At 57.6% G+C, this 113127-nt stretch carries 113 protein-coding genes, 2 tRNA genes and 1 pseudogene (1 of these 116 cut by a window edge); 52 read left to right on the top strand and 64 right to left on the bottom strand.

Going from position 1 to position 113127, the window contains the following annotated elements:
- Positions 1 to 7 precede the first annotated feature (7 nt).
- On the bottom strand, positions 8 to 403 hold the full coding sequence (locus QRN55_RS17655; protein WP_284777689.1) for a RidA family protein: 396 nt from the start codon (positions 401 to 403) through the stop codon (positions 8 to 10).
- A gap of 202 nt (positions 404 to 605) precedes the next feature.
- On the opposite strand from QRN55_RS17655, the gene QRN55_RS17650 reads away from it, so the two are divergent.
- Positions 606 to 1199 carry a TetR/AcrR family transcriptional regulator gene (locus QRN55_RS17650; protein ID WP_284777688.1) on the top strand — a complete coding sequence of 198 codons (594 nt, stop codon included), beginning with the start codon at positions 606 to 608 and terminating at the stop codon, positions 1197 to 1199.
- Between the two features lie 16 nt (positions 1200 to 1215).
- Here the strand turns inward: QRN55_RS17650 and QRN55_RS17645 are convergent, their stop codons facing one another.
- Both QRN55_RS17645 and QRN55_RS17640 read right to left on the bottom strand, forming a co-directional pair.
- A complete protein-coding gene (locus QRN55_RS17645; protein WP_284777687.1) occupies positions 1216 to 1830 on the bottom strand; it encodes a transglutaminase-like cysteine peptidase in 615 nt (204 codons plus the stop codon).
- A 97-nt stretch (positions 1831 to 1927) separates the two neighbouring features.
- Entirely contained in the window at positions 1928 to 2737 is an 810-nt protein-coding gene (locus QRN55_RS17640) for an alpha/beta hydrolase (protein WP_284777686.1), read from the bottom strand.
- Between the two features lie 185 nt (positions 2738 to 2922).
- On the opposite strand from QRN55_RS17640, the gene infC reads away from it, so the two are divergent.
- The 7 genes from infC to pheT all read left to right on the top strand — a co-directional run bounded on the left by infC (position 2923) and on the right by pheT (position 9068).
- Complete coding sequence (gene infC, locus QRN55_RS17635; protein WP_062587745.1) at positions 2923 to 3459, top strand: translation initiation factor IF-3; 537 nt, start codon at positions 2923 to 2925, stop codon at positions 3457 to 3459.
- 192 nt (positions 3460 to 3651) lie between these two features.
- Positions 3652 to 3855 (top strand): 50S ribosomal protein L35, encoded by a 204-nt coding sequence (rpmI, locus tag QRN55_RS17630; protein ID WP_111840019.1) that lies wholly within the window; start codon positions 3652 to 3654, stop codon positions 3853 to 3855.
- A 40-nt stretch (positions 3856 to 3895) separates the two neighbouring features.
- Positions 3896 to 4300, top strand: a complete 405-nt coding sequence (rplT, locus tag QRN55_RS17625) for a 50S ribosomal protein L20 (RefSeq protein ID WP_111840018.1) — start codon at positions 3896 to 3898, stop codon at positions 4298 to 4300.
- Positions 4301 to 4420: 120 nt separating this feature from the next.
- Complete coding sequence (locus QRN55_RS17620; RefSeq protein WP_284777685.1) at positions 4421 to 5269, top strand: lipopolysaccharide kinase InaA family protein; 849 nt, start codon at positions 4421 to 4423, stop codon at positions 5267 to 5269.
- Positions 5270 to 5290: 21 nt separating this feature from the next.
- Positions 5291 to 6373 (top strand): phenylalanine--tRNA ligase subunit alpha, encoded by a 1083-nt coding sequence (gene pheS, locus QRN55_RS17615; protein WP_284777684.1) that lies wholly within the window; start codon positions 5291 to 5293, stop codon positions 6371 to 6373.
- Complete coding sequence (locus tag QRN55_RS17610; protein ID WP_284777683.1) at positions 6373 to 6642, top strand: hypothetical protein; 270 nt, start codon at positions 6373 to 6375, stop codon at positions 6640 to 6642. The genes pheS and QRN55_RS17610 overlap by 1 nt, the downstream gene beginning before the upstream one ends.
- 2 nt (positions 6643 to 6644) lie before the next feature.
- Positions 6645 to 9068 (top strand): phenylalanine--tRNA ligase subunit beta, encoded by a 2424-nt coding sequence (gene pheT / locus QRN55_RS17605; protein WP_284777682.1) that lies wholly within the window; start codon positions 6645 to 6647, stop codon positions 9066 to 9068.
- On the opposite strand, the gene QRN55_RS17600 is transcribed toward pheT, so the two are convergent.
- The 7 genes from QRN55_RS17600 to QRN55_RS17570 form a co-directional block, all read right to left on the bottom strand.
- A complete protein-coding gene (locus QRN55_RS17600; protein WP_284777681.1) occupies positions 9065 to 9460 on the bottom strand; it encodes a tautomerase family protein in 396 nt (131 codons plus the stop codon). The genes pheT and QRN55_RS17600 overlap by 4 nt on opposite strands.
- Positions 9461 to 9502: 42 nt before the next feature.
- Positions 9503 to 9919, bottom strand: coding sequence for a MarR family winged helix-turn-helix transcriptional regulator (locus tag QRN55_RS17595; RefSeq protein WP_284777680.1), 417 nt, complete (start codon positions 9917 to 9919; stop codon positions 9503 to 9505).
- A 191-nt stretch (positions 9920 to 10110) separates the two neighbouring features.
- Complete coding sequence (locus tag QRN55_RS17590) at positions 10111 to 11112, bottom strand: aldo/keto reductase (RefSeq protein WP_284777679.1); 1002 nt, start codon at positions 11110 to 11112, stop codon at positions 10111 to 10113.
- 91 nt (positions 11113 to 11203) lie between these two features.
- Complete coding sequence (locus QRN55_RS17585; protein WP_284777678.1) at positions 11204 to 11647, bottom strand: GNAT family N-acetyltransferase; 444 nt, start codon at positions 11645 to 11647, stop codon at positions 11204 to 11206.
- Positions 11647 to 12582, bottom strand: coding sequence for an aldo/keto reductase (locus QRN55_RS17580; protein WP_284777677.1), 936 nt, complete (start codon positions 12580 to 12582; stop codon positions 11647 to 11649). The genes QRN55_RS17585 and QRN55_RS17580 overlap by 1 nt, the downstream gene beginning before the upstream one ends.
- Positions 12583 to 12694: 112 nt before the next feature.
- The gene (locus QRN55_RS17575) at positions 12695 to 13687 is read right to left on the bottom strand and encodes a GlxA family transcriptional regulator (protein WP_233122418.1); all 993 of its coding nucleotides are present in this window, start codon (positions 13685 to 13687) and stop codon (positions 12695 to 12697) included.
- The gene (locus QRN55_RS17570; RefSeq protein WP_284777676.1) at positions 13687 to 14247 is read right to left on the bottom strand and encodes an isochorismatase family protein; all 561 of its coding nucleotides are present in this window, start codon (positions 14245 to 14247) and stop codon (positions 13687 to 13689) included. The genes QRN55_RS17575 and QRN55_RS17570 overlap by 1 nt, the downstream gene beginning before the upstream one ends.
- A 182-nt stretch (positions 14248 to 14429) precedes the next feature.
- Here QRN55_RS17570 and QRN55_RS17565 point away from each other — a divergent pair, with 182 nt between their 5' ends.
- The gene (locus QRN55_RS17565; RefSeq protein WP_284777675.1) at positions 14430 to 15416 is read left to right on the top strand and encodes a Gfo/Idh/MocA family protein; all 987 of its coding nucleotides are present in this window, start codon (positions 14430 to 14432) and stop codon (positions 15414 to 15416) included.
- Here QRN55_RS17565 and QRN55_RS17560 read toward each other — a convergent pair.
- Both QRN55_RS17560 and QRN55_RS17555 read right to left on the bottom strand, forming a co-directional pair.
- Entirely contained in the window at positions 15413 to 15781 is a 369-nt protein-coding gene (locus QRN55_RS17560; RefSeq protein ID WP_284777674.1) for a hypothetical protein, read from the bottom strand. The two genes, QRN55_RS17565 and QRN55_RS17560, sit on opposite strands and share 4 nt — an antisense overlap.
- Positions 15782 to 15847: 66 nt before the next feature.
- The gene (locus tag QRN55_RS17555; RefSeq protein ID WP_284777673.1) at positions 15848 to 16078 is read right to left on the bottom strand and encodes a hypothetical protein; all 231 of its coding nucleotides are present in this window, start codon (positions 16076 to 16078) and stop codon (positions 15848 to 15850) included.
- A 184-nt stretch (positions 16079 to 16262) separates the two neighbouring features.
- Between QRN55_RS17555 and xseA the strand changes: the two genes are divergently transcribed.
- Positions 16263 to 17861 (top strand): exodeoxyribonuclease VII large subunit, encoded by a 1599-nt coding sequence (xseA, locus tag QRN55_RS17550; RefSeq protein ID WP_284777672.1) that lies wholly within the window; start codon positions 16263 to 16265, stop codon positions 17859 to 17861.
- 532 nt (positions 17862 to 18393) lie between these two features.
- Here xseA and gshB read toward each other — a convergent pair.
- The 8 genes from gshB to rsmI form a co-directional block, all read right to left on the bottom strand.
- On the bottom strand, positions 18394 to 19350 hold the full coding sequence (gene gshB, locus QRN55_RS17545) for a glutathione synthase (protein ID WP_284777671.1): 957 nt from the start codon (positions 19348 to 19350) through the stop codon (positions 18394 to 18396).
- A gap of 103 nt (positions 19351 to 19453) precedes the next feature.
- Entirely contained in the window at positions 19454 to 19960 is a 507-nt protein-coding gene (locus QRN55_RS17540) for a cupin domain-containing protein (RefSeq protein ID WP_284777670.1), read from the bottom strand.
- A 103-nt stretch (positions 19961 to 20063) separates the two neighbouring features.
- Positions 20064 to 21170 (bottom strand): sn-glycerol-3-phosphate import ATP-binding protein UgpC, encoded by a 1107-nt coding sequence (locus tag QRN55_RS17535; protein ID WP_284777669.1) that lies wholly within the window; start codon positions 21168 to 21170, stop codon positions 20064 to 20066.
- An 11-nt stretch (positions 21171 to 21181) separates the two neighbouring features.
- Positions 21182 to 22024, bottom strand: a complete 843-nt coding sequence (ugpE, locus tag QRN55_RS17530) for a sn-glycerol-3-phosphate ABC transporter permease UgpE (protein WP_112497766.1) — start codon at positions 22022 to 22024, stop codon at positions 21182 to 21184.
- Positions 22025 to 22036: 12 nt separating this feature from the next.
- Positions 22037 to 23008 (bottom strand): ABC transporter permease subunit, encoded by a 972-nt coding sequence (locus tag QRN55_RS17525; RefSeq protein ID WP_284777668.1) that lies wholly within the window; start codon positions 23006 to 23008, stop codon positions 22037 to 22039.
- Between the two features lie 251 nt (positions 23009 to 23259).
- Positions 23260 to 24558, bottom strand: a complete 1299-nt coding sequence (locus tag QRN55_RS17520; RefSeq protein WP_112497765.1) for an extracellular solute-binding protein — start codon at positions 24556 to 24558, stop codon at positions 23260 to 23262.
- 146 nt (positions 24559 to 24704) lie between these two features.
- Positions 24705 to 25073: a YraN family protein gene (locus QRN55_RS17515; RefSeq protein ID WP_233122429.1), complete on the bottom strand. Its 369-nt coding sequence runs from the start codon at positions 25071 to 25073 to the stop codon at positions 24705 to 24707.
- Positions 25063 to 26001, bottom strand: a complete 939-nt coding sequence (rsmI, locus tag QRN55_RS17510) for a 16S rRNA (cytidine(1402)-2'-O)-methyltransferase (protein ID WP_502871346.1) — start codon at positions 25999 to 26001, stop codon at positions 25063 to 25065. The genes QRN55_RS17515 and rsmI overlap by 11 nt, the downstream gene beginning before the upstream one ends.
- Positions 26002 to 26256: 255 nt before the next feature.
- On the opposite strand from rsmI, the gene dnaN reads away from it, so the two are divergent.
- From dnaN to QRN55_RS17410, 20 genes are all read left to right on the top strand, one after another.
- Positions 26257 to 27375 carry a DNA polymerase III subunit beta gene (gene dnaN, locus QRN55_RS17505; RefSeq protein WP_111839993.1) on the top strand — a complete coding sequence of 373 codons (1119 nt, stop codon included), beginning with the start codon at positions 26257 to 26259 and terminating at the stop codon, positions 27373 to 27375.
- Positions 27376 to 27560: 185 nt separating this feature from the next.
- Positions 27561 to 28154 (top strand): phospholipid N-methyltransferase PmtA, encoded by a 594-nt coding sequence (gene pmtA, locus QRN55_RS17500; protein ID WP_284777667.1) that lies wholly within the window; start codon positions 27561 to 27563, stop codon positions 28152 to 28154.
- A 14-nt stretch (positions 28155 to 28168) separates the two neighbouring features.
- The gene (locus QRN55_RS17495) at positions 28169 to 28759 is read left to right on the top strand and encodes a histidine phosphatase family protein (protein WP_284777666.1); all 591 of its coding nucleotides are present in this window, start codon (positions 28169 to 28171) and stop codon (positions 28757 to 28759) included.
- Positions 28756 to 29448 carry an orotidine-5'-phosphate decarboxylase gene (gene pyrF / locus QRN55_RS17490; protein WP_284777665.1) on the top strand — a complete coding sequence of 231 codons (693 nt, stop codon included), beginning with the start codon at positions 28756 to 28758 and terminating at the stop codon, positions 29446 to 29448. The genes QRN55_RS17495 and pyrF overlap by 4 nt, the downstream gene beginning before the upstream one ends.
- A gap of 10 nt (positions 29449 to 29458) precedes the next feature.
- On the top strand, positions 29459 to 29746 hold the full coding sequence (locus QRN55_RS17485; protein WP_233122432.1) for a DUF1330 domain-containing protein: 288 nt from the start codon (positions 29459 to 29461) through the stop codon (positions 29744 to 29746).
- Between the two features lie 118 nt (positions 29747 to 29864).
- Positions 29865 to 30845, top strand: a complete 981-nt coding sequence (locus QRN55_RS17480) for a complex I NDUFA9 subunit family protein (RefSeq protein WP_284777664.1) — start codon at positions 29865 to 29867, stop codon at positions 30843 to 30845.
- Positions 30846 to 31516: 671 nt separating this feature from the next.
- On the top strand, positions 31517 to 32209 hold the full coding sequence (locus tag QRN55_RS17475) for a glutathione S-transferase family protein (protein WP_112497758.1): 693 nt from the start codon (positions 31517 to 31519) through the stop codon (positions 32207 to 32209).
- Between the two features lie 87 nt (positions 32210 to 32296).
- A complete protein-coding gene (gene queG, locus QRN55_RS17470) occupies positions 32297 to 33445 on the top strand; it encodes a tRNA epoxyqueuosine(34) reductase QueG (RefSeq protein ID WP_284777851.1) in 1149 nt (382 codons plus the stop codon).
- Positions 33446 to 34324, top strand: a complete 879-nt coding sequence (locus tag QRN55_RS17465; protein WP_284777663.1) for an SDR family oxidoreductase — start codon at positions 33446 to 33448, stop codon at positions 34322 to 34324.
- Positions 34325 to 34732: 408 nt separating this feature from the next.
- A complete protein-coding gene (locus QRN55_RS17460) occupies positions 34733 to 35101 on the top strand; it encodes a septal ring lytic transglycosylase RlpA family protein (RefSeq protein WP_111839987.1) in 369 nt (122 codons plus the stop codon).
- 101 nt (positions 35102 to 35202) lie between these two features.
- Positions 35203 to 36492 carry an RsmB/NOP family class I SAM-dependent RNA methyltransferase gene (locus tag QRN55_RS17455; protein ID WP_284777662.1) on the top strand — a complete coding sequence of 430 codons (1290 nt, stop codon included), beginning with the start codon at positions 35203 to 35205 and terminating at the stop codon, positions 36490 to 36492.
- Between the two features lie 182 nt (positions 36493 to 36674).
- Positions 36675 to 37952, top strand: a complete 1278-nt coding sequence (locus tag QRN55_RS17450) for an imelysin family protein (protein ID WP_284777661.1) — start codon at positions 36675 to 36677, stop codon at positions 37950 to 37952.
- Between the two features lie 435 nt (positions 37953 to 38387).
- Complete coding sequence (locus QRN55_RS17445; protein WP_284777660.1) at positions 38388 to 39824, top strand: di-heme oxidoreductase family protein; 1437 nt, start codon at positions 38388 to 38390, stop codon at positions 39822 to 39824.
- A complete protein-coding gene (locus QRN55_RS17440; RefSeq protein WP_284777659.1) occupies positions 39824 to 40945 on the top strand; it encodes an imelysin family protein in 1122 nt (373 codons plus the stop codon). Before QRN55_RS17445 ends, QRN55_RS17440 begins: the two co-directional genes overlap by 1 nt.
- 3 nt (positions 40946 to 40948) lie before the next feature.
- Positions 40949 to 42040 carry a DUF1513 domain-containing protein gene (locus QRN55_RS17435; protein WP_284777658.1) on the top strand — a complete coding sequence of 364 codons (1092 nt, stop codon included), beginning with the start codon at positions 40949 to 40951 and terminating at the stop codon, positions 42038 to 42040.
- 50 nt (positions 42041 to 42090) lie between these two features.
- The gene (locus tag QRN55_RS17430; RefSeq protein ID WP_284777850.1) at positions 42091 to 42543 is read left to right on the top strand and encodes a TspO/MBR family protein; all 453 of its coding nucleotides are present in this window, start codon (positions 42091 to 42093) and stop codon (positions 42541 to 42543) included.
- A gap of 72 nt (positions 42544 to 42615) precedes the next feature.
- Positions 42616 to 43065 carry a PaaI family thioesterase gene (locus QRN55_RS17425; protein ID WP_045230016.1) on the top strand — a complete coding sequence of 150 codons (450 nt, stop codon included), beginning with the start codon at positions 42616 to 42618 and terminating at the stop codon, positions 43063 to 43065.
- Positions 43062 to 43700, top strand: a complete 639-nt coding sequence (locus QRN55_RS17420; protein ID WP_284777657.1) for a 5'-methylthioadenosine/S-adenosylhomocysteine nucleosidase — start codon at positions 43062 to 43064, stop codon at positions 43698 to 43700. The genes QRN55_RS17425 and QRN55_RS17420 overlap by 4 nt, the downstream gene beginning before the upstream one ends.
- Before the next feature lie 84 nt (positions 43701 to 43784).
- Complete coding sequence (gene guaA, locus QRN55_RS17415; RefSeq protein ID WP_284777656.1) at positions 43785 to 45362, top strand: glutamine-hydrolyzing GMP synthase; 1578 nt, start codon at positions 43785 to 43787, stop codon at positions 45360 to 45362.
- Positions 45363 to 45469: 107 nt separating this feature from the next.
- Complete coding sequence (locus tag QRN55_RS17410) at positions 45470 to 46144, top strand: 2'-5' RNA ligase family protein (RefSeq protein ID WP_284777655.1); 675 nt, start codon at positions 45470 to 45472, stop codon at positions 46142 to 46144.
- 153 nt (positions 46145 to 46297) lie between these two features.
- Here the strand turns inward: QRN55_RS17410 and QRN55_RS17405 are convergent, their stop codons facing one another.
- Complete coding sequence (locus tag QRN55_RS17405) at positions 46298 to 46465, bottom strand: hypothetical protein (protein WP_284777654.1); 168 nt, start codon at positions 46463 to 46465, stop codon at positions 46298 to 46300.
- 196 nt (positions 46466 to 46661) lie between these two features.
- On the opposite strand from QRN55_RS17405, the gene QRN55_RS17400 reads away from it, so the two are divergent.
- The 3 genes from QRN55_RS17400 (at position 46662) to QRN55_RS17390 (ending at position 48807) form a co-directional block, all read left to right on the top strand.
- Positions 46662 to 47009: an ArsC family reductase gene (locus tag QRN55_RS17400; RefSeq protein ID WP_284777653.1), complete on the top strand. Its 348-nt coding sequence runs from the start codon at positions 46662 to 46664 to the stop codon at positions 47007 to 47009.
- Between the two features lie 9 nt (positions 47010 to 47018).
- On the top strand, positions 47019 to 47495 hold the full coding sequence (gene ybaK / locus QRN55_RS17395; protein ID WP_284777652.1) for a Cys-tRNA(Pro) deacylase: 477 nt from the start codon (positions 47019 to 47021) through the stop codon (positions 47493 to 47495).
- Positions 47496 to 47568: 73 nt separating this feature from the next.
- Positions 47569 to 48807 (top strand): aminopeptidase, encoded by a 1239-nt coding sequence (locus QRN55_RS17390; protein ID WP_284777651.1) that lies wholly within the window; start codon positions 47569 to 47571, stop codon positions 48805 to 48807.
- A gap of 7 nt (positions 48808 to 48814) precedes the next feature.
- Here QRN55_RS17390 and QRN55_RS24430 read toward each other — a convergent pair.
- Both QRN55_RS24430 and QRN55_RS17385 read right to left on the bottom strand, forming a co-directional pair.
- A pseudogene (locus tag QRN55_RS24430) lies at positions 48815 to 49079 on the bottom strand (EamA family transporter); the annotation flags it as partial.
- 24 nt (positions 49080 to 49103) lie between these two features.
- On the bottom strand, positions 49104 to 50687 hold the full coding sequence (locus QRN55_RS17385; RefSeq protein WP_284777650.1) for a peptide chain release factor 3: 1584 nt from the start codon (positions 50685 to 50687) through the stop codon (positions 49104 to 49106).
- A gap of 93 nt (positions 50688 to 50780) precedes the next feature.
- On the opposite strand from QRN55_RS17385, the gene dut reads away from it, so the two are divergent.
- Positions 50781 to 51251, top strand: a complete 471-nt coding sequence (dut, locus tag QRN55_RS17380) for a dUTP diphosphatase (RefSeq protein ID WP_284777849.1) — start codon at positions 50781 to 50783, stop codon at positions 51249 to 51251.
- A gap of 152 nt (positions 51252 to 51403) precedes the next feature.
- The gene (locus tag QRN55_RS17375) at positions 51404 to 52936 is read left to right on the top strand and encodes a YifB family Mg chelatase-like AAA ATPase (RefSeq protein WP_284777649.1); all 1533 of its coding nucleotides are present in this window, start codon (positions 51404 to 51406) and stop codon (positions 52934 to 52936) included.
- A 26-nt stretch (positions 52937 to 52962) separates the two neighbouring features.
- Here QRN55_RS17375 and QRN55_RS17370 read toward each other — a convergent pair whose 3' ends face one another.
- The 5 genes from QRN55_RS17370 to QRN55_RS17350 form a co-directional block, all read right to left on the bottom strand.
- A complete protein-coding gene (locus QRN55_RS17370; RefSeq protein ID WP_284777648.1) occupies positions 52963 to 53358 on the bottom strand; it encodes a VOC family protein in 396 nt (131 codons plus the stop codon).
- Positions 53359 to 53418: 60 nt separating this feature from the next.
- Complete coding sequence (gene cysK / locus QRN55_RS17365; protein WP_284777646.1) at positions 53419 to 54387, bottom strand: cysteine synthase A; 969 nt, start codon at positions 54385 to 54387, stop codon at positions 53419 to 53421.
- A 141-nt stretch (positions 54388 to 54528) separates the two neighbouring features.
- Entirely contained in the window at positions 54529 to 55146 is a 618-nt protein-coding gene (locus tag QRN55_RS17360; RefSeq protein WP_111839973.1) for a LysE family translocator, read from the bottom strand.
- A gap of 124 nt (positions 55147 to 55270) precedes the next feature.
- Entirely contained in the window at positions 55271 to 55870 is a 600-nt protein-coding gene (locus tag QRN55_RS17355; protein ID WP_045229975.1) for an EF-hand domain-containing protein, read from the bottom strand.
- A 103-nt stretch (positions 55871 to 55973) separates the two neighbouring features.
- Entirely contained in the window at positions 55974 to 56693 is a 720-nt protein-coding gene (locus tag QRN55_RS17350; RefSeq protein ID WP_284777645.1) for a pyrimidine 5'-nucleotidase, read from the bottom strand.
- Positions 56694 to 56797: 104 nt separating this feature from the next.
- Here QRN55_RS17350 and QRN55_RS17345 point away from each other — a divergent pair, with 104 nt between their 5' ends.
- Positions 56798 to 57700: an EamA family transporter gene (locus QRN55_RS17345; protein ID WP_284777644.1), complete on the top strand. Its 903-nt coding sequence runs from the start codon at positions 56798 to 56800 to the stop codon at positions 57698 to 57700.
- On the opposite strand, the gene argB is transcribed toward QRN55_RS17345, so the two are convergent.
- Complete coding sequence (gene argB / locus QRN55_RS17340) at positions 57701 to 58585, bottom strand: acetylglutamate kinase (RefSeq protein ID WP_062451011.1); 885 nt, start codon at positions 58583 to 58585, stop codon at positions 57701 to 57703.
- Positions 58586 to 58824: 239 nt separating this feature from the next.
- On the opposite strand from argB, the gene QRN55_RS17335 reads away from it, so the two are divergent.
- On the top strand, positions 58825 to 59205 hold the full coding sequence (locus QRN55_RS17335; RefSeq protein ID WP_284777643.1) for a hypothetical protein: 381 nt from the start codon (positions 58825 to 58827) through the stop codon (positions 59203 to 59205).
- Positions 59206 to 59296: 91 nt separating this feature from the next.
- Here the strand turns inward: QRN55_RS17335 and yihA are convergent, their stop codons facing one another.
- Genes yihA through rpmH form a run of 4 tightly spaced genes read right to left on the bottom strand, consistent with a single transcriptional unit; the run spans position 59297 to position 62332 of the window.
- Positions 59297 to 59962 (bottom strand): ribosome biogenesis GTP-binding protein YihA/YsxC, encoded by a 666-nt coding sequence (yihA, locus tag QRN55_RS17330; RefSeq protein WP_284777642.1) that lies wholly within the window; start codon positions 59960 to 59962, stop codon positions 59297 to 59299.
- Positions 59959 to 61779 (bottom strand): membrane protein insertase YidC, encoded by a 1821-nt coding sequence (gene yidC / locus QRN55_RS17325; protein WP_284777641.1) that lies wholly within the window; start codon positions 61777 to 61779, stop codon positions 59959 to 59961. Before yidC ends, yihA begins: the two co-directional genes overlap by 4 nt.
- A complete protein-coding gene (gene rnpA, locus QRN55_RS17320) occupies positions 61779 to 62162 on the bottom strand; it encodes a ribonuclease P protein component (protein ID WP_233122457.1) in 384 nt (127 codons plus the stop codon). Before rnpA ends, yidC begins: the two co-directional genes overlap by 1 nt.
- Positions 62163 to 62194: 32 nt before the next feature.
- Positions 62195 to 62332: a 50S ribosomal protein L34 gene (rpmH, locus tag QRN55_RS17315; protein ID WP_111839965.1), complete on the bottom strand. Its 138-nt coding sequence runs from the start codon at positions 62330 to 62332 to the stop codon at positions 62195 to 62197.
- A 362-nt stretch (positions 62333 to 62694) separates the two neighbouring features.
- Here rpmH and QRN55_RS17310 point away from each other — a divergent pair, with 362 nt between their 5' ends.
- The gene (locus QRN55_RS17310) at positions 62695 to 64713 is read left to right on the top strand and encodes a methyl-accepting chemotaxis protein (RefSeq protein ID WP_284777640.1); all 2019 of its coding nucleotides are present in this window, start codon (positions 62695 to 62697) and stop codon (positions 64711 to 64713) included.
- A 93-nt stretch (positions 64714 to 64806) separates the two neighbouring features.
- Here QRN55_RS17310 and QRN55_RS17305 read toward each other — a convergent pair whose 3' ends face one another.
- The 14 genes from QRN55_RS17305 to QRN55_RS17240 all read right to left on the bottom strand — a co-directional run bounded on the left by QRN55_RS17305 (position 64807) and on the right by QRN55_RS17240 (position 82446).
- Positions 64807 to 66159: a dicarboxylate/amino acid:cation symporter gene (locus QRN55_RS17305; RefSeq protein ID WP_284777639.1), complete on the bottom strand. Its 1353-nt coding sequence runs from the start codon at positions 66157 to 66159 to the stop codon at positions 64807 to 64809.
- A 197-nt stretch (positions 66160 to 66356) separates the two neighbouring features.
- Complete coding sequence (locus QRN55_RS17300) at positions 66357 to 67532, bottom strand: hypothetical protein (RefSeq protein WP_284777638.1); 1176 nt, start codon at positions 67530 to 67532, stop codon at positions 66357 to 66359.
- A 73-nt stretch (positions 67533 to 67605) separates the two neighbouring features.
- Positions 67606 to 68532, bottom strand: a complete 927-nt coding sequence (locus QRN55_RS17295; protein ID WP_284777637.1) for a carbohydrate kinase family protein — start codon at positions 68530 to 68532, stop codon at positions 67606 to 67608.
- Between the two features lie 95 nt (positions 68533 to 68627).
- Entirely contained in the window at positions 68628 to 69326 is a 699-nt protein-coding gene (locus QRN55_RS17290; RefSeq protein ID WP_284777636.1) for an orotate phosphoribosyltransferase, read from the bottom strand.
- A 69-nt stretch (positions 69327 to 69395) separates the two neighbouring features.
- Positions 69396 to 70433, bottom strand: coding sequence for a dihydroorotase (gene pyrC, locus QRN55_RS17285; protein ID WP_284777635.1), 1038 nt, complete (start codon positions 70431 to 70433; stop codon positions 69396 to 69398).
- A gap of 160 nt (positions 70434 to 70593) precedes the next feature.
- Complete coding sequence (locus QRN55_RS17280) at positions 70594 to 71631, bottom strand: 4-hydroxyproline epimerase (RefSeq protein WP_284777634.1); 1038 nt, start codon at positions 71629 to 71631, stop codon at positions 70594 to 70596.
- Positions 71632 to 71700: 69 nt separating this feature from the next.
- The gene (locus tag QRN55_RS17275) at positions 71701 to 73032 is read right to left on the bottom strand and encodes an alpha/beta hydrolase (protein WP_284777633.1); all 1332 of its coding nucleotides are present in this window, start codon (positions 73030 to 73032) and stop codon (positions 71701 to 71703) included.
- A 259-nt stretch (positions 73033 to 73291) separates the two neighbouring features.
- Complete coding sequence (locus QRN55_RS17270) at positions 73292 to 74071, bottom strand: class I SAM-dependent methyltransferase (protein WP_284777632.1); 780 nt, start codon at positions 74069 to 74071, stop codon at positions 73292 to 73294.
- Positions 74072 to 74204: 133 nt separating this feature from the next.
- Complete coding sequence (locus QRN55_RS17265) at positions 74205 to 75962, bottom strand: hypothetical protein (protein ID WP_284777631.1); 1758 nt, start codon at positions 75960 to 75962, stop codon at positions 74205 to 74207.
- 5 nt (positions 75963 to 75967) lie between these two features.
- Entirely contained in the window at positions 75968 to 76699 is a 732-nt protein-coding gene (locus QRN55_RS17260) for an FkbM family methyltransferase (protein WP_162694540.1), read from the bottom strand.
- Between the two features lie 352 nt (positions 76700 to 77051).
- Positions 77052 to 77128: transfer RNA gene (locus tag QRN55_RS17255), tRNA-Arg, on the bottom strand.
- Between the two features lie 192 nt (positions 77129 to 77320).
- Entirely contained in the window at positions 77321 to 78685 is a 1365-nt protein-coding gene (locus QRN55_RS17250) for a sensor histidine kinase (protein WP_233136675.1), read from the bottom strand.
- Between the two features lie 310 nt (positions 78686 to 78995).
- The gene (gene pgi, locus QRN55_RS17245; protein WP_284777630.1) at positions 78996 to 80627 is read right to left on the bottom strand and encodes a glucose-6-phosphate isomerase; all 1632 of its coding nucleotides are present in this window, start codon (positions 80625 to 80627) and stop codon (positions 78996 to 78998) included.
- Positions 80628 to 80733: 106 nt separating this feature from the next.
- On the bottom strand, positions 80734 to 82446 hold the full coding sequence (locus QRN55_RS17240; protein WP_284777629.1) for a long-chain fatty acid--CoA ligase: 1713 nt from the start codon (positions 82444 to 82446) through the stop codon (positions 80734 to 80736).
- A 281-nt stretch (positions 82447 to 82727) separates the two neighbouring features.
- Here QRN55_RS17240 and QRN55_RS17235 point away from each other — a divergent pair, with 281 nt between their 5' ends.
- The 4 genes from QRN55_RS17235 to QRN55_RS17220 all read left to right on the top strand — a co-directional run bounded on the left by QRN55_RS17235 (position 82728) and on the right by QRN55_RS17220 (position 87388).
- The gene (locus QRN55_RS17235; RefSeq protein ID WP_284777628.1) at positions 82728 to 83780 is read left to right on the top strand and encodes an ABC transporter ATP-binding protein; all 1053 of its coding nucleotides are present in this window, start codon (positions 82728 to 82730) and stop codon (positions 83778 to 83780) included.
- Positions 83781 to 83927: 147 nt separating this feature from the next.
- Positions 83928 to 84944: a Fe(3+) ABC transporter substrate-binding protein gene (locus QRN55_RS17230; RefSeq protein WP_111839949.1), complete on the top strand. Its 1017-nt coding sequence runs from the start codon at positions 83928 to 83930 to the stop codon at positions 84942 to 84944.
- Positions 84945 to 85183: 239 nt separating this feature from the next.
- Positions 85184 to 86860, top strand: coding sequence for an ABC transporter permease (locus QRN55_RS17225; RefSeq protein WP_502871345.1), 1677 nt, complete (start codon positions 85184 to 85186; stop codon positions 86858 to 86860).
- A gap of 135 nt (positions 86861 to 86995) precedes the next feature.
- Positions 86996 to 87388: a PRC-barrel domain-containing protein gene (locus QRN55_RS17220; protein WP_112497719.1), complete on the top strand. Its 393-nt coding sequence runs from the start codon at positions 86996 to 86998 to the stop codon at positions 87386 to 87388.
- A gap of 89 nt (positions 87389 to 87477) precedes the next feature.
- On the opposite strand, the gene QRN55_RS17215 is transcribed toward QRN55_RS17220, so the two are convergent.
- The 4 genes from QRN55_RS17215 to QRN55_RS17200 all read right to left on the bottom strand — a co-directional run bounded on the left by QRN55_RS17215 (position 87478) and on the right by QRN55_RS17200 (position 91487).
- Positions 87478 to 87723: a DUF982 domain-containing protein gene (locus tag QRN55_RS17215; RefSeq protein WP_111839946.1), complete on the bottom strand. Its 246-nt coding sequence runs from the start codon at positions 87721 to 87723 to the stop codon at positions 87478 to 87480.
- Between the two features lie 368 nt (positions 87724 to 88091).
- On the bottom strand, positions 88092 to 89273 hold the full coding sequence (locus QRN55_RS17210) for an SAM-dependent methyltransferase (protein WP_284777627.1): 1182 nt from the start codon (positions 89271 to 89273) through the stop codon (positions 88092 to 88094).
- Between the two features lie 22 nt (positions 89274 to 89295).
- Complete coding sequence (locus QRN55_RS17205; RefSeq protein WP_284777626.1) at positions 89296 to 90129, bottom strand: DUF1365 domain-containing protein; 834 nt, start codon at positions 90127 to 90129, stop codon at positions 89296 to 89298.
- Positions 90126 to 91487 carry an NAD(P)/FAD-dependent oxidoreductase gene (locus QRN55_RS17200; RefSeq protein WP_284777625.1) on the bottom strand — a complete coding sequence of 454 codons (1362 nt, stop codon included), beginning with the start codon at positions 91485 to 91487 and terminating at the stop codon, positions 90126 to 90128. Before QRN55_RS17200 ends, QRN55_RS17205 begins: the two co-directional genes overlap by 4 nt.
- 185 nt (positions 91488 to 91672) lie before the next feature.
- Here QRN55_RS17200 and QRN55_RS17195 point away from each other — a divergent pair, with 185 nt between their 5' ends.
- The 3 genes from QRN55_RS17195 (at position 91673) to QRN55_RS17185 (ending at position 93535) form a co-directional block, all read left to right on the top strand.
- Positions 91673 to 92284, top strand: a complete 612-nt coding sequence (locus tag QRN55_RS17195) for a sigma-70 family RNA polymerase sigma factor (RefSeq protein ID WP_233135831.1) — start codon at positions 91673 to 91675, stop codon at positions 92282 to 92284.
- Positions 92281 to 92940 carry a ChrR family anti-sigma-E factor gene (locus tag QRN55_RS17190; RefSeq protein ID WP_284777624.1) on the top strand — a complete coding sequence of 220 codons (660 nt, stop codon included), beginning with the start codon at positions 92281 to 92283 and terminating at the stop codon, positions 92938 to 92940. The genes QRN55_RS17195 and QRN55_RS17190 overlap by 4 nt, the downstream gene beginning before the upstream one ends.
- A 199-nt stretch (positions 92941 to 93139) precedes the next feature.
- Positions 93140 to 93535, top strand: a complete 396-nt coding sequence (locus tag QRN55_RS17185; protein ID WP_111839940.1) for a DUF2177 family protein — start codon at positions 93140 to 93142, stop codon at positions 93533 to 93535.
- Here QRN55_RS17185 and QRN55_RS17180 read toward each other — a convergent pair.
- The 7 genes from QRN55_RS17180 to QRN55_RS17150 form a co-directional block, all read right to left on the bottom strand.
- Positions 93532 to 94905: an FGGY-family carbohydrate kinase gene (locus tag QRN55_RS17180; protein ID WP_284777623.1), complete on the bottom strand. Its 1374-nt coding sequence runs from the start codon at positions 94903 to 94905 to the stop codon at positions 93532 to 93534. The two genes, QRN55_RS17185 and QRN55_RS17180, sit on opposite strands and share 4 nt — an antisense overlap.
- Positions 94902 to 95225 carry an L-rhamnose mutarotase gene (rhaM, locus tag QRN55_RS17175; RefSeq protein ID WP_284777622.1) on the bottom strand — a complete coding sequence of 108 codons (324 nt, stop codon included), beginning with the start codon at positions 95223 to 95225 and terminating at the stop codon, positions 94902 to 94904. The genes QRN55_RS17180 and rhaM overlap by 4 nt, the downstream gene beginning before the upstream one ends.
- A 3-nt stretch (positions 95226 to 95228) precedes the next feature.
- Positions 95229 to 96236 carry an ABC transporter permease gene (locus QRN55_RS17170; RefSeq protein ID WP_284777621.1) on the bottom strand — a complete coding sequence of 336 codons (1008 nt, stop codon included), beginning with the start codon at positions 96234 to 96236 and terminating at the stop codon, positions 95229 to 95231.
- A complete protein-coding gene (locus QRN55_RS17165) occupies positions 96233 to 97234 on the bottom strand; it encodes an ABC transporter permease (RefSeq protein WP_284777620.1) in 1002 nt (333 codons plus the stop codon). Before QRN55_RS17165 ends, QRN55_RS17170 begins: the two co-directional genes overlap by 4 nt.
- A 13-nt stretch (positions 97235 to 97247) precedes the next feature.
- Positions 97248 to 98783 carry a sugar ABC transporter ATP-binding protein gene (locus QRN55_RS17160; protein ID WP_284777619.1) on the bottom strand — a complete coding sequence of 512 codons (1536 nt, stop codon included), beginning with the start codon at positions 98781 to 98783 and terminating at the stop codon, positions 97248 to 97250.
- 220 nt (positions 98784 to 99003) lie between these two features.
- Positions 99004 to 100014, bottom strand: a complete 1011-nt coding sequence (gene rhaS / locus QRN55_RS17155; protein ID WP_173995996.1) for a rhamnose ABC transporter substrate-binding protein — start codon at positions 100012 to 100014, stop codon at positions 99004 to 99006.
- A gap of 46 nt (positions 100015 to 100060) precedes the next feature.
- A complete protein-coding gene (locus QRN55_RS17150; RefSeq protein WP_284777618.1) occupies positions 100061 to 100888 on the bottom strand; it encodes a DeoR/GlpR family DNA-binding transcription regulator in 828 nt (275 codons plus the stop codon).
- A 202-nt stretch (positions 100889 to 101090) separates the two neighbouring features.
- Between QRN55_RS17150 and QRN55_RS17145 the strand changes: the two genes are divergently transcribed.
- The gene (locus tag QRN55_RS17145) at positions 101091 to 103184 is read left to right on the top strand and encodes a bifunctional rhamnulose-1-phosphate aldolase/short-chain dehydrogenase (RefSeq protein ID WP_284777617.1); all 2094 of its coding nucleotides are present in this window, start codon (positions 101091 to 101093) and stop codon (positions 103182 to 103184) included.
- Positions 103185 to 103201: 17 nt separating this feature from the next.
- Here QRN55_RS17145 and QRN55_RS17140 read toward each other — a convergent pair whose 3' ends face one another.
- Positions 103202 to 103360 (bottom strand): YqaE/Pmp3 family membrane protein, encoded by a 159-nt coding sequence (locus QRN55_RS17140; protein WP_042618061.1) that lies wholly within the window; start codon positions 103358 to 103360, stop codon positions 103202 to 103204.
- 91 nt (positions 103361 to 103451) lie between these two features.
- Between QRN55_RS17140 and rhaI the strand changes: the two genes are divergently transcribed.
- Both rhaI and QRN55_RS17130 read left to right on the top strand, forming a co-directional pair.
- The gene (rhaI, locus tag QRN55_RS17135) at positions 103452 to 104744 is read left to right on the top strand and encodes an L-rhamnose catabolism isomerase (RefSeq protein ID WP_284777616.1); all 1293 of its coding nucleotides are present in this window, start codon (positions 103452 to 103454) and stop codon (positions 104742 to 104744) included.
- Between the two features lie 143 nt (positions 104745 to 104887).
- The gene (locus tag QRN55_RS17130; protein ID WP_200925535.1) at positions 104888 to 105052 is read left to right on the top strand and encodes a hypothetical protein; all 165 of its coding nucleotides are present in this window, start codon (positions 104888 to 104890) and stop codon (positions 105050 to 105052) included.
- A 15-nt stretch (positions 105053 to 105067) separates the two neighbouring features.
- Here the strand turns inward: QRN55_RS17130 and QRN55_RS17125 are convergent, their stop codons facing one another.
- The 4 genes from QRN55_RS17125 to QRN55_RS17110 all read right to left on the bottom strand — a co-directional run bounded on the left by QRN55_RS17125 (position 105068) and on the right by QRN55_RS17110 (position 107059).
- The gene (locus QRN55_RS17125; protein WP_284777615.1) at positions 105068 to 105457 is read right to left on the bottom strand and encodes a helix-turn-helix domain-containing protein; all 390 of its coding nucleotides are present in this window, start codon (positions 105455 to 105457) and stop codon (positions 105068 to 105070) included.
- The gene (locus QRN55_RS17120; protein ID WP_111839929.1) at positions 105457 to 105753 is read right to left on the bottom strand and encodes a type II toxin-antitoxin system HigB family toxin; all 297 of its coding nucleotides are present in this window, start codon (positions 105751 to 105753) and stop codon (positions 105457 to 105459) included. Before QRN55_RS17120 ends, QRN55_RS17125 begins: the two co-directional genes overlap by 1 nt.
- Positions 105754 to 105901: 148 nt before the next feature.
- Positions 105902 to 105977 (bottom strand) — tRNA-Thr (locus QRN55_RS17115).
- Positions 105978 to 106102: 125 nt separating this feature from the next.
- On the bottom strand, positions 106103 to 107059 hold the full coding sequence (locus QRN55_RS17110) for an NAD(P)H-dependent flavin oxidoreductase (RefSeq protein ID WP_284777614.1): 957 nt from the start codon (positions 107057 to 107059) through the stop codon (positions 106103 to 106105).
- 324 nt (positions 107060 to 107383) lie between these two features.
- Between QRN55_RS17110 and QRN55_RS17105 the strand changes: the two genes are divergently transcribed.
- Positions 107384 to 108562, top strand: a complete 1179-nt coding sequence (locus tag QRN55_RS17105) for a hypothetical protein (protein ID WP_284777613.1) — start codon at positions 107384 to 107386, stop codon at positions 108560 to 108562.
- A 41-nt stretch (positions 108563 to 108603) separates the two neighbouring features.
- Here the strand turns inward: QRN55_RS17105 and ppk2 are convergent, their stop codons facing one another.
- Positions 108604 to 109488 carry a polyphosphate kinase 2 gene (gene ppk2, locus QRN55_RS17100; RefSeq protein ID WP_284777612.1) on the bottom strand — a complete coding sequence of 295 codons (885 nt, stop codon included), beginning with the start codon at positions 109486 to 109488 and terminating at the stop codon, positions 108604 to 108606.
- A 194-nt stretch (positions 109489 to 109682) separates the two neighbouring features.
- Here ppk2 and phoR point away from each other — a divergent pair, with 194 nt between their 5' ends.
- From phoR to pstC, 3 genes are all read left to right on the top strand, one after another.
- On the top strand, positions 109683 to 110957 hold the full coding sequence (gene phoR / locus QRN55_RS17095) for a phosphate regulon sensor histidine kinase PhoR (protein WP_502871344.1): 1275 nt from the start codon (positions 109683 to 109685) through the stop codon (positions 110955 to 110957).
- Positions 110958 to 111170: 213 nt separating this feature from the next.
- The gene (locus tag QRN55_RS17090) at positions 111171 to 112205 is read left to right on the top strand and encodes a substrate-binding domain-containing protein (RefSeq protein ID WP_111839925.1); all 1035 of its coding nucleotides are present in this window, start codon (positions 111171 to 111173) and stop codon (positions 112203 to 112205) included.
- 273 nt (positions 112206 to 112478) lie between these two features.
- Positions 112479 to 113127, top strand: partial view of a phosphate ABC transporter permease subunit PstC gene (pstC, locus tag QRN55_RS17085; RefSeq protein WP_111839924.1) — the 5' end (the start) only. Its footprint extends 836 nt past the window's final position; only the first 649 of its 1485 coding nucleotides appear in the window; its start codon is at positions 112479 to 112481; its stop codon lies off the right edge, out of view.

Here is a 113127-nt window from a genome sequence, read left to right as displayed (position 1 = left end):
TCATAAATCACGCCTGCGGAACGCGGGCGATGACTTTGATCTCGAAGTCGAAACCCGCCAACCAGTTCACGCCAACCGCAGTCCATGTGGGGTAGGGCTTTTCACTGAAAACAGTCGCTTTTATACCCATGATGGTTTCTAGCTGATTTTCAGGGTCAGTGTGGAAGGTGGTGACATCGATTATGTCATCGAAGGTCGCGCCTGCTGCCGCCAGAACAGCCTTCAGATTGTCGAAAGCAAGCTGCACCTGTTTGGCAAAATCCGGTTCGGCGGAGCCGTCTTCGCGGCTGCCGACTTGGCCGGAAACGAACAATAGGTCGCCGGAGCGAACCGCTGCCGAATAACCGTGTGCTTCGTAAAGCGCGTGGCGGTTCGCGGGGAAAATTGCGTCGCGTTTGCTCATTTTTGTGACTCCAGAGTTCTAGGCAGCAGTATCCGTGCCTCGGCTCGACGTGAAAGGCGTCGGGCGAGGTCGTGCGATCTGGCCTATGATGACTTTACTGTTCGAGACAGAGTTTGATATACGTCTCGTATGTTTAAATAGCAAGCATACGACGCGTATGTCAATATGTATACGCATCGTATGTTAATTTCGAGGATGAGATATGACACCGAAAACGCGGTCGCAAATGGTCGAGGAGACACGTGCAAAACTCATCGCGGCGGCACGAAAGGCCTTTGCATCAAAGGGTTATGCCGCGTCGTCCATGGATGACCTCACAGCGGAGGCAGGCCTGACCCGCGGTGCGCTCTATTACAATTTTGGTGACAAAAAAGGCCTGCTACAGGCCGTTATCGACCAGATCGATGCCGAAATGCTGGCGAGAATGCGTGTCGTTCAGGAAGAAGCCGAGACGCCTTGGCGCGGTCTGCTTGCCGAAAGTGTGGCTTATATCGAAATGGCTTTGGAGCCTGAAATACAGCGCATCATGTTGTTGGATGGACCTGCAGTGCTGGGCGATCCGGCCAAATGGCCCAACCAGACGGCTTGCCTCAAGCGAATTGAGAAAACGGTTCAGGAACTGATTAATGATGGCGCGCTCAAGCCGCTGGATGCCAGGGCCGCAACGTGGTTGCTGAATGGCGCGGTGCTCAATGCAGCTTTGTGGATTGCCGCTGCCGACGATCCTGACGACGCCTTCCCCAAAGCCGTAGAAGCGTTCCGGTGCATGGCCTCCGGCCTGCTGGCCGAAGGATAACCCGCGTCATAGATATTTATCGCAGTGCGCCCACCAGAACGTCGCGACCATCCTCGATGGAAACCCAGCGGCCCGTGTTGAAGGACGCCTGACGCTTGAGATAGGTGTAGTTGGTGTTCGTCCAAAGTTTAACCTCATCCGACAGGTTGTCGAGAATGAAGTCGCCCTCATTGGTGCGCAGAGTGAGCACGGCGTGGCCTTCACCATCGGGCTTGCGAACGACCGTTATCAGCAGATCGGATACAGCAAAGCCGCGCTCCATCAGCTTGCGGCGCTTGAGCAGCACGAAGTCTTCGCAGTCGCCAGCGGTGGTCGGGTATTCCCAGACCTCGTCGCGGCCGTAAACTTCCAGATCGGTCATGGCGACGATCGTGGAGTTCACTTCCTTGTTGATGTCGTGAATGACCTTCCAGCCATATTCCGTCACACGCGGTGGGGGCATCAGCTTGCTGCGAATATCGCATTCCGACTGGTACTTCTGGCAGAACTCGTAATGGCCGATCGGCTGGGACGTGATGCCGCCTGTGACCATAGACAGGCTACCCTTGTTTTCTGCCTGCACAGAGGCCGCAGACAATAGTCCGGTCGCAAGTGCTACAAGCAGAGCACGCGCCCACGGTGCGTTCTTCATGAAACCCGTCCCTTAAAATCTTAACGAAAAGTTAAGAGAGGAAGGGGGTGCAAGTCAATCGGAACTCAGCGCCATGAACGCAAGATGAATAATATGGTTAAGATCGTTGCGTTTTTGTCGACAAAACAAGGCTTTTGGCCGCTGTCAGCATGCGCTCGATGTCCTGTGGGCGGGACAATCTGTGGTCCCCGTCGCGGATAAGGCTCAGCACGACATCGTCGGCTGGCAGATGGTTGAGCAGTTTGAGAGCATGTTGATACGGCACGTCGTCGTCGCGCATGCCCTGCAGGATGTGAACCGGGCACCCGGTTTCGATGATTCCCGTCAGCACAAGATTGTTGCGCCCGTCTTCGATCAGGTCCCGAGTGAAAATATTGGGCTCATCGCTGTATTCCGACTTTTCCTCGAAGAAGCCACGCTCTGCAAGTGACGCCTTTTCAGCCTCTGAAAGGTTGGGCTCGATCAAATCAGCCGTGAAATCCGGGGCTGGTGCAATCAGCAGCAATCCTGCCACCTGCGGACCGTCCGTAAGCTTGCGCAGTTCTTCTACCAGCCGAAGTGCAATCCAGCCGCCCATGGAAGACCCTGTTACAATGATGCGCTTCGGGGCTTTTTGGCGCAGAACAGCCATGGTTTCATCCAGCCAGCGCGAAATCGTACCCTTGTTGAAGTCGCCGCCGGATGCGCCGTGGCCGGAATAATCGAGACGAATACAGGCCAGTCCGTTTTCTACAGCGAATTTGTCCAGTTCCACCGCCTTCGTGCCTGTCATGTCCGAGCGATAGCCACCAAGCCACACCAGCGTGGGTGCGTCCGTATCCGTCAGTGCCGCGCGTGACAGTATAGCGATCTCGCGCGCATCATTGGTTGTGCCGACGGTAATATACTCAATGGTTTGCTCAGTCATAACGACGCGATTCTCCTCGGTTTCACTCCCCATGTAGAGCAAATTCAGAAAAAGCACGACAGGAGGTGATTTTTTTGAGCGGCTGTGCTATTGACTTCGCGGCGGCATTCACGACATTTCCGCCATTTGCACCGACAAGCTGTTTTTGCCGACGCGATCCCGAAACAGATCAGGAGAATACGACCATTCGCAGACCGTTCAAAGCCGATGCCCCCGTCAAAGAGGGCCCGCGCTCCAACAGGGAAATCCGAATTCCCAAGATTCAGCTGATTGATGAAGAAGGCCAGAACCTCGGCGTGATGCCGACGGACCAGGCTTTGAAGATGGCAGAAGACGCCGGTCTCGATCTCGTTGAGATCTCGCCGAACGCGGAACCGCCGGTCTGTAAGATTCTCGATCTTGGCAAGCTGAAATATTCGACCCAGAAAAAAGCGGCCGAAGCGCGCAAGAAGCAGAAGATTGTCGAAGTCAAAGAAATCAAGATGCGCCCGAATATCGACACCCATGACTATGAGGTGAAGATGAAGGCTATGAACCGTTTCTTCGACGAAGGCGACAAGGTAAAGGTAACGCTGAAGTTCCGTGGCCGTGAAATGGCTCACCAGGAACTCGGCATGAAGCTCCTTCTGCAAGTCAAGGAAGACACCCTGGCCATTGCCAAGGTCGAAGCCGAACCGAAGCTCGAGGGACGTCAGATGATGATGGTTCTGGCACCGAAATAAGTCGAGAACGTCTGAATTGCAGGCGTTTACGCACAGTCGCAGGGGAATTTATCATTCCCCGTTGCTCTTTTTCATAACTGAGGTTATAGGAGCGCGTCCGAACGGTCCGGCAGGGCATGCCGTGTCCGTTCCAGAATAGCTTGAAAGCAGGCTTCGTCTGCCTGTCTTTCGATACAAAAATGGAGTAGCAAAATGCCCAAGATGAAGACGAAGTCCGCTGCAAAGAAGCGGTTCAAGATCACAGGTACCGGCAAGGTTCTCGCAGCCGCTGCCGGCAAGCGCCACGGCATGATCAAGCGTTCCAACAAGTTCATTCGCGACGCGCGCGGAACCATGGTTCTGGCCGACGCCGACGCCAAGAAGGTCGTCAAGAACTATCTGCCGAACGGTCTCTAAGACTTTTCCGCGTATTTGGACATTTTAAGGAGATCATGACATGGCACGCGTAAAACGTGGCGTAACTTCCCGCGCCAAGCACACCAAGACACTCAAGGCAGCCAAGGGCTTCTACGGCCGTCGCAAGAACACCATCCGCGCAGCCAAGGCTGCTGTGGACCGTTCCAAGCAGTACGCTTACCGCGACCGTAAGGTCAACAAGCGCAACTTCCGCGCTCTGTGGATTCAGCGTATCAATGCTGCTGTTCGCGAATTCGGCCTGACATACGGTCGCTTCATCGACGGCCTCAACAAGGCTGGCATCGAAGTCGACCGCAAGGTTCTGTCCGACATGGCTATCCATGAGCCAGCAGCGTTCGGTGTTCTCGTCGACACAGCAAAGAAGTCTCTTGCGTACCTCAAGGACGCAGGCACCACCAACGAATTTGAAGCCGCTGTAAAGTAATTACGGCGCGGACAAATTGTTGTTCATTTGAAACCCGCGCCGGGCCACCGGTGCGGGTTTTTTATTTGGATGGCGGTCTTTGCTGGCCGCGAACGGGCGATTTGCGCCCAAGAGTAATGAATGCTGCAAGCGGCTGACCCGGAGGAAAAGGCTAAAGGATTCCACGTCCACCTCGAGGACGCGGATATTGCTGCCTTGATGCAGGTTCTGCTGACCAGCGACAACCGCATTCAGCAACTCAATCTTTCCGCAGGTTCCGTCTGGATCAAGCGACAGGGCACGGAGACGGCGCCCTGGTGGCTGAAGATTCAGGCGTTTTTCGCCGCAGCATTGCCCTACAAGTTTCTGAAGCCATCGCCCATCCTCAAGCCCACGGATATGATGGCGCGTGAGAAGCGCCGGATGATGACGTTTGGAGAAAAGGGTTTTCCCGTTCCTGAGATCATCTATTCGTCCCAGACCGCCATCGTCATCTCTGATGTCGGGCCAACGGTCCAGCGCATTTTGAAAACGAAACGCGGCGCGGGTGGCAGCGATCACGACGCGCTTTTGATCGATTGCGCCGCCGCCATCGGAAATCTCCACGCAGCGGGCCTGTGCCACGGTCGCCCGCACGTGCGAGACTTCTTCTTGCAGGACGGACGCATCGGCTTCATGGATTTCGAGGAGGAGCCGGAGGCCGTTATGCCGCTTGAAACAGCACAGGCCCGCGACATCTGGCTGCTGTTTCTGCCGCTGTCAGCACTTGCGCAAAACGGCAAGACGACACTCGATGCCGCCTACCAGGCATGGTCAGCGCGCACGCCGAAAGCAACGATAGTAGAATTGCAGCGGTTGGTTCGTGTTCTCAGCCGCTTTTTGCCGCTCGCACGGTTGATTGGACGCGTGCGGATGGGTAGTGATCTGCAACGCTTTATCGTGGCGACTGATTATCTGAAGAATGCCGTTAAACCCGAAGCCGCAGGCTAAAGCCCGACGAGGCAGGAAAATATGACCGAACTGGATACCTTGAAATCGCAATTGATGTCGGACATCGCAGCTGCCGGGGATGAAGCATCCATCGAAGCCGTGCGCGTTTCCGCGCTGGGTAAAAAGGGCTCTGTTTCCGAGCTCTTGAAGACGCTGGGCTCTATGACACCGGAAGAGCGCCAGACGCGCGGTGCCGCCATCAACCAACTCAAGACCGAAGTGACGGATCTGATTACTGCTCGCAAGGCTGAGCTAAAGGACGCGGCCATCGAAGCGCGCCTGAAGGCCGAAACGCTGGATATCAGCCTGCCGGTTCGCCAGTCGCCGGCAGAACGTGGCCGCATCCATCCGATCAGCCAGATCGTCGATGAGATCACCGCCATTTTCGCCGATATGGGTTTTTCCATCGCCGAAGGCCCGGATATCGAAACTGACTACTACAACTTCACGGCGCTGAACTTCCCCGAAGGACATCCGGCCCGCGAAATGCACGACACCTTCTTCTTCCAGCCGGACGAGAACGGTGAGCGCAAGGTGCTGCGCACGCACACCTCGCCCGTCCAGGTGCGCACCATGGAAGCCCAGAAGCCGCCCATCCGCATCGTCATTCCCGGCAAGACCTATCGCCAGGATAGCGACGCCACCCACTCTCCGATGTTCCATCAGGTTGAGGGCCTGGTGATCGACAAAAAGGCGAATGTCGCAAACCTGCGCTGGATCTTGGAAGAGTTCTGCAAGACCTTCTTCGAGGTCGACAGCGTCACCATGCGCTTCCGCCCATCCTTCTTCCCCTTCACGGAGCCAAGCTTTGAGGTGGATATCCAGTGCGACCGCTCTGGCCCCATCGTCAAGTTTGGCGAAGGCAAGGACTGGATGGAAATCCTCGGCTGCGGCATGGTCCACCCCAATGTCCTGCGCGCCGGTGGTCTCGATCCCGATGAATATCAAGGCTTTGCCTGGGGCATGGGGCTCGACCGCATCGCCATGCTGAAATACGGCATGCCGGACCTGCGCGACTTCTTCAACGCCGACGTCCGCTGGATGACCCACTACGGCTTCCGCCCGCTGGATATGCCGACTTTGTTTGGTGGTTTGAGCAGCTAGTGAAAACTATAGAGCACACGGCTCTGGGGCGGTTTGAGATCGTGTGGGGCAAAATTGAGGAAGAAGTGTTTACGGCTATCGAAGCACATTTCGGCTCTTTTACCGATTTTAAGAGTGATGGGGATTCCACTTCTTTTCGAGATCCACTTTATGGGGAGCTGAAAGAACTCTATATTTATAGAAATCTCCAGAGCCCGAAAAAGCTGTATTTTCTCGGCGAGATTACAAATGGCGTGTGGGCATTTGGCCTGCCAGTAGATGGAAACTAACGATGAAATTCACACTCTCCTGGCTGAAAGAGCATCTGGACACCGATGCGTCTCTCGAACAGATCTGCGAACGCCTCACCGCCATCGGCCTCGAAGTCGAGGATGTCGATGACAAGGCGGCCTACAAGCCCTTCGTCATCGCCAAGGTTCTGAGCGCCGAAAAGCACCCGGAGGCGGATCGTCTCAAGGTGCTCAGCGTCGATGCGGGCGACGGCAAGCCGGTGCAGATCGTTTGCGGAGCGCCAAATGCGCGTGCCGGTCTCGTCGGCGCGCTCGCACGTCCGGGTGACTATGTTCCTGGCATCGATGTAACGCTGGCAGTCGGCAAGATTCGCGGCGTGGAAAGCCACGGCATGATGTGCTCCGAAAAAGAGCTCAACATGTCCGACAGCCATGACGGCATCATCGATCTGCCTGACGATGCGCCGGTGGGTACGTCGTTTGCGGCCTACGCCGGTCTTGACGATCCCATGATCGAGATCAACCTCACGCCGAACCGTCCGGATTGCACGTCGATCTACGGCATCGCGCGTGATCTTGCAGCTTCGGGTCTCGGCACGCTCAAGACAAAGCCTGCTCCAGCTTTCAAGGTTGAAGGCGCAACCCCGGTTGATGTGACGCTCGATCTCGATGACGCCGCACTGTGCCCTGGCTTCGGCCTGCGCCTCGTGCGCGGCGTGAAGAACGGTCCGAGCCCAAAGTGGATGCAGCAGCGTCTTCTCGCCATCGGTCTTCGCCCAATCAACGCACTGGTCGACATTACCAACTACATGACCTTCGATCAGGGTCGCCCCATGCACGTCTTCGATGCTGGAAAGGTCAAGGGCAACCTCGTCGTTCGTCGTGCCAAAGATGGCGAAACGATCCTCGCACTCGATCAGCGTGAGTACAAGCTTGGGCCCACCAATGTGGTCATTGCCGATGATAACGGCATCGAATCCATCGGCGGCGTCATGGGTGGTGAGCACTCCGGTTGCGATGAAAACACCGTGGATGTGCTGATCGAATCCGCACTGTGGGACCCGATCAACATCGCCAAGACAGGCCGGTCGCTCGGCATCATCACCGATGCGCGCTACCGTTTCGAGCGTGGTGTCGATCCCGAATATATGGTGCCGGGTCTGGAGCGCACGACCGAACTGGTGCTGGAGCTGTGCGGCGGCACGGCGGCCGAGGCTAAGATCGTTGGCTACAAGGGCTTCGAGCCTAAGTGGATCGATTTCCCGTTGTCCGAGGTCAAGCGCCTGACGGGCCTTGATGTGTCCGCGCAGGAAACGCTCGATATTCTCAAGGGCCTCGGTTTCGGCATCGAAGGTTCGGGCGAGCGCGTCAGCGTCTCGGCTCCCTCATGGCGTCCCGATGTCGATGGCAAGGCCGATCTGGTGGAAGAGGTCATGCGCATCCATGGCGTCGATAACATCAAGCCAGAACCGCTGGAAAGTTTTGGCGCGGTCAACGGTCGCATCCTGACCACGCTGCAGATCCGCACCCGCATCGCCAAGCGTTCGCTTGCCAGCCGCGGCATGCTGGAAGCGGTGACATGGTCGTTCATTCCGGAAGCGCAGGCAAAGCTCTTCGGCGGCGGTTCGCCTGCATTGAAGCTCGCCAACCCCATCGCTGCCGATATGTCGGACATGCGCCCTTCGCTGCTGCCCGGCCTTTTGACGGCGGCGCAGCGCAACGCCGACAAGGGCTATGGCGATGTCGCGATCTTCGAAGTCTCTGGCACCTATGAAGGTGACACACCTGAGGCCCAGCGTCGCGTCGCCGGTGGCGTTCGTCGTGGCACTGCATCGCTGGCTGGTTCCGGTCGCATGTGGTCCAACACGGCCAAGGGCGGCGGCAAGCCGGTGGATGTCTACGATGCCAAGGCCGATGCTCTCGCCGTCATCGAAGCCTGCGGACTGCCGATGAGCAATGTGCAGATCGAAGCGGGCGCACCTAACTGGTATCATCCCGGTCGCTCCGGCACGATCAAGATAGGCCCGAAGGTCACCCTGGGTTACTTCGGTGAATTCCACCCGAAGACGCTCTCCGAACTGGATGTCTCCGGCGCTTATGCAGGCTTTGAAATCTATCTCGATGCCATGCCCGAGCCGAAGAAGAAGGCGACCCGCACCAAACCGGCGCTGGAACTGTCACCGTTCCAGACCGTCAAGCGCGACTTCGCCTTCGTGGTGGACCGCTCCGTCGAAGCTGGCTCGATCATCAAGGCGGCAACCAGCGCCGACCGCAAACTCGTCACCGGCGTCAATGTCTTCGACGTTTTCGAAGGCGCGTCCGTCGGCGAAAACAAGAAGTCAATCGCCATCGAAGTCCAGATCCAGCCGGTCGACAAGACACTCACCGATGAGGACTTCGAAGCGCTGACGGCCAAGATCGTCGGCAATGTCGAGAAATCGACGGGCGGCGTTCTGCGCGCCTAAGCGGCGTGGTGGTAACGCCGTTCCTGGGTCAGACCGCCGTGACCATAGGCGGTCGCCCGCACGTCCTCGACATAGATATAGCTCTCCTCGTGAAGATTTCCGAGGAGAGCTGAAAAGCCCTTGAAGACCTCGGCGATATAGGTTGCCTTTTCGGCCTTCGTATTTGTTTCATCTGTAATTTTGATGTCGAGATAGACGCTGGACTTGCCTTGCGCAGCCAGCGTCTTGCCGCCGACAATCCAGTCGCGCGGATCAATATATTGAATTGTGATGGCTGTGAGGGCCGGGTTCTTGCCCAGAATACGGTGCGTCAACTCCGATAAAAGTGCGGAAATCTTCGTCGTCATCTCCTCGGACTTTTCGACACTCACCTTAACATTTAAAATCGGCACCTTCTTCTCCATATGGTTAGCTATGCAACTATTGAGTTGGAATTAGTTGATCTGTCTGTTGATGGATTTCGCCTGATCAACGAATTGATCGAAGGACCCGTCTCCGAGTTCTGTTCGCAAACGTTTGGTTACCGCAGCACTGGCCGTATCCAACGATGCATGCAGCGCCGACGCCTCTGCGGTCGGATGGATCTCGCACTCTCGCTTGTCACGTTTGGCTGTTTGGCGCGTCAGAAAACCGCGTTTCTCAAGCCCATCGATCGCTCGCGTGGCCGTTGCTCTGGCGATCTGCAACGTGTCCGCCAACTCGCTCTGCAACATACCGGGCTTGCTAAGTACAGCGCGCAGCGTGAAGGCTTGAGCGGGCGTCAGGTCGAAAGGCTTGAAGGCCTCGGTCCAGACGCGCTCCAGTTGGCGGCCCAAGGCCATGGTGTTGAAATAGAGACAATGATCAAACATGGCCTAGAATAGCATAAATGATTGCATATGCAACTACATTGGAGCCGTAGGTTTGATTTTCGCTTCAGTGCGTCCATTTTGACCTAGTGCGCGCCTTTGAATGGCTTCTAACGAACTGTTCTCTAAAGGTTTACACCCTCGTTCCAGTTTTGGAGCGAGGGTGTAAAATTCAACAAATCCAAACAGATAACTTATCTATTTGCCATTGCCGCCATCTGCTCTGGATACCGCCCGCCCGCAACCTTCGCCGGAGACAGCAATTCACCCAGCTTCGCGGCCTCATCCGCACTCAGCGCAACATCAGCCGCCGCCACGTTCTTCTCCAGATTGGCGATCTTTGTCGTGCCGGGAATAGGGACGATGAAGTCGCCTTGTGCCAGCACCCATGCCAGCGCCAGTTGGCCCGCTGTCACGCCTTTTTCCGCGGCCATCTCTTCAAGAAGCGTGATGAGCGCCAGATTGGCGTCGAAATTCTCGGCCTGGAAACGGGGGAGGGAGCGGCGGAAATCGGTGTCGGAGAGGCCGTCGAGCTTCTTCAAGGCGCCGGTCAGAACACCGCGACCGAGCGGGCTGAAGGGCACGAAGCCAATGCTGAGTTCGCGGCAGGTATCGAGCACGCCGTTTGTCTCGACATCGCGGGTCCACAGCGAATATTCGCTTTGAAGTGCGGTGATAGGGTAGGTGGCATGCGCCTTGCGGATGGTTTCTGCATTGGCTTCGGAAAGGCCGAGATGACGGATTTTACCGGCCTGCACCAGTTCGGCCATGGCACCGACTGTCTCTTCAATCGGCACGTTGGGGTCAACGCGGTGCTGGTAGAAGAGATCGATGACATCGACGCCCAGGCGCTTGAGGGAGGCGTCGGCCACGGCATGCACATTCTCAGGTCGGCTGTCGGTACCCACCATCATCTGCCCGGCTGGCTTGCTGGCATCGATCTTGAAGCCGAATTTGGTGGCGATGGTGACCTTGTCGCGGTAGGGCTTCAAGCCTTTGCCAACCAGAACTTCATTGGTGTGGGGTCCATAGACCTCTGCCGTATCGAAGAAGGACACACCGAGTTCGACGGCGCGGTGCAGGGTCGCGATGGACGCGGCTTCGTCTGCAGATGGGCTGTAAGCGTGGCTCATGCCCATGCAGCCGAGGCCAAGCGCTGAAACGGAGAGATTGTTTCCGAGAATTCTGTTTTGCATCTGTCTGTCCTTGAAAACGGCACCCGTTTACATCGTTGCAACGGGTCCGGTGGATCGCTGGGAGCCAGGGATCGATAGAAAATGCATGAGATCAGAACTTGATCCGGTAGCGGATATGGCCATCGCTCTTGATATAGCTGTCATAGAGCTTGCGGGCCTGGGCGTTGTCCTCGTTGGTATGCCAGTAGAGGCGTGACCAGCCCTTCTCTTTACAGATGGAAATCAGGTCATCGATCAGGGCACGACCGATGCCTTTGCCGCGAATGGTGGCATCGATGAACAGGTCTTCCAGATAACAATCCGGCGTCTTGACCCAAGTGCTGTCATGGAAGTGGTGGATAGCAAAGCCAACCACCTGTCCATCCAGCACTGCCAGACGCGCAGATACGCGCGAGGCCGGGTCGATGATGCGCGCCCATGTGTGGGCGGTCACGTCGTCGGCGAGATCGACACTGTAGAAGGCAAGGTAATCCTGCCAAAGCCTAAGCCAATCCGCATGGTCTTCGCTGCGGGCATCGCGAATGCTGAGATCCATTATACGCCAGCCTTGTCCAGAAGCGCCACCATCTCGTCGGTCAGCTTCAGCTCCGTGGCGCGCTTGAAGCTTTCCAGCTGCGAAAGGCTGGTGGCGCTGGCGATGGGTGCGGTCACAGCCTTTTTGCGCAAGAGCCAGGCGAGCGCGATATCGGCAAGTTTAGCCCCGGTTTCGGCGGCAATCGTGTCCATGGCACCGAGAATATCGAGGCCTCGTGAATTGACGTAATCGCCGACGCGGTAGGAACGCGCGACTCCTTCCGTATCCGCCTTGCTGCGGTATTTACCGGTCAGGAAGCCTGCGGCAAGGCTGTAATAGTTGATGACGCCAATGTCTTCCTTCGCGGTCAGTTCGGCCAGCGGTCCTTCGAACCGCTCGCGGGTGTAGAGGTTATATTCTGGCTGCACGACATCGAAGCGCGCCAGTCCGGTCTTCGCGGAAACATCGAGCGCTTCTTGCAGGTCCGGCGCGTCATAGTTGGAGCAGCCGATGGCGCGCACCTTGCCTTGTTCTTTGAGCTTGGTGAAAGCCCCAAGCGTTTCCTCGATCGGCGTTCCGGCATCCGGCTTGTGGGCGAGATAAAGGTCGATATAGTCGGTCTGCAAGCGTCGCAGCGAGGCCTCGACGGCTTGCGCAATCCACTCTGCCTTCAGCCCCTTGTCATATCCGACCTTGGACACGATGATCGACTTGTCGCGGGGTACGCTGCCGCGTTTCAGCCATTTGCCGATGATGGTTTCGGACTCGCCACCTTTATGGCCATCAACCCACGCGGAATAGACATCCGCCGTGTCGATGGTGTTGAAGCCTGCATCGAAAAACGCATCCAGCAACTGGAAGGAGGTGTTCTCATCCGCCGTCCAGCCAAAGACGTTGCCGCCAAAGACGATCGGGGCGATGGAAAGGCCGGTCCGGCCAAGCGCGCGTTTCTCCACGGATGATACTCCCTTTATTTCTTCTGATGTTCACAACAGTAGCAAGCGCGTGGAGGCATCACCATTGAATTTCCTTGATGGCTGGCCGTGGCTTGCGTGATGGAAACGATGCTCAGGAGGAAAGGGTTCGGTAAAAACTGGGCGGCGCATCATGATGCTGCTGCCACACACGGCGAAGATGGCGGGCAGAGGCAAAGCCTGATCGTTCGGCCACCGCTTCCATATCGAGCCTGGAATGGGAGAGAATATCGCGGGCGAGATTGACGCGCATCAGGTTGATGTAGTCCACCACGCTGACACCGGTGTGTTCGCGAAACAGCCGCGACAGGTGCCGTTCGCTCAAGGCCGCCGCCTTGGCCAGCCTTCCCAGTGACCATTCGGCGGCGGGATCGGCGACGATGGCATCCTGGGCTTTGTGGACGGATGGGTGAATGTGGTTGCGTCCTGAAAGCCAGGGCGAGATTTGTGGGTCGTTCGCCGTGCGCCTGATATAGATGACCATGATCTGGGCGATCCGTGCCGCAATCACCGGGCTGGTGAGTGACGACACGATGTGCAGCAGAAGATCGATGCCGGTGGAAATGCCAGCGCTGGAAAAGCGCCTGTTGTCTTCCACGAACAGACGGTTGTCCAACACCTGTGCCAAGGGCGCGATCCGTCGCAATTCACCAATGCAATCCGCATGGGTGGTGCATTGATGACCGTCGAAGAGACCGGCCTCGGCAGCAATCAACGCACCGGAGCAGATGGAAACGATGGTGGTATCGTCGCGCACTGTCCGCCGCAGCCAGGCTGCCAGATCGCGCCGCTCCCGCCTTGAACCGGACTGCATCGTTTCTATTAAGGAACCGCCGGAAATCAGCACCATGGCATTCTCGGGCAGCACTTCCGGCAAGGCCTCCAGCCCTGCCAGCGAAAGCCCGATGGTCGTCGTCTGGGTCTTGGCTGCCGCGACATATTGGCAGTCGAACCGCACGGCATCCTGCTGTTCGTTTGCATAACGCAGCACTTCCAGCGGTCCCGCGACATCCAGCAACAGCGTCTGCGGGGGCAGCACCACGAACACCGGAACGATCTTGGTATGCAGTCCGCCGCCACTCGTCATCAGGCGGCTTCTTTCTGCGCCTGCAACGCCTCGTCCACAGTGGCGATGCGGGCAAACCGACCAGAGAGCACCAGTTCAGTGCGCATGGCGATATCCTCTGCCGAAAAGACTTTGCCGGACGCATGTGTCATCGGAAATGTCAGTGTCGCCTCGGTCACGAAATCGACGGTGTAGCCAAGATCGGAGCCCTGCCGCGTGGTGGTTTCGCAGCATTGCTCGGTGCGAATACCGGAGACGATCAGCCGGTTGATGCCATGCTGGGTCAACCACACATCGAGACCCGTGCCGATGAAGGCGGAATGGCGGTTCTTACGAAACGTCACGGTGGGCTCGATGCGAATGCCCTCCAATGTGCGGATGAAACCGTTCTCCTCGGCAAAGGCCCGGTCGCTATCGACATGGAAAATCTGGATGACAGGAATCCCCGCCGCCTCAGCGCCGTCGATCAGCTTTTGCTGGGCGGCGAGATAGGCAGGCAGGCCGCTTTCATCGAAATAGGGCGCATGCCGAAAGGATTCCTGCACATCGATAACCAGAAGTGCTGTGTGTGAATGGGACATTTTCTGTATCTCCAATTTCTGATGAATACAGTCTTTCCCATTCGCTGAGAAGCCGAAAGTACAGGTCGCGCCGAAGAGAGGACATTTTCAGCCATCATTATGATTAACCCAGCCGGACGTGTCTAACGGTTGCTTGTCGGCCCTGCCATGGTAAGGTGCCGCCCATCACAGTGGAGGCAAGCATGTTGCGTTTTGGAATTCTATCGACGGCGAAAATCGGTCGGGAGCTCGTCATTCCCGCCATTCAGGATGCGGAAAACGCCGTCGTCACCGCCATCGCCAGCCGTGATTTGAGCAAGGCGCGGCAACTCGCCGACCGCTTCTCCGTGCCACATGCTTTCGGTTCCTATGAGGAAATGCTGGCCTCTGATGTCATCGACGCGGTCTACATTCCCCTGCCCACCGCCCAGCATGTGGAGTGGTCCATCAAGGCCGCCAATGCGGGCAAGCATGTGCTGTGCGAAAAGCCGATTGCGCTGAAGGCAGATGAAATCGATAGCCTGATTGCCGCACGAGACCGCAACAAGGTGCTGATATCAGAAGCCTATATGGTGACCTACGCGCCAGTGTGGCTGAAGGTGCGCGAGTTGCTGGCCTCCGGTGCCATCGGCACGCTCAAGCACGTCCAGGGCTCTTTCACCTATTTCAACCGCGATCCCGGCAATATGCGCAACATTCCCGAACTCGGCGGCGGCGCGCTTCCGGATATCGGCGTCTATCCCACCATCACCACGCGTTTTGCCACCGGCAAAGAGCCGAAGCGCGTTCAAGCCGTGGTCGAGCGTGACCCGGAATTCGGCACGGATATCTACGCCAGCGTGAAAGCGGATTTCGGTGATTTCGAACTGAGTTTCTATATCTCGACACAGCTCGCTGCACGCCAGCTCATGGTGCTGCACGGCACGGACGGTTATATCGAGGTCAAATCACCCTTCAACGCAGATCGTTGGGGTGCGGAAGAAGTGGAACTCACCAACCAGACCCACGGCCAATCGCAAATCTTCCGTTTCCAGGACAGCCGCCAATACCGTCGTGAGATCGAAGCGTTCGCCACTGCGGCAAGCGGTGGTAACGCTGAGGTCGTGTCGCTGGAAAGCTCGAAGAACAGCCAACGCTTTATCGATGCGATCTATCGCGCTGCCGACAAGGATGGCTGGGAAACGGTCTAAGGCCTGCGACCCAACCTTTTCCTCGCTCTTAAATAGCCGATAACGGCGAGAGCGAGGCCACCAAACGACGCGGCAATGAAAGCTATCGGCCATTGCACGAACGGGTTTCGGTTGATGATCAGCGCGAAAACGCCGAAGCCGACGCATGTGCTGATGACACTGACGATTATCAGCAAAACGCCGCCCACAGGGGCGGCTCGTAGCATTCGGTTTAGGGTATAGGCAAGACAGGGCAGGGTTATCGCCACGCTCAGCAAACGGGCGAATATGATGTCGAGGCCTGAACCAGTCGATATGGCGAGTGTCAGAAGACCATCTAGCACAGTGAAGGCAACAGTGATGACGATGAATACTGGTAAGTTCACGCGTTTGTATTCCGTTTCAAGACCCTCGAAACGCATTCTAACGCAAACCTGAGGCGCCGCTAGAGATTAAGCGGTGCGCATGCCGCGCATCACCAACATTGCGCCAAACGTACCGGCGATACCGACATTGTAACCGGCCAGTGCGATCAAAAGCGATAAAACATGCACGCCGGATGCAGAAACGAGAGCTGCTACTGCGAACGCAACTGCAATAAGGATGCCCGTGGCGGCGAGAGCCGTCAGAGACCGCAAAGCAAGTGCAGCTACGCCAAGTGAGATTCCGAGAACAAATACCATGATGCCGCTCCTCCTCCAGAGGGCCTGAGGAAAGGCACCGTCATCCTCAAAGCCCTTATTTCTCCTCTTCCAACCGTCAAGATATCAGATTGTTGCAATTTTGTGAAATTTAATCGTCAGAAAATTGTCAAATCCGCGTCATGAAGCCGATTTGCGAATCGCGGGGCATGGGGTAGAAACGGGCATGAGCGATATTTTCAGCCAGCCTCTCACCAACCTTGCCGAGTTTTCCGTTTCGGAACTGTCCGGTTCCATCAAACGCACGGTGGAAACCGCGTTCGATCAGGTTCGGGTGCGCGGTGAAATCTCCGGTTATCGCGGCCAGCATACGTCGGGGCATGCCTATTTCTCGCTGAAGGACGACCGCGCCCGCATCGATGCCGTCATCTGGAAGGGCAGTTTTTCCAAGCTGAAATTCCGCCCGGAAGAGGGCATGGAGGTCATCGCCACCGGCAAGATCACCACCTTCCCCGGCTCGTCCAAATACCAGATCGTCATCGAAAGCCTGGAACCAGCCGGTGCCGGTGCATTGATGGCGCTTCTGGAGGAGCGCCGCCGCAAGCTCGCCGCCGAAGGGTTGTTCGATCAGACGCGCAAGCGCCGTCTGCCCTATATGCCAAGGGTCATCGGCGTCGTCACGTCGCCAACCGGCGCCGTCATCCGCGATATTCTGCACCGCATTTCCGATCGTTTTCCCGTGCATGTGCTGGTCTGGCCGGTCAAAGTGCAGGGCGAAAGATCGGGCGAAGAAGTCGCCAACGCCATCAGAGGCTTCAACGCGCTGGAGATCGGCGGGGCCATTCCGCGTCCCGATGTGCTGATCGTCGCGCGCGGCGGTGGCAGTCTGGAAGACCTGTGGAGCTTCAACGACGAAATCGTCGTGCGCGCTGCCGCCGAAAGCCAGATACCGCTGATATCAGCCGTCGGCCACGAAACCGATACGACACTCATCGACCATGCCGCGGATGTCCGCGCGCCGACACCCACGGGTGCCGCCGAAATGGCCGTGCCTGTGAGGGCCGATCTGGAGGCCCAGCTTGCGGGCCTGTCCGCGCGTCTCTCCGGCTCTATGTCGCGCGAGATGGACAATCGCCGCCAGGGCGTGCGGGCACTGGTCCGTGCCCTGCCATCACTCGATCAGTTGCTGGCCCTGCCGCGTCGCCGTTTCGATGAGGCAGCCAGCGGTCTCGGTCGCGGGCTGGAACTCAACACACTCAACAAGCGCCGCAGCTTCGAGCGCACGGCCTCAGGCCTGCGTCCGGATGTGCTGGCCCATGGTCTGAAACAGCAACGCCAACGCATTCAGGAGCGCATGCAGCGCGCCGAAAGCCTGGTGGAGCGTCGCCTGTTGCAATCGCAATCGCGCGTCTCATCCTCGGATTCGTCGCTGCGTGCTTTGCCCGCACGTCTCCTCGGCCAGCTGGAGCGCCAGAAGGAGAGGGTGGCCACCGCCACCCGCCGCACCGATACCGCCGTCCTGCACCGCATGTCGCAGAACCGCTCCGGCCTCGCCGCCCATGACCGCATCCTGCAATCGCTGTCTTACAAGAACGTGCTGAAACGCGGTTATGCGGTCATTCGCGATGAAGACAACCGCCCGCTGACGCGTGCCGCTACCGTTGCCTCAGGTGCCGTTGTGTCGATGGAGTTTGCAGACGGTCGCGTGTCTGCCGTCGCTGGCGGTGCGGATGTCCAGCCCGCTGAAACGACGACGCCAGCACCGAAGAAAAAGCCGTTGAAATCGACCACATCAGGCCCAGTTGATCAGGGCAGTTTGTTTTAGGCGACAACACATTCAGCCATCCTGCACCTGACGCCCTGGTTCAACTTCAGCCCATTTTATCATCCACTGCTGTGGGTTTGCACTTGCGTGCTTGGCGGCTTGAGAAACTGGTCTGTTCGTTTGTGGTGCATAAGATTTGCGTGCGTGAGCTGGGCAAAGGCGAGGGGGCTTTCGACCTGGCTCTGCTTTTGCCCAACGGAGGAACATTTCGATCTGCCAGCGACGTTTATAGAGATAGGCAATCTCCTAAGCCGGTGCCTTCAGATCGCTGGTGACGATGCGACAGCCTTTGGCTTTTAGCTCGGCTGTTGGCAGAAAGGCAGCAAACCAAGTGATCGAACGCGGACTGAGGAATTTACTTCAAAAGACCGTGGAAAACGCTATTCGCGTGCTGCATGTTTTAATCGCCTGTTCGTGTCCAGAACGCCTCCAAGCGCCTGAACACGAGTAGAGTCAGAGTCATGCATCATGTCTAAAAATTGAAACCGAACAGGACTGCATCAAGTGCGGGCGACGGAGAGTGAGGCAGCGATCAGCTTTGCGCGTCGCGTTTGCGCTCTATGGCATCCCACAGTAAACTTGCAACATCGGCACCGCCGAATTTTTTCACTTCGCGGATGCCGGTTGGGGACGTGACGTTGATTTCCGTCATGTAGTCGCCGATGACATCGATGCCGACGAAGAGGAAGCCGCGTTCGCGGAGCGCCGGACCGATGCGCTCACAGATTTCCTTTTCGCGGTTTGTCAGTTCCGTCGGTTCGGGGCGGCCGCCGGCGTGCATGTTGGAGCGGGCGTCGTTTTCCGCAGGCACGCGGTTGATGGCGCCAACGGGCTCTCCGTCCACCAGCAGGATGCGTTTGTCGCCCTTGCGGACGTCGGGCAGATATTGCTGGGCGATGTAGGGTTCGCGGAACATCTGACCGAACATTTCCAGCAGCGAGGAGAAGTTGCGGTCATCGCGGGTGGAGTGGAACACGCCAGCGCCACCATTGCCGTAGAGCGGCTTTAGGATGATGTCGCCCATTTCCTCGCGGAAGCGGGAAATCTCTGCCACGTCCTTGGTGATCAGCGTGGTGGGCATGAGGTCGGCGAATTCGGTGACGAAAATCTTTTCCGGCGAATTGCGCACCCAGGCCGGATCGTTCACGACCAGCGTCTTGGGGTGGATACGCTCCAGCAAGTGCGTGGAGGTAATATAGGCCATGTCGAAGGGCGGGTCCTGGCGCAGATGGATGACATCCATGGTGGCGAGGTCGACGCGTTCCGGTTCGGCTAAGGAGAAGTGATCGCCGTTGATGTCACGAAGCTGCATCTGCTCGACGGTGGCGTAAATCTTGCCATCGCGCATGGACAGGCGATCCGGCGTGTAATGAAACAGGCGGTAGCCACGGGCCTGCGCCTCAAGGCTGATCGCGAATGTGCTATCGCCAGCGATGTTGATGCCGGAGACATGATCCATCTGGATCGCGACGTTCTTGATTTTGGCCATGCGCAATTTCCTTTTGAAAGCCCGAAATGTGTAGGGCAGGCAAGCTTCAAAGGCAACTGCTACGCGGTGGCGTATCTATGAGTTTTATTGACGTGAAAGCGCTTTAAAGCGATGGCGTCTTTGCGGGCATCAGCTTGTTTTTCAAACGGAAAGCGATTGCGACCGGCCAAGGGAAAGGGCGGCGCAGGAAGGCGACTTTGCGAACGTAAGTGTCCACTCGCCATGTGGCCCAGGTGCCTGCTTTGAAATAGGCGACGTCACCCGCGTTGAGGTGATGCACCGAGCCATCTTCCGCCGTGACATGCACCCCACCTTCGAGGATATGCACGGTTTCGTCCCAAGCGAAGAACCAGCGGAAGGTGCCCGCCGTGCAATCCCAAAGGGCGGTGTAGGCGGCGCGGTCGCCGCTGCGGGAATGGTCGGCCATGCGGGCCTGCGGCTGACCTTCGATGATCCAGTCCGGGTTGATCGGGGCAGGTTGCATGTCCAGCGCGTGTGATGCGGCGGAGACTACGGTCTGCGTCCCAGCGTGACTTTTCGCGCGTGGCACCAACGGTACAGCGCGACCGGCCATTGCGGCCACACTTGCGATCATAACATGCAAAACCATCGAGCGTCCCCACCTCGTAACAGGAACGCTTTAACACAAATCCGGTAAGAATGCTCTTCCATAAATTGAATCAATTGTAACGAAAGTGCATTTTAGGCTGGTTTCAATGGGCGACAGCCAGTTGCTCGGCCGGCTGGCGCAAGGTGCTGGTTGCAGCCCCTTCGATACGCTTACCCGTTTCCTTGTCGAAGAAGTGGAGCTTCTCCAGCGCAATCGCCAGCGACATTTCCTGCGGCATGTCCGTTTCGGCGGAGCAGGCAACTGTCAGGGACTGATCTGCCACCATGCCGTGGACGAGACGCTGTGAGCCGAGCTCTTCGATGTAATCCACCCGGAACGGCAAGCCCTGCTCATCGGTGCGAGCGATGCGAAGGTCTTCAGCACGCATACCAACAGTGACAGAGCCAGACGTCGGGGCATAACCATTGAGCGACAGCACGACGGGGCCGATAGCCAGACTATCGCCGTGCAGTTCACCCGACAGCAGGTTCATGGCGGGTGAGCCAATGAAGCTGGCGACGAAGGTGGAGGCGGGCTTGTGATAGACCTCCAGCGGCGCGCCGATCTGTTCGATGCGACCGGCATTTAGCACCACAAGGCGATCCGCCAGCGTCATGGCTTCCAGCTGGTCGTGGGTGACATAGATGGAGGTGGTGCCGAGGCGGCGTTGCAGGCGCTTGATTTCGCCGCGCATGGACACGCGCAGCTTGGCATCGAGGTTCGACAGCGGCTCATCGAAGAGGAAGGCGGCTGGTTTGCGCACGATGGCACGACCCATGGCGACACGCTGACGCTGGCCGCCGGAGAGAGCGCGCGGCTTGCGATCCAAATAGTGCTGAAGCTCCAGCATGCGGGCGGCTTCCGCCACACGCGCATCGATCTCTGCCTTCGGCGTCTTGCGGTTTTTCAGGCCATATTCCAGATTCTGGCGCACCGACATATGCGGGTAGAGCGCGTAATTCTGGAAGACCATAGCGATGTCGCGGTCTGCCGGTTCTACGTCATTGACCACGCGGTTGCCGATGCTGACCTTGCCATCGGAAATTTCCTCCAGACCCGCGACCATGCGCAAAAGCGTAGACTTGCCGCAGCCCGAGGGGCCGACGAGCACGATGAACTCGCCGTCCTTGATGGAGATATCCACATCGTGGACGGCGCGCATGCCGTTGGAATAATCCTTGCAGACCTGACTGATTTCGATCTCGGCCATATCAATATCCTTTATTTGTCGCTTTCAGTAAGGCCCTTGATGAACCAGCTCTGGAAGATCACGACGATCAACACAGGCGGCAGCATGGCCAGAACGGCGAGCGCGAAGGCTTCGTTATAATCGGGGATTTGCGAGCCAACCCAGACTTGCAGGATCGACTTGATGCCACGCATGATGGTGAAGAAGCTCTCATCATTGGTCATCAGCATGGGCCACAGATACTGGTTCCAGCCATAGACGAACATGATGATGAAGATGGCGGCCATCATGGTGCGTGACAGGGGCAGGAGAATATCGATGAAGAACTTCACAGGGCCTGCGCCATCGATACGGGCGGCCTCCAGAATTTCATCTGGCACGGCCTTGAAGAACTGGCGGAAATAGAAAGTCCCAGTGGCCGAGGCCAGAAGCGGCACGATGAGGCCGGTATAGGAGTTCAAAAGCCCGAGTTTGCTCATGACCTCATAGGACGGCATGATGCGCACTTCGAGCGGCAGAAGCAGGGTGGTGAAGATGATCCAGAACGCGAACGTCGCAAAACGAAAGCGGAAATAGACGATGGCGTAGGCCGCCAGCATCGACAGCACGATCTTGCCAACGGCAAAGCCGATGCCGAGGATCAGCGAGTTTATGACCATGTTCAGGCCGGTGATCTGACCGGTGAACCCACCTTTTTGGGTCAGGACCTTTTCATAGGTGCCGACGAAATTGTCGCCCGGCAAAAGGGTCAGCCCATTCATGTGAATCTGGGCTGCCGTGTGGGTCGATGTCATGAAGGCCACGAGGACCGGCATGATCAGAAACAGCGAACCGATGATGAGGATCAGATGATCGAGGGGTTTTGTCTTGTACATATCGGATATCCCTCAACCGTAATGGATGCGTTTTTCGAGGAAACGGAACTGAATGACCGTGAGCACGAAGACGACGATCATCAGAATGACCGATTGCGCCGAGGAGCCACCGATATCGTTGCCGCGGAAGCCGTCCAGATAGACCTTGTAGACAAGGGTAATCGGGTTGTTGGCGGCCTTGTCCTTCACCATCACGTCGATGACCGCGAAGGTATCGAACAGAGCATAGGTGATGTTGATGATGAGCAAGAAGAAGGCAGTGGGTGCCAGCAGCGGCATGATGACCGTCCAGAATCGGCGAAAGCCGTTGCGGCAATCAATGAAGGCGGCTTCGCGGACCGAGACGGGCACGCTTTGCAGGCCCGACAGGAAGAAGATGAAATTATAGGGGATTTGCTTCCAGACAGACACGAAGATCATGGCAAAGGCGGTGTCGAAATAATTGACGCCGACCTGCATGTGCCAGCCGAGGAAGGCGGCCATCTTGACGAAGGGGCCGATATGCTGATCGAAAAACATCATGCCGATAAGGCCCGCCACCGGTGGTGCAATGGCATAGACCGAAATCAATATCGTCTTATAGGCCGCGCTGCCCCTGATGATCGCATCCGCTTTGACCGCCAGCAGCAGGCCGAGCGCCAACGAAAATATCGTGACCAGCGTGGTGAACAGCACGGTGAACTTGGCAATGTTGAGATATTCGGCGCTGAACAGGACGTCGGTGTAGTTGGCCAGCCCGACAAAGGTGGAGCCGAAGCCGAAAGGGTCTTCGATATAAAAGGACGACTGCACCGCCTGTACCGACGGCCAGTAGAAGAATACGAAAATGACGATGAGCTGCGGTGCAATTAACAGGTAGGGCAGCGGGGATGCGGAGAATTGCACCCGTTTTGCTGGTTCCGCCATCGCGATAGGCTTCTTCGCCTTGGCGGCGTTGCCGGGAATGGGTCGGACGAGACCCGGCTGGGACGAGGTATAGGCCACGCGCGCAAACCTTTGTGTGTTATGGACCTTGATTTCAGTCTCGAAGAAAGGTCCGTGGATTGAGGCAGGACGTCCGCCTCTTCACGGCGTCATCCTCGGCCTTGTGCCGAGGATCCATTCCCGTTGCGACAGCCGCTACGTGGGTAGATGCCCGGGACAAGCCCGAGCATGACGACAGAATGTGAGGCACGCCTGTAAACAGTTCACGGACCTCTCCTCATAAAGAGGAGAGGTCCGCCTATTTTCACGTATCAGCCAGCGGTCTTGGCAAAGCGGGCCAGCAGTTCGTTGCCTTCCTTCTCGATGATCTCGAGGGCTTCCTTTGGCTGTACTTCGCCAGAGAAGATGCGGCCGTATTCACGTTCCATCACAGTGCGGATCTGTGGGTAGAAGCCGAGGCGGTAGCCCTTAGACCATTCGCCGCCTGGAAGGGAAAGCTGCTTGATGCCGACTTCGGCAACCGGCTGCTTTTCGTAGTAGCCTTCCTTCTTTGTCAGCTCGTATGCAGCCTGTGTGATGGCGACGTAACCGGTGGCCTGGTGGTAGAACTTCTGGATTTCAGGCGATGTCAGGAACTGGAAGAAGTCTGCAACGCACTTGTTTTCTGCTTCCGGCTTGCCGGACATGGCAAACAGGGCAGCGCCGCCGATGAAGGAGTTGGTGCCAGCGCCCTTGATGGAGCCCCAGTAAGGAAGGAACGTTGCCGAGAACGGCATCTGTGCAGTCTTCTGCAGGCCACCGAAGGAGCCGGAAGAACCGATCCAGAGTGCGACCTTGTTTTCTTCGAAAGGCTTCTGGTTATCGTTCCAGCCTGCACCGTAATAAGCAAAATAGCCCTGATCCTTCCAGGACTTCAGCTTGTCGAACATCATGACGAGGTTCGGGTCGGTGACCTTGAGCTTGGTGTCGACAACGCTGTCGTAACCATTGTTGTTGGTGGCGAACTGGAGGTTGTTGCGCGAGAAGAAGTTCTCGGTGAATTCCCATGTCAGCTGCGTCTGAACAAGCGGAATGAAACCGGCTTCCTTCAGCTTCGGGGCTGCGGCTTCGAATTCTTCCCAGGTCTTTGGTGCTTCAACGCCAGCCTTTTTCAGGGCTTCGGTGTTGAAATACATGATAGGGGCGGAAGAATTGAACGGCATACCGACGAACTTGCCATCAGCGGCAGCGAAGAAGCTGCGCACGCCTGGGATGAAAGCTTCGCGGTCGAATTTGTAGCCGGCCTTGGTGATGATGTCTTCAGCAGGAATGACAGCGCCCTTGGCGTTGATGATGGTGGCAGCACCGGCATCGAAAACCTGAAGAATGTTCGGCTGATCGCCAGAGCGGAAGGCAGCGATGCCGCTGGCCAGCGCTTCTTCATAGGTACCCTTGGAAACCGGCGTTATCGCGCACGCGCTCTGAGCGGCGTTGAACTTCTGGGAAACTTCATTGATGACTTCGCCGTTGCGGCCGCCCATGCCGTGCCACCAGGTGATGTTGGTCGCCGCCATGGAAGACGTCGCCGAAAACGTGATGGCCATTGCGGCCATGGAAAATTTCTTGATCATGGTTTCGATCCTTTACCGCCCTTGTTTGGGTGAGGATGCGAATAGGCCCCTTCCGTGACGGGCCGTTTACAGTTTTATGGCAGATTTATTACAGGTTAAACCGATTAGACCGCTCAAAAAGACAAGGATGGCGCCGCGCCGCAACCCTAAAATGCATCTATGAAATGTTTTGGTAGGCGGCGCGGTAGAACGGCGACGATATCGAAGCGTAGGGATAGCGTTGCTGCATCCCGGCGACGCGACAGCCAGAGATCGGCGGCAGCGCGGATGCGTTTTTGTGAGGCGTAACTAACCGCGTCGACGGCACCGGTTTCAGAGGCACGGGCCTTGACCTCGATGAAGGCGATCACGTCCCTCTTGCGGACGATGAGGTCGATCTCGCCGAGCTTTGTTCGGTGGCGTAGGGCAAGGATGCGGTAGCCCTTGAAGATGAGATAGAGGGCGGCCCAATATTCCGCAGCATGGCCGCGCCTTTCGGCCTTGCGTCTTTGCCCCGTTCGCCCCTCAGCCGCCATCGCTGCCCTTCATATCCAGCAGGCGCTGATAGAGTTCCTTGCGCGGCAGACCGGTGAGCTTTGCTGCCTCTGCCGCTGCCTTGGCGGCGGGCATGGTGGAGACGAGGTCTCTCAACAGCTTTTCAACATCTTCCATATCGGGAATCTCGTCATAGGAAGGCGGCTCTATGAGCAGCACGATCTCGCCTTTGACGATGCGGTCTTCATCATAATAGTCGGCTAGTTCAGCCAGCGTGCCACGGCGGAACTCTTCGAAGGTTTTCGTCAGTTCCCGGCAGACGACGGCACGGCGGTTTGGCCCCAGCACTTCGGAGGCGACCTTGATGGTGGCGCAGATGCGGTGCGGGGATTCGAAGAACATCATAGTTGCCGGTATCTTCGACAGTTCGGAGAAGCGGTCGCGTTTGCCCTTGTCCTTGACCGGCAGAAAGCCTGCAAACATGAAAGCGTCGCTCGGCATTCCAGAGCCGACGAGTGCGGCGAGCGGTGCAGATGCGCCGGGGATCGGCACCACGCGGTGGCCCGCTTCCAGCGCCATCTGGCCCAACCGATAGCCAGGATCGGAGACGAGCGGAGTTCCGGCATCCGAAACCAGCGCCACGGATTTTCCGGCGTCCAGCGCGGCAATAAGCTTTGGCCCAGCCTCTTCGGCATTGTGTTCGTGATAGGAATAGGGGCGGTTGCGGATGCCATAACGGTCGAGCAGAATGCGGGTGACGCGCGTGTCCTCGCAGGCGAGCACATCGGCAGACGCCAGCGTTTCCAACGCGCGAACGGTAATATCGCCAAGGTTGCCGATGGGTGTCGCCACCAGATAAAGTGCTGCCTCTATCGGCCGGGCCGGTATGGTATGTCCGCCAACCTTGAAGCCGCGTCCGTTGCCATCAGGGCCTTCGCCATTTTCACCAACAGGTGCTTCATCTGTCACTGCTTCATTCCCGTCATGTCTATTCAAGGCCTTTATGGGCAAGACAACGCCCATGAACAAGGGCAGTTATGGCACGCCGGGCTGTGGACCGTGTTGTATTGCGTGGAAATAAGGGAATGAGGCGGCATGGCCTCTTGCATTTTCCTTGGGAACTCTGCCATTTTGCCCGTCCACATTATCCGGCCCCCAAGCTGGAGAAGACTATCTTGGCTACCCGGATGATACGGGTTGCAACGGTTGAAAGCGGTAGTGTCCATGCGTATTACTCTCGAGCGGTCGAACCTTCTGAAATCGCTGAACCACGTTCATCGCGTGGTGGAACGGCGCAACACCATCCCCATTCTGTCCAACGTGCTGCTGCGCGCATCCGACGCCAAGCTGGACATGAAGGCGACCGACCTCGATCTCGAAATTACCGAGGCGACACCAGCCATGGTCGAACAGGCCGGTTCGACCACCGTTCCTGCGCATCTTCTCTATGAAATCGTGCGCAAGCTGCCGGATGGTTCGGAAGTACTTCTGGCGACCAATCCTGATGGCTCGTCGATGACGGTGACCTCGGGCCGCTCCAAGTTTTCGCTGCAGTGCCTGCCGGAAACAGATTTCCCCGACCTGACGGCGGGCACCTTCAGCCACAGCTTCAAGCTCAAGGCTGCCGACCTGAAGATGCTGATCGACCGCACCCAGTTTGCGATTTCGACCGAAGAGACGCGTTATTATCTGAACGGCATTTTCTTCCACACCATCGAAAGCGACAACGACCTGAAGCTGCGCGCCGTCGCCACCGACGGTCACCGTCTGGCCCGCGCCGATGTCAAGGCGCCCTCGGGTTCCGAAGGCATGCCGGGCATCATCATTCCGCGCAAGACCGTTGGCGAGTTGCAGAAGCTGGTGGACAATCCCGAGGTGGAAGTGACGGTCGAGGTGTCCGACGCCAAGATCCGCATCGCAATCGGCGACATCGTTTTGACCTCCAAGCTGATCGACGGCACCTTCCCCGATTACCAGCGCGTGATCCCGACCGGCAACGACAAGGAAATGCGCGTCGATTGCCAGACCTTCGCCAAGGCCGTGGACCGTGTATCGACGATTTCGTCTGAGCGCGGTCGTGCGGTGAAGCTGGCGATTACCGAAGGGCAGTTGACGCTGACCGTCAATAACCCGGATTCGGGTAGTGCTACCGAAGAGGTCGCTGTGGGCTACGAGCATGACGGCATGGAAATAGGCTTTAACGCCAAGTATCTGCTGGATATTACAGCTCAGCTGTCCGGCGAAGATGCGATCTTCCTGTTGGCCGATTCCGGCTCTCCGACACTGGTTCGCGACACCGCAGGCGATGATGCGCTCTATGTTCTGATGCCAATGCGCGTCTAGCACCAACTCTGCTGGAAATAAATTCGACGCCGGTGAGCCTTCTCACCGGCGTTTTTGTTTGCGGTTTTTTTCACTTTCGTTAAGATTTCCTCGCTGCGACATTTTCCATTGTCTTTACGACAAGGCGACAACATATCGCCATAGTTTCCGCAAATGTTGTCGCGCATAATCAAAGGGGGACCCTTATGGGACTGAGCCTGAAAGAGCGCTTCGGCAGAAAATTCGAAGAAGAAATCCGTTTCTTCAAGGGAATGGTGAACCAGCCGAAAAAGGTGGGCGCCATCGTTCCGACCTCTGGCGTAACCGCGCGGCGCATGGCGAGTGTCATCACCCCGCAATCGGGCCTTCCCGTGCTGGAACTGGGACCGGGCACGGGCTGCATCACCAAGGCGATCCTCGGACGCGGCGTGAAACCTGAAAATATCACGGCCATCGAGTATTCGACTGATTTCTATCAGCAGCTGCTGCGCAGCTATCCCGGCGTCAACTTCATCAATGGCGATGCCTTCGATCTGGACACGACACTTGGTGCGCAGAAAGCCCAGATGTTCGATTGCGTGATCTCCGCAGTGCCCATGCTGAATTTCCCGATGGCGGCGCGGATTTCGCTGCTGGACGAACTTCTGAAACGCGTGCCCCATGGCCGCCCGGTCATTCAGATTTCCTATGGCCCGGTCTCGCCCATCGTCGCCCAACCGCATCTCTACCACATCCGGCACTTCGACTTCGTGGTGCGCAACATTCCACCGGCCCAGCTGTGGACCTTTACACGGGCCTGAGTTAGGCTTCGTGTATGTACGCGCTTTACATTACCCATCCGCAGGTCCGGATCGAGGCCGATGTGCCGGTTCCGGACTGGTCGCTTTCCGACATCGGAGCACAGCGCGTCCGAAGGGCGGCAGCCGTTCGCTGGGCCAAAGCGTTGCGGCGTATCGTTTCGAGCAGCGAGAAAAAGGCGGTGGAAACGGCGCGGATCTTCGCTAGGGCGGGCGGTGTCGAGGTCGAAACCGCCGCCAACATGCACGAGAATGACCGTAGCGCGACCGGGTTTTTGCCGCCCGATGAGTTCGAGCGCGCCGCAGACTGGTTCTTCGCCAACCCGCAGGCAAGCTACAAGGGTTGGGAAACGGCAGCGGACGCGCAGATGCGGATTGTCGGCGCTATCGAAGCCGTGCTCGCCAGCCACGATCCGGCGGAGCCGATTGCCTTCATCGGCCACGGCGCCGTCGGAACTCTGCTGAAATCATACCTCGAACACGACGTCATCACCCGTCGCGGCGACCAGCCGCTGGGTGGTGGCAATATCTTCTGTTTTTCTCTTGCAGACCGCAGTCTCACATGCGACTGGACGGCGATGGAACAGTGGCAGGGGATGACACTATGACTGCACGTGAACGCCTGATTGTCGGGCTTGATCTTCCAACCGTGGCCGAGGCCGAGGCAATCGTCAACGCCCTTGGCGACGACGTCCTGTTCTACAAGATCGGCCACCAGCTGGCCTTTGCAGGCGGCCTTGAATTTGCCCGTGACCTTGCTGAAAGCGGCAAGAAAATCTTCCTCGACATGAAGCTTCTCGACATCGACAACACCGTCGCATCCGGCGTGGAAAACATTGCCAAGATGGGCATGACCATGCTGACGCTGCACGCCTATCCCAAAGCCATGCGCGCGGCGGTGAAGGCGGCGGAAGGCTCGGGACTGACGCTTCTGGGTGTAACCGTTCTGACCTCGATGGACGATGCCGATCTGATCGAAGCAGGATATGCGGGCGACGCACGTTCGCTGGTGCTGAAGCGGGCGCAACAGGCGAGGGACGCAGGCATGGGCGGTATCGTCTGCTCGGCTGAAGAATCCGCTGCGGTTCGCGATATTGTCGGCTCCGATATGGCTGTCGTAACCCCCGGCATTCGCCCGAAGGGTGGCGATGCGGGCGACCAGAAGCGGGTAATGACGCCATTCGACGCCATTAAAGCCGGTTCGAGCCACCTCGTTGTGGGCCGCCCTATTGTGAAGGCTGCCAACCCCAAGGCGGCTGCGCGCGCCATTCTGGATGAAATGACACAGGCGCTTTAAGGAGAAAACGATGGCCAAGGGTTACTGGATTGCCCGCGTGGATGTGAATGACGCGAAACGCTATAAAGACTATGTTTCCACAGCAAAGCCTGCCTTCGAGCGGTTTGGCGCAAATTTTCTGGCACGCGGCGGTGCGGTGACGCAGCTTGAAGGGCAAGGGCGCGCACGCAATGTCGTGATCGAGTTTCCTTCAGTACAGCATGCGCTGGATTGCTATCACTCCGAAGAGTATCAGGCTGCGCTGAAAATTCGCAAGGAAACCGCCGATAGCGACCTCATGATCGTCGAGGGCGCTTGACCGTCATCGGCTCTGTAGTCATGGGACTTTCAATGCGAATGCGGTTCTCTCTTCCCGTTGCATCGGCTTTGAGCTAAGAGACGGAAACGCTATATTCAACGCTTCGCAGGAGCCTCCCATGCCTTTGGCCAACCTTCCCCCTCTCGTCACCGTTTTTGGCGGTTCGGGCTTCGTCGGACGGCATGTGGTGCGTTTTCTGGCTAAGCGCGGCTACCGCATTCGCGTCGCCGTTCGCCGTCCTGATCTGGCTGGCTTTTTGCAGCCGCTGGGCAATGTCGGGCAGATTTCCTTTGCGCAGGCCAACCTGCGTTATAAGGATTCGGTCAACAAGGCCGTCGAGGGCGCCGACCATGTGGTCAATTGCGTCGGCATTCTTTTCGAAAGCGGTCGCAATACATTCGACGCCGTGCAGGAATTTGGTGCCCGCGCCGTGGCCGAAGCTGCCAAGAATGCTGGTGCGACGCTGACGCATATTTCTGCAATCGGCGCTGACGCCAATTCCTCGGTCGGCTATGCCCGCACCAAGGGCCGTGCTGAAGCCGCCATTCGTTCTGTGTTGCCGGACGCCGTCATCCTGCGTCCCTCCATCGTGTTTGGACCGGAAGACGATTTCTTCAACAAATTTGCGGGCATGGCGCAACGCCTGCCGTTCCTGCCGTTGATCGGCGGCGGTCACACCAAGTTCCAGCCCGTTTATGTAGAAGATGTGGCCGAAGTCGTTGCTCGCAGCGTCGATGGTGCTTTGAAGGCTGGCGCGACCTATGAACTCGGCGGTCAGGACGTGATGACGTTCCGCGACTGTCTCGAGGCGGTTCTGGCTGCAACCTATCGCCAGCGCCCGCTGGTCAACCTGCCCTTCGGCATTGCCTCGCTGATGGGTAAGATCGCATCTCTCATCCCGCTGGTGACGCCACCTTTGACGTCTGATCAGGTGACGATGCTGAAGACCGACAATGTCGTTTCCAGCGACGCGGAAAGCGCCGGTCTGACGCTGGATGGCCTTGGCATTACGCCTGTTCGGGTCGCTTCCGTTCTGCCATCCTATCTGGTGAGCTATCGCACGAACGGCCAGTTCAGCAATGCCGGCAAGGCTGCCTGAAAAAAGATTGCAACCAATCTGAAGCTCGTGCGTTGAGCCCCCAACGAGTAGCGGCATACGTCGTTACTTTGCATCGTCATGTGGGGGCACATCATGAAAATTGTATTTCTCGGCACTGAGCGTGGCACAAGGGCAACTGTGGACAAGAGTTCGCATTAACCCGGTGTTCAGCAAGCTGCTTTATTGATAAACGCCACATCCAACACACATTCCCCAACCTAACAATCAAAGCGCTACGGCTTGAAGCCGTTTCGTTCATCGTCTGAAAGGCAAGTATCAAATGGGCAGGTCTATCGCACTCTTTTTTGCGTGTGCGGCGTTGGTTGTTCTGGCAGGTTCGTTCATGGCACCCGGTACGGTGGCAGCTGGCAAGACCGGTTGTTCGCCTGCATACGGCGTCGATCCATGCGCAACGAGCTCAATCTCGGCAAACTGATCTCTCAAACACAGAGCGTGTTGCCGGATTTTCTAAAAGCGCCATCGCTCCCACGACGGCGCTTTTTTCATGGGTCCAGACCCGGCATGGGACGGCGAAAGTGCCGTTGCATAAGCGCCATCGTTAAACATGTCTTAAAAAAGCTGAACTTATAGTTTCTGGACAGCGCCAGCTTTCCACGCCACGTGGCGATAAAAGACAATCCATTCCTTGAATCCAAAAAAATTGAGTGCCGATGCCAACTCTCTATCATTCCTCGATGTCGACGGCTTCCCGTTTCGTTCGGCTGATCCTGACCGAGTATGGTTTTCAGGCCGATCTGGTCGAAGAGCAGCCATGGGAAAAGAGACGCGAGTTTCTGGCACTGAACCCGGCGGGAACGCTGCCGGTCTATCTCGATGACAACATGCGCTCTCTCTGCGGCCCCTATGTTCTGGCTGAGTTTCTGGACGAGACTCACGGTGTGCTGAAACGGGACAGGCGTCTGCTGGCCGAAGACCCGTTTCAGCGCGCGGAAATCCGTCGCCTGACGGAGTGGTTTTTGCAGAAGATGGAAACCGACGTGACTCGCCCGCTTGTGCGTGAGCGTGCCTACAAGCTGCAAATGTCCACGGCCCAGGGCGGAGGCCCGCCAGACAGCAAGCTGTTGCGCACCGCGCGCTCCAACGTGCACCAGCACATGAAGTATCTGGAATGGCTGGCCGGTTCCCGCACCTGGCTTGCGGGCGAACGGTTGAGCTATGCCGACCTTGCCGCAGCAGCCTCCGTCTCGATCCTCGACTATCTCGGCGAGATCAACTGGCTGGAAGCACCCATTGCCAAGGAGTGGTACCAGCGGATGAAATCGCGGCCATCCTTCCGGCCACTGCTGGCCGAGCGCGTGCCGCGCCTTGCGCCCTCCTCGCACTACGCGGATCTGGATTTTTAAGTCTGGCGCGCGAATTCAATATCTACAGGCTTCATATATAATGATGCACGGTGCGGCTTGCCTGCGCTTCACATCAGGAGAGTAGGCATCGACACGGCACAGGCAAAGCAGGAGCTGAAAGCCCGCAAGCTGACGGACTTCGTTCGTGCGGAGGCGGCGTCGCTCGGCTTCGATCTCTGTCGCATAACATCTCCCGACAGCATTCCGCTGGCGCCCGAACGGCTGCGCGAATTCCTCGATAGCGGTTATCACGGCACGATGGGTTGGATGGAGGAGACGGAGGCACGTCGGGCTGATCCGAAGACCCTATGGGGCGACGTTCGGTCCGTCGTGATGTTCGGGTTGAATTACGGCCCGGAAGAAGACCCACGCAGCATTTTGAACAAGCCCGACAAAGCGGCAATTTCGGTTTACGCCCGCAACCGCGATTATCACGACGTGATCAAGGGACGGCTGAAGGAAATCGCCACCCGCTTTGCGGCGCTCGCGGGTGAAGACGTGAAGGTCTTCGTGGATACCGCGCCGGTGATGGAAAAGCCGCTGGCGGAAGCCGCCGGGCTGGGCTGGCAGGGCAAACACACCAACCTCGTCAGCCGCAGCCATGGCTCCTGGCTGTTTTTAGGCAGCATGTTCACCACGGCTGACCTCTGTCTCGACGAGGCGGAGCGCGACCATTGTGGCTCCTGCCGGGCCTGTCTCGATGCCTGCCCGACAGATGCTTTTCCAGCACCTTACAAGCTGGATGCGCGCCGCTGCATTTCCTACCTCACGATCGAGCACAAGGGACCAATACCCCACGAGTTCCGACAGATGATCGGCAACCGTATTTATGGCTGCGACGACTGTCTTGCCGCCTGTCCGTGGAACAAGTTCGCGGCAAGCGCGTCCGAGATGAAATTGCAGGCCCGCGATGATCTGAAGAAGCCGGATATTGCCTTTCTTCTGACGCTTGATGATGCGGCGTTTCGCACGTTTTTCAGTGGATCGCCTGTCAAGCGCATCGGTCGAAACCGGTTCGTGCGTAACGTCCTGATGGCAGCGGGAAACTCTGGTAACCCAGAATTCATTCAGCAATGCCAGATACTTGCGCAGGACGCATCGCCGGATGTGCGGGGCATGGCGGTGTGGGCGCTGTCAAGATTGATGGACAGGCCAGACTTCAATGCCTACGCTGAAGGCCGCATGCCCGAAGACGATTCGGACGTGCTGGACGAGTGGAGCATGGCAGGAGTTTAGATGTCGCATCTGATGATTTTGGGCGCTGGGTATTCCGGCAAGGCTATTGCCAGGGCGCTTCAAGGCAAGATCGACAGGGTCTCCGGTACGACCCGCAGCGAGCTCAATATCTCCACCCTGCAATGTCTGGCTATCGCCCCCTTCATTTTCGATGGTGAGACGTTGAACGACGAATTGCGGACGGAGTTGCGCAGCTTGACGCACCTCGTGCAATCCATCGCACCCGGCACATCGGGCGATCCTTTTCTGCGCCTGTGCCAAGGCGATCTGAAAGCCCTGATGCCTAAACTGCAATGGACGGCCTATCTTTCGACCGTTGGCGTCTATGGAAACCATGACGGTGCCTGGGTGGACGAGGAAACGCCATGCCGCCCGGTCTCGGCCCGCTCGCGTGAGCGTGTGGAAGCGGAGGAGGCTTGGGTGGCGGCAGCGCGGGATGCTGATGTGCCACTATGTGTGCTGCGTCTCTCCGGCATTTACGGCCCGGGCCGCAATGGTTTCGTCAATCTTGAAAAGGGTACGGCGCGGCGTCTGATCAAGAAGGATCAGGTGTTCAACCGCATCCGCGTCGAGGACATTGGCAGCGCGACGGCGTTCCTGATTGACGCCCATGCCAGCGGCATTTTCAACGTGACGGATGACGAGCCCGCACCGCCACAGGATGTCGTTACCTTCGCTGCCGACATGATGGGCGTGGAGCCACCGGACGAGCAGGACTTTCAAACGGCCGAGCTCAGCCCTATGGCCCGTTCCTTCTATGGCGAGAACAAGCGGGTCTCGAATGGCAAGTTGCGCGAGATGGGTTTCGATTTCGCTTACCCAGACTACCGTCATTCGCTGCGGGAATTGTGGCAGGACGGCCTCTGGCGAGATGAATAACCGTTCATATTCGATGCGATGGAAAATCCATCCAAGGGCACTTCTGGAGAATATTTTAATCGCATTTTCGCCGATTTAACTAATTGTTAAGGGGCAAATTGGCTAAAATTTTCATGCTTTGGAAAATTATTTCACTACGAATTCGTGATTGGACCGAAGTTGACAACTCCATGCAACGCTATTCCCGCTAATTGTTGATTCTAAATAAATTTTTTCTGAATCCATCGAAGGCTATCAAAATTCACAGACGAGTTTCTCATCACGAATATTACAGTCTGTAACACTTCGTGATTAGCTCTTGGCCATTTTTTGCCATTTTTCGCTCGCCCTACACTCATCGCAATTCATTTGCCTAAAGTTTATCGGCCCAGTCTACGGGGATCGAGCCGAGTATCAGGGAAGCACAGTTTGACGAATATCCGACGCATAACTATCGCGGCTGCAACTATAGCTGCCTGTTCCATCATCGCTCCACTTCAGGCAAATGCCGGTACCGGCTGCGGCGGCGCATCCTGGTATGCACTGACCTCCAAGACGGCTTCGGGTGAGCGGATGAATCCTTCCAACCTGACGGCCGCGCATCGCTCCTTGCGCTTCGGCACTAAGGTGAAAGTCACGAATGCACGCAACGGCAAGGCCGTCGTCGTTCGCATCAACGACCGTGGCCCGTTCATCAAGGGACGTGTGCTCGATTTGTCCAAGGCAGCCGCCAAGAACATCGGCATGGTCAGTTCCGGCACGGCCAAGGTCTGCTACGAGATCATGGCATCCAACTAATCCGACTCCCTGAGAGCGTTTTTTAGGGAATTCTTGGTGAAGGCTTGCCCTTGCCACCATTCGCGTCTACCAACCCGGACACATTGTGAATGAGGTAGAAAATGCGTTTGGGCGGACGTTTGGCCGGGGCTATCGAAGTGTTGGCGGATATCGAGGCGCGCAGACGCCCCGTCGCCGACGCACTGAAGGACTGGGGACTGGCGCATCGTTTTGCCGGTTCCGGCGATAGGGCTGCCATCGGCAACATCGTTTACGATGCCCTGCGCATGAAACTCTCCCATGCTTGGCTGATGGATGACGATAGCGCGAACGCGCTGGGCTATGCGGTCATGCTGCGGCAGTGGGGCAAAACACCGGAGCAATTGACAGCCGAGTTCGATGGCGACAAGTTTGCGCCAGAGCCGCTGAGCGACGCAGCACTGTCTGCCTTTGCATCCCGCTCGCTCGACGATGCGCCCGCCCATGTGCAGGGCGACATTCCTGAATGGGTGCAGGCCTCGTTCGAGGCGACCTTCGGCGAGGACTGGCTGCGGCAGGCAAAGGCGCTGAACGAGCGCCCAACGCTGGATCTGCGCGCCAACACGTTGAAAGCCAACCGCACCAAGGTCATCAAGGCACTGGAAGACGCCAAGGCAGAGGCGACCCGTCTTGCCCGCCACGGCGTGCGCATTGCCGCCGGTGAAGGCCCATCGCGTCTACCCAATGTCACCGCAGAGCTGTCTTTCCAGAAGGGATGGTTTGAGGTGCAGGACGAGGGATCGCAGATTGTGGCTGATCTGGCCGGTGCGCAGGAAGGTGAGCAGATTCTCGATTATTGCGCAGGCGGTGGCGGCAAGACGCTGGCGATGGCCGCGACCATGAATAACAAGGGGCAGGTTCACGCCTTCGATGCCGACCGCAAGCGTCTGGCCCCCATTATCGAACGCCTGAAGCGGGCAGGCACCCGCAATGTGCAGGTGCACGACCGCGCGGATGCACTGGAGCGCTATCAGGGCAAGTTCGACCGCGTACTGGTGGATGCCCCCTGCACAGGCACCGGGACATGGCGACGCCGACCGGATACGAAGTGGCGGTTGAACGAACGCAATCTCGAAGAACGGGTGGAACAGCAGGCTCAGGCGCTGGATCAAGCCAAGCTTTACGTGCGCCCGGGCGGTGAGCTCGTCTACGTCACGTGTTCCGTGCTACCAGAGGAAAACGAACGTCAAGTGCGCCGCTTCTGCGCCGACAATCCCGAATTTTCCATCCGCTCGGCCCTAGACCGCTGGACCGGTCTGTTTGGTGCAGATGCCGTCAAACCCCATTCGGCGGATGGCGAGACACTGACGCTGACACCGGCGACGACGGATACCGATGGGTTCTTCTTCTGCGCCATGAAGCGCAAGGCCTGATTGGCGCCGCCAAACGCTTATCTGAAACTTGTCACAACCCTTGTGAACTGCCGGATTTGACCAAAATCAAAATCCGGCAGTCTGGTTGGAAAACTTCTAAACTAGAATATTTGACACAAGTTTGTGATTGGTTCAGAACTCGCCTTCACGGCTTCGTTACGAGATGGCCGATAGGAGAGAGCATGTTCCGCAAAACCGTTTTTGGCGCAAGTCTTGCGCTTCTGGCCGCCTCCGCGACCTTTACCGCCCTTCCAACTCGGGCTGCGACCGATCCGGCGGCCGTGGTCAAGCATTATGCGGAGCTTGGTCGTGCAAAATATCAGGATGCGCTGACGACCGCACAGACACTGGATAAAGCCATCGATGCCCTGATCGCCACGCCCAGCGAAGCCACTCTGAAAGCTGCGCGCGAAGCTTGGATCAAGGCCCGCGTTCCCTATCAGCAGACGGAAGTCTACCGCTTCGGCAACCCGATCGTCGATGAGTGGGAAGGCAAGGTCAACGCCTGGCCGCTGGATGAAGGCCTGATCGACTATGTCGATGGTTCCTATGGCACCGAAAGCGACGAGAACGAGCTTTACACTGCCAACATCATCGCCAACAAAAAGATCAAGGTTAGCGGTGAAGAGGTGGACGCCTCCAAGATCACGCCAGAGCTGATCCAGAGCCTTGCGGAAGCGGGCGAAGTGGAAGCCAACGTCACCACCGGTTACCACGCCATCGAGTTTCTGCTGTGGGGCCAGGATTTGAATGGCACCGGACCGGGTGCGGGCAACCGCCCTTACACCGACTACGACGCCAAGAATTGCACGGGTGGCAATTGCGACCGCCGTGCCGATTACCTCAAGGCTGCCTCCACGTTGTTGGTGGCTGACCTCAAGGAAATGACCGATAACTGGGCGCCGGATGGCGAAGCGGCAAAGTCCGTGGAAGCCGATCCGAAAAAGGGCCTGACCGCCATTCTGACCGGCATGGGCTCTCTCTCCTATGGCGAGTTGGCAGGCGAGCGCATGAAGCTCGGCCTTTTGCTGCATGATCCCGAAGAAGAGCATGATTGCTTCTCCGACAACACCTATAACTCGCACCTCAACGACGCCATCGGCATCGCCGCTGCCTATAGCGGTGAATACACGACGGTAGACGGCAAGAAGCTGACCGGCCCTTCGCTCTCGGAACTCGTCGCTGCCAGTGACAAGGCGCTGGATGCGGAAATGAAGGCCAAGCTGAACAAGACGCTGGACGCCATGCATGCCATGGAAAAGCGCGGCCAGACCGTGGAAGCCTATGACCAGATGATTGCCGAGGGTAACAAGGACGGTAATGCCGTTGTGCAGGCCGCCATCGACGGACTTCTGGACCAGACCAAGACCATTGAACGCGTGATTGCAGCACTTGATCTGGGCAAGATTCAGCTGGAAGGTTCCGACAGCCTGGATAGCCCGAACGCTGTGTTCAAGTAAGACGTTTTTGCAGGCCGCGTGAGTGAAATGCGGCCTGCTCACTATTGCCAGACTATTTGCAGGCAAATCATTTTGCGACGCACGCGGTTTACCTCCATCATTCAGGCCGGAAACTGGCATGACAGTGGGGCAACCGCTCCCACCAAACCCGATGTGTAAGGTTTCATGAGACATTTGCGGCAACGACGCCTTTTCTGTCTTCTGTTTATCTTGGCAGCGAGCAGTATCGCCATAACCTACGACAGTGCGCTTGGCTCACCCCCCTCTGTCCTGCCGGACATCTCCCCCACAAGGAGGGAGATCGGCCAGTCTCACGCTCTCCGCTTGATCCGCGACGTTGAAGATGTCCGAGAGGTCGCCACTTGCCAATCTCCCCACCTGTGGGGGAGGTGTCCGGCAGGACAGAGGGGGGTAAGCCAAGCGCACCATAGTGTATTGGGCGACACCGGAGCCGAAACCACCACTCGCAACGATCTCTCCGCCCAAGACCTGATCCGCGTCCAGCAAATCACACGCCCTGCTACCGATTTCTCCAAGGCCGAACCATCCGAAGCCCTTTCTGCGGGAGCGGCAACCACGACGGCCACAACCGATCCCTTCTCGCAACCATCCGCCAATATGAGTTTCGAGCGCGGCCATGATTTCAAGCTGGGCAATGCGCTGTTTCAAAAGCTGTGGGTGTCTTCGCCATCCTCGACGCAGGCGTCTGACGGGTTGGGGCCGCTTTACAATGCGCGGTCTTGTCAGACCTGCCACATCAAGGACAGGCGTGGGCGTCCACCGGTCGGTGATGAGGATGCAGTGTCGATGTTTTTGCGCCTTGCCCGCCCCGCCCGTACGCCTGACGAGATGAAGGCAGTCGCTGACCATGATGTGCTGAATTTTCCCGACGCGACCTATGGCGGGCAGCTTCAGAACCTTGCGGTGCCCGGCCTGAGAGCCGAGGGCAAGCTTGCCGTTTCATACGAGGAGCAGCCGGTGACGCTAGGCGATGGCGAAACCGTATCGCTCCGCAAGCCGACCTACTACATAGACGAGCTGAATGACGGGGCGCTGGAGCCTGATACGACACTGTCCCCGCGCATCGCCCAGCCGACGCTGGGTCTGGGCCTCATCGAGGCCATTGCGGATGAGGATATTCTGGCCAATGCCAGGCCTGACGGCGGCAGACCGGCATGGGTGCGCGACCACCGCAATGGCGCGCTGAAGATCGGTCGGTTCGGCTGGAAGGCGCAGAATGCCAGCGTGCGGGATCAGGCGGCGAGCGCGCTGTCTCACGATATCGGCATTTCCTCACCGGATGCGCCAAACGCCTTTGGCGACTGCACGGACAAGCAGACCGACTGTCTGGCCATGCCGACCGGTGTGCAGAAGCGGCTGGGCGATGTGGAAGCGCCTTCTCCCGTGCTTGATCTGATGACGTTCTACACCGAAAATCTGGCCGTGCCGGCGCGCCGCAATGTCGATGACCCCCAAGTTCTGCGTGGTAAGCAGCAATTCTACGCGGCGGGATGTGCATCCTGTCACATGCCGAAATTCGTGACGAAGCGCGATGCCAACGACCCGCTGCATTCCTTCCAACTGATATGGCCGTATTCCGATTTTCTGCTGCACGATATGGGCGATGGCTTGGCGGATGGTCAGCAGGTGGGCGAGGCCGGTGGACGCGACTGGCGTACCCAACCGCTCTGGGCCATCGGGTTGACGCAAGCCGTGAATGGTAATGGTTTTTATCTGCATGATGGGCGGGCGCGCAGCCTGACCGAAGCGATCTTGTGGCATGGCGGCGAGGCGCAAAAAGCACGCGATGCTTTTGCTGCCTTGCAAAAGTCCGACCGGCAGGCTTTGCTGACATTTCTGGAGTCTCTTTGATGGAAAACGCGATGCGAAAATTTCATGCCCTTCTGCCGCTCGCCTTTCTGATGAGCTTCGGCACGGCACTGGCGCAGGATGTGGAACTGATGCCGCCACCGCCGCTCGACCCGGTGAAAGTGCGCAGCGTGATGGAAAAGGCCGTGGATGGCTTCATCCGCCCCGGCTATGACGGGTTTCGCGATAGCGCCAAGGCGCTGACGGACAAGATGCAGGCGCTGTGCGCTGCCCCTTCCGCAGAGACGATGGCCGAGGCAAAAGCGGGTTTTGTGGATGCGACCCACGCATGGTCGGGTATCGAGATCGTCCGCGTCGGTCCCGTCATCGAGCAGAACCGGTTCGAGCGGGTGCTGTACTATCCTGACAAAAAGGGTCTTGGGCTGAAACAGGTGCAAAAATACCTTTCGGACAAGGACGAGACCGTGACGACGCCGCAGGGATTGCGGGCGAAAAGCGTTGCCGCACAGGGCTTGAGTGCGCTGGAATATGTGCTTTATGGCACTGGTTCCGATGATGTGACGGTTGAGAAAAACAGTTTCCGTTGCCGGTACGGCGCAGCCATTGCGGGCAATATCGCCAATATCGGCACCGAGCTTTCCGATCTGTGGGATGCGCCTGACGGGACCGCGAAGAACTGGAAGGAACCGGGACCAGACAATCCGGTGTTTCGTGACGAGCGCGAGGCGCTTGTGGCACTGCTGGGCATCTTGGTGCATGGCTCCGAAGCCATTCGCGACCAGCGCATCGAAACCTTCTACAAGGGCCCGGACAATGCCAAATTTCCGCGCACCGCGATCTACTGGCGCTCCGGCCTGACATGGAAGAGCATTGGCGACAATGTGTCCGCGGTACAGGGTTTGTTGCACAAGGCTGGCATGAGCGATCTCCTGCCGCCCGACCAGCGCTCCATCATCGGCTCCATCGATTTCATTGCCAAATCCATGGTTCGCGTATCCGGTACTATTCAACCCGATGTGGAAAAAGCGCTTGGCGACGACAAGGAGCGCGCCAAGGTGGATTATCTGCTGCTGAACGGCAAGGATCTGATCTACCGCATCAACGACCAATATGGTGGCGCTATCGGCCTCAGTTCCGGCTTTTCCTTTGCGGACGGGGATTGAACGGTGGCGCGCGACAAACGGCTGCTGATCGACCGGCGCGCCTTTATCAAGGCGGCGGGATTGCCGTTTCTGGCGTCGCTTGCGCCGCGTTCGCTTTACGCGCTGGAGCGGACGGATGCGGTCTTCGCATCGGCGTTCCGCGACCGCGATGGCGCTTATGGTGTGGCAACGGTGAGCGAAGCGGGCGAGATCATCGACCGGATGGTGCTGCCTGCCCGCGCCCACGGCATGGCGACCAGCCGCGCAACCGGGGTTACGGTTGCCTTTGCGCGCAGGCCCGGCACCTTCTTCATGGCCTTCGACCCGGCGAAACGCCGCGAACCCATCGTCATGCACACGCCGGAGAACCGGCATTTCTACGGCCACGGACAGTTTTCACCCGATGGCTCGATCCTCTATGCCAGCGAAAACGACTTCGACCGCAATCGCGGTGTGATCGGCCTCTACGATGCCCGCGACGGCTTTACGCGCATCGGCGAATATGACGCGCGGGGCATCGGCACGCACGACATGACGGTGAGCGACGACGGGCGGATGATCATCATCGCCAATGGCGGTATCGAGACCCACCCGGATTTCGGTCGTACGAAACTGAACCTCGATGCGATGCAGCCTTCTCTGGTGCTGCTGGATGCGGCCACGGGGCGGTTGATCCAGAAACACGGCCTTGCAAAAGATCTCAGCCAATTGTCCACCCGGCATGTTGATCTCGGCAACGACGGGCGCATCTGGTTTGCCTGCCAATATGAGGGACCGCGCAACGAATTGCCGCCGCTGGTGGGGTATTTTTCCAAGGGCGACGATCTGCGCTTCATTGAATTGCCGGAGGAAACGACGACGCGGCTGGCCAATTATGTCGGCGCTATCGCCGTCAACCGGCGCGATGGTATCGTCGGGATCACCTCTCCGAATGGCAATTCCACCGTAATGCTGGACGAGCAAAACGGCACGGTTGTTGGCGAAACGACGCTTCGTGAAGCGGCGGGTGTTGCCGCTGCCGAAAAGGGCGTTGTCACCTCGTCCTATGACGGGCAATTCGGAGCGAAAATCAGTCCTGTAGCATGGGATCAGCATATCGTCCGGCTTGCCGGATAAATTGCTAAAATAACACCGGAACAGAAGGAACGTCTGTGCATTTCATGCCTATGAAAAAAGCGCTGGTCTATCTCATTTTTGTCTTCGTCGTCGTCACCATCGGGGCGCTGATTGGCATGAATAATGTGCCCGGTGAATGGTATCAATCGCTTAACAAACCATTCTTCAACCCGCCCAACTGGATTTTTGGCCCAGTCTGGACCGCGCTCTACATCATGATCGCCATTGCCGGTGCGCGCACATGGCTGCAAAGTCGCATGGGCGGGCGCATGCAGCTGTGGGGCAGCCAGATGCTGCTGAACTTCATGTGGTCGCCGATTTTCTTTACGATGCAGAGCCCCGTCGGTGCGCTCATTCTCATCGTGCCGATGCTAATCTGCGTCATCGCCTTCATCATCATGACGTCAACGCGTGATCGCATTTCGATGTGGCTCTTCGTGCCCTATGCGGTGTGGGTCGCCTTCGCCACGCTGCTGAACGCCAGCATTGTTTATCTCAATTAGCGAACCTTGCGCCCTTGCCTTGTGGTCATCCACACGCCATGTTTTCAATCTGAAACAAGGAAAGGCAGGGGAATGGATTTCACCGATCCCGGCGATTATCGCCAGCGGATAAGCAAGAGCTTTGCACGTCAGGGCGTCGTTCAGGCCATCAACGCCGAGATTTCGCGCATCGAGCACCGGCTGGTGGAAATCGAGCTGCCGTTTCACCCCAAACTCACCCAGCAGCACGGCATTCTGCATGCGGGCGTCATTGCTGCAGCGCTGGATACCGCCTGCACTTATGCCGCCTATACGATCATAGAGCCAGAGACATCGCTGCTGACCATCGAGTTCAAAGTAAACCTGATGTCGCCGGGGCGGGGCGAGCGATTTCTGTTTCGCGGTGAAATCACCAAGCCGGGCAGCAATATCATCGTCGCAGACGGTCGCGCCTATGCGCTGTCGGATGGTCCGGCCAAACTGATCGCCTCCATGACCGGCACGATGATGGTGATGAAAGGCCGCGAAGGGTTTGATGAATGAGTTATGAGACTGTGGATGTGGCGGGCAAGCGCCTGCTGTTCGTCATGGCAGCGGACGCCGAATATGGCCTGCATCTGAAAGCCCGCTTCAAGCCGCTTATGACGGGTGTCGGCCCTGTGGAAGCGGCTGTCTCGCTGACGGCGGCACTGGCTGAGCTTAAAGCCAAGGGCAGTCTTCCCCATCTTGTCATCTCTCTCGGTTCTGCCGGGTCTCGTGTGCTGGAACAGGCGGAGGTCTATCAGGCCACCTCCGTCTCCTACCGCGATATGGACGCTTCCGCCTTCGGTTTCGAGAAGGGCTGCACGCCGTTCCTCGATTTGCCCGCCGAAGTTTCCCTGCCGCTGCTCATTCCCGGCGTGGCGAAAGCTCGGCTTTCCACCGGCGCCAATGTGGTGTCAGGTGCTGCCTATGATGGGGTGGACGCCGACATGGTTGAGATGGAAACGTTTGCGTTATTGCGCGCCTGCCAGCGCTTTGACATTCCGCTTATCGGGCTCCGTGGAATCTCGGACGGAAAGGCGGATGTGAGCCATATTTCCGACTGGACGGAGTATCTGCATGTGATCGACGAGAAGCTGGCCGACGCTGTGGACAGGCTGTGTTGCGCGATAGAAGACGGCAGCATTCCACTCTAAATCTCTTGCGCAACCGCTTATTTTCTGGCTTTTCAGGCCATGTCACGGGTTGCCTAAAGCCCCGGATTTCTTTAAAGGCTCGCCATGACCCAGATAGCCCATCCCGACAGCATCCTCATCATCGATTTCGGCAGCCAGGTGACGCAGCTTATTGCGCGCCGTGTTCGCGAAGCCGGAGTCTATTGCGAAATCCACCCGTTCCAGAATGCCGCAGAGGCATTCGAGAAGCTGGCACCCAAAGGCGTCATCTTCTCCGGCGGCCCGGCATCGGTGACGGCAGAGGGCAGCCCGCGCGCACCGCAGGCGGTGTTTGATTCCGGCATTCCTATCCTCGGCATTTGCTATGGCCAGCAGACGCTGTGCACCCAGTTGGGCGGCACGGTTGAGGGCGGGCATGCGGCCGAATTCGGTCGCGCCGATATCGAGATCAAGAAGGCAAGCCCGCTATTCGACGGTTTCTGGGAACTGGGTGGACGTTACCCGGTGTGGATGAGCCATGGCGACCGCGTGACGCAATTGCCGCACGGTTTCGAAGTCGCCGCGACCTCCGAGAACGCGCCCTTTGCCATCGCCGTCGATGAAGAGCGCCGCTACTACACCACGATGTTCCATCCCGAAGTGATGCATACGCCTGATGGTGCGAAGCTTCTGTCCAACTTCGTGCACAAGATCGTTGGCCTGAAATCCGACTGGACCATGGCTGCCTACCGCGCCGAAATGATCCGCAAGATCCGCGAGCAGGTGGGCACCGAGCGCGTCATTTGTGGCCTATCCGGCGGTGTCGATTCCTCCGTGGCCGCGGTTCTTATTCACGAAGCCATCGGCGATCAGCTGACCTGCATCTATGTCGACCACGGCATGATGCGTCTGGCCGAGAGCGAGCAGGTCGTGACCATGTTCCGCGACCACTACAACATTCCGCTGGTTCATGTGGATGCGTCCGACCTGTTCCTGACGGAACTGGCTGGCGTTTCCGACCCGGAAGTCAAGCGCAAAACCATCGGTCGCCTGTTCATCGAAACCTTCGAGGCTGAAGCTGCCAAGATCGCATCCGACGGCAAGGGCGCACCGGCATTTCTGGCGCAGGGTACGCTGTACCCCGACGTCATCGAAAGCGTGTCCTTCTCCGGTGGTCCATCCGTCACCATCAAGAGCCACCACAATGTCGGCGGTCTTCCAGAGCGCATGAACATGAAGCTGGTGGAGCCGCTGCGCGAGCTGTTCAAGGACGAAGTGCGCGTGCTGGGCCGTGAACTCGGTCTTCCCGAAAGCTTCATCGGTCGCCACCCGTTCCCCGGTCCGGGCCTCGCCATCCGCTGCCCCGGCGTGGTGACGCGCGAAAAGCTCGATATTCTGCGCAAGGCAGACGCGATCTATCTGGACGAAATCCGCAAGGCCGGTCTCTACGACATCATCTGGCAGGCCTTTGCCGTACTGCTGCCGGTACAGACCGTGGGCGTCATGGGCGATTACCGCACCTATGACTTCGTCTGCGCGTTGCGCGCCGTGACCTCCGTAGACGGCATGACGGCGGATTTCTATCCCTACGACATGAACTTCCTTGGCCGCACGGCGACCCGTATCATCAACGAAGTCAAGGGCATCAACCGCGTGGTCTATGATGTAACGAGCAAGCCACCGGGTACGATCGAGTGGGAATAACAAAAGGCGGGTTTTTATCTCCGTCTATATGTTCTCATTTTGTTCTTTTTATCTTTGTTGATTGATGGTAGCTTTCTGGCCTTGGCATGAGGCCAGGGAGCATCACCATGGGCGATAGTGCAGCATCAGCGGATCAGCTGCGGCAACTGTCTTTTGACTGGCTTGCGCCTCATCCCGTGACGGGCCACGACCGGCAGCGACTCAGCAAATTGTTGCTGATGACAAAACCACCCGGCGCGCTTTCTGAGACAATTTTCCGCGACGCTGAGAGACATGCTCTGGGCCGGACGACGCGGAGCGCTTATCCTGCCGAACTCCTACATCTCAGCTTGCTCTGTGTTGGCGCATTTCAGTCCCGTCCCGACAGGCTGATTGCGCGCCTTGCCGCAGCGCTACAAGATTTTTCTGCGCGACCAATCCCTATGACCCTGGACACGGTAGCTCACTTCGGAAATCGCAAGAGTCTTGCTTTGAAGAGTGCGTCCGAGGTTCCTGAGATGACGTGCCTCATGAAAATGCTGCAAACGAGGTTGCGCTCACACAATGTGCCTCACATATGCCAAAGCGCTTTCACGCCGCATGTGACAATCATTTACGGATGTGGGGAGATAGAGACGATGCCTGTATCGAAAGCATATGGCTGGACTGTAAGCGACTTTGAACTCGTCTTCAGTCACTATGGCGACGCCCTGCATGAACGATGCGGACGGTGGCCCTTACGGGCTGATAGCCGTGACTATCGGGCCATTGCCGAACAAATGAAATTCACGCAGTGGCAATAATCTATGAAAATCCGAGATATGCAGGTTTACGTCCATGCACAGGACATGGGCGACATGCGAAGTACCAATTCAGGTACGCAAGTCCACCACAAAAGGCGTATTTCGCCTTCTGCCAAGGCGAGGCCATCATGCCTCGCCAGCGTCAATTCAAGATTAGAGCTGAACCTTGTCGAAAGCCTTGCGGTCGATGCCGAGTGCGTCGAGGTCTGCGCCTGCTGGCTTGCGGTGGGAACGGACAGCGGCGGATACTGCGAGAGCCGCACCGAAAACGGCAAAGGTTTCGCCAAAGAATTTACGGGATGTCTGAGCAACGTTACGCATGTGGGTCTCTCCTTCGTGTTGCCCAGAATATGAGCATTCTCAGGCTTTTACACAACTCATGATATAGCAGGCGAGCCATGCAGCTTAGCTCGAACTCGTTTGAATGACAGCCCATGCAAATTTGCATGGCTTGATGGAGATTGAAAGCAGCCTGTATTTTGCTATTCATTGGGAAGAGCATGAAAAGGCTGATGATATGACGGTTACGATTTACGGCATCAAGAACTGCGACACGATGAAGAAGGCCCGCAACTGGCTGGACGCTGAGGGCATCGACTACGCGTTTCATGACTATAAAAGCACCGGGATCGACGCGGCGCATCTCAATGCCTGGTGCGATGCCGCCGGGTGGGAAACGGTACTGAATCGCGCTGGAACCACCTTCAAGAAGCTAGATGAGGCCGATAAGGCGGACCTGACGCTCGAGAAGGCAATCGCGCTGATGTTGGCGCAGCCTTCCATGATCAAGCGCCCGGTTCTGGAGGCCAAGGGCAAGATCACGGTTGGCTTCAAGCCCGACACCTATGCAGCGCTGTTCGGTTAGGCGAGCCCCATGTCGAAGACGACGCGCGCCACGCAGGTGCTGACCAAGGCCGGTATTTCTTTCACCACCGTGTCTTACGACTATGATCCGAATGCGGAACGCATCGGCCTTCAGGCAGCGGAGGCCATCGGGGCCGAGCCGCATCTGGTTCTCAAAACCCTGATGGCAGAGGTGGATGGCAAGGCAGTCTGCGTTGTGGTGCCATCTGACCACGAGGTCAGCATGAAGAAGTTGGCCGCCGCCTTTGGCGGCAAATCTGCGCAGATGATGAAGCCTGACAACGCCGAGCGTGCGACCGGTTATCACGTCGGCGGCATCAGCCCTTTTGGCCAGAAGAAGCAGGTGCCAACGGCCATTGAGGTCCAGTCCATGGCCCATGATCTCGTCTATATGAATGGCGGACAGCGGGGATTGCAGGTGCGACTTTCACCTGGGGATGCGCTTGCCGTTTTGAAAGCCATCGCGGCACCGCTGGTCAGCGAATAGCAGAAAGCCGGTTGGCTTTCGCAGCGAATGGGCTATGTTTTGCGCCTCCTATTGAAGCATATGAAGGCGCATCATGACAGTTTCTCCCATTGATCCCGTCAAACTCGAAAAATTGGCCGAAGTCGCCGTCAAGGTCGGTCTGCAGTTGCAGAGGGATCAGGATCTGGTTATCACCGCGCCGCTGGCAGCATTGCCGCTGGTGCGGTTTTTGACCAAGCACGCTTACATGGCTGGCAGCGGTCTGGTAACGACCTTCTATTCCGACGAGGAAACGACACTGGCGCGCTACCAGCATGCCAGCGACGCCAACTTCGACCGTGCGTCCGGCTGGCTCTATGAGGGCATGGCCAAAGCCTACGCCAACGGCGCGGCTCGTCTGGCGATCTCCGGCGACAACCCCATGCTGCTGGCGGACGCAGACCCCGCTAAGGTGGCACGCGCCAACAAGGCCAATTCTACCGCTTACAAACCGGCGCTGGAGAAGATTTCCAACTTCGACATCAACTGGAACATCATCTCTTACCCCAACCCGTCCTGGGCCAAACAGGTATTCCCCGGCATTCCCGAAGACGAGGCAGTGAAGAAGCTGGCGGATGCCATTTTCGCAGCGTCCCGCGTTGATCTGGCCGATCCGGTGGCTGCGTGGGCGGAGCACAATGCCAATCTTGCCAAGCGCTCCAAATGGCTGAATGGCGAACGTTTCGCGTCGCTGCATTTCACCGGTCCCGGCACGGATGTGACCATCGGTCTGGCCGACAGCCATGAATGGCATGGCGGCGCTTCCATGGCCAAGAACGGCGTGACCTGCAACCCCAACATACCGACCGAAGAGGTCTTCACCACGCCGCATGCGCTGCGGGTGGATGGTTACGTCTCCAGCACCAAGCCGCTGTCGCATCAGGGCACGCTGATCGACAACATCCAGGTCAAGTTCGAGGCAGGCCGCATCGTGGAAGCCAAGGCGTCCAAGGGGGAAGCTGTTTTGAACAAGGTGCTGGATACGGATGAAGGCGCGCGGCGTCTGGGCGAAGTGGCGCTTGTGCCGCATTCCTCCCCCATCTCGGCCAGCGGCATTCTGTTCTACAACACGTTGTTCGATGAGAATGCGTCCTGCCACATCGCGCTGGGCCAGTGCTATTCCAAGTGCTTCCTCGATGGTGCGTCGCTGAGCCAAGACCAGATCAAGGCGCAGGGCGGCAATTCCAGCCTGATCCACATCGACTGGATGATCGGCTCAGACAAGGTCGATATCGACGGTGTCAGAGCCGATGGCTCAAAGGTGCCTGTGATGCGCAAGGGCGAGTGGGCCTGATAAGGCCCTATCGTGGTGCCTGACTTTTCTGGCTCAGCCAGACGCTGAACGGCACCATGATCACACCGGCAATCTGGACTGGCGCGAGGCTTTGGCTAAGCGCCAGCCAGCGTAGAGGCGTGGCGGTGACTGGCGCTCAAAAAAACCAAGCAACGCGGCAACCGAGGGCTGGATGCGTGTCAGCCCGCGGAACCATAGAAAAAGGCAGTACCGATCAGCCCCAGATAGGCCATGCCCAGCACATTCGTGGTGGTCAGAGCGTGCAAGGCCGGAATGATGCTGTACAGGGTAGATTATCACGCCGCCTTGGCGACGTGATACTCCTTGATCGCAGCCATCTTGATGCCGGGATAACGCTCCGCCTCGTAGCGCAGCGAAAACGCATCCTGCGCCAGAAACACCGGATCGCCATCCAGATCGCGGGCAATATCGCCACGCTTGACCGTCAGGAACTTCTCCATATCCGCCGACTGCTCCGCTGAAATCCAGCGGCAGATCGAAAAGCGCGACATTTCGAACGAAACCGGCAGGCCATATTCGCCCATCAGCCGCTCTTTCAAAACATCGAGCTGCAAAGCGCCGACGACGCCGACGATGGCTGGGGAGCCGTCTTCCGGCGAAAACAACTGCACGACGCCTTCTTCAGCCATCTGGTGCAGCGCTTCCTTCAGCTTCTTGGCTTTCATCGCATCTTCCAGCCGCACACGGCGCAGAATTTCCGGCGAAAAGTTCGGAACGCCTTGGAACACCAAGTTCTCGCCCTCGGTCAGCGTGTCGCCGATGCGCAAGGTGCCATGGTTGGGAATGCCCACCACATCGCCTGCGAAGGCCGTATCGGCAATGTGGCGCTGCGAGGCGAAGAAGAATTGCGGTGCCGTCAGGCCCATCTGCTTGCCGGTGCGCGCCAGCCGCGCCTTCATGCCACGCTCCAGCTTGCCGGAGCAGATACGCGCGAAGGCAATGCGGTCGCGATGGTTGGGGTCCATATTCGCCTGAATCTTGAAGACGAAAGCCGTCATCTTGTCTTCATCGGCATGCACGGTGCGGGTATCGGCCACTTGGTCGCGCGGCGGCGGTGCGATATCGCCCAGCGCGTTGATCAGGTCGCGAACGCCGAAATTGCGCAGCGCCGAACCAAAGAACACCGGCGTCAGATGCCCCTCCAGAAACGCCGTGCGATCAAACGGGCGGCAGGCCTCCAGCGCCAGTTCGGTTTCCTCGATAAAGGCATCGCGCTCATTTTCTGGCAAGCGGCTCGCCACCGCCTGTGGGCCATTTACCTGCGTGGCGTCAACCTCGTTATCGGAACCGCGCACCCGGTTGCTGGCCAGATGGTAGGAGCCGCAGAAGCTTTTGGAACGACCGATCGGCCAGGTAATCGGCGCCGTATCCAGCGCCAGCTTCTCCTCGACCTCGTCCAGAATCTCGAAAATGTCTCGGCTTTCGCGGTCCATCTTGTTGACGAAGGTGATGATGGGAATATCGCGCATGCGGCACACTTCGAACAGTTTTAGCGTCCGTGGCTCGATACCCTTGGCGGCGTCGATGACCATGATGGCCGCATCCACCGCCGTCAGCGTGCGGTAGGTATCGTCGGCAAAGTCTTCGTGGCCGGGCGTATCGAGAATATTGAAAACTTTGTCGTCATACTCGAACGTCATTACCGAGGTCACGACCGAAATGCCGCGCTCGCGCTCGATCTTCATCCAGTCGGAGCGCGTCTGGATACGATCCTTCTTCGCCTTCACCTCACCGGCCAGCTGAATGGCGCCGCCGAACAGCAGCAGCTTTTCGGTCAGCGTGGTCTTACCGGCATCCGGGTGCGCGATGATAGCAAATGTGCGGCGGCGGGAGACCGCCTCGGCGAGCGTTTCAGCCATTCTCAGAAATTCCTGTTGATTGGGGCCGTCTTTATAGATTTGGGGCCGGATATGCAATTGACCAAGACCATGAGCACGCAGCAAATGGATCACATGAACACACGCGCCTCTTTTCAACCTTCGCTCAAGCTCGTTCGCCTCGAAAATGGTGACGGTATTGACCTGCCAGCCTATGAGACGACTGGTGCCGCTGGCATGGATTTGCGCGCCGCCGTTCCTGCTGACGAACCGCTCACTCTGAAACCCGGCACCCGCGCACTGGTGCCCACCGGCTTCATCTTCGAAGTGCCGCAAGGTTTTGAGGCACAGATCCGCCCACGCTCCGGCCTTGCCATCAAGAACGGCATTACATGCCTCAACACACCGGGAACGGTGGATAGCGATTATCGCGGCGAGGTCAAAGTCATCCTCGTCAATCTGGGCCAGGAGGATTTCGTGATCGAGCGCGGCATGCGTATCGCACAGATGGTCATCGCACCCGTTACGCAGGTGGCCGTCTTCGAGGTCACGGAGACCTCTGATACCGCCCGCGGCACCGGCGGTTTCGGCTCCACCGGCGTTTGATACGTCACAACCGCACGCAATTTTCTGTGCGGCATAAGTGAAATTGTTCACTTCTTGTTCTTGTTTTATCATTCGCGTTGTGCAAGGTTGCATGGGCGGATATTTACACGCTTAATTGCGCGTTTTCTAAAGTCCGTCTGTTGGGGGCTTACATGGTTGCGCGCGTCAATACGGTGGCATTTCAGGGCATAGAGGGCGTGCCCGTCGAAGTTCAGGTTATGGTCGCACCCGGAAAGGTCGGCATGCAGATCGTCGGCCTGCCTGATAAAGCCGTGGCCGAAAGTCGGGAGAGGGTGCAAGCTGCTCTCCACGCCTCCGGCCTTGCACTGCCCGCCAAGAAGGTCACCGTCAATCTGGCTCCCGCTGATTTGCCCAAAGAGGGCAGTCATTTCGATCTCCCAATTGCGCTCGGGCTGATGGCCGCATTGGGTGCCATTCCGGCGGAGGCGCTCAACGCCTATGTCGTCCTGGGCGAGCTTAATCTGGATGGCACAATCGGTGCCGTGTCCGGCGCTCTTCCCGCGGCCATCGGCGCGAACGCGCAGGGCAAAGGCCTCATCTGCCCGGCAGATAGCGGTGGAGAAGCCGCATGGGCGGGTGCCGAGTTCGATATTCTCGCACCTCGCAGCCTCATCGCGCTTGCCAACCATTTTCGCGGCACCCAGCGCCTGTCACGCCCGCTTGCCGCAATCCGCGCCAATCCCGCCAACCTGCCTGACTTGGCCGATATCAAGGGGCAGGAAAGCGCCAAGCGCGCGCTGGAAGTGGCTGCCGCCGGTGGACATAATCTCCTGATGGTCGGCCCACCCGGCTCGGGAAAATCCATGCTGGCCTCGCGGCTTCCCTCCATCCTGCCGCCGCTCTCGGCTGCGGAATTGTTGGAGGTTTCCATGGTTCACTCCATCGCCGGCCAACTCTCTGGCGGCAAGCTGTCGGATCGCCGCCCGTTTCGCACCCCGCACCATTCCGCCACCATGGCAGCTCTCGTCGGCGGCGGCCTGCGCGCGAGACCGGGCGAGGCGTCGCTCGCCCATCACGGCATTCTTTTTCTCGATGAATTCCCTGAATTTTCGCCACAAGCCTTGGATGCCTTACGCCAACCCCTGGAAACCGGTGAATGCATCATCGCCCGCGCCAACCACCGCGTCAGCTATCCCGCTCAAATTCAGCTAGTTGCGGCCATGAACCCGTGCAAATGCGGCATGGCGGGCGAACCCGGCTTCACCTGTGCCCGTGGCCCGCGCTGTGTGACGGATTATCAGCAACGGATTTCCGGCCCACTGATGGACCGCATTGATATCCGCATCGAAGTTCCTGCCGTCTCGGCGGCAGACCTCATCCGCCCCATGGCCGCCGAAGCCAGCGCCGATGTCGCCAGACGCGTGGCCCGCGCACGAGACTTACAACAGGACCGTTTTGTCGCCGCAGGCTTCACCGGCATCCGCACCAACGCCCGCTGCTCCACGGCGCTGATCGAAAAATTCGGTGAACCCGATGCCCCAGGTCTGCAACTGCTCCGCGACGCCGCCGAAAAACTCAAATTCTCTGCACGAGGCTACCACCGCATCCTGAAAGTCGCCCGCACACTGGCCGATCTGGACGACAAGGCGACCGTCACCCGCATTCATCTGGCGGAAGCGATTTCTTATCGGATAGCGGGGGAGCGACTGACGGCGGCGGCATGAGAACATTTTATCAAAGGATCGCAGATTTACACTGAGTCCTTGAAAACCGCCTCGATTCGGTGGCCGTCAGGATCGATCACGAAGGCCGCATAATAGTTGGGGCCGTAGTGAGGTCGAAGTCCTGGTGCGCCATTGTCATCACCACCGTTAGCAAGGGCGGCTTGATAAAAAGCGTTAACGGCTTCACGACTCGGCGCTGTAAAGGCGAGGTGGAATCCATTCCCCGGCGGGCTGTAACCATCATGATGCTTGAGCGCGAATTTGTCGCCACTGCCCGGAAGTCCGTAGCCGACGGCCTGCCCCTGCTCCCCTTCTTTGATATCGGACCAGACACGCACATACCCAAGCATTAAGAGGGCAGCATCGTAGAAAGTTGATGCACGCTTTATATCGGAGACGCCGAGGGAGAGGTGATGAAGCATAGTCGGTTTGTTTCCCAATGATGAGCCCGCCATGCATAACAGGTATGGCGGGTTTTAATATCAGAGCCCCAATCCCTCAAACAATGCCGTCGACAAATACCGTTCCGCAAAGGAAGGAATGATCACCACAATCGTTTTGCCCGCATTCTCATCCCGCGCGCCGATCTTGATAGCGGCGGCGAGGGCTCCACCGGATGAGATGCCGACCGGTACTCCTTCCAGACGGGCAACCAGACGGGCGGTTTCGAAGGCTTCGTCATTGGTGACGGTGACGATTTCGTCGTAGATCTTGGTGTCGAGCACGGCGGGCGCAAAGCCTGCGCCGATGCCTTGAATCTTGTGCGGACCGGGGTTGCCGCCTGAAAGCACAGGGCTGTCGGCGGGCTCGACGGCGACGACCTTGATATCAGGTTTGCGGCCCTTCAACACCTGGCCAACGCCGGTAATGGTGCCGCCGGTGCCAATGCCCGAGACGAAGATGTCAACATTGCCATTGGTGTCGTTCCAGATTTCCTCGGCTGTTGTCTTGCGATGGATTTCGGGGTTGGCGGGGTTTTCGAACTGCTGTGGAATGATCGCATCGGGCAGCGTTTCGGCCAGTTCATGCGCCTTGGAAATCGCGCCCTTCATGCCTTTGGGGCCTTCTGTCAGCACCAGTTCGGCACCCAAGAGCGCCAGCATCTTGCGGCGCTCGATGGACATGGTTTCGGGCATGGTCAGGATCAGTTTGTACCCATTCGCGGCGGCGGCGAAGGCCAGCGCAATGCCGGTGTTGCCGGATGTCGGCTCGATCAGCGTCGTCTTGCCGGGCGTGATCTTGCCCTGGGCTTCCAGCGCTTCGATCATGGCAACGCCGATGCGGTCCTTCACGGAGGCGATGGGGTTGAAGAATTCGAGCTTTGCCAAAATGGTCGCCTTGACGCCTTTTTCAGCCGCCAGCTTGTCGAGGCGTACCAGAGGTGTGTCGCCGATCGTTTCCGTGATCGAGGAATAGATCCGTCCGCGTCCGGGTTTTCTGGCTTCTGTCATGGCATGCTCCATTGTGCAAACAGCAGGAATTGGCCGCAGAATAGGAGGAATAGCATTTCGATTCCAGAGAATGAATGTGCTTATATGGAGCCCATTAGGGTACAAGATTCCAAGGATGCGCCATTTCTGGGAGTGTAGTTCTTAACTTGTGCGTGTCGCGATCATAGCGGCGGTACCAGCCAGAATGCCTGCTGCGGTTCGGTTGAGGATGGTCAGCGCGCTGGGGCGTTTCAGCAAAGTCCGGGCCTTTGAGGCCAGCAGAATATAGGGCAGCAGCACCGCCATCAGCACGGTGAAGGTGACCGCGAGGAGGGTCGCGTATTCACTGGTGCCAATCAGCCTGATGTCGATCAGCGTCGGTACCAGCGCCACGTAAAACAACATGGTTTTTGGGTTACCCAGCGTGATGAACAGGCCAGATAGAAAAGACATTCCAATGCTGGTGCTCTTTTTTGCCTGTAAATCCTGCGGCAGAAGCCCCGCAGTCCACAGTTTCCAGGCGATATAGAGCAGATAGGCGGCGCCAGCGAATTTCAGGACCATGAAGGCTTCCTGAAATGTCTGCGCCACGAAGGCGAGGCCGAGAATGACGGCGGTCAGGTATACCATGTCGCCCAGAACGAGACCGAGCCCCATGAAAAACGTTTCGCGAAAACCCGAGCCCAGGGCGCGGGCAACAATGGCCGTCATGCCGGGGCCGGGGATGGCGGCAGCGATGAAGAGAGCGGTGGCGTAGGTCAGAAGCGTTGCAATGGTCACGACGATGTCCCCAGAAAATCGTAACGTCGATATAGCATGGGGAACGGGCTTGAAAAGGGCCTTTGCGAAAACGACAAAGCCCGGCGCATCGCCGGGCTTTGGAAGAATTCACTTGAAAAAGTGATTACAGGAACGGACGATCCGGCATGTCATCGATGCTGATGACGCCGTCGTTGTTCTTGTCGAGGCGTGTGAACATTTTTTCACCGGCGGCGGTGAATTCCGCCTTGCTGATCTGGCCGTTGCCATCGGTATCGACCATGGAGAACATGGCATTCACCCGGCCACCCGGACGCTTGCCACCTTCGCGGCCTTCATGCTTGCGGCCTTCGTGGCGCTTGCCGTCACGCTCTGCGTGTTCTGGGCCACCCTTCTTGCCATCCATGCCTTCGGCATTGGCGCGCTCTGGACGTGGGTTGGCGGCGCGGAAAGCTTCCATTTTGGCTCTGCGGAAATCGCGCATTTCCTTCGGCGTGATGGAGCCGTCCTTGTTAGCGTCAATCTCGGTGAAAAGCGCATCCTGGCGGGCGGCGAACTCTTCCTTGGAAACCTTACCGTCCTTATTGGTATCAGCCGTCTTTAGCAGATAGACATAGGCCAGTTCAGGGCGCATGGGCGGGCCATCTCTGCCAGGGCCACGGGGTGCTGCCATGGACATGGGTGCTGTTGTGCTGAGCACGAGGGCCGCTCCAAGAGCAGTGAGCGCAAATTTTCGAATTGTCATGGTCTGTACCTTTCAAATGCTGTCCCTGATTGAAAGGTAGTGAGCCGATGGTGCCTTCACCACTTAAACATCAGTAATGTGCATGACAAATCGGTAACCTGGCTCAGCCTGCTGCGTGGGGCAGTGCCTTTAGAAAGCCTGTGAGATCATCGGTGATGAAATCGATGTGCTCGTCGCTCGTTGCCGGAGTTTCCCAGCGCTCCATGACGATGCCTTCGAGATTGCGCGGAACCAGAAGCACCGTTTTCATGCCCAAAGCCTTTGGCGCGACAAGGTTTCGCGGCAGGTCCTCGAACATGGCGGCCTTGGTCGTATCGAGCTTTGCAAGGGCTGCGAATTTCTCGTAGGTCGCACTGGCGGGCTTGGGCAGAAAATCGGCGGCGACGATGTCGAAGATATCCTCGAAATGGTCGAGAATACCCAGCGCGCCAGCGGCGGCCTGCGCATGCGGCACACTGCCATTGGTCAGAATGAACTTGCGGCCCGGCAGGGCCTTGATCGCGTCACCTAGGTCCGGGTTGGGCAGCAGCGCGGAGTAATCGATCGCATGCGCCCGCTCTAGAAAGGCGTTGGGGTCGATGCCGTAATGGATCATCAGGCCCTGAAGGGTGGTGCCATGCTCGTGGTAATATTGCTTCTGAAGCTTGCGCGCTTCGTCCGGCTCGAGCTGCAACAACTCGGCGACATAGCCCGTCATGTTCTTGTCGATCTGCGAAAACAGGTTCACCTCATGCGGGTAAAGCGTGTTGTCGAGATCGAACACCCATTCGGTCACGTGGGAAAAGTCGGCGGCGTTCGGTTCATTTTTTGGTTTCGTGCTCATGGCCTCTTATGCCCTGTCGTCAGCACAAAGAAAATCGAAAAGGCGACGTTCCAGCCGCTTTCCGACCTTGGGGCGCAAAGCTGGGGCGTGATAATCGTTGAGGCATGGAACTCTGGATACCCATCACCATCGCCGCTGCCTTCATGCAGAACCTACGCTCCGCCTTGCAAAAGCATTTGCAGGGGTCGCTCGGCACGCGTGGCGCCAGCTTCGTGCGCTTCGGTTATGGGTTCCCGATTGCCGTCATGTACGTCTTGGCTCTGCATTTCGTGGCGAAGCAGATTTTCCCAACCTTCAGCACGGCATTTTTCATCTGGGCGGTGGTGGGCGGTCTGGCGCAAATCTTCGCCACTATGATGCTGGTGCACCTGTTTTCCCTGCGCAACTTCGCCGTCGGCACCGCCTATTCTAAGACGGAGCCGGTGCAGGCCGCTCTGTTCGGTTTCGTCATCCTCGGTGAAAAGCTGACGCCGGGTGCTGTGGGCGCGATCATCGTCGGCGTCATCGGCGTGATGACGATATCGATGGCGCGCATGCCGCTCTCTTGGAGGAATACCGTTACGGCACTGACCAGCCGCACCGCGCTGATCGGCATCGCTTCCGGCGGCGTCTTCGGCATATCGGCGGTCGCGTACCGAAGCGCGTCGCTGTCCTTGCAAGGGGCAGGGCCGATCATGTCGGCGGCGGTGACGCTGGCCTGCGTCACGACCTTCCAGACGGCCTTCATGCTGGTTTGGATGGCTTGGAAGGACAAGCGGGAGATCGTGCAGGTTCTGGTAACGTGGCGCTCGTCGGCTCTGGTCGGCATCGCTGGGGTATTGGGCTCGGCTGGCTGGTTCACGGCCATGACGCTGCAACAGGTGGCTTATGTGCGGGCGCTGGGCCAGATCGAGCTGGTCTTTACCTTCATGGCGTCGTGGTTTTTATTCCGCGAACGGGTCAACGCCATGGAGCTTGCAGGATGCCTGCTGATCGTCAGCGGCATCCTGGGATTGCTGTTCTGGTAATCAGGGAACGATGAGCGTGCCCGCACCTTCGGTGAATATTTCCAACAGAACGGAGTGGGCGGTCTTGCCGTTGAGAATGACGACGCCCTGAACGCCCGCCTTGATGGCCTCGATGCAGGTCTCGACCTTGGGGATCATGCCGCCGGAAATCGTGCCATCCTTGATCAGCGCGCGCGCCTGCGACACCGTCAATTCCTTGATGAGTTCCTTGTTCTTGTCGAGAACACCCTCGACATCGGTCAGGAACAGCAGGCGGCTGGCATGCAGCGCACCGGCAATGGCGCCAGCGAACGTATCGGCATTGATGTTGTAGGTCGCGCCATCACGGCCAGGAGCCACAGGCGCGATGACCGGGATCATCTCGGACTTGGCGAGAAGATCAAGCAGCGTGCGGTCGACTTCCACCACTTCGCCGACGAAGCCGAGGTCGAGAACGCGCTCGATATTGCTATCGGGATCGATGACGGTCTTCTTGGCCTTTTCGGCAAAGACCATATTGCCGTCTTTACCGCACAGGCCGATGGCCCACTCGCCGGTCTGGTTGATGAGGGCGACGATTTCCTTGTTGATCGAACCGGCCAGAACCATCTCGACGATTTCGACTGTCTTGGCATCGGTGACGCGAAGACCCCCTTCGAATTTCGATTCGATACCCATCTTGCTCAGCATCGCGCCGATCTGGGGCCCGCCGCCATGTACGACGATGGGGTTGATGCCGGATTGCTTGAGAAGAGCAATGTCCTCGGCGAAAGCCTTGCCAAGGCCGCTGTCGCCCATGGCATGGCCGCCATATTTTACGACGATGGTCTTGTTTTCATATTTCTGCATGAAGGGCAGGGCCTGCGCCAGAAGCCGGGCCTGCATTTCGCTTTCGGAAGACGCCATGGGAAATAACCTCGTCGTTGAATGCCGCGCTTTTAACCCAAGTTTTTGACGGATGAAACAACGCAGAGCCAATCTGGCGCAGAAAATTCAAACGTGATCACGACGATAGCGCCATGGAGATTGACATAATCGCACAATCGGACCAGCTTTATGCGTGGGGGCAAATGCGCGTGCCGGTTGGAGCAAACCGGAACTGCCATGACGGCAGTGTCGCACGATAGCCAGGAGTTCTATGACGGATGACCTTGCCAGATCGGGAGAAACGTTGCGGTTTGCAGGACGAGGTGCTGGCGGGCGAATATGTCCTCGGCGCACTGAGTTCCGATGCAAGCGCTGAACTTGCCAAACGCATGAAGACGGATCGCCAGTTCGCAGCCACCGTCCGCCGCTGGCAGGAAAACCTCGCAGAGACCGATCGAACCGACCGTCGCGCTTTTTCAGCCTATGGTGCAGGCAGAGCAGTGGATCACGGCAGACGCAGATCGGACATCAAGGGACGTCACGGCCTTTACGGGCGATTCGCCATTGTCTCGGCGCTGTGGAACTCGGTGCGTTTCTGGAGACTGACGACATCGGCAGCAGTGCTATGGGCAGCAGCGCTGCTATTTGCAGGTTTTTGAGCCGTTGCAAAACCGCATTGTTTATCATTCCCGTCATCAGCGCGGGAATTCGGGGCGGCAGTCTATTGGACTACCAAGCCCCTGAACGCAGCTAGATACTGATCGTCCGGACAATTTCGTCTCGGACCATATCCAGCCCGGAGAATTTTTCGGAAGACGTAGCCAGCACTTCGGGATAGGCGGCCGGGCGCTTGCGGATTTTCTCAAGCGTTTCGCTTATCAGGCGTGGCACACCGACGTCCTTGATCTTGTCGGTCTTGGTCAGAATGATCTGGTAGGAGACGGCTGCCTTGTCCAGCAGCGATAACACGTCCTCATCGTTCTTCTTGATGCCGTGGCGCGAGTCGATCAGCACGTAAACGCGCTTCAGCGTGGCGCGGCCCCGCAGATAATCGAACACCAGCTTCGTCCAGGCGTCGACTTGATCCTTCGGGGCCTGGGCATAGCCGTAACCCGGCATGTCCACCAGCGCCATCGGCGGCAGGTCGCCTGCCTCGCCGGAAAAACCCTCGGGAACGAAGTAGTTCAGTTCCTGTGTACGGCCCGGCGTGTTGGACGTGCGCGCCAGCCCGCGATGGCCGACGAGCGCGTTGATCAGAGACGACTTGCCGACATTGGAACGTCCGGCAAAGGCGATCTCGGGCGGGCCTTCCGGGGGAAGGAATTTCATGGCGGGTACGCCGCGAATGAAAATCCATGGCCGCCCGAATAGCGGCTTTTCCGTTGCCGGCTGGCCGCCTTTGATGTCGCCGGTCATTTGGTTTCCACCGGCTTTCGCTTGAACAACGCCTTTATGTTGTCGAACAGCTCGATCTTGGCACCGTGGCGCTTCATGATCACGGCCTGCTGGGAAATCGACAGGGTGTTGTTCCACGCCCAGTAGATGACGAGACCGGCAGGGAACGACGCCAGCATGAAGGTGAAGATCAGCGGCATCCAAGTGAAGATCATCGCCTGGGTCGGATCTGGCGGTGTCGGGTTCATGCGCATCTGCATGAACATGGTGATACCCATGATGATAGGCCAGACGCCGATCATCAGGAAGTGCGGAACGTCGTAAGGCAGAAGGCCGAACAGGTTGAACAGCGATGTCGGATCGGGCGCAGACAGGTCGTGAATCCAGCCGAAGAACGGCGCATGCCGCATCTCGATGGTGACGTAGATGACCTTGTAAAGCGCGAAGAACACCGGAATTTGCAGTAGCATCGGCCAGCAACCGGCGACCGGGTTGATCTTTTCTTCCTTATAGAGCTGCATCATGGCCTGCTGCATGGCCATGCGGTCATCGCCATGCTTGGCTTTCAGCTCCTCCATCTTGGGCTGCACGCGCTTCATGTTGGCCATGGAAGCGTACTGCTTGCTGGCAAGCGGGAAGAACAGAACCTTGACGACGATGGTGGTCAGCAGAATGGCCACGCCGAAGTTGCCAAAGTAACGGAAGAAGAAATCCATCAGTTTGAACATCGGCTTGGTGATGAAGTAGAACCAGCCCCAGTCGATCATGAGATCGAATTTCGGAATGGCGTATTGCGTCTCGTAACGGCTGACGAGCGGAACTTCCTTGGCACCAGCAAAAACGAGGTTCTTCAGCTCGACCGACTGGCCCGGAGCCACGGTAACCGCATCGCCACGGTAGTCGGCCTGATAACGCGGCTGACCATCGGTGAAGTGGGTGTAGCGGGTTTCGACAGGAACGGTCTGCGGCGGCACGATAGCAGCAGCCCAATACTTGTCGGTAATGCCGAGCCAGCCACCAGTTGCCTTTGGCAGGGTGTAGGGCTTTTCTTCGACGTTCTTGTAGGATTCTTCCGTCAGGCTGCCATCTGCACCGGCGACGCCTAGAAAGCCTTCGTGAATGACGAAGACGGCAGGTGTTGCAGGCTTGTTGTTGCGGGTGATGCGGCCATAGGTCGAGAAGGACACAGGCTCCTGGCCGGGGTTCTCGATCTTGTCGACGACAGTGATCATGTAGTGATCGTCGATCGAAAGCGTGCGGTTGAAAACCACGCCCTTGTCGTTTGTGAAGGACAGCGTAACAGGCGTCTGCTCTGTTAGCTTGGCGCCTTCGGGAGCGGTCCAGACGGTGGAGGGGCCGGGAACCGTACCCACAGCATCACCGGCGATATAGCCAAGCTCCGTGAAGTAGCCGTCATGAGTATCGGATGGCGAGAACAGCGTGATGAGCGGGCTCGAGTCATCCACGGTCTCGTGGTAGTCCTTGAGCTTGATATCATCCAGACGAGCGCCACTGAGGTTGATGGAACCTGAAATGGCATTTGTGTCGATCTGTACGCGCTGCGATCTGGCAAGCGCTTCATCGCGAGACATGGTTGCGGCCTGCTGGCCCGAGGCGCCGGGCAGGGTGCCACCCGGTGCTGCTGCCGTTCCCGGGGCAGCCGTGGTGCCGGTGCCCGTTGTGGGCTGCGTCTGCTGCTGCGCGGCCTGCTGGGCCTGACGGGCCTCTTCGGTCCGACGCTGCTGCTCGATGCGCGGGTTCATATACAGGAACTGCCAGGCAAGCACGATGACAACCGAAAGGCCTATCGCGATAAAGTAGTTGCGGTTTTTTTCCATCATTCTTTCCTGGAGCGGGTCTCCCGGGAGCGTCCGGATTTCGCGCGTCCCTCGATCCGCTCTATGAGCAAGTGTTCCAGTACGGCAAATTCGGTTTTCAATGCGTCCCTTCGGGCGACAATCACATAGTCATGCCCGGGCTTCATTGCAAACCCGGCTTTCAGCCTGACGGCTTCCCTCAGACGGCGGCGCATTCGATTGCGTTCAACCGCATTGCCTTGGCGTTTCGTCACCGTAAAACCGACGCGGGGTTCGGTCTCGGGTGCCTGACGATCCAGTACCTCCAGAAGAAAGGTGCTGCCTCGTCTTTTTTCTCCTGCCTGAACAGCAAGAAACTCCGGTCGGTTTTTCAACCGACCGGGTATTTTCTTCTCATGCGTCATGTGCCGCGACTTTCATCGGGCTTGCGGCGCAATTAGGCCGAAAGACGGGCGCGGCCGCGTGTGCGGCGAGCAGCCAGAACCTTACGACCGCCGGCAGTTGCCATACGGGCACGGAAACCATGACGACGCTTGCGAACAAGCTTGGATGGCTGGAAAGTACGCTTAGACATTTATTTAATACCGCGGGGTGCGGCCCTTCTTGACTTTGCCCCTTGAGGGACAAGAGCGTTTCGTTGATGCCGAGGCCTACCGCGCAAACGGTAAAATGCCCAGACGTGCGGGCTTATAAGGGCTTACAGGCCTTAAAGTCAATTGCTGAACCGCACGACCTCTGTGTGTTCATCCAGTCTGTATGACAGATTGAGTAATCTATGCTTGTGAAATGCCTGCGTCGCCTCTTCCAAGCGAGCAAAATGATTAAAATTGGAAAGTCTTTCTTAAGGGGAGGCAGTTAAAGGTTTTGCTGACGAACTATCGTCGGGGGATCGTTTCTTGCTTTTTGGCGAGAGGGCGTTTTTGAGGGGACTACGCAGTGAAAATTCGGGGTAAGATCAATCTTCTTGTGGGGCTTTTGAGCCTTGTTGCTTGTACCATAGGTGGATTGTCGATCTATGCCGTCAAGGAATATCACGCCCAGACGCTGGCGCTGGATGCTGTTGCGGACCGCGCCCGGCATGGAGAAACCCTCAATCGTCTCGTCACGGCAGTGGTGATGGAATCGCGCGGCATCTATGCCGCCAAAGACACCGCGGCTGCGGCCAAATTTGCCGACGGCATCAAGACAAACCTCGATGACATGGCCGCTTTGCTGAACGACTGGAAATCACAGGTTCCGGCGGCACAGGCCGGCCAGTTCGCCAGTCTGGAAAAGCGCTTCGCCGACTTCCGCACGTTTCGCACCGAAACCGCGCGCCTTGGCCGCGAAGCAAGCCCGCAAGACGCCAACGCGCAAGGTAACAACGAAGCCAACCGTGAAAACCGCAAGCTTTACCAGACGGAAATCGATGCCGTCGTGAAGAGCGACCTTCAGGCACTGGACGCGATCAAGGTAGAAATCGAGAACTTCGGCGACACGATTTTCCTCGTCGTTGCTTTCGTCACCGTGGCCGGTGTGGTCATTGGTGCTGCCTTCGGTCTCTATATCGGCTCCAGAGAACTCAGCGGACCGATCCTTAAAGTTTCCAACGTCATGAATGCGGTTGCCGAAGGCAATCTGGACACGGACGTACCCTATCTCGACCGCAAGGACGAAATCGGCGAAATGGCCGCCGCCGTGGAAGTCTTCAAGCGCAACGGGCTGGAATTCCGCCGCATGAATGCGCAGGAAACCGCGATGCGCGCCAAAAGCGACGATTTGCAGGCTGGCATGGCAGAAGTCGTGGGTGCGGCTGCGGAAGGCGATTACAGCCGCCGCATCACCAAGGATTACGGCGACGACAACCTCAACCGTTTTGCCCATAATATCAATTCACTTCTGATCAGCGTCGATAGCGGCGTGACGGAAACGGGCCGCGTCATCGAGAGCCTTGCGCATGGCGATCTGACGCAGACGATGAATGGCACTTTCCACGGTGTGTTTGCCGAGCTTCAGTCCAATGTCAACGAGACATTCGTCAAGCTGAAGGGCACGATTTCCGAAGTTCGCGGCAGCACCGAGAGCATCAGCGGCAATGCCAATGAGCTGCGCGCCGCAGCCGACGATCTCTCCAAGCGTACCGAGCAGCAGGCCGCAGCCTTGGAAGAAACATCCGCCGCGCTGGACGAAATCACCGCTGTGGTTCGCAGCTCCACCGAGCGTGCGCAGGAAGCCAGCGCCATGGTTTCCGAAACCAAGGAAAAGACGGCACAGTCTGCCAAGGTCGTGCGCGACGCCGTCTCGGCTATGGGACGGATCGAGCAGGCATCGCGCGAGATCAGCCAGATCATCAATGTCATCGACGAGATCGCCTTCCAGACCAATCTGCTGGCGCTAAACGCAGGTGTCGAAGCCGCACGTGCTGGCGAGGCTGGTAAGGGCTTTGCCGTTGTGGCACAGGAAGTGCGCGAACTGGCACAGCGTTCCGCCAATGCCGCCAAGGATATCAAGGCGCTGATCACCAAGTCGGGCGAAGAGGTCGGTAACGGTGTAACGCTGGTGCAGCGCACCGGTGAGGTCTTGGACGAGATCGAGACGCGCGTACTAGGTATCAACGATCACATCCACTCCATCGCAACCGCTGCCAAGGAACAGTCCACTGGCCTGCAGGAAGTCAATACGGCCATCAATCAGATGGACCAGGTGACCCAGCGCAACGCGGCCATGGTGGAAGAAACCTCTGCCGCAACCCACAAGCTGAGCGGTGAAGCGCAGACCCTCGTCTCGCTGGTCGGTCGCTTCCGGCTCGGCAGCGAGACGGGCGCCTACGCCGGTCAGTCTGGCCGACCCGCCGTCGCCTCATCCCGCTCCGCACCGGTGGCATCACCTGCGCGCAAGATGATGGGCAACGTGGCCCGCGCCTTCAACGGTAATGCAGCAGTCGCCCAAAGCCGCGATGAATGGCAGGAGTTCTGAGGCCCGGACATCCAGGCCTCGTTTGAAGACGTCAAAACTGAAAACCCCTCGCCACCGGCGAGGGGTTTTCTTTTGGCGGAACACGTTGTCGGCTTACTCGGCAGGCACCACGGTCGGATCGAGTGCATCGATGCCCTCTTGCCGATCATACGCGGCCTGATCGAGAATACCCTGCCGCTTGGCGACGATGGTGGGGATGAGCGCCTGTCCGGCCACATTGACCGCCGTGCGGCCCATATCGAGGATCGGATCAACCGCCAGCAAAAGGCCGACGCCTTGCAGCGGCAGACCAAGTGTCGAGAGCGTCAGCGTCAACATCACGGTCGCTCCCGTCAGACCCGCCGTTGCGGCCGAGCCCAGAACCGAGACGAAGGCGATCAGCACATATTCCTGAATGCCAAGCGGAAGGCCGTAGAACTGCGCGACGAAGATGGCGGAGATCGCGGGATAGATCGCAGCACAGCCATCCATCTTGGTCGTCGCACCTAGCGGCACGGCGAAGGCGGCATATTCACGCGGCACACCGAGATTGCGCTCCGTCACCTGCTCGGTCACCGGCAGCGTGCCGATGGAGGAGCGGGAGACGAAGGCCAGCTGAATGGCAGGCCACGCGCCGGAAAAGAAGCGAACCGGGTTCAGCCCGTTGGCCGCGAGAATGATAGGGTAGATGACGAAGAGCACGATGGCGAGGCCGATATAAATCGCCGCCGAATACCAGCCAAGCGACGCCAGCGCCTCCCAGCCATAAACGGCAACGGCATTGCCCAGAAGGCCGATCGTACCGATCGGCGTCAAGCGGATAACCCACCACAAAATCTTGCGCGTAATCGCCAGCAGCGAGCGGTTGAAAGCCAGAAACGGTTCCGCCTTCTCACCCACCTGCAAGGCAGCGATGCCGACCGCAATCGAGATCACCAGAATTTGCAGCACATTGAAATTCAGCGCTGTGGTGGCACCACCCGGGGTGACCTTGGTCGATGCCTGAAGGCCGAGCAGGTTGGTGGGGATCAGACCTTTGAGAAAATCGAGCCACGAGCCTGTGCTGGACGGGACCGCCGCAGCCGTGGCCGCAACGCCCGAATTGATGCCCGGTTGGATCAACAGACCAAGCGTGATGCCGATGAGAACCGCAATCAGAGCCGTGATCGCAAACCACAACAGCGTCTGCCACACCAACCGCGCCGCATTGTTCAGCTCCCGCAGATTGGCAATGCTGGCGACAATGGCGGTGAAAATCAGCAGCGGCACAAGCGCGCGCAACAGCTGAACGAAGATCGAGCCGATGGTCGACAGCGTCTGAACCAACCAATTCGGCCCCGCCTCGGACGCGCCCATCTGCCGGGCGATATAACCCAGCACAAGACCGACAACCATGGCGGCGAAGACCTGAAAGCCGAACGAGGTGTAGAAGGGCTTCTGTGCCCGTGTGGTGGATGAAGCAGACATTTTGTATTCCATGAAAGCGAGACAACCATGTCAGTCGTCTAACGTATGAAGGAGAGCGAGTTGACCTCATAGTTGGCATATTTACCAAGTATATCAACGAATGAGATTGCGCCGGAAACGGGCCTATTGAAATTTTGATCCACCAGAGCGTCTGAGCTTTTACGAAAACTGGTGCGCAGCACTGAAATTGTGGATTTTCACTGATCTCCAAATCGATCTAAAATTTCCTGAAAGTCGGTTCGAGTTTCCTCATTAGCTCTTGGGAGCACTTGTTTAATCGGACTGATCGACGCCTTCCCATATTTGAACAAAAGCGCATAAACCGAAGATCTTAACAGCGGATCGTCACTCTTGAGGCGCGCTTTGAGCGCCGTCCTGATGACGAAATCCACCTTATCAATAGGCACAGCCCCTTCCGACCCAATGGCGCTCATTATAATCGCCATGCTTTTTTGTTTTTCGTCGATCACCTCAACGTCAACAATCTTCGCCAATCTCAGGACACCGTTTTCGCCAACTTCTGCCAAAGCGCGTCCAACAGCGCCACTCTTGAGTGAATCGTTCGTCAGCGCCAATGCGGTTGCCAACGCATCTATGACAACGTCATCTCGACCAGGAAATCTTCCGAGTTCTGTCGCCCAACGCATCCGTTCATCGTCTGACGATGCTGAAATGAGCTTGTTAAGAACCAGATTGAATACACCGTCGAAAGAGCCTGAGTCGGGACCAAGTGCTTGTGCAATCTTGATGCGAACATCATCTGCATCGGATGCAATTAAAACTTCTTCGAATTTCTGCCGAACCTGTAGCGGCAATGGCGTCTTTCTCAAGAGACTGGCAAGATTTCCGATAAATTCGACGTTGGCTGAGTCTAACACTGCTTTGAAAATTAGATCCCTCGATCTCTCAACTTCGCCGTAAAGAGAGGAATGATAAACTCTTCTTTCATCCGAGGATGCAGACATCTCGGCACGTCTAAGAATTTCAGTTACCAGAAAATCTCGACTTTCTTTGTCGGAAGCGATTGAGAGCAGAATTAATCCGTTCGTCCGCTTAATGAAATTTTTTGGGGTCAAGCCCTCGACAGCGGCCGCTATAAAATCTTTTTCAAAACTAACATTGCGAAAATACTCAAGCGGTTCAAATCTACGCACGAGAAGAACATATAATTTGGTGAGCATCTCCGTCCGCTCGTCCTGATCTGACGACAGGTATCGTTCAACAAAGTCTTTCGGACAATACCTATCGCCTGAAGCCACACTTCTGCACGGCAAGTCATAAAACATGTCAGAGACACTCTCGGCTTTCGCCGACAGGGACATCAACATCAATGGTAAAGTCACGACAATTAGTGCGGAGGTTAATTTGTTCATACATCTCGCTCAAAAATCGCAGCGCTCATGCGTTTGCAATTGATAGTAAAATGATGACTCTTTTACAACCGAATTACAACCCAATCTCATTCGCCCAAGGCGGATTAGCCCCCGCACGAGACACCGTCACAGCCGCAGCCTTCGCGCCTAGGGCCAGCGCCTTGGCAATCTGCTCTTCCGTCAGTGCCGCGACCTGCGGCTTCGTCAGCAAGCCCTGAAGCTTCAGCGAGGCGAGGATGCCTGCGTCGAAGGTGTCGCCTGCACCGACGGTATCGACCACCTCGACGCGTTCGCTTGGGACTTCCACGCGAAGGTTCGATGTATAGCCAACTGCGCCTTCGGCACCACGGGTGACGACGACGAGTTTGGCGCCGTGGTGCAGCCAGTGGCGGGCGAGCGTGTCTTCATCGCCTTCCAGACCGAACCAAGCTAGATCCTCATCCGAGAATTTGACGATATCCGACTTGGCGGCCATGCGGTTGATGCGTTCCAGATGCTTCTGCTTGTCCTTGATGAAGCCCGGGCGGATGTTGGGGTCGAGCGAGATGACGCGTTTTTCGTGTTCGCGCATCAGAAGCGCTTCGTAAGTGCCGCCGCAGGGTTCGGGAATGAGGCTGATCGCGCCGAAATGCATGGCCTCGCAATCGGCGCCGATATTGGGAAGATCGCTTTCGGAGAGCATGCGCAACGCCGTGCCTTCATCGTAGAAGGCATAGGTCGCGTGGCCATCCACCAGTTTGACGAAGGCGATGGTCGAGGGGCGATGCGAGAAGGCGCAGAGGCTGTAATCCACATTGCTGTCCCTAAGCGTGTCTTTCAGGATCTCGCCCATCATGTCATCGGCAATGCCGGAGAAGAAGGCGGAGGGAACGCCGAGACGTCCCAGTGCAATGGCCGTGTTGAAGACCGCCCCGCCTGCATAGGGCGCAAAACCCGGCTCGCCTTTCGTGGTTTCACGCGGCAGCATGTCGATCAGGGCTTCACCACAACACAGGATCATCCGGTCCTCCTCCGTATCAAAAACTAAATCGATTTAAACAACTTCGCCCGACTTGGCCAGATGTCAGCCAATCGAAACTTGCGTGCCAACCAAGATCAGGATTGCGGCAATTCGCTGACCCCGCCCTGGGCGGCAGACCATGGCAGCGGGTTGTCGAGGAAGGCTTCGACTTCCGACAAGGTCTTGTCATCGAAGAGTTTTTCCGCGCGGGCAACGGCCAGAACATTGCGCCATGTGCTGAGGTAATGCAGCTTTACGTTTCCGTTGCCAAAGCGTGCTTCAGCCTCGGGGAAGATGCCGTAATAGAACAAAGCAATACCGTGATCGACAATGCCACCGGCTGCCCTGATAGCATCGATGAAGGTGAACATGGAGCCGCCTGCGGTTGTCAGATCTTCGATCACAAGCACGCGCGCGCCCTCAGGCATATGGCCTTCGATCTGCGCGTTGCGGCCGTGGCCCTTAGGCTTCTTGCGGCAATAGATCATCGGCAGGCCCAAGCGTTCCGCCAGAAAGGCCGCGAAGGGAATGCCCGCCGTTTCGCCACCGGCCACGCAATCGAATTTTTCGAAGCCCGCATCGGCAACGATCTTGGCTGCTGCAAAATCCATGACGGCGGAGCGGATGCGCGGGTAGGAAATCAGCTTGCGCATGTCGATGTAGACGGGGCTCTTCATGCCCGATGCGAAAGTGTAGGGGCTCTCCGAGTTGAAGTGCACCGCCTTGATTTCCCATAACATCTTCGCAACAAGCTCAGCCACAAAGGCACGATCCGTGAATGTAAACTGGGACATCGGCATTTTCCTCTTTTGATCATCGAGTGCATAAAAAAACTGCCGGATAAACCGGCAGCAATTGAAAATTCAGGCAACGTCCCAATGCAATGGAAACATCGGGTCGAAAACCGTGACCGGTCCTGCGCCGGTGTCGATCTTCTCCGGGAAGTTCACGGGCTCATCGCGCCTGACCATGGTAATCGTGTCTTCATTGGGTGCCAGACCATACCAGGCGGGACCGTTGAGCGAAGCGAAGGCCTCCAGCTTGTCGAGCGCATTGTCCTGCTCGAACACATGGGCAAGGCAACTCATGGTGTTGATGGAGGTGTAAACCCCGGCGCAACCGCAGGCGCATTCCTTCAGCGGGTCCACATGCGGTGCGGAATCCGTGCCGAGGAAGAAGCGCTTGTCGCCAGACGTGGCGGCGGCGCGCAGCGCCAGACGATGTTCTTCGCGCTTGGCCACCGGCAGGCAATAATAATGCGGCTTGATGCCGCCGACCAGAATGGCATTGCGGTTGATGATGAGGTGGTGGGTGGTGATCGAACCGGCGAGATTGGCTTTGGATTCCCTAATGTAATCTACACCGTCCTGCGTCGTCACATGCTCCATCGTCACCTTAAGTTCCGGCAGGCGCTGGCGCAACGGGTCGAGAACCGTGTCGATGAAGACTTTTTCGCGGTCGAAAATATCGACTTCCGGTGTCGTCACTTCGCCATGGACGCAGAGCGACAGGCCGATCTTCGCCATGCGCTCCAGCACCGGCATTGCCTTGTCCATGTCCCGCACGCCGCCGTGGGAATTGGTGGTGGCACCGGCGGGGTAGAGCTTGACGGCAGTGATGAGGCCGCTGATCTTGCCGTCTTCCACGTCGTCGGGGCTTGTGTGTTCGGTGAGGTAGAGCGTCATCAGCGGCTGGAAGCGATCACCCGCTGGAATGGCTTTGACGATGCGGTCCTTGTAGGCGCGGGCATCGGCGGTCGTCACTACCGGCGGCACGAGGTTGGGCATGATAATGGCGCGCGCGAAATGGCGGCTGCTATCACCGATCACGCCTTCCAGCATCGCACCATCGCGCAAATGCAGGTGCCAGTCATCGGGGCGGCGAAGGGTGATCGACTTCATCGTGGGGCCTCCAAAGCATGTCGCGCAAAAGTGTGCCGCGGTTTTGCGATAACGACATGCGTAAGACAAGACCGACAGCTTGCTGGAATTGCGCCCGTTTAACACCATTTTACGCGAGAGGACAGCGCCTCAAACCACTTTTTCGGCGCAAAAACTGGGGTTAAATCGCGCCTGCCTGTGGCCCCCAGACATCCGTCATGGCAAAACCCTCTGCCAGCGGATCGTTCGGGTCGAGCCAGACCTGATGCAGGCCGAAGGTAAAGCCGCGCCCTGCGATGGTGGGAATGACCGCTGCCTTTCCTGCAACTTCCGTGACCGCAGATAAGCCGACCTCGAATTGCGTGCCGATGATGGAGCGGGATGTGTAGGTGTCGCCCACCTGGACCTTGCCGCGCGCATGCAGGGTGGCCAGATTGGCGGAATTGCCGGTGCCGCAGGGGGAGCGATCCGCCCGACCCGGCCACATGGTGGTGCAGGTGCGGATGGTGCCATCGGCTTCGGTATCGCGGAACATGACATAGGCCACGCCCGAGATGGCCGGGATTTCGGGATGCACGACCGGTATTTCGCGGTTGACGATATCTTTGAGCACCATCCCCTCCGCCACCAGCTTGGCCGCATTGGCCTTGTCGATGGTGAGGCCAATTTGCCCGACATCCACCAGCGCATAGAAAATGCCGCCATAGGCGATATCCATGCGGATACGGCCCCAATCCGGCGTGTCGATCTCGACATCCAGCTGATGCACGAAAGATGGCACCATGGTCAGTGTCACCTTTTCGCAGCGTCCATCGCGGCAGGTGGCGGTGGCTTTCACCAGACCGGCTGCCGTTTCCAGCATGACAATGGTTTCCGGCTCCCTCATCTCCACCATGCCGCTTTCCAGAAGGGCAGTGGTGGCGCAAATAGAGTTGGAGCCGGAACTGGCATGCGCCTGATCCGGCTGGAGAATGACAAAAGCGGCATCCGCATCCGGGTGCTTGGGCGGCAGCAGCAGGTTGACAGAGCCGATTGGGGCACCGCGCGGCTCCAGCGTCAGGAAGCGGCGAAGCTCTTCACCCTTGGGATCAGTGTTCAGCCAATGAAGCTGTTCGGCAACCGTATTGCCCGGAATTTTCGGCACGCCTCCCGTGGCCACACGCCCGATTTCACCTTCACAATGAACATCGAGAAGCTGAATTGTGCGTCTGAAGCGCATGGCGATCACTCCGGTAAGATGAGAATAAGCCGGTCATAACGTATAAAATACTGTTTGTATATTATACGTTCAGCGATCCCGGCATTCGGAATTTCCACGATTGACGGAGAGGTTACAATCGCTGGAACGCCGCGTGCCGTTGTTCAACGCCTGCGGATCGACCACGCTGGTTGCCGTGTCTCCCACCGAACCAACGGTGTTGCCGACGGAGCGGCCCAGACGCTCGACCTGTCGCCCGTAATTTTCCCGCGTGCGTGGGTCGAACACCGCAATCGGCGCGCTGACCACGACGCTCGCCGCCGTACCAACCGTTTGTGCGGCACCAATGCCCACGGCACCGATGGCCTCACCCAAGCCAACATCGGAATCCGTCACCGTCTGCCCATCGATCAACCGCCCGCCGATGAGACGCACGACCTCGGGGCTTTCGGCGAATTTGCCGTGGTTGAGGCTATCGCCGGATTTCAGCTTGGTGAGATCGAGAACCGTGATACCCGCGCTTTCCAGCTGGCTCCTGTAGGGCTCCGCGCCCGGGTCGATCTGACCGAGGCGGTCGACATTGCCGGAAATACGGCGCGAGAGGCTAAGCGCCCGGTCATCCTGCGAGACGAACAGCGTGAACTTTGGCTTGTCCTTGCCAAGGCTTGCATATTGTCGCGCGAATACATCGACATCGAGGTCGGGTGCGGCCAGAATGACATTGTTGATCTTGGGATAAACACGGCCATGGCGGATCGCCATCTGGCGCAGCGCTTCTACGGCCAGCCATGTGCCCATGGAGTGCGCCATGATCGTCACGTCGCTGACCGCATTATCCTTGGCCAGTCGCGTTAGCATCTCTTCCAGCGCATCGCGGGAATAGTTGGTGCTTTCCTTGTCGTAATTGTAGTCGAACACGCTGGCGCGCGATGGCCAGGTAAACACCACCGGCAGAACGTTGGAACCGGAATCATGGACGATCTGCGCGAAGCGATAGACCGATTCCTCGTAACGATTGTTGAACCCGTGCACGAAAACCAGCACACGCTTGTTCTTCAAGCTGTTGCGCTTGATCCAGCTTTGGGTGTCCGGATCGTTCTTCAGCGGTTCCACGGACACGGTGGTGAAGCTCTTCAACGGATCAGCCGGAAGCTTCTTCGGCCACTGCACCTGACCGACCTTACGATTGGCCTCAGGCGGAATGGAAACGGAGATGGCATCGACCTTCAACCCCGTGCCGCGCTCGCCTCCGAACAAAATGGCCTTGTCATCGGACGGTGCGCGCGTGGTGGCGACTAGAAGATTGACCGCAGAGGTGCCCTGTACCCTCTGCCCGGTCGGTGTCATGACGCCAATGGGACGACCGCCGCAGCTGACAAGGAAGGCAAGCAGGGTGACTAATGCAACAAGCCTTGCGGCCATTCCGATACTCCGGGAACAAGGCTAAGCCCATGCGTCGTAGTGACGGCTTGAAGCTTCAGCATTCAACAGGTCCCGTTATTACAGAATGCTTCGCTCTAAGCCAGCAGCGAGGCACCGAATGGAATTGTATTTCGGATGTGGTGTGTCGCAACTGCCTCAATGTGCACGCACGACCAAAATGCAACTGTGTTGCGCGGGACCGCCTCACGCAACACAGTTTTCTTAAAAGTATGACAGTCGGAATACGGTTTTGCCGGTATTACAGGTGAAGCACCTGAGGGGGCATTTGCGGAGCTTTTTCCACAACCACAAGACCACGGCCAAATTTTATCGAAGCAATGGATTTGGCCAGCGCGATGACGTCATACTGGGTTCGAGAATCCGCTGAATGAACAGCGAAGTCACTGTAGCCATAATCCTCGAAAATGCTGTTTTGAATATCGATCAGCATTTTAAAGAATTCTACGGCCGTGACAGATGCATCGCGGTACACATCCGTATGTCCCCAATACATGCACTCCAAGTCCTCAACGAAATAAATGCCCGTTTCCTTCAGCCCATTGTTGAAGAGCGCATTGAAAGAGGCGATTTGGTGGGATGCAACATGGCTGCCATCATCGATGATGATGTCAAATGGACCATATTTATCGACAACGGACTGGAGGAAGGCGGCATCGCTTTGATCACCGATTTCCACATGAATATCATGTTGCGGCGCATTGAAAGCGGTACAACTTTCATCGATGTCGATGCCGACGATAACGGCGCCATCTCCAAAAAAACGTCTCCACAGTTGCAACGACGCACCTCGGTACACGCCAATTTCGAGAACGCGAGGGCTTTTCCCGTGATACGCTCCGAACTCACGGTCATATGTCTGAAAATAGCTGAGCCATTTATGGCCGCCTGGAATGGTGGACCAAACCTGACCAGACACGGTGCTGTCGACAGCAGGGAAGGGAGGAAGCTTGTTGCTTTCCCAAGCGACTTTCGCGCGCATTTCCGCGTTAAGAAGATTGTAAATGCTTTTGGTTGCCATGATTTTCTACTCTCTCAGCTCTTATCGGGCGATATGTATTCGTTGATGCTGCAGGCATTGCATCCGTTTCGCGTGTGAACAGACAAGGCGGTCCTGTGCATTGGCGGGATGCCAAAACGGGGGGTGGCCCTATTCACTCTGGCAATAGCTTGGCCAACTCCAGATAACCGATACCAACCTGAACAAGTTGGCCAATAGCCTGTTGCAGTTGTTCGTCGGTCGCCATTTCGGGCAAAACGACAATCGGCGATTCTTTTAAAATCGAAAGTGTAAGAGCAAATGCTTCCTGCAATTGATCGATCAGGCGTGCGGTCGTCGCACTGACTGGTTCGTGCTCGCGGAGAATTTTGAATTCCGCTCCCATAAACTCCACACCTATCGCGCGATCTTCATACGCAGCAGTGTTGAATCTTTCGAAGAGAAAGCGCTCCAGATCAATCGTCACTGCGCAATCGATCTGCACGTCATCTCTGGCCGGTGCGCGCAACTCCATCGGAGGATCTATCCGGTTTGACTTGAGAGCGACGAAAACGCTGGTGTCCTCCTGCGCCTCAAGGTGCGCGATGAAATGCGCAGGACTGCGGCCCGTCCCTGACACGTCCACTATCATCGTGCGCCGACCGCGCAATTGCGTAAAATAGGCGGCATAAGCAGGACTGTCGGCAAGCATAAGATCGCGCGACGAGGGGAAGTAGTGGACGGCCATTTTTTTAGCCGACAGACCCATCATCCACCGCACGAGATGAATCCACATATTGGAATCGCGCCCACACATCAACAATGTGTCCGCTTCCAAGGCGCTTGCACGCCTGAGGAGGAGAAGTCCTGCGATGATCAGGAGCGGGATGTTGGCGTCAAATTGCGCCAGTTGCGCCTGCCGCGCCATTTTATCGAAAGAGAAGCTCGTCAGCCGTGCCTTGCGTATAGCTTTGGCAAATTCCTCGAGCCCAACTGAGCAGAGAACCGCTTCTCCCTGCGACCAACCAGATGTCGTTACATATTCTGCCTCTACACCGGCTTTGGCGGCTTGCACGATATCGGAGTGGTGATTATCGCCATAGTGCCGCAGCACGCGATGAGAGCTTAATATCTTTGGCCATATTGTACCATGATGCTTGCCGTGATTGCTGAGGTGGATTGTCAATCCGGGCAGACTGCACTTCTCATCGACGACTTTGCGAATGAAGGACGCGGGTAGATACATGTCGGAAATGATAAGATCGTCATGCCTGACCCGGGATACGAATTCCTGAATGGGAAAGAGATTGTTCCACTCTTCAGAAAGTTCCAACATCTTCAGGCGGTTCAGCGTGCTGTCTGACCATCCGGTTACTTTGGCAAGATTTATGTAGATGTCATCAAGCGAGTAGTTTCCATTTTGCCAAAGCTCTGCCTCGACAAGCTGTCGATAACTTGCAAAACCTTCCACGCGTGACTTCGCTTCGACCAAGCTGAAGATGAGGAGTGGATTGACACAATAACGAGCGACAAGTGTATCGAAAAGGTCAAACGTCTGCACTGCCGGCAGAACTGAACGGACAGCCAGAGGTCTGAAATGGTGGAAATGTGTATCCTGAGAGTTCACGAGGGGCCCTACGATCTCCAGACTGCCGTCCGACGTTTGAACCATTATCGCGACGCACGAAAGAGATCCGTCCTCCCGCAAGATGAGCAGTCTGTTCTGATCAATGCGCCAAGCTGCTTCATTTGGATGGCGATAGCCGCCGATTCGACCATCCTTTTCAAACGTTAGGACAGATGTTATCCGCCGTCTTTCTGGCCCCGCTTCCAAACTGAAGACGTGCGTTGTTAGCCAGTCAGCCTCGATCGGCATCGCCAGAAGTTCATCGGTTGCGCTGTCCAGCACCTGCTGTTTTTCTGTGTTCAGCATTGGCGTTAAACGGAAGTTGACTTAACGAAAATAGCATTCACATCGGTTTGTGCCAGCAGACCGTAACCACGCGGTTTCAGGATTGAGGAAAACTCGTCAAAACGTCCTTCGTGCTCGCACTGTACGATGGTCGGCTGGAAGACGGTATCCATTTCAGAGAGAAGCGCCGCATCCAGTCCTTCGACGTCGACGGAGAGGTAGTCGCAATACGCCCCGTAATATTGCTTCAGAAAATCATTGATATGCATATTCTTGCATGTGATCGTGTCGATGATTTTCTCTGTGCCGCCGAACTGTTGAAAGATCGAAATGTGATCTGCCGAGACCGAGGATAATTCACTTTTTTCATGAACGTGAAATTCGATGGTCGGCTCACGGGAAACGGTGACGGCACAATTTGCGATCGTGTCGTTGGGTCTCGCTTTAGCCAATGTTTCAGCGAGCGCCGGAATCGCTTCCACCAAAACACCCGTAGCACCGTAAAGCTTATATAGAAGGTAGGTCGAACTCGTCTGGAAGGGGTGGTTTGCGCCGATCTCAATATATCTTATCGTATCCATAGAGCGGCCAGACCTTCGCATCTGCGCACGAAGGACGGATTCTACAATAATATCTTCGTTACACTGCCCATATGTCTCATAAATATTGGTCGTTATTGGCGCTGGACTGATTGAAAAATTATTACATTCGTTGGCTACGAATGGATTTTGAAACACGTTCCGTGCAGTCTTAAGCATGATTGTCATCCCCAGTAATTCATTAAAACGTCGTTCTATTCGACATTACAATCTCAGTTGATCATCGAATAAAACACGCGTCTTGCCTGAGGCTTGTGAATCAATCCCGTTAGACTTGTGTACGACACTTGATGCTCGGTGCGTTCGGCATCAAAAGCATTTCATGTCGACTATGATGGCATTTGGAATTGCGAAAGTGCGCTTCGCGGGTATCACGATGGCCCCAAAATTCTGTCCATCAGATTTTAGGATTTGTGAAGCAGGATGAGGAGATTATTGCGGAGTGATTTTCGATTCACGCAGCTTGAAGCATTGTATGCTTCGCATGACGTCTCAAATTTTAGGAAAAAAATGGCGCACCCGAAGAGATTCGAACTCCTGACCCCCAGATTCGTAGTCTGGTGCTCTATCCAGCTGAGCTACGGGTGCGTGCCGCAGAAACATGTTCCGTTGGCGTGGCGATCCTCTAAAACGTCCTCGGTTTGAATGCAAGCGATTTTGAAAAGAAATTGTCATTTTGGTGTAATGAAATTTCTAAATATTTGAAAATAAATGATTTTTTGATCGAGGTGATTTCGGCGGCTCCAAACCACGCATCAGCCGTTGCGCAGTCAGCCGCTTTTACGCCGTTGCGCTGGCGCGAAGGTCGGTGGCAGGGCGGTCGGGGATTTCGATGCGGAATTGGGTGCCGTGGTGGGATTTTTCCACGAGCGCGATGGTGCCCTTGTGCGACAGGACCAGTTCACGGGCGATGACGAGGCCAAGGCCGGTGCCCCCGGAGCGGGCGGAGCCGCGGAAGGCGGAGAACAGGTTCTCCCGAGCCTTTTGCGGCATGCCTGGACCATTGTCGTCTATGACGATGCTGACGACATCGGCATTGCGCTGTGCGGCAATTGTCAGCCGCTTGGTGGGGTAGTCGTCGCCGCTGGCCTGTTGCAGCGCCTGCACGGCGTTGCGACAGAGGTTGTAGAGGACGCGGAACAACTGTTCGCTGTCGGCATCGATGCGCAGGTCCGCAGGCACGTTGTCGGCGAACTCGATGCCGCTCGCAGGGTCAATGGCGAGGATGTCCTTGACGTCCTGTACAAGCTCGTCCAGATCGATGAGGCGGCGTTTTGGCGCGCCTTCTGTGGCCTGTCCATAGGCCAGAACTTCGCTGGTATAGCCAACGGCACGGTCGATGGTCCGCAGCAGTTTCGGCGCAAAGCTGCGCACCATGGGGTCTTCGACATCCACGAGCCTGTCCGACATCAGTTGTGCAGATGACAGGATGTTGCGCATGTCGTGGTTGATCTTGGAGACGGCAAGACCGAGATCCGCGAGGTTCTTCTGTTGGCGAAGGGTCTTTTGCAGTTGCGTCTGCATATCGGCCAGATGCCGTCCGGCAACGGCCAGTTCATCGCTGCCATCATCGGGTTTGAACACGCGGGAGGGATCGTCGGGCTGTTCGGAAAAACCCTGCATTCCCAGCGTTAGACGACGGATGGGCCGGATCAGGATGCGGTTGATCGAGACGAAGATCAGGCTGGCGGTGATCAGCGACAGGGCCACCGAGATCATCAAGACATTGCCCGCATAGGCGATCATCGCGGCCCGCAGCTTGTGCTCGCCGATCACGATTTCAATGATCATATTGCTGTCGCCGATGACATCGAAGACGCGGATGACGCGGTTGCCGCCGAACAGCAGCACGGAAAACGCGTCGCGTACCGCCTCCAGTTGGGAGACGTCGGAAAGGTCGTATTGATCATCGACGCTAGGCGGCACCTCGGTCGCGGCCAGCAGCGTGTTGGTGCCATCCTTGCGCAGGGCGATCAGTTTGGCGCCGGTGGCCAGCAGCGTGTCGTTCTGGACGGTTCTGGGCAGTTCCGTCTGCAAGCCATCGATTACGATGCCAGCGGCAGCGGCTGTGTTCAGCCTGTCACGTAGCCATGAAAGGCGCATATTGGCGACAGACGGAACGAAAATCAAGACTTCGGCTATCATGACGAAGATCACCGTCAGCAACAGCAGGCGACCGGACAAGCCTTTCGTCAAAGCAGGAACCTCGCTTTGCGGGTCAGCCTGCTGACGTTCGGTCCGGTTTATGATGGTCGAAAACACCAGGCCTGTTCCTGTTGTTGCGTGCGCCCTTGGTTTCATATCGGCGCAAGGCTTGAATTCCAAGTGATAATAGGGTTTTCCGCACGAATTTCAAACGCATGACGAAGACTGCACGCGCAGCGGCGGGAAAGAAGAAACCCGCCGATGGTGGTATCGGCGGGTTCGATGTGAAATGGCAGTTGTCTGGAAGCCGTCAGGCTTTCGTTGCAAGGGCAGAGAGCGCTTTGACCAGCCCTTGGGTCGAACTGTCGTGGCCGTCGGCGCTTTCCTTGCCTTCCACCACCGGCAGCAGGCCGGTTGCCAGTTCTTTGCCGAGCTCCACACCCCATTGATCGAAGGAATTGATACGGAACAGGACGCCTTCGACGAAGACGCGGTGTTCATAGAGAGCAATCAGGCGACCGAGCGCAAACGGCGTCAGCTTGTCATAGACGAAGGTGATCGACGGGCGGTTGCCGGTGAAGACGCGGTGCGGGGCGATGAAGTCGGCTTTTTTGTCGTCCATGCCTTTGGAGGTCAGCTGCTCCTTGGCCTCGGCCAGTGTGCGGCCCTTCATCAAGGCTTCGGATTGCGCAAGGCAATTGGCAATGAGGAGCTGGTGTTGATGGCGCAGGTCGGGTTCGAAGCCATTGGCGGCAATCATGAATTCGACGGGAATGACGCTCGTGCCCTGATGAATGAGCTGGTAGAAAGCGTGCTGGCCATTGGTGCCGGGTTCACCCCAGACCACAGGGCCGGATTGTCCCTCGACCGGCGTCCCATCGATGGTGACGCCCTTGCCGTTCGATTCCATATCCAGCTGTTGCAGATAGGCAGGGAAACGCGACAGGCGCTGGTCGTAGGGCAGAATGGCGCGGGTCGGGTAATCAAGCACGTTGCGATGATAAAAACCGATAAGGCCGAGCAGCATCGGCAGGTTCTGGCGCACCGGTGCTTCCCGGAAATGCTGGTCCATCGCATGGGCGCCATCCAGGAACTTGCCGAAATTCTCAGGTCCGATGGCAATCATGAGTGGCAGGCCGATGGCCGACCAGATGGAGTAGCGCCCGCCGACCCAGTCCCAGAAACCGAAGATACGGTCGCTTTCGATGCCGAATTTTGCGACCTTATCGAGTGCCGTGGAAACGGCGCAGAAGTGGTGCTTGACCGCGTCTTCGCCCAGCGCATCGGCGATGAACTTGCGGGCGGTGGCCGCATTCGTCATGGTTTCGATGGTGGTGAAGGTCTTCGACGCGACGATGAAGAGGGTCGTCTCCGGGTCGGTCAGCTTCAGCGTATCGGCTATATGGGCGCCATCGATGTTGGAGACGAAATGCGCGCGCGGACCATCATGGAAAGGTGCGAGCGACAACGTTGCCATGACGGGCCCAAGGTCGGAACCGCCAATGCCGATGTTGACGACATCGGTGATTTTTTTGCCCGTCGCACCCTTGAGGGCGCCAGAACGGATGGCATCGGCAAATTTGCCCATGGCGGCGAGAACGCCGTTCACGTCCGGCATCACATCCTTGCCATCCACCATAACAGGTGTGTTGGAACTGTTGCGCAGCGCGGTGTGCAGAACGGCACGTCCCTCGGTGAAGTTGATTTCCGCGCCGGAGAACATCTCGTCGCGCTTCTTCTCGACGCCACCTTCGATGGCAAGCTTTTCGAGAAGCGCCAGCACCTCGTCATTCACAGCGCATTTGGAATAATCCATCAACAGATCGTCGAAACGCACGCTGAACTGCTCGAAACGGTTTGCGTCGGCGGCAAAGGCAGCGCGGAGGTCGGTCGCGGCGGTCTTGGCGGCAGTGGATTTCAGGGTCTCGACGATAGCCTGCATGGAATGCTCCTCATGCTCCGGGGAAGGATGAGGAAACTATTCTTTTTCATCGGGCTAAATCAAGGCGCGTGCGTCCAAAACGGTCAAATTCTGCAAGTGGCACCAATCAGTTAGCCAGCTTCCGAAGTTCACGTCGCAAAATCTTGCCCACATTGGTCTTCGGCAGTTCCTGAATGAACTCCACATGCTTGGGTCGCTTGTAATTCGTCAGGCTTTTCGCGCAGAAGGCTTTCAGGTCTTCCACCGTCAGCGCGGGGTCCTTCCTGACCACGTAGAGCTTCACCGCTTCGCCGGAATGTTCATCCGTCACGCCGACGGCGGCACACTCTTGCACGCCAGGATGGCCAGCAGCCACTTCCTCGATTTCGTTGGGATAAACGTTGAAGCCCGAGACAAGGATCATGTCCTTCTTGCGATCAACGATCTTGGTGTAGCCCGCTTCGTCCATGAAGCCCATGTCGCCGGACCGGAAGAAGCCGTCTGCCGTCATGACCTTGGCGGTCTCATCCGGGCGCTGCCAGTAGCCGGGCATGACCTGCGGGCCACGAATGCAGATTTCACCAACTTCGCCGAGAGGCAGGCTGTTGCCGTCATCGTCGCGAATATCGACCTCGGTGGAGGGTACGGGAAGACCGATGGTGCCGCTGAAATCGGATCGACCAAGCGGGTTGACGGTTGCGACAGGCGAGGTTTCGGAAAGCCCATAGCCTTCGCAGATATGGGTGCCGGTCACCGATGCCCAGCGTTCTGCTACAGGCCGCTGGACGGACATGCCGCCGCCCATGACGAGCACGAGCGAGCTCAGATCCAGCTTGCGGAAGTCCTCGTTGTTCAACAGCGCGTTGAACAGGGTGTTGATGGCAGGAAAGACGTGTGGCGTGTAACCGGACAGTTCCTTTACGAAACCTGGGATATCGCGAGGGTTTGCAATAAGCAGGTTGTGACCGCCGAGCGCAATGCCCATCAGCGAATTCACCGTCAGCGCAAAAATGTGATAGAGCGGCAGCGCGCAGACGAAGTTCATCACCTCGGGCCGCTTTTTGTGCAGGAAGACAGCGTCCATCCACAGCGCGATCTGCGCCTTGTTGGCAAGCAGGTTGGCATGGGTCAGCACCGCACCCTTGGAAATGCCGGTCGTGCCGCCAGTATATTGCAGGAAGGCCACGTCGCTGCGGGCGATATCGACCTTCTTAAGCGTGAGCCCGCGGGATTGTTTCAACACGGCCTTGAAACTGATGGCGTTGGGCAGGTCATAGGCCGGAACCATTTTCTTGACCTTGCGAACCACGAGATTGACGATGTGGCCCTTGAGGCCCAGCAGATCGCCCATGGTGGCAACGACGATATGTTGGAGATCGGTTTTTGGAAGCGCTTGCTGCACGACATGGGCGAAGTTCTCCAGAACGAAAATGACTTTCGCACCGGAGTCCTTGAGTTGATGTTCAAGCTCGCGCGGCGTGTAGAGCGGGTTGACGTTGACCACCGTCAGGCCAGCCCGCAGGATTGCATAGGTCGCGACAGGGTTCTGGAGAATATTGGGCATCATGACCGCAATACGGTCGCCTTTTTGCAGACCTAGCGTTTGTAGCCACGCGCCGATCTGACGGGTCTGCTCTTCCAGTTGACGGTAGCTGAGCGATTTGCCCATGCTGGAAAACGCTTTGCGGTCGGCATAGCGCGCGCAGCTCTTTTCCAGCAGTTCGACAAGGGAGGCATAACCGAGGTCCGGTAGTTCCGCTGGCACACCCTGCGGATAGGATGCAAGCCATGGCCGCTGGATGATCCGGGTTTCCGGGCTGCTCAAAGTGGTGTCGCTCATGTCTAGTCCTCCCCATGCTGGCATTTGCAATCATCTGTGGTGTGCGCTTCTACCCGCCTGCTCCTCAGCCCGACAGATGCACCAGCAATTTTTGCAATCGTAGATGAAGCCTCCAAAACCATCCACTCACATCAGCGTATTTAACTCTAACGTAAACGTCAACCGAGGCCATTCCATATTAGCGGCCACTTTTGGCACGGGCAGATGACAAGTGTTTGGGTTTTGACTTTAATCCTGATTTGCGCGATCAACAAACCAAAGCACCGCACGGAAACCAAGACATGTCAGAGATATCAGCCCTGAAACTTCACGCTGTCGGAAAGCGTTTTGGCGGTCGCGATGTGCTCACAGGCATCGATCTCTCGGTCATGCGGGGTGAAGTCATCTGCCTCGTCGGACGCTCCGGCTGCGGAAAGTCCACCTTGCTGCGCATTATTGCCGGGGTGGAAACGCCGGATGCGGGCTCTGTCACGATGAATGGGCAGGAGATCGCAGGCCCCGCCACCTTCATGGAGCCGGAAAAGCGACGCATCGGTTTCGTCTTTCAGGACTATGCGCTGTTTCCGCATCTCACCGTCGAGCAGAATGTTCTCTTTGGCTTGAAAGGCATGCCAAAAGCGCAGGCGAAAGCGCGGGCGGCAGACATGATCGAGCATGTGCGCCTGGCCGACCTTGCCAAGCGCTATCCACACACGCTTTCGGGTGGCGAACAGCAGCGCGTGGCCTTGGCTCGTGCGCTCGCGCCGAAACCGGAAATCCTCCTGATGGACGAGCCCTTCTCCAATCTGGACCGAGGTCTGCGTGACAGCGTGCGCGAGGAAACGCTGGCGCTTCTGCGGGAGCTGAAAACGACCGCGATCATGGTGACGCATGATCCTGAGGAGGCGCTTTCGGCAGGTGATCGTGTGGTGTTGATGCAGGAGGGCAGGGTCGTCCAGATCGGCACGGGCTATGAGGTGCACGACAACCCCGTTAGCCGTTATGCGGCAGATTTCTTCTGCGCCTTCAACAAGGTCGAGGGCACGGTGCGCAATGGGCATGTGAAAACACCCGTCGGCGATTTTCCACACAATGGTACGTTGGCCGAGGGTAGCCCTGCCTACGCCTATATCCGGCCCAGCGCGATCTCGATTTCGCGCGCAGGCGGCGAGGGCGATGTGGCAGGTCGCATCACCAGCCGCGTCTTCATGGGCGAGATCGAACAGGTGTCGGTCAATGTCGATGGTCTGGCGCAGGACTTGCGGGTTCGCAGCATGCGCAGAAGCCCTGTGGATATGGACACTGTCAGACTTTCCATCGAGAAAGACTCGGTTCTTATGTTTACCGAAAATTGAATTTCGAATTGATAGGCCAAAAATCCCTGCCTTATTCAACTCAAAGTGAACAAAACCTCCTGAAATTCCATAGCGATAACTTGATTTAATTGATCAGGTATGATGCATGCATTCCCGACGTCATTTTTCGAGTCATAGGGGATAGACATGACATCTTTGACCAAGTTCGCGCTGCTTGCCGGTACGGTGGCCTTTTCTGCCGGCACCGCACAGTCCGCAGAACTCAACATCTACACGACACGCGAGCCAGCGCTGATCCAGCCGCTGCTGGAAGCCTTCACCAAGGAAAGCGGCGTCAAGGTCAACACCGTGTTTCTGAAAGACGGTCTCGCCGAGCGCGTGTTGAGCGAAGGCGCCAGCTCGCCCGCCGACGTTTTGATGACGGTGGATGCCGGTAATCTGGTCGATCTGGTCGAAAAGGGCGTGACGCAGCCTGTCGAATCCGAAGTCTTGACCAAGGCCATCCCTGCCGAACTTCGTGATGCCAAGGGCAACTGGTTTGCTTTGTCCATGCGCGCTCGCGTTCTCTACGCCGCCAAGGATGTCGACGTGTCCTCGTTCAATTACGAAGACCTCGCCGATGCCAAGTGGAAGGGCAAGGTTTGCATTCGCTCCGGCCAGCACCCTTACAACACGGCCCTGTTTGCCGATTACATCGCCCATCATGGCGCTGAGGCGACTGAAAAGTGGCTGGCTGGCGTGAAGGACAATCTGGCCCGCAAGGCTGGCGGCGGTGACCGCGATGTTGCCAAGGACATTCTCGGCGGCATTTGCGATATCGGCATCGCCAACTCCTACTATGTCGGCCTGATGCGCTCCGGCAAGGGCGGCGAAGAACAGGTCAAGTGGGGCGAGGCCATCAAGGTCGTTCTGCCAACCTTCAAGGACGGCGGTACGCAGGTCAACGTTTCGGGCGCAGCCGTTGCCAAGAACGCGCCGAACAAGGCAGAGGCCGTGAAGCTTCTGGAATATCTGGCGTCTGACGAAGCCCAGAAGATTTACGCCGAAGCCAACTACGAGTACCCCGTCAACAAGGGCGCTGGCGTCGACAAGATCGTTGCTTCGTTCGGTGAGCTGAAGATCGACAACAAGCCACTGACGGAAATCGTTTCCCACCGCAAGGAAGCCAGCCAGCTGGTGGACAAGGTCGGCTTCGACAACTAAGAGCGAAACGGCATGCGCGCCCGGTATGGGTGCGTTGAGTTCTTGCCTACGCCGACCACACACTCCGTCATCCTCGGGCTTGTCCCGAGGATCTGCAACGGACCGGGTTTGGTGACGTGGGTGAATCCTCGGGACAAGCTCGAGGATGACGGAGCGAGCGATTTATTCTCGACAATCTCAGGCGCCCGCTTCCCGCGGGCGCCTTGCCTGTTTCCAGCAAAGCGATACCCAAGATCAGCATGCGCGCCACCAACTGCACGGCTATCCGTTCCAAACCCAGACTGCGGATCACCTCCGCGTCCTGGTGGCTTGTGGCATCATGCGGCATTGCGGCACTGGCTATGCTGCCGGTTCTGGCGCTGTTATCAGAGGCTATCAAAGGCTCTTCTGGGCTTTGGGAGCACCTGCGCAATACGGTACTGGCAACCGCACTTCCCGAAACACTGATCCTGCTGCTTGGCGTGGGCATTGTTGCCGGGGTTATAGGAACGGCCAGCGCATGGCTCGTCAGCGCCTATGATTTTCGCGGACGAAAGCTGCTGGAATGGGCGCTGCTGCTGCCGCTGGCCATGCCCACCTATATCGTCGCCTACGCCTATCTCGACATTCTGCATCCGCTGGGTCCGGTGCAGGGTGCTGTTCGCTGGCTGCTGGGATATTCCAGCCCACGCGAATTTCGGCTGCCCGATATCCGCTCGATGACGGGCTGCATCATCCTGCTCGGCTTCGTGCTTTACCCTTATGTCTACATTCCTGTCCGGGCGATGTTTCTGACGCAGGCCGGTAATCTGCTGGATGCGGCGCGGATGCTGGGAACCTCGCGGCGCGCCGTGTTTCTCCGCGTCGCCGTCCCGCTCGCGCGCCCAGCCATCGCCGTCGGCATCAGCCTTGCATTGATGGAAGCGCTGAACGACATCGGTGCATCTGAATTTCTCGGCGTGCGAACGCTGACGGTCTCGATCTACACGACATGGGTCACCAAGTCCGATCTGCCGGGCGCATCGCAGATTGCGCTGTGCATGCTGCTGCTGGTCGTCGCGCTGATTGCCGTAGAGCGATGGGCGCGGCGCAGGCAGCGCTATTCGACCTCGGCACAAAAGAGCACGGTGCTCGCTCCTGCCCGTGTTAGCGGGCTTAGCGGCTTGCTGGCGTTTCTGCTTGGCGGATTGCCGATCCTGATCGGTTTCGTCGCCCCGGCCATCTATCTCATGGTCGAGGCGTGGAAGCGCTACCAGTTCAGCGGGCTGTCATCACGCTTTGCTTCGGAGGCCATGAATACTGTCGCTTTCGCTGGAACCGCCACGCTTGTCACCGTGGGTGCCGGGCTGGTCGTTGCCTACGCCATGCGGATCATTCCCGGAAAGGCTTCGCTCTGGTCTTTCCGGTTGGCCACGGTCGGCTATGCGGCACCGGGAACCGTGATCGCCATCGGCGTGCTGATTGCGCTGGGAAGTTTCGACAGGTTTCTGGATCAGACGCTGCAACAATGGTTCGGCGTTTCCAGCGGCCTGCTGTTGATTGGCAGCGGTGCTGCGCTGATCTTTGCCTACGCCGCCCGTTTCCTGACGATAGCAGGCGGCGGGATCGATGCCGGCTTGAGCCGTATTCCGATGTCCTTTGATCACGCCTCGCGCACCCTTGGCCGCACATCCACCGCAACATTCAGCGCCGTTCACCTGCCCTTGTCGAAAGCAGCCATGGCGGCGGCTGCGCTCCTGGTGTTCGTGGACTGCGTCAAGGAACTGCCCGCGACACTTCTCTTGCGCCCGCTCAATTTCGAAACCTTCGCCACCCATCTCTATGGTGAGGCCGCACGTGGCACTTATGAGGAGGCCTCGATTGCCGCCCTCGCCATCGTCGTGATCGGAATTTTGCCCGTTATTCTTCTCGCACGTATCGGCCGCGTCAGGGGCTGATACTGCTCATCCTGCGCTTTGCATTTCGAGCGGAGATCGAGGTGCTGGACTGGCGCCAGCCAACTTTGGGCGGAACGATTTTGCCGCCCTCGGGTTTACAAGCCATAACGAATACAAGCCTAAGGAGGAAACGTTATGGTACATCATGAACCCCGCGCCGGTCAGGACCCCTACGTCAAGGACACGCCGAGCTTCATCGCCAGCGACAAGGTCGAAGGCACCAGCGTTTACGGCGCAGACAGCAAAAAGATCGGCTCTATTCAGCGCATCATCCTCGAAAAGCGCGGTGGCCGCGTCGCCTACGCCGTTCTGAGCTTCGGCGGCTTTCTGGGTATCGGTGACGACTACTATCCGCTGCCATGGGAAAAGCTGCATTACGATGAAGAGCTTGATGGCTACCGCATCGACCTCACCAAGGAGCAGATCGAGAACGGACCACGCTTTGCCAACCGTGATGACGAGAGTTTCCTCGGTCGCGATGACCGGACCGTTTACGACCACTACGGCGTTCCGCCATACTGGATGTAACACCGAAGAAGAGATGGCCCCGGAAGGGGCCATTTTCTTGTTCAACGATATCAGAAATCAAGCTGCGGTTGTAAACGCAAAATCCGATCTCAGTGAGCCCGGTGCAATTTTGCTTCAGACACCGCATCTTCAAAACACCTGCGCGCTTCCTCGGCAGTCTTGCGACCATCGAGTGCAGCACGGCACGCGCTTCTGGCGCGGACGAATGTCAATCCACGCGTATGCGGCCAGTTTTCAGTTAAAAGTGCCAGCGCGTCGAACGGGCCGGCGATTACGTCTTTGTCGGCTTTGTCGAAATTCACTTCGACAGGCTTTGTCCATTTCGTTTGTTGCATCGGACGCCTCCCTAACAGCCCATGTCAACGAGCGATAAGCTGACATGGTTCCCATCGAAGAGAATATTTGCAAAGACGCAGATTTACAACGGTAAAGTTGTGGTCTCAGCGGAAGCCGAAGAAGGACAGAATTGCGAGTACGATGACCACCAGGCCGACGATGTAAATGATCTGATTCATGGATAATCTCCGCTTTGTGAAATCGAACCGAGCGGGCTGACCGCTGCTGCAATGTTCGATGCTGAAACATATAACACTCACCGTAACGTGAGCGCCTGCGTGAGGTTCCATGAATATGAGAAATTCATTGTGCGCGAGCAGATTGCGCTCTCGGCATCGATAGCCCCGAGAGCGCATTTTTTTTGGTTTTAAGACTTTGCCAGTTTGAACTGCACGACGTCTATTCGGTCGGTTCTAAAGCCTGCTGCGCAGTAATGCAGGTAATATTGCCACATGCGGCGGAAGCGCTCATCGAAACCCATGGGTTCAATGCGGTGCCAGTTCGCCAGAAACGCCCGGTCCCACAGCATCAGAGTTCGGTCGTAATCCTTGCCGAACCGCAGCATGTCGGGCACCGCAAAGCCTTTGGCGGCTGCTGCTTTCTGGAACGCGGTGATGGTTGGCAGCATGCCGCCGGGAAAGATGTAGGTCTGGATGAAGTCGGCGTTGCGGCGATATTCATCGAAACGGCTTTCATCGATGGTGATCACCTGCACCATGGCCTCACCCTTGTCGGCCAGAAGGTCGCGCAAGCGTTGGAAATAGGTCGGCCAGTTTTCTTCACCCACCGCTTCGAACATTTCGATGGAGACGATCTTCGAGAATTGGCCCTGGCAATCGCGGTAATCTTCCAGCCGGATATCTGCACGGTGGGCGAGCCCCGCCTTTGCAAGGCGCTTCGTCGCAAAATCGGCCTGTTCGGTCGAAAGCGTGAGGCCGGTCACACGGCATCCCGTCTTGGCGATGGCATATTCGGCAAAGCCACCCCAGCCGCAACCGACTTCCAGCACATGGTCATCGGGTCTGATGTTCAACTGCTCTACGATGCGGTCGTATTTGGCATTCTGCGCATCGGCAAGGCTTTGGCCCGGCTTTTCAAACAGCGCCGATGAGTAGGTCATCGTCTCGTCCAGCCAGGCCGAATAGAACCGGTTGCCGAGATCGTAATGGAAGGCGATGTTGCGGCGGCTGCCGGACTTGGAGTTGCGGCGCAAGCGGTGACGCAGATAGGCGAAGGCGGAGACCAGACGCGCGGGCTCCGACACGGACATCCAGTTCTGCTCATTGGCAATGGCCACTTCCAGAAGCGTTGCGATATCGGGCGTATCCCAGTCGCCATCCATGTAGGACTGCGCAAAACCAAGGCTGCCGCCCATCAACAACCGGCGAACGACGCGACCTTTGTTGAGCGAAACGACACCGTGCGGGCCGGGCTGCTGTCCACTAACGACATATTCATAGCCGCCGGGAAACAGCACGGTCAGGCGTCCATGGGTGATGTTTTTCAGGCGGCGACAAATCATCCGCTGCCAGAGAGGTGCTTGTTCCATGAGAAAGGGGCTGGTCTCCTGTTCAGCGTGGCTCATCTTTCATTCCTCCTGATGGTGCGCCCGCAACAGCGCTCTTTCCCTTGATGGAACTGGCGATGCGGTTGCGTGCAGCCTTGTGTCGATAGATCGGATTGCCTTTTGCCCAAAGCCGCAGCGCTTCCCAGTGGATCGCGCCCATGATCTTCAGGGTCATCAACGGATAGGTTAAAAGTGCGCTCAACAAAGCCCTGTCATCAAGGGTGCGGCGCTTGCCGGAAAAGGAAGCAAACAGCAAATCGCCATCGCGATCCTGCTCGTTGATGGCGACCAGAACCGCCTCATCCGGCGGCTGGATACGGAAATCATAGCTGCATTCCATCGGCACGAAGGGCGAGACATACATTTCCTTGGCGCAGGAATGTCGCACCGTTCCTGGCTGATCGGCATCCGTGGGAATGACATAGGTGTGGCGTTCGTGAAATGTGTTGCGCACTTCGTATAGAATAGCGACCAGCCGCTCATCCTGACGGTCGTAACAGAAATAGACCGTCAGCGGATTGAAGACATATCCGAAAATGCGTGGGTAACACAGCATGTCCACCCGCAATGCCTCAGGCGCAGGTGCGATGTCCGCATCAGCCAGATGCTGCGCGACCCAGTCCTTCAGGCGACCCGTTTCGCCAACGCCGTGGTCTTTGTCGTGGAAGCTGAAGACGGCTCCGCTGTTATAACCGAACAGCCGCAGGCCCTTGTCGAGAATGTTGAGTTCATCGAGGTCCAGCAGCATGGAAAACACGCGGTAGCGCATTTTGTGGGCATGCGGGCGGTGGCGCGCATGCACGACGTGTCCGGCATAAATGGCGGAACGGAAGCTCATTGCGCCAGCACCTTTTCCGGGGTGAGGAAGATGCGGCCCGACTCGTTTTCGACCGTCCAAGGGCGCTTGACGCCACCCAGCGCCTCGGCAACGGCGAGGCCAGATTGCAGCCCGTCCTCGTGGAAACCGCTGCCGAAATGCGCGCCGCAGAACCAGGTGTTGCGACGGCCCTGTAAGCTCCACAGCAGCTTCTGTGCCTCCAGCGCCTTGGTGTCGAACAGCGGATGCGCGTAATCGAATGTGCGGATCAGCTTGGCTGGATCAATCGGACGCGACGGGTTCAGCGTCACGAACAGAGGCGTTGCGTCATTGATATTCTGGAGACGGTTCATCCAGTAGGTCACGCAAAGCTGTTCGGTGCCCAGCGAACCGGGTTGGCTCAGATAATTCCAGCTGGACCAGACATTGCGGCGCTTCGGCATGAGGTTGATGTCGGAATGAAGAGCGGCAGTGTTGCGCGTATACTCAAAGGCACCCAGCACCGCGCGCTCATCGCTATCGGCATCGCCCAGCAGCGCCAGCGCCTGATCGGCATGGGTGGCAATGACGACATCATCGAAGGCGGACATCAGGCCGGAGCGGTCGAGAAGCTTCACGCCATCCCCATCACGCCGCACCGCTGCGATCTGGCTGTTGACGACGACGGTGCCCTTGAACTGCGCCTTGATGCGCGAAACATATTCGCGACTGCCGCCCTTCACCGTGCGCCACTGCGGACGATCTGCCAGTTGCACAAGGCCATGATTGACGAAGAAGCGTATGAAAGCCTGAAGCGGGTAGGCGCGCATATCGGAAGCCGTGGTCGACCAGATGGCCGCGCCCATCGGCAGCAGATGATCGTCTATGAAGCTTTGCGAATAATTGTTCTGGTCGAGATAGTCACCGAGGCTCACGCCTTCCAGCGAGCCATCATGCAGCAGATCGGGCGCTGTCTTATAAAAGCGCATCACATCGCGCACCATCCGCCAGAAACGCGGGCGCAACAGGTTGGACCTCTGCCCGAACAGGCCTGAAATGTTGGACCCGGAATATTCCAGCTTGCCGCCGGAAATCGATGCCGCAAAAGACATGTCGGAGGCGGTGGTTTCCACGCCCAGGTGCTTGAAGAGGGCGACGAGGTTAGGATAATTCCGCTCGTTATAGACGATGAAACCGGTATCGACGGCAATCGTGTCTTTGCCCGGCAGATCGACCGAGACGGTATTGGCGTGGCCACCCAGACGGTTATCCGCCTCGAACAGCGTCACCTCGGCGCTCTGATCCAGCAACCATGCGGCGGAAAGGCCCGAAATGCCCGAACCGATCACGGCAATCCGTTTTCTGTGAGATCGGTTGCTGGTGCCTGTCTGAAAGTCCATGACGTTCGGTTCCGCATTTGTCTTGTCAGCATTTACGAGGCAGGTCGCCGACTGGATTGCTTGCGGCAGAATTTTTATTGTCGGTGATCCGATTTCAGCACCGTGGCGTAATCGGATTCATGACAATAAACGTTTCCATAACGGGCCCTGCGTGCCAGTATATGAGCCGCCCTCGGAACAATCCGATGGTTGGCAAGTCGCATGGAAGCGGAGTGAAGCCGATCCGCATGAGCAATACCGTCAAGGACGACATCGAAAATCAATGTCCGGCGCTGATCAAGGCCGTGGCTGGCGAGCGTAGCGTCGAAGCGTTCGAAGTGCTGTTCCGCTATTACGGACCGCGTGTGCGGATTTATATGTTACGGCAAGTGCGCGATGCACAGGCCGCTGAGGAACTGATGCAGGAAACAATGATGACGGTCTGGAACAAGGCCGCTCTTTTCGATCCGGCCCGGGGCAATGTCTCGGCCTGGATATTCAGAATAGCCCGAAATCTGAGGATCGATGCGCACCGCAAGGACAAGCGCCCCGAGTTCGATATCAACGACCCGGCCTTTGTGAAAGACGATGCGCCCGCAGCTGATACACAGATGGAAGAGGTGCAGGATGCCGAACGTCTGCACCGGGCGCTGGCGCAACTGCCGCAGGAACAGCTCGATCTGTTGAAACGCTCTTTTTTCGATGAGGCCTCCCACAGCACCATCGCACAGCAGCTTGGTCTGCCCATCGGCACGGTCAAGTCTCGCATCCGTCTTGCCTTTGCCAAGCTTCGCACCGCGCTGGAGTCACGCTCATGAGGGTAAATCACAAGGTTAGCGACGAATTGCTGCTGGATTACGCATCGGGAAGTCTCGGCGAAAGTTGGAGCCTTGCGGTATCGACGCATTTGGCCCTATGTCCCGAAAGCCGCCAGCGGCTGGAAGCACTTGAGATGACCGGCGGCGCGCTGCTGAGCGATATCACACCCGTAGATGAAGTGTCTGAAGATCAGTGGCAGAAAATACGCAAGCTCCTGAAGGCGGATGCAACAATTGTGTCGTCCCCGCCCGCAGTCCAGACACATGACGGCGCCGTGCTGCCGGAGCCGCTGCGGTCCTATGCAGGCGGCGATGTGGATGCGCTGAAGTGGAAGCAGCTTGGCCCCGGCGCCTACCATTTCCCCATTCGCACACGCGATGGCGAGGCCAATGTTCGCCTGCTGCGCATCCCGGCGGGAAAGCCTGTGCCGGAACATACCCATGGCGGGCGTGAACTCACGGTCGTGCTCTCCGGTTACTTCAAGGATGGCAACGATGTCTTCCGCCGCGGTGATTTCGAAGAGGCCGACGAGGATCTGACGCACCAGCCGATCGCGGGCGAAGGCGAAGATTGCATCTGTCTTGCCGTCACCGACGCGCCGTTGAAGTTCAAGAGTTGGCTGGTTCGGTTGGTACAGCCGGTTCTGGGAATATAATCAGGAATGGATGCAGGTCGCAGAAGAAGAAATCGCGTGACCCGCAATGCCCTCATTCCCGCGCCCGTCAATCCAGCCAGCCCAAGTCCTTAGGTTGAGGATAGTTTTTTTGCCGTGCAGACGCGTTCTAGCCACAAGCACAGGAATAAGCGCAGTAGCGCTACTCTGGAATTCGCCAGCCCATTAAGGAAACAAAAGCATGCAGCTTCTCGTCGCCTATATCGGCACGGCCATCGTCTTTTTTGGTCTGGATTTCATCTGGTTGTCGAAGGCATCCAGCTTTTACAAGCGTGAGATCGGCCCGCTTCTGCTACCAAAACCCAATTTCGCTGCCGCTGGCATCTTCTACCTCTTTTATATCGCCGGTATCGTCTATTTCGCCGTCGTCCCTGCCTTGAATGGCGGCGGCTGGAGCACGGCGCTCACCTCCGGCGCGATCCTCGGCGGCTTCGCCTATGGCACCTATGATATGACCAATCTTTCTACGTTGAAGGGCTGGTCATGGCGCATCTGTGTGGCTGATATTCTTTGGGGAACCTTCCTGACAGGCCTCGCCGCTGTCGGCGGTTTCTGGCTGGTTCAGGCCGTGGCCTAATCGGTTTCCACGATCTTCCGCCATTTGCTGTAATAATCCGAGACGCCGTGAAGTGCTTCAACGGCGTGATAGGATTGTCGCGGCGCATGCCTGATCGCAAGCAGCGCAGCCCCGAGCGCCGTGCCAGACGGGCTGTTGCTATCGGTCACCAGCACGTCCGATCCGGTTACTGCTGCCAGCGCCTGCGTGTAAACGCCATTGCTCCCGAACGGACCTTCCACGATGGTCGTTGTGGCATTGCCGACTAGTGAGAGACAAGACGCCGTCATCATCGCCGCATAGAGACTTGCCGCAACATGGCGCTCCGCGTCGCCTCGTGGTTCGTTCAGCCAGTGGCCCTTTCGACCGGGATAAGGCCCAGAACCTTCCGCAGCATTTGGCAGATAGAGAATATCATCCGCCAGAACTGTCTCCAGTGCCGCGCCACACTCAGCCTCGCTCGGCAGGGTAAGACCCACCGTCAGCATCTCGAATTCCCGCCCACCCATGAAACGCGCCGAAGGCACCGGCTTGCCGAAAGCATCGACATTGACCAGCGTATCGCGCGCCGAGTCAAGCGTTTCCAATAGCGCGCCGACGCCAAAGCAGATGACCCATGTCCCGGTCGACACGACCGAAAACGGACCTTTGCGCACCATCAGATGCGGCAGCAGCGACGCATTGGAATCGTGAAGGCCGCAATAGACCGGTATCTCGCCATCGATGCCGATCCTCGCCGCGATCTCCGGCACGATGGGCCCGAGCGCATCAAAAGCAGAACGCACCGGCGCGAGCAGATTGGCGATGCCGAGCGTTTCCGGCAGACTCGAAAATGTCGCCGCGCCGGGTTGCCAGAGATCTGTGTGGCAGCCCAGCGATGTGGCCTCATTGGCCTTCACGCCCGTCAGTCGGTAAGCCCAATATTGCGGATAGGTCAGGATGTCGCTGATGTCAGCGAAATCATCCGGAAACGCAGTCTTCTGATAATGCAGCTGCGCCCCGACATTCAGCCCCATCGGCAGAGCAGGCGAGAACGTCTCTCCGAAAGGCGGGCGAAGAGCCGCATAGGTCTTTTGAATGTCTTCGGGATAGCTGTGTTCGTAATCGAGAACCGGCAGGGCCAGATCACCTTGGCTATTCAGTAGCACGGCGCTGGCACCGTGAGTGGTGATGGAAATGGCCTGATACCCTGGCTGCTCGCGAAACGCCGCCAGCCCCTCAATGATGAAACTCCACAGCGTCTCGATATCGTAATGCGGATAAGGCGGTGCGCTCAGCACCCTGTTGGCGATCTTGCGAGACGCAATTTCCTCGCCGCTCTCGCCATCGACCACAATCAGCTTGGCGTGTGTCTTGCCGATATCGATGACGGCGACATTCTTGACGATCATGGCAGATGAAACAGCGTCACGAGGTCGGTCGCAACAGGGGAGTTATCCTGATGGCTCTCCATGATGTCGGCCATATGCGCCCACCAGCGTTTCATCACCGGATGATCGGGCAGGGCGGCCATGCCATGGCTTTTTGGGCGGGTCAAAACGCCGAAGAGAATGTTTGTTTCAGGGTCGAGGTGGATGGAATAATCGCTCACGCCCGCCTCGTGCAGAAGCGTGACCAGTTCCGGCCAGATCTCGTCATGGCGTTTGCGGTACTCGGCTTCCATGCCGGGAAAGAGCTTCATCTTGAAGGCGTGTTTTTCGAGTTCTGACATGGTCTACCTCATGGCGCGCAGGCGGCGCACGACGATGGGAATGGCGATGGTGATGATCAGGAGAAGCCCGACGAAGATGGACATGACGATGCCGGGCACGTTGAGCAGGCCAAGCCCGAAGGTGACGAGGCCCATGACGAAGGCCGCAATCACCACCCCGCCAATGGTGCCGGAGCCGCCCAGAATGGAAACGCCACCCAGCACCACCATCGTCACCACTTCCAGCTCCCAGCCTTGCGCGATGGAGGGACGGGTGGAGCCAAGACGCGAGGTGAGGCAGACGGCAGCGATGCCGCTCATGAGGCCCGTCAGCAGGAACAGGATGAACTTTACCCGTTCCACCGGAATGCCGGAAAAGCGCGCCGCAAACGGGTTGGTGCCGATGACGAAGACCTGACGGCCAAAATTGGTGGCATGCAGCAGAATGGCGAAGATGACAGCCATGACCACGAACAGAATGAATTCGAAGGATATGACCCAGAACACATAGCCCTGTCCGAAATAGGCAAAGCTTTCCGGGTATTTGCCAAAGGCCTGATCGCCCAGAACGAGATAGGATATTCCACGAAACAGGCTCATCGTGCCGATGGTGACGACGATGGAGGGTAGTCGCAAACCCGCCACCAGAAAGCCGTTGAAGGCACCGCAGGCAAGGCCGGTGCCGATGCCGAGTGCCACAAGGCCCGGCGTGCCGACCCCCATCTGTACCGCATAACCCATGACGGTGGAGGCCAGCGCGATGATGGCGGCGACCGAAAGATCGATTTCGCCCGCGATGATCAAAAGCGCCATGGCAAAGGCGATCAGCGCCTTTTCGGTGAAGTTGAAGGTGGCGTCCGAGAGGTTATAGGCATCAAGAAAGTAAGGCGATGCGAAGGAGTTGACGATAAAGATCAAGATCGCCACGCCTAAAAGCAGCACTTCCCAGCTGGCCATGATGCGCTTGAACGGCGTGCCGAGCTTGTCTGGAATGACGCGGGGTGTCGAGGTTTCGGGTGCGGTCATGCTCATGCCGAAGCCTCCTTGGTGATTTCAGTCTTGGCCCTGTCGCGCAGGATGATGCGGCCCTTTTTGGCTTCGGCGCGGGCGTTGAACACCACGGCCAACACGATCACGACGCCCGAGATTGCCATCTGCGCAAAGGGCGAAATGCCGATGACGGGCAGCGCATTCTTGATGACCCCGAGAAACAGAGCCCCCAGCACCGCACCGGCAACCGAGCCGATGCCACCGGCAATCGATATGCCGCCGATGACATTGGCGGCAACGCTGTCCAGCTCAAAGCCGGATGCGATATCGACATAGGCAACCGCATAACGCGACACCCAGAGGTAGCTCGCCAGCCCCGCCAAAACACCGGAAAGCACAAAGGCCAGAAAGCGCGTGCGACCCACATCGATGCCCGCATAGACGGCAGCGCCCGGATTCCCGCCGGAGGCATAGGCCGAGCGTCCGAAGGAAGTGCGGGTCAGGACCAGCCATGCGCCCGCAATAATGAAGACGGCGACCCAGGATAGAACAGGCATTCCAAAAATCGGCGTGCGTGGAATATTCAGGAACGTTGGCGACATTTGATGCGCATTGACCCATGCGCCGCCTGAGAGAACGAAGGCCATGCCGCGATAAATGGTCAGGGTGCCGAGCGTCACGACGATGGAGGGCAGGCCCAGCCACCAGACCAGAATGCCGTTGATCGACCCTAAGAACGCGCCGATCACAACCGCCATGGCAATGAGGAAGGGCAGGGGTATCGAGGGAAAGGCCGCATTGGTCATGGCCACGGCCATGCCGGTAAAGGCAAGGTTGGCGGCAACAGAGAGATCGATGGATTTCGTCAGGATCACCGCCATCTGGCCGAGCGCCAGAATGATGAGGATCGACGTGTCATTGAAGATATTGACGAGATTTCCGGGGCGCTCGAAACCGGGGGAACGCATGGAGAAGCCCGCGATCAAGGCGATGATGATGCCTGCCAGCAGCCATTCTCGATTTTTCAATAGTCTTTTCATGGCGTTGGTCCTCTCACGCGTTTCCTGTGGCAGCGCGCACCAGCTTTTCGGCTGAAAAATCTGTTCGTTCGAACACGCCCGCCATCAGACCTTCGCGCATGACGATGGCGCGGTCCGACATGCCCAGAATTTCCGGCAATTCGGATGAAATCATGATGATCGACAGTCCCTCGGCGGCCAATTCGCTGATAAAGCCGTGGACTGCGGCCTTGGAACCGATATCGATGCCCTTGGTCGGCTCATCCAGAATGATGACCTTGGGCTGGGTGGCGAGCCATTTACCGATGACCACCTTCTGCTGGTTGCCGCCCGAGAGTGTGCCGACCGGAACCGAGAGGGCCGCGGCGCGCAGATCCAGACGCGAGGCATATTTGCGGGCGAGCGCAAATTCGTTGGCCGCGGCCAGAAACCCCTTGCGCGATGTCCGCGCCAGCGATGGCAGCGACATGTTCTGATAGATCGGCAGATCGAGCGCCAGCCCGTGCCGCCCGCGCTCTTCCGGCACATAGACAATGCCAGCGTGAATCGCGTCTTGCGGGCTGCGGATGGAAATCTGCTGACCATCCAGCGTCAAGGTGCCGGATGCGGGGCGGGTGATGCCGAACAGCGACTGGCAAAGCTCCGAACGCCCGGCACCAATCAACCCGTAAAGCCCGAGAATTTCGCCCTTGCGCAGATCGAAGGAAATGTCGCGGAACTCGGTATCGTGGCAGTAGCTTTTGACAGAGAGCGTCGTGGTGCCGATGTTGACGGCCTGCTTGGGAAAGGCATCCTTCACATCGCGTCCCACCATCAGCCGCACGATTTCGTCCTGTGGCGTTGCTTTCAGATCACCCGAACCGACCATCTTGCCATCACGAAAAACCGCGTAGCTTTCGGCGATCTCATAGACCTCATCGAATTTGTGGCTGATGAACAGGATGGCCTTGCCCTGTCGTTTCAGGTTTTCCACGATGCGGAAAAGATCGTCGATTTCCTTGCGCGAAAGGGCGGCTGTCGGCTCGTCCATGATGACGATGCGGGCTTCGACCGACAAGGCACGGGCAATCGCCACCAGATGGCGCTGCGCAATCGAGAGGTCTTTCAGCCGGATGGTCGGATCGATCTTGCTTTCCAGCCGCTCCAGCAAAGCGCGGGATTTGTCGTTGATGGTTTTCCAGTCGATCAGCCCGAAGCGCCCCCTGGGCGCGTGGCCGAGAAAGATGTTTTCACCCACGGAAAGCTCGTCAAACAGCACGGTTTCCTGATGAATGGCAGTCACGCCGGCGTCAATGGCGTCCTGCGCGCTGTGGAATGTGACGGGATGACCATCCAGCAGGATTTCGCCCTCGTTGGGGCGGTAGATGCCGGTGAGGATTTTGACGAGCGTGGATTTGCCAGCACCGTTTTCACCGATGAGGGCTGTGACCTTGCCGGGGTAGAGGCGGATGTTGACGCCATCCAAGGCTTTGACGCCGGGGAATATCTGGCTGATGCCGCGCATTTCGAGAATGGGCGAGGTGGTTGAGGCCTCGGGAGCATCCATGATTTTGGTTTTAGCCTGCATCATCAGTCTTGCCAGTCAGTTATTGGAGTTTGTGGGTGGGGCCACCCCCCTCTGTCCTGCCGGACATCTCCCCCTCAAGGGGGGAGATCGGATTGCGGCAACCTTTCGACCATCTCGATTGTCGAGCTTGAAGTGGCGCGCATGCGTCTTGCCGATCTCCCCCTTGAGGGGGAGATGCCCGGCAGGGCAGAGGGGGGGTAAGCCCCACCCTCAGCTCCATACATCAGAAAATCTTCGAGAACTGGTCGATATTCTTCGCGTCATAAACAAACGGATCGGCCATCGCGGCTTCGCTGTTCTCGCCGACCTTGATCTTGCCCATGCGTCCGGCTGCGATTTCCGAACCCGGCTTGCCGTCTGCTTCGCCCTTGACGAGGCGGTAGGCGATCTGGGTGGCGGAATAGCCAAGGTCGATGGGGTTCCAGATGGCGAATTCCTTTGTCGCGCCGGACTTGATGGCACCCGCCATTTCGGAGGGAAGGCCGAGACCGGTCACGAAGACCTGGCCGATCTTGCCCGCATCCTTCACCGCCTGCGATGCCGCCAGCACGCCGACCGTGGTGGGGGCGACGATGACCTTCACATTGGGCTGCGATGTGAGCAGGCCCTGTGCTTCGCGGTAGCTCTTGTCGGCAAGGTCGTCACCGTAAACGGTGGTCACGAGGTTAAGGCCGGGGAAGTCCTTCAGCTGCTTCTTCATCTCATCGATCCAGATGTTCTGGTTCGTGGATGTCGTGGTGGCAGAGAGGATGGCGAAATCGCCCTTGCCGCCTTCCAGATGCGCGGCAGCCAGCTGCAAGCACATTTTGCCAATCAGCGCGTTGGAAGAAGGGTTGAGCTGGAGAATACGGCCTGCCGGTGCAACACCGCTATCCCATGAGATAACCTTGATGCCACGCTGTGCCGCCTTCTTGAGGGCTGGCACAACCGCGTCCGGATCGTTGGCGGAAATGGCGATGGCATCCACGCCCTGCGCAATCAGCGAATTGATGACCTCGATCTGGCCTTCGGCTGTCGTCGTGGTCGGGCCGGTATAGATGATCTCGACACCGCCCAGTTCCTTTGCGGCTTCCTGCGCGCCCTTGTTGGCAGCTTCAAAGAAGCCGTTGCCAAGCGACTTCACGACCAGCGCGATCTTGATGTCTTTCGCCTGCGCCATGCCGCCAAAACCGGCAACGCCGATGGCGACGCTGAGTGCCAGGGCCTGGCTTAATCTTCTGCGTGACAGTTTCATGTTGGTTCTCCTCCCGATTGAACTTCATTCTCCGCTGCGGTGCTCCTCAAGCAACCGAAGCGGAATCCTCCTCGTCTGGCGGTCGCGTCTGCGCCGCCGCTGCCGGTCCGGCCACGATCAACGTTACGCCCGCTGCCTCCACCATCCGCGCCGCCTCATCTGAAATGCCCTCATCGGTAATGATGGTGGACACGTTTTCCAGCGGGCAGAGAATGAGGCTTGAGCGTTTGCGGAACTTGGACGAGTCGATCATCACGATCAGCTCTTCCGCCTGCCGCATCAGTTTCTGTTCGCTCTGAATGACCAGAGCATCCGATTCCATGATGCCAAGCGCGCCCACGCCCTGCGCGCCGATGAAGATGCGCCGCGCATAAAAATTGCGGATCGCGTCATTTTCGAAGGGCGACAAAATCAGGCTCTGGTCGCGATAGATCGCGCCGCCGGGAACGCTGACATTGCACTTGGAATGCTTGACCAGATGCTCTGCAATCGCAAAGGAATTTGTCATGACCTGCAAACGGCGGGCCGACATGTAATGCACCATCTGGAAAGTGGTGGTGCCACCATTGATGATGATGGCGTCGCCTTCCTCACAGAGATCCACCGCCTTGCGTGCAATTGCGCGTTTCTTGTCGATATTGACCGATTCAGAAACCCGAAATGGCCGTGCGGCCAGATTTCCGAGCTGTGGTGGGTGCACAGCCTCAGCCCCGCCACGCACCCGCCGCAACTTTCCCTGAACATGCAGGGAGGCGATATCGCGCCGGATCGTCGCTTCGGAAGCGTCCGTCAATTCGGCAATATCCTGCACCGTCACCACAGGCTTTTCCTGTATGGCGCTCAAGATGATGCGATGGCGTTCGCTTTCGTGCATGGGGTCCTCCTGATGGTCAGTTATTCGTAAAGTGCTGATGTTGTCAATCAAGTTCGATCAAAATAAACAATTGTGCGATGCAGCATGAAAATTTATGATCGTTTTTGATTGACATTGTCGTTTTGAATGCGCGATACCTGCCTGCATTGGGAGGCGGGCTGGTTTGAAAGTCTGCAGATAAACGACGTGGGAGGATATTGCGATGGGCCAGACGGGTCTTCTCGAAAACCGCTGGGATGATGCCTATGCGGCAACACTCGATGAGCCGGGCAAGCTGCTCTATCGCTCCAACCTGCTGGGTGCAGACAAGCGCATCACCAATTATGGCGGCGGCAATACCTCCGCCAAGGTGCTTGAGAATGACCCGCTGACGGGCGAAAAGGTCCGCGTCATGTGGGTGAAGGGTTCGGGCGGCGATGTCGGCACCATCAAGCTGGATGGCTTTGCCACGCTCTATCTGGACAAGCTGGAAGCCTTGAAAAGCATCTACAAGGGTGTGGAAGACGAAGACCGCATGGTCGGTTTCCTGCCCCATTGCACCTTCAATCTCAACCCGCGCGCCGCCTCCATCGATACGCCGCTGCACGGTTTCGTGCCGTTCGATCACGTCGATCACATGCACCCGGATGCAATCATAGCCATTGCTGCTTCAAAAAATTCGAAAGAGTTGACGCAGCAGATTTTCGGGGCTGATATCGGCTGGCTGCCATGGCGCCGCCCCGGCTTCCAGCTGGGTCTCGACCTCGAAGCCTTCGTCAAGGCAAACCCCGCCGCCAAGGGCGTGGTACTGGAAAGCCATGGCCTGTTTACCTGGGATAATGATGCAAAGGCCTGCTACGAACTGACGCTGGAGATCATCAACAAAGCCATCGAGTGGTTCGCCAAGGAAACCGAGAGCAAGACTATTTTCGGTGGTGCCGTGGCCAAAAGCCTGTCACCAGAACAGCGTCGAGACATCGCAGCCCGCCTGATGCCGGAAATTCGTGGCCGGATCGGTCGTGATGAGCGCAAGCTCGGTCATTTCGACGATCAGGATGCCGTGCTGGAATTCGTCAATTCCAAGGATTTGAAGCCGCTGGGTGCGCTCGGCACATCCTGCCCGGACCATTTCCTGCGCACCAAGATCCGCCCGTTGATCCTCGATCTCGATACGGCAAATCCCGATGTGGATGCGCTGCTTGGCGGTCTTGATCAGGCGCTTGCCGATTACCGCGCCGATTACGTCAGATATTACGAGACGTGCAAGCACGACAATTCGCCTGGGATTCGGGATCCTAACCCGGTGATCTTCCTCATCCCTGGCGTCGGCCTGCTGTCCTTTGCCAAGGATAAGGCAACAGCACGCATTGCCGGTGAGTTTTACGTCAACGCCATCAATGTGATGCGCGGGGCTTCCACGGTTTCGGACTATCAGGGCCTGCCGGAGCAGGAAGCCTTCGATATCGAATATTGGCTGCTGGAAGAGGCGAAGCTTCAGCGTATGCCAAAGCCGAAGAGCTTGGCTGGCCGCGTGGCTTTCATCACCGGCGGTGCCGGTGGCATTGGCCGCGCAACGGCGGAACGTCTTGCAAATGAAGGTGCCTGCGTGGTGCTGGCAGATATTGACGAAGGCGCTTTGGAAGCCACCAAGGGCGATTTCGAAAAGCGGTTCAGTGCGGATGCCGTTCGCACTGTAAAGCTTGACGTGACCAAGGAAGACGCGGTGCTGTCAGCCTTTGTCGAAGCCAGCGTTGAATTCGGTGGCGTTGATATTCTCGTCTCCAATGCCGGCATTGCCTCGTCTGCGCCTGTCGAAGACACCACACTTGCCATGTGGAACAAGAACATCGACATTCTGGCAACCGGCTATTTCCTCGTTTCACGAGAAGCCTTCCGGCTGTTCCGTCGTCAAAAGCTTGGCGGCAATGTCGTCTTCGTGGCATCGAAGAACGGTCTGGCTTCTTCGCCAAACGCTTCCGCCTATTGCACGGCAAAAGCTGCCGAAATCCATCTGGCACGGTGCCTTGCGCTCGAAGGGGCAGATGCGGGTATCCGCGTCAACACCGTCAACCCTGACGCGGTTCTGCGTGGTTCAAAGATCTGGAATGGCGAATGGAGAGAGCAGCGGGCAGCCTCCTCGAAGATCGAAGTCACCGATCTTGAGGAGCATTATCGCAATCGCTCCATGCTGAAGCTGAATGTTTTCCCGGAGGATATTGCGGAAGCGATCTACTTCCTGACATCGGATGCCTCGGCCAAATCGACCGGCAACATCATCAATGTCGATGCAGGCAATGCGCAAAGTTTCACCCGCTAAATGCGGGTGAGATAGGCTTATTTGCGCAGGATAACCCAGATGGCGTGGATGATGCCGGGAATATAACCGCACAGCGTCAGCAGGATGTTGAGCCAGAAGTGCAGGCCAAGGCCAACCTGAAGGAACACGCCGACCGGCGGCAGGAAAATGGCAAGAATAATACGAATTACGTCCACGATTGAATATCCCGTCTGTTTGTTGCTGCCCCCATAACGTGGGAAACGCCGGATTGGTTTCAAATGCGGGGACGCGGACCGGGAGGAACACATGGTTGAACTGAAGATTGCCGCCGATATTGTCGAGCGCGAGAACGAAAAGCGCCAGGCGGCCCACGGATCAGACTACGATGCGCTGGGCGAGCATCTGGCGCGGCGCAATATCGATATTGAAGCTATCACCGAGCAGGTATCGAAATTCTTCGTGGCCGTCCCATCCTGGGGTGTGGGCACCGGCGGCACGCGCTTTGCCCGTTTTCCCGGCAAGGGAGAACCACGCGGCATCTTCGACAAGCTGGATGATTGCGCCGTCATCAACCAGCTGACAGTAGCAACGCCCAACGTCTCGCTTCATATTCCCTGGGACAAACAGGACCCGAAGGCGCTGAAAGCCCATGCCGATGCGCTGGGTCTCGGCTTCGACGCGATGAACTCCAACACGTTTTCGGATGCTCCCGACCAGCCGCATTCCTACAAATACGGCTCGCTGAGCCACGCGGACGCAGCAACGCGCCAACAGGCGGTTGACCACAACATCGAATGTATCGAAATCGGCAACGCCCTTGGCTCCAAGGCACTGACGGTGTGGGTGGGCGATGGCTCCAACTTCCCCGGCCAGAGCAATTTCACCAGAAGCTTCGAGCGGTATCTCTCCGCCATGGGCGATATCTACAAGGCGCTGCCGGATGACTGGCGCATCTTTTCCGAACACAAGATGTATGAGCCCGCTTTCTATTCGACGGTGGTGCAGGATTGGGGAACGAATTACCTCATCGCCAATACGCTGGGCGACAAGGCCTTCTGCCTCGTGGATCTCGGCCACCATGCGCCCAACACCAACATCGAAATGATCGTCGCCCGCCTCATCCAGTTCGGCAAGCTCGGCGGCTTCCATTTCAACGACAGCAAATATGGCGATGACGATCTGGATGCAGGCTCCATCGATCCCTACCGCCTGTTTCTGGTCTTCAACGAGCTTGTCGATGCCGACCATCGTGGCGTCAAGGGCTTCCACCCGGCCCATATGATCGACCAGTCGCACAATGTAACCGACCCCATCGAAAGCCTCATCTCCAGCGCCAACGAAATCCGCCGCGCCTATGCGCAGGCGCTTCTGGTGGACCGTGTGGCACTCGATGGATACCAGCAGGACAATGATGCGCTGATGGCATCCGACACGCTAAAGCGTGCCTACCGCACCGATGTCGAACCCATTCTGGCCGAAGCGCGGAAGAGATCAAGCGGCGCGATCGACCCCATCGCCACCTACCGCGCCAGCGGTTACCGTGCCAAAATCGCTGGCGAACGCCCCGCATCGAAGGGCGGCAGCGGTGGCATCATCTGACGCCAGCTGAATGAGGCGCAAACCTTAACAAACGAAGGCACGCAAAGGCGTGGCTTCACGCATTTGTAACCAAATATGTCCTGCGTTAAAAAATCGTGTTTTCCGCCCCATCATCTTCACATTCACGTCTATGTTAGCGAGGCATGAAGAAGCCAATAGACAGATCAGGCCTGATATTCGTCGCGCTCCTATGCGTGCTCGTGGGCATCGTGCTGAGCATCGCCTTCCTTAACGGCGACAGACAGCTTTCACCGCAGAGCCAGGACGGGACGTTGATCCCGAGAACGACGGTTCAGCCGCAGCAGTGATGCTTGCGGCTTTCGTCATGCGTATTTTCGTTCGCAAAGATGATACGGCTCCACTAGACATTCCGCGGGGATCCCCCACTCCTTATGCAGCCTATGGATCATATCCACAGTAAGAGCGCGTTTCCTGTTCAGGACTTCTGAGGCGCGCGAGCGTGAACCGAAAAGCGCAGCAAGATCACCTTGAGTCCGACCTGTCATCTCCATATGCGTTTTGATCAATTCCACCGGTTCAGGCGCGTCGATGTGATAATGCTTGTTCTCAAAAGCTTCGATGAGCGTAGCAAGCACATCGAACCTGTCGGCATCAGGCGTTCCAAGATCAGGCGGATTGTCAAAATAAGGGCTGATCTCCGCAATGGCCCAAGCAAGATCAGCATCGGTTTTGATGGCGCGAATATTGTCCATTACACTGTCTCCGGGTCGATCTGGTCGTAGTCTTTATGAGTGCCGACAAACTTGATCAAAACGCGTTTGTAGGCATATGCGACATGGACAATCAGGCGATATTTGTTGCCTGAAATGTCGAAAATCACGCGGTTATCCGAAACGAAATCCACTGTTGAACCAAACGCTGTCTTCACGTCTGAAGGTCCGCTCCACTCTGCCTTGCTGACAATCGCATACCACGTCTTCAATGGTGTTTCGGCCTGAGCATGGCGCTCCCAAAACAGCTTCAATGTAGACTTTGCGATGATCTGCATGATGCAAGATTATAATTCATTCCCAATTTGGGAACAATAGCAAGTTGCTGATTTCGGGAATTAAATAAACGACGCATAATGTTCTGCGTTCTGGGCGAGTATTTCAACGAGAAGAGGGTTAGGTAAAATTGACCGCCGTTGAAAAGGCTGGTGCCGCTTGCAGGACTCGAACCTGCGACCCCATCATTACGAATGATGTGCTCTACCACCTGAGCTAAAGCGGCTTGCCAAGCGCCGAATATGTCTCGGCGCGGCGTATGGCGGGCTGATACAGGCATTGGGGATGGATTTCAAGCCTTGAATACGGGTTCGACTAAAAATCCCGTATCGCCAACTCGCGCCAGCTCCTTCATGCCAGAATGCGGGCCTTGGCGGCGTCGTATTCCCGGGCGAGCCGTTCGACCACGGTAGCAACGGGTTCCACGGCTTTCACCGCGCCCACGCCTTGGCCCGCGCCCCAGATGTCTTTCCAAGCTTTCGCGCCGCTGGTGGCTGCTCCAAAATCCATTTTGGACGGGTCTGCTTCCGGCAGGTTGTCGGGGTCCAGACCGGCTGTGATGATCGAGGCTTTCATGTAGTTGCCGTGAATGCCGGTGAAGTAATTGGAGTAGACGATGTCGTTGGCTTGGGCGTCCACGATGGCTTGCTTGTAGGCATCGGTCGCGCGCGCTTCCGTCGTTGCGATAAAGGGGGAGCCGATATAAGCCATGTCGGCGCCCATGGCTTGGGCTGCGAGAATAGCGCCGCCATTGGCGATGGCGCCGGCCAGAAGCAGCGGCCCGTCGAACCATTCACGGATTTCCTGCACCAGCGCGAAGGGGGAAAGCGTGCCCGCATGGCCGCCCGCGCCTGTCGCCACCGCAATCAGCCCGTCGGCACCCTTACGGATGGCGGAATTGGCGTGGCGGTTGTTGATGACGTCATGCAGCACGATGCCGCCATAGGAATGGATGGCAGCATTCACCTCCGGCACAGCCCCCAGCGAGGAGATGACGATCGGCACCTTGTATTTCACGCAAAGACCCAGATCATGCTCCAGCCGCTTGTTGGAGGTGTGAACGATCTGGTTGACCGCGAAAGGGGCGGCGGGACGGTCGGGATTTGCGGCGTTGTGGGCGGCAAGGTCCTCCGTCAGCATGGCAAGCCACTCGTCCAGCTGGCTTTCCGGGCGGGCGTTGAGCGCTGGAAAAGCACCGACGATGCCAGCCTTGCATTGCGCGAGCGTCAGCTCCGGGTGGGAAATGATGAACAGCGGAGAGGCGACCACCGGCAGTCTCAGATTGTCTTTCAATACGGATGGCAGCATGGTTCCTCCCACAGGCTTACGTTTACGCGCACGTAAGATGTAGCGAAGGCTATCCGATATGAAAAGCAGAAAATTGCGTGCTGGTTTCGGTTGCAACCTTTGAAGAAGCGCAGGCCAAGCGATAGTGCTCATAGCCTTAACTTGAACGTCTAGACGTTGCGTGAGGCGTGTTTTCCCCAAGCCATTCCGATAATTGCGAAACTCGTCCCTTGCGGTTGGGCAAACGAGAGGTTACCGAATCGTAAACGAAGGCGGCGCGCCTTGTTGCTTGAGTGACAGCGTGGATAATGCAGCGCCTCTTCGACGAAAAGCAAAGGACCGACAGTGAGCGGACTGGAAACGGCAATCAGAAATGCCCTGGAAAAATCGGACAGATCGAGTGCCGAGGTGCGGGCGCGTATTTACCAGTCTTCGCGTCAGGCGCTGGAAGCGGGCTTGCGCAAGCAGGGCATAGACGATCCCGAAACCGTGGCGCAGCAGCGTCAGCGGCTGGAGGCGCTGATTCACGCCATTGAAAGCGAAGAGCGCAATCGTCTTTTAAGCGTCGTCGAAGATCATGTTCGCCGGGAAGCAGCGCGGGCACCAACTCCCCCGCCGCCCATACGACCCGTCACGCCGACTGTCTCTGCACAGGACCAAGAAGGCTACGACCAGGACGACGTGCTGCCGGTGGACGCCGAAATCCGCAGTGAACGCGACGATAGCGAGCCCGCCGCCCACGATATTGGCGAAATCAGAGCAGAGCGCGGCGTAGTCGCACCCGATGCGCGGTCAAACGCGCGCACAGATGCGGCATCATCGCTTGCCTTTACCCCGGAACGTGCTGCCAAGGCGCGCCGCAAGAAGGGGCTGGTCGCACGTCTCTTCATCTATTTCACCTTGCTCGCCTTCATCGGCTTGGGCGCTTGGTGGGTCTATAGTTCCGGCCTGCTTTTGTCGCCGAGCGAACGCGACACCGGCGTGCCGAACCCGCCTCCTGAGGTGCAGTCGGAAGATTTCAATGGCGCAGAAGCAACGCCGCAGCCAAGCGTCGAAGCCGGTCGCGGCTTTTCCGATGCCTGGGAAGATGTCTTCAATGCCGAGCGCGGCACGAACGGCATCCAGACGGCGTCGCTCTCGGTGGTGGAGCCCATCACCACGCCAGCCGGAAAGGCCGTGCGCCTGACATCGCGGGTCGGCGAAGCGGACGGCAATGTCAGCATCACTGTGCCGGCAGACGTGCTGAAGGAAATGGCGGGTAAGTCCTCCACCATTTCGATTACGCTGCAATCCTCCAGTGATCGGCAGACGCAGCTTTCCGTCAGTTGTGATTTCGGCAGCCTCGGCGATTGCTCCCGCCACCGTTTCACAGCAACGCCGGAGCGGGCGGATATGCTGATTAACGTCGCATTCGACCGCACGCTCGCGCCCAACAGCCCGGGCCGCATCATCATCAACAGTGATATCGATGGCAATGGACTGCCGGTCAATCTCTACTCGGTCCGTATTCTGCCAGGCGAGTGAATGCTTCACTCCCCGCATCGACAGGGAGTGAGGGCTTGAGATCATGATTTCAGAAAGTCAGGGCCAAATCCGAGAATCTTCTCGTCGATATCGCCGATGACACTCTTGTCTTTACCCTCGTAATCCAGCGTTTTCAGAATGTGCCGGATGAGGTTGATGCGGGCGCGTCGCTTGTCGTTGGCACGGATTACGGTCCACGGCGCGTCGTCGATGTGGGTCTTTTCCAGCATCAAATCCCGCATGGCGGTGTAATCGTCCCACTTGGTCAGCGCTGCGATGTCCATGTCGGACAGTTTCCACGCTTTCAACGGGCTGTGCCGCCGATCGTGAAAACGCGCGATCTGGGTTTCGCGACCGATATCCAGCCAGAACTTGAACAGATAGGTGCCCTCGTGCTCCACCATCTTTTCCAGACGTGGCGTTTCCTTGAGGAAGCGCTTGTGTTCGTCAGGGGTGCAGAAGCCCATGACGGGTTCGACGCCTGCGCGGTTGTACCAGGAGCGGTCGAACATGACGATTTCGCCAGCCGTTGGAAAATGCGAAATGTAGCGCTGGAAATACCATTGCCCACGCTCCGTCTCGGTTGGTTTGGACAGAGCAACCACGCGCGCGGCGCGGGGATTGAGGTATTCCTTGACGACCGAGATCGCGCCGCCTTTGCCCGCCGCATCACGGCCTTCGAAGACGGAAAGCACGCGACTGCCGGTGGCTTGCAGCCAGTATTGCACCTTCACCAGCTCGATCTGCAAAGCTTCCAGCGTCTTGTCATAGTCGTCTCGGTTCATCTTCTTGTCATAGGGAAAACCGCCCGCAGACAGCTTGTTGTCTTCCACCCAGTCCGGCAGAACCGGGTCGTCTATGTTGAAGATGCGGGTTTTCCCACCGATTTGAAGTTCGACCGAACGGTCCTTGGCGTTTTCGCTCATCATCGCTCCCTGTGTGGCGGGTTCATCGTGCGGTTCGCCTGCATCAACTCACAGTCCGTGCCGAAGTTCAATATAGTGCGTTTCGCGGCGCGTGCCGGAAGATCAAGCTGTGGGAAAAGACACAGTGATGAATCTCTGTCATGAAAGAGCGATAAAAGGGTCGATACGCTGATTTCGGCGGCAGAGGAAAGCAGATGGCAATGGCGGTGATGGAAAGCGGCAGCACGCTGGCAAGATATTGGCATGGACTTCGCCGCAGCTGGCTGCCCATTTCCGTCGTCACCCTTCTGGCGCTCGTTACGCTGTCGGAACTGCGCACGCCCTATGTGCCGCTGGTGCTGTGGGTCGGCGCGGTGCTGGCCATTCTTGCAGTCAACTCCGGCAAGGTCGCCAAGGTCACGAAACGCGCGGCAGAGACGGTGGTCGACGAGGAGCAGGCGGTCAGCGAAAGCCTGATTGCCGGGGTGCGCTCCGGGCTGGCGGTTCTCGACACGCCCGTCTTCATTTTGGATCGAAACGCCAGCGTCCTCTTTGAAAACAGCGCCGCAGACCGGGCTTTCGGCACGCTTCCGGTCGGCTCGCATATATCGGGGCGCTTGCGGTCTCCGGGCCTGCTGGATGTGATCAGGGAAACCATCGCAACCGGCCAGCCTAATCAGGTTGAGCATTCCGAACGGCTTCCGTCGGAGCGGGTCTTCATCGTCCGCATCGCGCCTGCCGCGACCCAGGAGCAGGCTGGCGCACCACTCTATATTCTCTCCTTCCGCGATGTTTCGGAACTGCGTCGGATCGATCGCATGCGCAGCGATTTCGTGGCGAATGCGAGCCATGAGCTGCGCACGCCGCTGGCATCCTTGCGCGGCTTTATCGAAACCATGCAGGGCCCGGCCCGTGACGATCCCAAGGCGCGGGAACGGTTTTTAGGCATCATGCTGGATCAGGCCACCCGCATGAGCCGCCTCGTGGACGATCTGATGTCCCTGTCGCGGCTGGAATTGCGCGCCAATATCGCCCCGGATCAACGCGTGGATCTCGTGCCGCTTCTCGGCCACGTCAGGGACTCCCTGCTGCCGCTGGCCGAAGATCTTGAGATCGGCATCAATCTGCACATCCCCGAGGGCAAGGTGGAGGTGACGGGTGACCGGGACGAACTGGTGCAGGTGTTCCAGAACCTTGTGGAGAATGCCTGCAAATATGGTCAGGACGGCAAGGTGGTGGATGTGTTCTTGCGCGCCGACGCCGGGAAGCCGGTCGAAGTCAGCGTCGTGGACAAGGGGCCGGGCATTCCGGCAGAGCATGTGCCGCGTCTAACGGAGCGGTTTTACCGGGTCAGCGTGGCAGACAGCCGCTCCAAAAAAGGCACCGGTTTGGGCCTTGCCATCGTCAAACACATCCTCACCAGACACCGGGCTCGCCTCATCATTCGCTCGGAACTGGAGGTCGGCACGGACTTCACCGTGAGATTTTGACACATAATGCTTTTCTCATGCATTGCGGATAAAAATAGATATTGAAAATCAGATACTTGACCTGTCACAAATCTTTCACCCAAATGACATAAAAGGGTGTGGCAAGACTGGTTAAGAAGAGGCCGCCGGGGCAGCCCAGATTGGGCAAGAGGGTAAAGTTACTGCCGGCAGCGTCTATAAAAGCCCAATGCGGGCCCCATACGGGAGAGTTACATGAATATCGTAAAATTGTCCGCCGCCGCCTTGGTGGCCTCCGTTGCCTTTGCGGGTGCCGCATCTGCTCGTGACCAGATCCAGGTTGCCGGCTCGTCCACGGTTCTGCCTTACGCAAAGATCGTTGCTGAAACTTTTGCTGAAACTTTCCCTGACTTTAAGGCTCCAGTCGTTGAGTCCGGCGGCACAGGCGGCGGCTTGAAGGCATTCTGCTCCGGCGTTGGTGAAGGCACCATCGACGTTGCGAACGCCTCGCGCCCAATCAAGGCCGACGAACTTGCAGCCTGTAAGGCAGCTGGCGTGACCGACGTTCAGGAAGTCAAGATCGGTTACGACGGCATCGTCTTCGCCATGGACAAGTCCAACAAGGACGTGAAGCTCGAGCCAAAGGACCTCTACCTCGGTCTCGCTGCTGAAGTCGTCAAGGACGGCAAGCTGGTTGCCAACCCTTACAAGAAGTGGTCCGAAATCAACAAGGAACTGCCTGACGTTGCGATCGCTGCCTACATCCCTGGCTCCAAGCACGGCACACGCGAAGTCTTCGAAGAGAAGATCATGGCTGACGGCTGCAAGGAAGCTGGCGCAACCGACGCGATCAAGGGTCTCGTTGCCGACGCCAAGCAGGCTGCTGCAAAGTGCGTTGCTGTTCGTAAAGACGGCGCCGCTGTCGATATCGACGGCGACTACACAGAGACGCTCGCTCGCATCGACGCCAACAAGACCGGTCTCGGCGTATTCGGCCTCGCATTCTACGAGAACAACAAGGACAAGCTGAAGGTTGCAACCGTCAGCGGCGTTGTTCCAACGACTGAATCCGTTGCAAGCGGCAAGTACCCTGTGTCTCGCCCGCTGTTCTTCTACGTCAAGAAGGCACATGTCGGCGTTATTCCTGGTCTGAAGGAATATGTCGAGTTCTTCACCTCCGACGAGATGATCGGCCCTGACTCTCCACTGTCCAACTACGGTCTGGTTGCTGCTCCAGAAGCCGAGCGCAAGGAAATCCGCGCTCAGTTCGAAGCTGGCAAGATCATGTAACAGGTCTGGAAGGCGCGGCGACATCGTCGCGCCTTCCATCCATCTATCTGTTGGCAAGGCGCTGTGTGGGTTGACAGTTCCTATTTATCGCATGATCAAGCGGCCGATACATATGATGTATCAACCCGGAATGCCTGAGCCACAATAGGGAAGACGGCACTGTCGCAAAACCATCGAGCTAAAGAGGTTCGATGCGGTTTTTCGATGATCCGATGTGCAAGTAACAAAGCTGCCTGATACCGCATCCCTTTCTGGTGCGCCGAGGAAAGTCTCATGAACACATCCATTCTTTTGCTGATATTGGCGCTGATCGGCATAGCCAGCTATTTGCTGGGTTCACGCCGCGCTGTCGCCCTGGCGGGCGGTCGTCCGTCCTCCATGCATTCCCGTGCCGGTTATCATGGCTCCTATGTTCTCATATGGGCCGTTCTGCCTGCCGCATTCATTTTAGCACTTTGGCTCATCATCAGCCCCATGATCGTCACTGCGGCTGTCCGTGGCGAGTTTCCCGAAGACATCAAGGCGCGGTCCGAGGCGCAGCAGAGCCTCAGCTACGGCATGGTCGGTTCCATCGCGCGCGGCCTTCAACGGCTGACGGCAGACGAAACGGCTCAGGCCAAGGCCGATCCGGCCAAATTGCGTCCGCTGCTCGGCTCCAAGGGTGTCGCCATTGCCGGCGATCCAGAAGCCTACATGGTCGAAGCGGCTGAAACGCTCAACACCATGACGACGGCGAGCCGCCTTGGCATGGTCATCATCGTATTGGGCACGGCCTTCGCTGGCGCATTTTACGCCATGCGTGGCATCGCACCCCGGTTCCGGGCCCGCAACAATGTCGAGAAGGTCATTCTCGCAGCCCTGCTGCTGGCCTCGTCCATCGCCATCCTCACTACCATCGGCATCGTATTGTCGATGCTGACGG

The sequence above is a fragment of the Agrobacterium sp. lyk4-40-TYG-31 genome, assembly GCF_030209855.1.
Lineage (GTDB): Bacteria > Pseudomonadota > Alphaproteobacteria > Rhizobiales > Rhizobiaceae > Agrobacterium > Agrobacterium vaccinii.
Note: the sequence above shows the minus strand (reverse complement) of the source record. Positions and strands in the feature narration are given on the sequence as shown.

What these genes read in the sequence shown, in the direction of transcription:
- QRN55_RS17655 (WP_284777689.1), bottom strand. Translation starts at nt 403, where the DNA reads ATGAGCAAACGCGACGCAATTTTCCCCGCGAACCGCCACGCGCTTTAC.
- QRN55_RS17650 (WP_284777688.1), top strand. Translation starts at nt 606, where the DNA reads ATGACACCGAAAACGCGGTCGCAAATGGTCGAGGAGACACGTGCAAAA.
- QRN55_RS17645 (WP_284777687.1), bottom strand. Translation starts at nt 1,830, where the DNA reads ATGAAGAACGCACCGTGGGCGCGTGCTCTGCTTGTAGCACTTGCGACC.
- QRN55_RS17640 (WP_284777686.1), bottom strand. Translation starts at nt 2,737, where the DNA reads ATGACTGAGCAAACCATTGAGTATATTACCGTCGGCACAACCAATGAT.
- rpmI (WP_111840019.1), top strand. Translation starts at nt 3,652, where the DNA reads ATGCCCAAGATGAAGACGAAGTCCGCTGCAAAGAAGCGGTTCAAGATC.
- rplT (WP_111840018.1), top strand. Translation starts at nt 3,896, where the DNA reads ATGGCACGCGTAAAACGTGGCGTAACTTCCCGCGCCAAGCACACCAAG.
- QRN55_RS17620 (WP_284777685.1), top strand. Translation starts at nt 4,421, where the DNA reads ATGCTGCAAGCGGCTGACCCGGAGGAAAAGGCTAAAGGATTCCACGTC.
- pheS (WP_284777684.1), top strand. Translation starts at nt 5,291, where the DNA reads ATGACCGAACTGGATACCTTGAAATCGCAATTGATGTCGGACATCGCA.
- pheT (WP_284777682.1), top strand. Translation starts at nt 6,645, where the DNA reads ATGAAATTCACACTCTCCTGGCTGAAAGAGCATCTGGACACCGATGCG.
- QRN55_RS17595 (WP_284777680.1), bottom strand. Translation starts at nt 9,919, where the DNA reads ATGTTTGATCATTGTCTCTATTTCAACACCATGGCCTTGGGCCGCCAA.
- QRN55_RS17590 (WP_284777679.1), bottom strand. Translation starts at nt 11,112, where the DNA reads ATGCAAAACAGAATTCTCGGAAACAATCTCTCCGTTTCAGCGCTTGGC.
- QRN55_RS17585 (WP_284777678.1), bottom strand. Translation starts at nt 11,647, where the DNA reads ATGGATCTCAGCATTCGCGATGCCCGCAGCGAAGACCATGCGGATTGG.
- QRN55_RS17575 (WP_233122418.1), bottom strand. Translation starts at nt 13,687, where the DNA reads ATGACGAGTGGCGGCGGACTGCATACCAAGATCGTTCCGGTGTTCGTG.
- QRN55_RS17570 (WP_284777676.1), bottom strand. Translation starts at nt 14,247, where the DNA reads ATGTCCCATTCACACACAGCACTTCTGGTTATCGATGTGCAGGAATCC.
- QRN55_RS17565 (WP_284777675.1), top strand. Translation starts at nt 14,430, where the DNA reads ATGTTGCGTTTTGGAATTCTATCGACGGCGAAAATCGGTCGGGAGCTC.
- QRN55_RS17555 (WP_284777673.1), bottom strand. Translation starts at nt 16,078, where the DNA reads ATGGTATTTGTTCTCGGAATCTCACTTGGCGTAGCTGCACTTGCTTTG.
- xseA (WP_284777672.1), top strand. Translation starts at nt 16,263, where the DNA reads ATGAGCGATATTTTCAGCCAGCCTCTCACCAACCTTGCCGAGTTTTCC.
- gshB (WP_284777671.1), bottom strand. Translation starts at nt 19,350, where the DNA reads ATGGCCAAAATCAAGAACGTCGCGATCCAGATGGATCATGTCTCCGGC.
- QRN55_RS17540 (WP_284777670.1), bottom strand. Translation starts at nt 19,960, where the DNA reads ATGGTTTTGCATGTTATGATCGCAAGTGTGGCCGCAATGGCCGGTCGC.
- QRN55_RS17535 (WP_284777669.1), bottom strand. Translation starts at nt 21,170, where the DNA reads ATGGCCGAGATCGAAATCAGTCAGGTCTGCAAGGATTATTCCAACGGC.
- ugpE (WP_112497766.1), bottom strand. Translation starts at nt 22,024, where the DNA reads ATGTACAAGACAAAACCCCTCGATCATCTGATCCTCATCATCGGTTCG.
- QRN55_RS17520 (WP_112497765.1), bottom strand. Translation starts at nt 24,558, where the DNA reads ATGATCAAGAAATTTTCCATGGCCGCAATGGCCATCACGTTTTCGGCG.
- QRN55_RS17515 (WP_233122429.1), bottom strand. Translation starts at nt 25,073, where the DNA reads ATGGCGGCTGAGGGGCGAACGGGGCAAAGACGCAAGGCCGAAAGGCGC.
- dnaN (WP_111839993.1), top strand. Translation starts at nt 26,257, where the DNA reads ATGCGTATTACTCTCGAGCGGTCGAACCTTCTGAAATCGCTGAACCAC.
- pmtA (WP_284777667.1), top strand. Translation starts at nt 27,561, where the DNA reads ATGGGACTGAGCCTGAAAGAGCGCTTCGGCAGAAAATTCGAAGAAGAA.
- QRN55_RS17495 (WP_284777666.1), top strand. Translation starts at nt 28,169, where the DNA reads ATGTACGCGCTTTACATTACCCATCCGCAGGTCCGGATCGAGGCCGAT.
- pyrF (WP_284777665.1), top strand. Translation starts at nt 28,756, where the DNA reads ATGACTGCACGTGAACGCCTGATTGTCGGGCTTGATCTTCCAACCGTG.
- QRN55_RS17485 (WP_233122432.1), top strand. Translation starts at nt 29,459, where the DNA reads ATGGCCAAGGGTTACTGGATTGCCCGCGTGGATGTGAATGACGCGAAA.
- QRN55_RS17480 (WP_284777664.1), top strand. Translation starts at nt 29,865, where the DNA reads ATGCCTTTGGCCAACCTTCCCCCTCTCGTCACCGTTTTTGGCGGTTCG.
- QRN55_RS17475 (WP_112497758.1), top strand. Translation starts at nt 31,517, where the DNA reads ATGCCAACTCTCTATCATTCCTCGATGTCGACGGCTTCCCGTTTCGTT.
- QRN55_RS17465 (WP_284777663.1), top strand. Translation starts at nt 33,446, where the DNA reads ATGTCGCATCTGATGATTTTGGGCGCTGGGTATTCCGGCAAGGCTATT.
- QRN55_RS17455 (WP_284777662.1), top strand. Translation starts at nt 35,203, where the DNA reads ATGCGTTTGGGCGGACGTTTGGCCGGGGCTATCGAAGTGTTGGCGGAT.
- QRN55_RS17450 (WP_284777661.1), top strand. Translation starts at nt 36,675, where the DNA reads ATGTTCCGCAAAACCGTTTTTGGCGCAAGTCTTGCGCTTCTGGCCGCC.
- QRN55_RS17440 (WP_284777659.1), top strand. Translation starts at nt 39,824, where the DNA reads ATGGAAAACGCGATGCGAAAATTTCATGCCCTTCTGCCGCTCGCCTTT.
- QRN55_RS17430 (WP_284777850.1), top strand. Translation starts at nt 42,091, where the DNA reads ATGAAAAAAGCGCTGGTCTATCTCATTTTTGTCTTCGTCGTCGTCACC.
- QRN55_RS17425 (WP_045230016.1), top strand. Translation starts at nt 42,616, where the DNA reads ATGGATTTCACCGATCCCGGCGATTATCGCCAGCGGATAAGCAAGAGC.
- QRN55_RS17420 (WP_284777657.1), top strand. Translation starts at nt 43,062, where the DNA reads ATGAGTTATGAGACTGTGGATGTGGCGGGCAAGCGCCTGCTGTTCGTC.
- guaA (WP_284777656.1), top strand. Translation starts at nt 43,785, where the DNA reads ATGACCCAGATAGCCCATCCCGACAGCATCCTCATCATCGATTTCGGC.
- QRN55_RS17410 (WP_284777655.1), top strand. Translation starts at nt 45,470, where the DNA reads ATGGGCGATAGTGCAGCATCAGCGGATCAGCTGCGGCAACTGTCTTTT.
- QRN55_RS17405 (WP_284777654.1), bottom strand. Translation starts at nt 46,465, where the DNA reads ATGCGTAACGTTGCTCAGACATCCCGTAAATTCTTTGGCGAAACCTTT.
- QRN55_RS17400 (WP_284777653.1), top strand. Translation starts at nt 46,662, where the DNA reads ATGACGGTTACGATTTACGGCATCAAGAACTGCGACACGATGAAGAAG.
- ybaK (WP_284777652.1), top strand. Translation starts at nt 47,019, where the DNA reads ATGTCGAAGACGACGCGCGCCACGCAGGTGCTGACCAAGGCCGGTATT.
- QRN55_RS17390 (WP_284777651.1), top strand. Translation starts at nt 47,569, where the DNA reads ATGACAGTTTCTCCCATTGATCCCGTCAAACTCGAAAAATTGGCCGAA.
- QRN55_RS17385 (WP_284777650.1), bottom strand. Translation starts at nt 50,687, where the DNA reads ATGGCTGAAACGCTCGCCGAGGCGGTCTCCCGCCGCCGCACATTTGCT.
- dut (WP_284777849.1), top strand. Translation starts at nt 50,781, where the DNA reads ATGAACACACGCGCCTCTTTTCAACCTTCGCTCAAGCTCGTTCGCCTC.
- QRN55_RS17375 (WP_284777649.1), top strand. Translation starts at nt 51,404, where the DNA reads ATGGTTGCGCGCGTCAATACGGTGGCATTTCAGGGCATAGAGGGCGTG.
- QRN55_RS17370 (WP_284777648.1), bottom strand. Translation starts at nt 53,358, where the DNA reads ATGCTTCATCACCTCTCCCTCGGCGTCTCCGATATAAAGCGTGCATCA.
- cysK (WP_284777646.1), bottom strand. Translation starts at nt 54,387, where the DNA reads ATGACAGAAGCCAGAAAACCCGGACGCGGACGGATCTATTCCTCGATC.
- QRN55_RS17355 (WP_045229975.1), bottom strand. Translation starts at nt 55,870, where the DNA reads ATGACAATTCGAAAATTTGCGCTCACTGCTCTTGGAGCGGCCCTCGTG.
- QRN55_RS17350 (WP_284777645.1), bottom strand. Translation starts at nt 56,693, where the DNA reads ATGAGCACGAAACCAAAAAATGAACCGAACGCCGCCGACTTTTCCCAC.
- QRN55_RS17345 (WP_284777644.1), top strand. Translation starts at nt 56,798, where the DNA reads ATGGAACTCTGGATACCCATCACCATCGCCGCTGCCTTCATGCAGAAC.
- argB (WP_062451011.1), bottom strand. Translation starts at nt 58,585, where the DNA reads ATGGCGTCTTCCGAAAGCGAAATGCAGGCCCGGCTTCTGGCGCAGGCC.
- QRN55_RS17335 (WP_284777643.1), top strand. Translation starts at nt 58,825, where the DNA reads ATGACCTTGCCAGATCGGGAGAAACGTTGCGGTTTGCAGGACGAGGTG.
- yihA (WP_284777642.1), bottom strand. Translation starts at nt 59,962, where the DNA reads ATGACCGGCGACATCAAAGGCGGCCAGCCGGCAACGGAAAAGCCGCTA.
- yidC (WP_284777641.1), bottom strand. Translation starts at nt 61,779, where the DNA reads ATGGAAAAAAACCGCAACTACTTTATCGCGATAGGCCTTTCGGTTGTC.
- rnpA (WP_233122457.1), bottom strand. Translation starts at nt 62,162, where the DNA reads ATGACGCATGAGAAGAAAATACCCGGTCGGTTGAAAAACCGACCGGAG.
- rpmH (WP_111839965.1), bottom strand. Translation starts at nt 62,332, where the DNA reads ATGTCTAAGCGTACTTTCCAGCCATCCAAGCTTGTTCGCAAGCGTCGT.
- QRN55_RS17305 (WP_284777639.1), bottom strand. Translation starts at nt 66,159, where the DNA reads ATGTCTGCTTCATCCACCACACGGGCACAGAAGCCCTTCTACACCTCG.
- QRN55_RS17300 (WP_284777638.1), bottom strand. Translation starts at nt 67,532, where the DNA reads ATGAACAAATTAACCTCCGCACTAATTGTCGTGACTTTACCATTGATG.
- QRN55_RS17295 (WP_284777637.1), bottom strand. Translation starts at nt 68,532, where the DNA reads ATGATCCTGTGTTGTGGTGAAGCCCTGATCGACATGCTGCCGCGTGAA.
- QRN55_RS17290 (WP_284777636.1), bottom strand. Translation starts at nt 69,326, where the DNA reads ATGTCCCAGTTTACATTCACGGATCGTGCCTTTGTGGCTGAGCTTGTT.
- pyrC (WP_284777635.1), bottom strand. Translation starts at nt 70,433, where the DNA reads ATGAAGTCGATCACCCTTCGCCGCCCCGATGACTGGCACCTGCATTTG.
- QRN55_RS17280 (WP_284777634.1), bottom strand. Translation starts at nt 71,631, where the DNA reads ATGCGCTTCAGACGCACAATTCAGCTTCTCGATGTTCATTGTGAAGGT.
- QRN55_RS17275 (WP_284777633.1), bottom strand. Translation starts at nt 73,032, where the DNA reads ATGGCCGCAAGGCTTGTTGCATTAGTCACCCTGCTTGCCTTCCTTGTC.
- QRN55_RS17270 (WP_284777632.1), bottom strand. Translation starts at nt 74,071, where the DNA reads ATGGCAACCAAAAGCATTTACAATCTTCTTAACGCGGAAATGCGCGCG.
- QRN55_RS17265 (WP_284777631.1), bottom strand. Translation starts at nt 75,962, where the DNA reads ATGCTGAACACAGAAAAACAGCAGGTGCTGGACAGCGCAACCGATGAA.
- QRN55_RS17260 (WP_162694540.1), bottom strand. Translation starts at nt 76,699, where the DNA reads ATGCTTAAGACTGCACGGAACGTGTTTCAAAATCCATTCGTAGCCAAC.
- QRN55_RS17250 (WP_233136675.1), bottom strand. Translation starts at nt 78,685, where the DNA reads ATGATAGCCGAAGTCTTGATTTTCGTTCCGTCTGTCGCCAATATGCGC.
- pgi (WP_284777630.1), bottom strand. Translation starts at nt 80,627, where the DNA reads ATGCAGGCTATCGTCGAGACCCTGAAATCCACTGCCGCCAAGACCGCC.
- QRN55_RS17240 (WP_284777629.1), bottom strand. Translation starts at nt 82,446, where the DNA reads ATGAGCGACACCACTTTGAGCAGCCCGGAAACCCGGATCATCCAGCGG.
- QRN55_RS17235 (WP_284777628.1), top strand. Translation starts at nt 82,728, where the DNA reads ATGTCAGAGATATCAGCCCTGAAACTTCACGCTGTCGGAAAGCGTTTT.
- QRN55_RS17230 (WP_111839949.1), top strand. Translation starts at nt 83,928, where the DNA reads ATGACATCTTTGACCAAGTTCGCGCTGCTTGCCGGTACGGTGGCCTTT.
- QRN55_RS17225 (WP_502871345.1), top strand. Translation starts at nt 85,184, where the DNA reads ATGCGCGCCACCAACTGCACGGCTATCCGTTCCAAACCCAGACTGCGG.
- QRN55_RS17220 (WP_112497719.1), top strand. Translation starts at nt 86,996, where the DNA reads ATGGTACATCATGAACCCCGCGCCGGTCAGGACCCCTACGTCAAGGAC.
- QRN55_RS17215 (WP_111839946.1), bottom strand. Translation starts at nt 87,723, where the DNA reads ATGCAACAAACGAAATGGACAAAGCCTGTCGAAGTGAATTTCGACAAA.
- QRN55_RS17210 (WP_284777627.1), bottom strand. Translation starts at nt 89,273, where the DNA reads ATGGAACAAGCACCTCTCTGGCAGCGGATGATTTGTCGCCGCCTGAAA.
- QRN55_RS17205 (WP_284777626.1), bottom strand. Translation starts at nt 90,129, where the DNA reads ATGAGCTTCCGTTCCGCCATTTATGCCGGACACGTCGTGCATGCGCGC.
- QRN55_RS17200 (WP_284777625.1), bottom strand. Translation starts at nt 91,487, where the DNA reads ATGGACTTTCAGACAGGCACCAGCAACCGATCTCACAGAAAACGGATT.
- QRN55_RS17195 (WP_233135831.1), top strand. Translation starts at nt 91,673, where the DNA reads ATGGTTGGCAAGTCGCATGGAAGCGGAGTGAAGCCGATCCGCATGAGC.
- QRN55_RS17190 (WP_284777624.1), top strand. Translation starts at nt 92,281, where the DNA reads ATGAGGGTAAATCACAAGGTTAGCGACGAATTGCTGCTGGATTACGCA.
- QRN55_RS17185 (WP_111839940.1), top strand. Translation starts at nt 93,140, where the DNA reads ATGCAGCTTCTCGTCGCCTATATCGGCACGGCCATCGTCTTTTTTGGT.
- QRN55_RS17180 (WP_284777623.1), bottom strand. Translation starts at nt 94,905, where the DNA reads ATGATCGTCAAGAATGTCGCCGTCATCGATATCGGCAAGACACACGCC.
- rhaM (WP_284777622.1), bottom strand. Translation starts at nt 95,225, where the DNA reads ATGTCAGAACTCGAAAAACACGCCTTCAAGATGAAGCTCTTTCCCGGC.
- QRN55_RS17170 (WP_284777621.1), bottom strand. Translation starts at nt 96,236, where the DNA reads ATGAGCATGACCGCACCCGAAACCTCGACACCCCGCGTCATTCCAGAC.
- QRN55_RS17165 (WP_284777620.1), bottom strand. Translation starts at nt 97,234, where the DNA reads ATGAAAAGACTATTGAAAAATCGAGAATGGCTGCTGGCAGGCATCATC.
- QRN55_RS17160 (WP_284777619.1), bottom strand. Translation starts at nt 98,783, where the DNA reads ATGATGCAGGCTAAAACCAAAATCATGGATGCTCCCGAGGCCTCAACC.
- rhaS (WP_173995996.1), bottom strand. Translation starts at nt 100,014, where the DNA reads ATGAAACTGTCACGCAGAAGATTAAGCCAGGCCCTGGCACTCAGCGTC.
- QRN55_RS17150 (WP_284777618.1), bottom strand. Translation starts at nt 100,888, where the DNA reads ATGCACGAAAGCGAACGCCATCGCATCATCTTGAGCGCCATACAGGAA.
- QRN55_RS17145 (WP_284777617.1), top strand. Translation starts at nt 101,091, where the DNA reads ATGGGCCAGACGGGTCTTCTCGAAAACCGCTGGGATGATGCCTATGCG.
- rhaI (WP_284777616.1), top strand. Translation starts at nt 103,452, where the DNA reads ATGGTTGAACTGAAGATTGCCGCCGATATTGTCGAGCGCGAGAACGAA.
- QRN55_RS17130 (WP_200925535.1), top strand. Translation starts at nt 104,888, where the DNA reads ATGAAGAAGCCAATAGACAGATCAGGCCTGATATTCGTCGCGCTCCTA.
- QRN55_RS17125 (WP_284777615.1), bottom strand. Translation starts at nt 105,457, where the DNA reads ATGGACAATATTCGCGCCATCAAAACCGATGCTGATCTTGCTTGGGCC.
- QRN55_RS17120 (WP_111839929.1), bottom strand. Translation starts at nt 105,753, where the DNA reads ATGCAGATCATCGCAAAGTCTACATTGAAGCTGTTTTGGGAGCGCCAT.
- QRN55_RS17110 (WP_284777614.1), bottom strand. Translation starts at nt 107,059, where the DNA reads ATGCTGCCATCCGTATTGAAAGACAATCTGAGACTGCCGGTGGTCGCC.
- ppk2 (WP_284777612.1), bottom strand. Translation starts at nt 109,488, where the DNA reads ATGAGCGAAAACGCCAAGGACCGTTCGGTCGAACTTCAAATCGGTGGG.
- phoR (WP_502871344.1), top strand. Translation starts at nt 109,683, where the DNA reads ATGGCAATGGCGGTGATGGAAAGCGGCAGCACGCTGGCAAGATATTGG.
- QRN55_RS17090 (WP_111839925.1), top strand. Translation starts at nt 111,171, where the DNA reads ATGAATATCGTAAAATTGTCCGCCGCCGCCTTGGTGGCCTCCGTTGCC.